The sequence below is a fragment of the Amycolatopsis sp. NBC_01480 genome, assembly GCF_036227205.1.
Lineage (GTDB): Bacteria > Actinomycetota > Actinomycetes > Mycobacteriales > Pseudonocardiaceae > Amycolatopsis.
In genome coordinates, this window is the sequence record NZ_CP109442.1 from 8,065,715 (window position 1) to 8,181,057 (window position 115,343).

102 protein-coding genes (2 of these 102 running past the window's edge) are annotated in these 115,343 nt (G+C 71.6%); 42 read left to right on the forward strand and 60 right to left on the reverse strand.

Annotated features, from left to right (window positions below; all coding sequences use genetic code 11):
* The 6 genes from OG371_RS38005 to OG371_RS38035 form a co-directional block, all read right to left on the reverse strand.
* Positions 1–268, reverse strand: partial view of an MFS transporter gene (locus OG371_RS38005; RefSeq protein WP_329060932.1) — the 5' end (the start) only. 929 nt of this gene lie to the left of the window's left edge; only the first 268 of its 1,197 coding nucleotides appear in the window; it begins with the start codon at positions 266–268; its stop codon lies off the left edge, out of view.
* Between the two features lie 84 nt (positions 269–352).
* On the reverse strand, positions 353–898 hold the full coding sequence (locus OG371_RS38010; RefSeq protein WP_329060934.1) for a Chromate resistance protein ChrB: 546 nt from the start codon (positions 896–898) through the stop codon (positions 353–355).
* Positions 899–1,205: 307 nt separating this feature from the next.
* Positions 1,206–1,841 (reverse strand): NAD(P)H-dependent oxidoreductase, encoded by a 636-nt coding sequence (locus OG371_RS38015; protein ID WP_329060936.1) that lies wholly within the window; start codon positions 1,839–1,841, stop codon positions 1,206–1,208.
* 233 nt (positions 1,842–2,074) lie between these two features.
* A complete protein-coding gene (locus tag OG371_RS38025; RefSeq protein WP_329060938.1) occupies positions 2,075–2,740 on the reverse strand; it encodes a DUF4097 family beta strand repeat-containing protein in 666 nt (221 codons plus the stop codon).
* A gap of 365 nt (positions 2,741–3,105) precedes the next feature.
* A complete protein-coding gene (locus OG371_RS38030) occupies positions 3,106–4,347 on the reverse strand; it encodes a YncE family protein (protein WP_329060940.1) in 1,242 nt (413 codons plus the stop codon).
* A 522-nt stretch (positions 4,348–4,869) separates the two neighbouring features.
* Entirely contained in the window at positions 4,870–7,362 is a 2,493-nt protein-coding gene (locus tag OG371_RS38035) for a glycosyl hydrolase family 95 catalytic domain-containing protein (RefSeq protein WP_329060942.1), read from the reverse strand.
* A 286-nt stretch (positions 7,363–7,648) separates the two neighbouring features.
* Here OG371_RS38035 and OG371_RS38040 point away from each other — a divergent pair, with 286 nt between their 5' ends.
* On the forward strand, positions 7,649–11,107 hold the full coding sequence (locus OG371_RS38040) for a carbohydrate-binding protein (protein ID WP_329060944.1): 3,459 nt from the start codon (positions 7,649–7,651) through the stop codon (positions 11,105–11,107).
* 8 nt (positions 11,108–11,115) lie between these two features.
* Here OG371_RS38040 and OG371_RS38045 read toward each other — a convergent pair whose 3' ends face one another.
* Genes OG371_RS38045 through OG371_RS38060 form a run of 4 tightly spaced genes read right to left on the reverse strand, consistent with a single transcriptional unit; the run spans position 11,116 to position 17,784 of the window.
* A complete protein-coding gene (locus tag OG371_RS38045; RefSeq protein WP_329060947.1) occupies positions 11,116–11,865 on the reverse strand; it encodes a BPL-N domain-containing protein in 750 nt (249 codons plus the stop codon).
* Positions 11,865–13,079, reverse strand: coding sequence for a heparan-alpha-glucosaminide N-acetyltransferase domain-containing protein (locus OG371_RS38050; RefSeq protein WP_329060949.1), 1,215 nt, complete (start codon positions 13,077–13,079; stop codon positions 11,865–11,867). The genes OG371_RS38045 and OG371_RS38050 overlap by 1 nt, the downstream gene beginning before the upstream one ends.
* Entirely contained in the window at positions 13,076–13,744 is a 669-nt protein-coding gene (locus tag OG371_RS38055) for a BPL-N domain-containing protein (protein WP_329060951.1), read from the reverse strand. Before OG371_RS38055 ends, OG371_RS38050 begins: the two co-directional genes overlap by 4 nt.
* The gene (locus tag OG371_RS38060; protein ID WP_329060953.1) at positions 13,741–17,784 is read right to left on the reverse strand and encodes a Pls/PosA family non-ribosomal peptide synthetase; all 4,044 of its coding nucleotides are present in this window, start codon (positions 17,782–17,784) and stop codon (positions 13,741–13,743) included. The genes OG371_RS38055 and OG371_RS38060 overlap by 4 nt, the downstream gene beginning before the upstream one ends.
* Before the next feature lie 1,383 nt (positions 17,785–19,167).
* On the opposite strand from OG371_RS38060, the gene OG371_RS38065 reads away from it, so the two are divergent.
* Both OG371_RS38065 and OG371_RS38070 read left to right on the forward strand, forming a co-directional pair.
* Positions 19,168–19,710: a hypothetical protein gene (locus OG371_RS38065; RefSeq protein WP_329060955.1), complete on the forward strand. Its 543-nt coding sequence runs from the start codon at positions 19,168–19,170 to the stop codon at positions 19,708–19,710.
* A gap of 112 nt (positions 19,711–19,822) precedes the next feature.
* Complete coding sequence (locus OG371_RS38070; protein WP_329060957.1) at positions 19,823–20,419, forward strand: hypothetical protein; 597 nt, start codon at positions 19,823–19,825, stop codon at positions 20,417–20,419.
* Between the two features lie 82 nt (positions 20,420–20,501).
* Here the strand turns inward: OG371_RS38070 and OG371_RS38075 are convergent, their stop codons facing one another.
* The 5 genes from OG371_RS38075 to OG371_RS38095 form a co-directional block, all read right to left on the reverse strand.
* Positions 20,502–21,839, reverse strand: coding sequence for an NtaA/DmoA family FMN-dependent monooxygenase (locus tag OG371_RS38075; RefSeq protein ID WP_329060960.1), 1,338 nt, complete (start codon positions 21,837–21,839; stop codon positions 20,502–20,504).
* Positions 21,840–21,851: 12 nt separating this feature from the next.
* Entirely contained in the window at positions 21,852–23,054 is a 1,203-nt protein-coding gene (locus OG371_RS38080) for an LLM class flavin-dependent oxidoreductase (RefSeq protein ID WP_329060962.1), read from the reverse strand.
* Between the two features lie 230 nt (positions 23,055–23,284).
* Positions 23,285–24,340, reverse strand: coding sequence for a 4-oxalomesaconate tautomerase (locus tag OG371_RS38085; protein WP_329060965.1), 1,056 nt, complete (start codon positions 24,338–24,340; stop codon positions 23,285–23,287).
* Positions 24,337–25,041, reverse strand: coding sequence for a 4-carboxy-4-hydroxy-2-oxoadipate aldolase/oxaloacetate decarboxylase (locus OG371_RS38090; RefSeq protein ID WP_329060967.1), 705 nt, complete (start codon positions 25,039–25,041; stop codon positions 24,337–24,339). The genes OG371_RS38085 and OG371_RS38090 overlap by 4 nt, the downstream gene beginning before the upstream one ends.
* A 13-nt stretch (positions 25,042–25,054) precedes the next feature.
* Entirely contained in the window at positions 25,055–25,708 is a 654-nt protein-coding gene (locus OG371_RS38095) for a GntR family transcriptional regulator (RefSeq protein WP_329060969.1), read from the reverse strand.
* A 151-nt stretch (positions 25,709–25,859) separates the two neighbouring features.
* On the opposite strand from OG371_RS38095, the gene OG371_RS38100 reads away from it, so the two are divergent.
* The 5 genes from OG371_RS38100 to bla all read left to right on the forward strand — a co-directional run bounded on the left by OG371_RS38100 (position 25,860) and on the right by bla (position 30,975).
* On the forward strand, positions 25,860–27,221 hold the full coding sequence (locus OG371_RS38100) for an MFS transporter (RefSeq protein WP_329060971.1): 1,362 nt from the start codon (positions 25,860–25,862) through the stop codon (positions 27,219–27,221).
* Positions 27,218–28,102: an NAD(P)-dependent oxidoreductase gene (locus OG371_RS38105; RefSeq protein WP_329060973.1), complete on the forward strand. Its 885-nt coding sequence runs from the start codon at positions 27,218–27,220 to the stop codon at positions 28,100–28,102. The genes OG371_RS38100 and OG371_RS38105 overlap by 4 nt, the downstream gene beginning before the upstream one ends.
* Entirely contained in the window at positions 28,099–29,115 is a 1,017-nt protein-coding gene (locus OG371_RS38110; RefSeq protein WP_329060976.1) for an amidohydrolase family protein, read from the forward strand. The genes OG371_RS38105 and OG371_RS38110 overlap by 4 nt, the downstream gene beginning before the upstream one ends.
* Positions 29,112–29,999, forward strand: a complete 888-nt coding sequence (locus OG371_RS38115; RefSeq protein WP_329060978.1) for an amidohydrolase family protein — start codon at positions 29,112–29,114, stop codon at positions 29,997–29,999. Before OG371_RS38110 ends, OG371_RS38115 begins: the two co-directional genes overlap by 4 nt.
* A gap of 70 nt (positions 30,000–30,069) precedes the next feature.
* Positions 30,070–30,975 (forward strand): class A beta-lactamase, encoded by a 906-nt coding sequence (gene bla, locus OG371_RS38120; protein ID WP_329060980.1) that lies wholly within the window; start codon positions 30,070–30,072, stop codon positions 30,973–30,975.
* A 91-nt stretch (positions 30,976–31,066) separates the two neighbouring features.
* Here the strand turns inward: bla and OG371_RS38125 are convergent, their stop codons facing one another.
* Positions 31,067–32,590 carry a catalase gene (locus OG371_RS38125; RefSeq protein ID WP_329060981.1) on the reverse strand — a complete coding sequence of 508 codons (1,524 nt, stop codon included), beginning with the start codon at positions 32,588–32,590 and terminating at the stop codon, positions 31,067–31,069.
* Between the two features lie 201 nt (positions 32,591–32,791).
* On the opposite strand from OG371_RS38125, the gene OG371_RS38130 reads away from it, so the two are divergent.
* The 6 genes from OG371_RS38130 (at position 32,792) to OG371_RS38155 (ending at position 40,473) form a co-directional block, all read left to right on the forward strand.
* Complete coding sequence (locus OG371_RS38130) at positions 32,792–33,625, forward strand: SAM-dependent methyltransferase (protein WP_329060983.1); 834 nt, start codon at positions 32,792–32,794, stop codon at positions 33,623–33,625.
* Between the two features lie 127 nt (positions 33,626–33,752).
* Positions 33,753–34,781: an LLM class flavin-dependent oxidoreductase gene (locus OG371_RS38135; RefSeq protein WP_329060985.1), complete on the forward strand. Its 1,029-nt coding sequence runs from the start codon at positions 33,753–33,755 to the stop codon at positions 34,779–34,781.
* Between the two features lie 298 nt (positions 34,782–35,079).
* Complete coding sequence (locus OG371_RS38140) at positions 35,080–36,708, forward strand: APC family permease (protein WP_329060987.1); 1,629 nt, start codon at positions 35,080–35,082, stop codon at positions 36,706–36,708.
* 114 nt (positions 36,709–36,822) lie between these two features.
* Complete coding sequence (locus OG371_RS38145; RefSeq protein ID WP_329060989.1) at positions 36,823–37,803, forward strand: quinone oxidoreductase family protein; 981 nt, start codon at positions 36,823–36,825, stop codon at positions 37,801–37,803.
* A 122-nt stretch (positions 37,804–37,925) separates the two neighbouring features.
* A complete protein-coding gene (locus OG371_RS38150; RefSeq protein WP_329060991.1) occupies positions 37,926–38,771 on the forward strand; it encodes a helix-turn-helix domain-containing protein in 846 nt (281 codons plus the stop codon).
* A 337-nt stretch (positions 38,772–39,108) separates the two neighbouring features.
* A complete protein-coding gene (locus tag OG371_RS38155) occupies positions 39,109–40,473 on the forward strand; it encodes a beta-1,3-glucanase family protein (RefSeq protein WP_329060993.1) in 1,365 nt (454 codons plus the stop codon).
* 42 nt (positions 40,474–40,515) lie between these two features.
* Here the strand turns inward: OG371_RS38155 and OG371_RS38160 are convergent, their stop codons facing one another.
* From OG371_RS38160 to OG371_RS38240, 17 genes are all read right to left on the reverse strand, one after another.
* Positions 40,516–41,316, reverse strand: a complete 801-nt coding sequence (locus OG371_RS38160) for an SDR family NAD(P)-dependent oxidoreductase (protein WP_329060995.1) — start codon at positions 41,314–41,316, stop codon at positions 40,516–40,518.
* Positions 41,313–43,034, reverse strand: a complete 1,722-nt coding sequence (gene tsrT, locus OG371_RS38165) for a tryptophan 2-C-methyltransferase (protein WP_329060997.1) — start codon at positions 43,032–43,034, stop codon at positions 41,313–41,315. Before tsrT ends, OG371_RS38160 begins: the two co-directional genes overlap by 4 nt.
* The gene (locus tag OG371_RS38170; RefSeq protein WP_329060999.1) at positions 43,031–44,395 is read right to left on the reverse strand and encodes a TfuA-like protein; all 1,365 of its coding nucleotides are present in this window, start codon (positions 44,393–44,395) and stop codon (positions 43,031–43,033) included. The genes tsrT and OG371_RS38170 overlap by 4 nt, the downstream gene beginning before the upstream one ends.
* A gap of 5 nt (positions 44,396–44,400) precedes the next feature.
* Positions 44,401–45,591 (reverse strand): YcaO-like family protein, encoded by a 1,191-nt coding sequence (locus OG371_RS38175; protein WP_329061001.1) that lies wholly within the window; start codon positions 45,589–45,591, stop codon positions 44,401–44,403.
* On the reverse strand, positions 45,591–46,118 hold the full coding sequence (locus tag OG371_RS38180) for a pyridoxamine 5'-phosphate oxidase family protein (protein ID WP_329061003.1): 528 nt from the start codon (positions 46,116–46,118) through the stop codon (positions 45,591–45,593). Before OG371_RS38180 ends, OG371_RS38175 begins: the two co-directional genes overlap by 1 nt.
* Positions 46,115–48,607: a lantibiotic dehydratase gene (locus OG371_RS38185; RefSeq protein WP_329061006.1), complete on the reverse strand. Its 2,493-nt coding sequence runs from the start codon at positions 48,605–48,607 to the stop codon at positions 46,115–46,117. Before OG371_RS38185 ends, OG371_RS38180 begins: the two co-directional genes overlap by 4 nt.
* Positions 48,595–49,776 carry a hypothetical protein gene (locus tag OG371_RS38190; RefSeq protein ID WP_329061008.1) on the reverse strand — a complete coding sequence of 394 codons (1,182 nt, stop codon included), beginning with the start codon at positions 49,774–49,776 and terminating at the stop codon, positions 48,595–48,597. Before OG371_RS38190 ends, OG371_RS38185 begins: the two co-directional genes overlap by 13 nt.
* Complete coding sequence (locus OG371_RS38195) at positions 49,773–51,068, reverse strand: class I adenylate-forming enzyme family protein (protein ID WP_329061010.1); 1,296 nt, start codon at positions 51,066–51,068, stop codon at positions 49,773–49,775. The genes OG371_RS38190 and OG371_RS38195 overlap by 4 nt, the downstream gene beginning before the upstream one ends.
* Positions 51,044–52,372 carry a cytochrome P450 gene (locus OG371_RS38200; protein ID WP_329061012.1) on the reverse strand — a complete coding sequence of 443 codons (1,329 nt, stop codon included), beginning with the start codon at positions 52,370–52,372 and terminating at the stop codon, positions 51,044–51,046. Before OG371_RS38200 ends, OG371_RS38195 begins: the two co-directional genes overlap by 25 nt.
* Positions 52,350–54,269: a TOMM precursor leader peptide-binding protein gene (locus OG371_RS38205; protein WP_329061014.1), complete on the reverse strand. Its 1,920-nt coding sequence runs from the start codon at positions 54,267–54,269 to the stop codon at positions 52,350–52,352. Before OG371_RS38205 ends, OG371_RS38200 begins: the two co-directional genes overlap by 23 nt.
* Complete coding sequence (locus OG371_RS38210) at positions 54,266–55,912, reverse strand: hypothetical protein (protein WP_329061016.1); 1,647 nt, start codon at positions 55,910–55,912, stop codon at positions 54,266–54,268. Before OG371_RS38210 ends, OG371_RS38205 begins: the two co-directional genes overlap by 4 nt.
* Positions 55,909–57,540, reverse strand: coding sequence for a hypothetical protein (locus OG371_RS38215; protein WP_329061018.1), 1,632 nt, complete (start codon positions 57,538–57,540; stop codon positions 55,909–55,911). Before OG371_RS38215 ends, OG371_RS38210 begins: the two co-directional genes overlap by 4 nt.
* The gene (locus OG371_RS38220; protein ID WP_329061020.1) at positions 57,537–58,640 is read right to left on the reverse strand and encodes a lantibiotic dehydratase C-terminal domain-containing protein; all 1,104 of its coding nucleotides are present in this window, start codon (positions 58,638–58,640) and stop codon (positions 57,537–57,539) included. Before OG371_RS38220 ends, OG371_RS38215 begins: the two co-directional genes overlap by 4 nt.
* A 5-nt stretch (positions 58,641–58,645) precedes the next feature.
* A complete protein-coding gene (locus OG371_RS38225) occupies positions 58,646–59,647 on the reverse strand; it encodes a lantibiotic dehydratase C-terminal domain-containing protein (RefSeq protein ID WP_329061023.1) in 1,002 nt (333 codons plus the stop codon).
* Positions 59,644–62,295 carry a lantibiotic dehydratase gene (locus tag OG371_RS38230; protein WP_329061024.1) on the reverse strand — a complete coding sequence of 884 codons (2,652 nt, stop codon included), beginning with the start codon at positions 62,293–62,295 and terminating at the stop codon, positions 59,644–59,646. Before OG371_RS38230 ends, OG371_RS38225 begins: the two co-directional genes overlap by 4 nt.
* Positions 62,292–63,089 carry an alpha/beta fold hydrolase gene (locus OG371_RS38235; protein WP_329061026.1) on the reverse strand — a complete coding sequence of 266 codons (798 nt, stop codon included), beginning with the start codon at positions 63,087–63,089 and terminating at the stop codon, positions 62,292–62,294. Before OG371_RS38235 ends, OG371_RS38230 begins: the two co-directional genes overlap by 4 nt.
* 118 nt (positions 63,090–63,207) lie before the next feature.
* Complete coding sequence (locus tag OG371_RS38240; RefSeq protein WP_091614358.1) at positions 63,208–63,393, reverse strand: thiocillin/thiostrepton family thiazolyl peptide; 186 nt, start codon at positions 63,391–63,393, stop codon at positions 63,208–63,210.
* A gap of 569 nt (positions 63,394–63,962) precedes the next feature.
* Between OG371_RS38240 and OG371_RS38245 the strand changes: the two genes are divergently transcribed.
* The 6 genes from OG371_RS38245 to OG371_RS38270 are packed head-to-tail and all read left to right on the forward strand — an operon-like array spanning position 63,963 to position 69,240.
* Entirely contained in the window at positions 63,963–65,009 is a 1,047-nt protein-coding gene (locus OG371_RS38245; RefSeq protein ID WP_329061032.1) for an alpha/beta hydrolase, read from the forward strand.
* 43 nt (positions 65,010–65,052) lie between these two features.
* Positions 65,053–65,616: a DUF2867 domain-containing protein gene (locus OG371_RS38250; RefSeq protein ID WP_329061034.1), complete on the forward strand. Its 564-nt coding sequence runs from the start codon at positions 65,053–65,055 to the stop codon at positions 65,614–65,616.
* Complete coding sequence (locus OG371_RS38255; RefSeq protein ID WP_329061036.1) at positions 65,613–66,485, forward strand: SAM-dependent methyltransferase; 873 nt, start codon at positions 65,613–65,615, stop codon at positions 66,483–66,485. Before OG371_RS38250 ends, OG371_RS38255 begins: the two co-directional genes overlap by 4 nt.
* Before the next feature lie 16 nt (positions 66,486–66,501).
* Positions 66,502–67,740 (forward strand): acyl-CoA dehydrogenase family protein, encoded by a 1,239-nt coding sequence (locus tag OG371_RS38260; protein WP_329061038.1) that lies wholly within the window; start codon positions 66,502–66,504, stop codon positions 67,738–67,740.
* Positions 67,741–67,781: 41 nt separating this feature from the next.
* Positions 67,782–68,210: an ester cyclase gene (locus OG371_RS38265; protein ID WP_329061040.1), complete on the forward strand. Its 429-nt coding sequence runs from the start codon at positions 67,782–67,784 to the stop codon at positions 68,208–68,210.
* A gap of 4 nt (positions 68,211–68,214) precedes the next feature.
* Positions 68,215–69,240: a pyridoxal phosphate-dependent aminotransferase gene (locus OG371_RS38270; RefSeq protein ID WP_329061041.1), complete on the forward strand. Its 1,026-nt coding sequence runs from the start codon at positions 68,215–68,217 to the stop codon at positions 69,238–69,240.
* A 36-nt stretch (positions 69,241–69,276) separates the two neighbouring features.
* Here OG371_RS38270 and OG371_RS38275 read toward each other — a convergent pair whose 3' ends face one another.
* The 4 genes from OG371_RS38275 to OG371_RS38290 are packed head-to-tail and all read right to left on the reverse strand — an operon-like array spanning position 69,277 to position 74,312.
* Positions 69,277–70,902 (reverse strand): ABC transporter ATP-binding protein, encoded by a 1,626-nt coding sequence (locus OG371_RS38275; RefSeq protein ID WP_329061043.1) that lies wholly within the window; start codon positions 70,900–70,902, stop codon positions 69,277–69,279.
* The gene (locus tag OG371_RS38280) at positions 70,899–71,735 is read right to left on the reverse strand and encodes an ABC transporter permease (RefSeq protein WP_329061045.1); all 837 of its coding nucleotides are present in this window, start codon (positions 71,733–71,735) and stop codon (positions 70,899–70,901) included. Before OG371_RS38280 ends, OG371_RS38275 begins: the two co-directional genes overlap by 4 nt.
* Positions 71,728–72,690: an ABC transporter permease gene (locus tag OG371_RS38285; RefSeq protein ID WP_329061047.1), complete on the reverse strand. Its 963-nt coding sequence runs from the start codon at positions 72,688–72,690 to the stop codon at positions 71,728–71,730. Before OG371_RS38285 ends, OG371_RS38280 begins: the two co-directional genes overlap by 8 nt.
* Positions 72,687–74,312 (reverse strand): ABC transporter substrate-binding protein, encoded by a 1,626-nt coding sequence (locus OG371_RS38290; RefSeq protein WP_329061049.1) that lies wholly within the window; start codon positions 74,310–74,312, stop codon positions 72,687–72,689. Before OG371_RS38290 ends, OG371_RS38285 begins: the two co-directional genes overlap by 4 nt.
* A gap of 294 nt (positions 74,313–74,606) precedes the next feature.
* Here OG371_RS38290 and OG371_RS38295 point away from each other — a divergent pair, with 294 nt between their 5' ends.
* Together OG371_RS38295 and OG371_RS38300 are read left to right on the forward strand one after the other, a co-directional pair.
* On the forward strand, positions 74,607–75,047 hold the full coding sequence (locus OG371_RS38295) for a hypothetical protein (RefSeq protein WP_329061050.1): 441 nt from the start codon (positions 74,607–74,609) through the stop codon (positions 75,045–75,047).
* 99 nt (positions 75,048–75,146) lie between these two features.
* On the forward strand, positions 75,147–75,821 hold the full coding sequence (locus tag OG371_RS38300) for a hypothetical protein (protein WP_329061052.1): 675 nt from the start codon (positions 75,147–75,149) through the stop codon (positions 75,819–75,821).
* Positions 75,822–75,867: 46 nt separating this feature from the next.
* On the opposite strand, the gene OG371_RS38305 is transcribed toward OG371_RS38300, so the two are convergent.
* On the reverse strand, positions 75,868–76,737 hold the full coding sequence (locus tag OG371_RS38305) for a LysR family transcriptional regulator (RefSeq protein ID WP_329061054.1): 870 nt from the start codon (positions 76,735–76,737) through the stop codon (positions 75,868–75,870).
* A gap of 83 nt (positions 76,738–76,820) precedes the next feature.
* Between OG371_RS38305 and OG371_RS38310 the strand changes: the two genes are divergently transcribed.
* From OG371_RS38310 to OG371_RS38320, 3 genes are all read left to right on the forward strand, one after another.
* Positions 76,821–77,705 (forward strand): EamA family transporter, encoded by an 885-nt coding sequence (locus OG371_RS38310; RefSeq protein ID WP_329061056.1) that lies wholly within the window; start codon positions 76,821–76,823, stop codon positions 77,703–77,705.
* A 120-nt stretch (positions 77,706–77,825) separates the two neighbouring features.
* The gene (locus OG371_RS38315; protein WP_329061058.1) at positions 77,826–78,452 is read left to right on the forward strand and encodes a DsbA family oxidoreductase; all 627 of its coding nucleotides are present in this window, start codon (positions 77,826–77,828) and stop codon (positions 78,450–78,452) included.
* A 274-nt stretch (positions 78,453–78,726) separates the two neighbouring features.
* Positions 78,727–80,064: a GMC family oxidoreductase gene (locus tag OG371_RS38320; protein ID WP_329061060.1), complete on the forward strand. Its 1,338-nt coding sequence runs from the start codon at positions 78,727–78,729 to the stop codon at positions 80,062–80,064.
* 24 nt (positions 80,065–80,088) lie between these two features.
* Here the strand turns inward: OG371_RS38320 and OG371_RS38325 are convergent, their stop codons facing one another.
* Positions 80,089–80,589 carry an ATP-binding protein gene (locus OG371_RS38325; RefSeq protein ID WP_329061062.1) on the reverse strand — a complete coding sequence of 167 codons (501 nt, stop codon included), beginning with the start codon at positions 80,587–80,589 and terminating at the stop codon, positions 80,089–80,091.
* A 305-nt stretch (positions 80,590–80,894) separates the two neighbouring features.
* On the opposite strand from OG371_RS38325, the gene OG371_RS38330 reads away from it, so the two are divergent.
* The 4 genes from OG371_RS38330 to OG371_RS38345 all read left to right on the forward strand — a co-directional run bounded on the left by OG371_RS38330 (position 80,895) and on the right by OG371_RS38345 (position 83,189).
* Positions 80,895–81,407 (forward strand): SigE family RNA polymerase sigma factor, encoded by a 513-nt coding sequence (locus tag OG371_RS38330; RefSeq protein WP_329061064.1) that lies wholly within the window; start codon positions 80,895–80,897, stop codon positions 81,405–81,407.
* Positions 81,404–82,102, forward strand: a complete 699-nt coding sequence (locus tag OG371_RS38335; RefSeq protein ID WP_329061067.1) for a hypothetical protein — start codon at positions 81,404–81,406, stop codon at positions 82,100–82,102. Before OG371_RS38330 ends, OG371_RS38335 begins: the two co-directional genes overlap by 4 nt.
* Positions 82,103–82,220: 118 nt before the next feature.
* Complete coding sequence (locus tag OG371_RS38340; protein ID WP_329061069.1) at positions 82,221–82,457, forward strand: hypothetical protein; 237 nt, start codon at positions 82,221–82,223, stop codon at positions 82,455–82,457.
* Between the two features lie 186 nt (positions 82,458–82,643).
* Positions 82,644–83,189 carry a nuclear transport factor 2 family protein gene (locus OG371_RS38345; protein WP_329061071.1) on the forward strand — a complete coding sequence of 182 codons (546 nt, stop codon included), beginning with the start codon at positions 82,644–82,646 and terminating at the stop codon, positions 83,187–83,189.
* 89 nt (positions 83,190–83,278) lie between these two features.
* Here OG371_RS38345 and lepB read toward each other — a convergent pair whose 3' ends face one another.
* On the reverse strand, positions 83,279–84,202 hold the full coding sequence (gene lepB / locus OG371_RS38350; protein ID WP_329061073.1) for a signal peptidase I: 924 nt from the start codon (positions 84,200–84,202) through the stop codon (positions 83,279–83,281).
* Between the two features lie 76 nt (positions 84,203–84,278).
* Positions 84,279–85,052, reverse strand: a complete 774-nt coding sequence (locus tag OG371_RS38355; protein WP_329061075.1) for a crotonase/enoyl-CoA hydratase family protein — start codon at positions 85,050–85,052, stop codon at positions 84,279–84,281.
* A 77-nt stretch (positions 85,053–85,129) separates the two neighbouring features.
* Between OG371_RS38355 and OG371_RS38360 the strand changes: the two genes are divergently transcribed.
* Positions 85,130–85,696, forward strand: a complete 567-nt coding sequence (locus OG371_RS38360; protein ID WP_329061077.1) for a TetR/AcrR family transcriptional regulator — start codon at positions 85,130–85,132, stop codon at positions 85,694–85,696.
* Between the two features lie 6 nt (positions 85,697–85,702).
* On the opposite strand, the gene OG371_RS38365 is transcribed toward OG371_RS38360, so the two are convergent.
* Positions 85,703–87,337, reverse strand: a complete 1,635-nt coding sequence (locus tag OG371_RS38365) for a thiamine pyrophosphate-binding protein (RefSeq protein ID WP_329061079.1) — start codon at positions 87,335–87,337, stop codon at positions 85,703–85,705.
* Complete coding sequence (locus OG371_RS38370) at positions 87,334–88,113, reverse strand: cyclase family protein (RefSeq protein WP_329061081.1); 780 nt, start codon at positions 88,111–88,113, stop codon at positions 87,334–87,336. Before OG371_RS38370 ends, OG371_RS38365 begins: the two co-directional genes overlap by 4 nt.
* 151 nt (positions 88,114–88,264) lie before the next feature.
* On the opposite strand from OG371_RS38370, the gene OG371_RS38375 reads away from it, so the two are divergent.
* The gene (locus OG371_RS38375; RefSeq protein ID WP_329061083.1) at positions 88,265–88,828 is read left to right on the forward strand and encodes an HD domain-containing protein; all 564 of its coding nucleotides are present in this window, start codon (positions 88,265–88,267) and stop codon (positions 88,826–88,828) included.
* A gap of 80 nt (positions 88,829–88,908) precedes the next feature.
* Positions 88,909–89,343, forward strand: coding sequence for a L,D-transpeptidase (locus OG371_RS38380; protein ID WP_329061084.1), 435 nt, complete (start codon positions 88,909–88,911; stop codon positions 89,341–89,343).
* A 7-nt stretch (positions 89,344–89,350) separates the two neighbouring features.
* On the opposite strand, the gene OG371_RS38385 is transcribed toward OG371_RS38380, so the two are convergent.
* The gene (locus OG371_RS38385) at positions 89,351–89,878 is read right to left on the reverse strand and encodes a CGNR zinc finger domain-containing protein (RefSeq protein WP_329061086.1); all 528 of its coding nucleotides are present in this window, start codon (positions 89,876–89,878) and stop codon (positions 89,351–89,353) included.
* 92 nt (positions 89,879–89,970) lie between these two features.
* Between OG371_RS38385 and OG371_RS38390 the strand changes: the two genes are divergently transcribed.
* The 5 genes from OG371_RS38390 to OG371_RS38410 all read left to right on the forward strand — a co-directional run bounded on the left by OG371_RS38390 (position 89,971) and on the right by OG371_RS38410 (position 93,296).
* The gene (locus tag OG371_RS38390) at positions 89,971–90,432 is read left to right on the forward strand and encodes a VOC family protein (RefSeq protein WP_329061088.1); all 462 of its coding nucleotides are present in this window, start codon (positions 89,971–89,973) and stop codon (positions 90,430–90,432) included.
* Positions 90,432–91,316, forward strand: a complete 885-nt coding sequence (locus tag OG371_RS38395) for a pyridoxamine 5'-phosphate oxidase family protein (RefSeq protein WP_329061090.1) — start codon at positions 90,432–90,434, stop codon at positions 91,314–91,316. The genes OG371_RS38390 and OG371_RS38395 overlap by 1 nt, the downstream gene beginning before the upstream one ends.
* A 23-nt stretch (positions 91,317–91,339) precedes the next feature.
* Positions 91,340–92,125: an alpha/beta hydrolase family protein gene (locus tag OG371_RS38400; RefSeq protein ID WP_329061092.1), complete on the forward strand. Its 786-nt coding sequence runs from the start codon at positions 91,340–91,342 to the stop codon at positions 92,123–92,125.
* Entirely contained in the window at positions 92,109–92,612 is a 504-nt protein-coding gene (tsaA, locus tag OG371_RS38405) for a tRNA (N6-threonylcarbamoyladenosine(37)-N6)-methyltransferase TrmO (protein ID WP_329061095.1), read from the forward strand. The genes OG371_RS38400 and tsaA overlap by 17 nt, the downstream gene beginning before the upstream one ends.
* A gap of 261 nt (positions 92,613–92,873) precedes the next feature.
* Entirely contained in the window at positions 92,874–93,296 is a 423-nt protein-coding gene (locus OG371_RS38410; RefSeq protein WP_329061096.1) for a Zeta toxin, read from the forward strand.
* Positions 93,297–93,299: 3 nt separating this feature from the next.
* Here OG371_RS38410 and OG371_RS38415 read toward each other — a convergent pair whose 3' ends face one another.
* Positions 93,300–95,648, reverse strand: coding sequence for an arylsulfatase (locus tag OG371_RS38415; protein WP_329061099.1), 2,349 nt, complete (start codon positions 95,646–95,648; stop codon positions 93,300–93,302).
* Between the two features lie 224 nt (positions 95,649–95,872).
* On the opposite strand from OG371_RS38415, the gene OG371_RS38420 reads away from it, so the two are divergent.
* Entirely contained in the window at positions 95,873–96,700 is an 828-nt protein-coding gene (locus OG371_RS38420) for a metalloregulator ArsR/SmtB family transcription factor (RefSeq protein WP_329061101.1), read from the forward strand.
* Positions 96,697–97,287 carry a dihydrofolate reductase family protein gene (locus OG371_RS38425; RefSeq protein WP_329061103.1) on the forward strand — a complete coding sequence of 197 codons (591 nt, stop codon included), beginning with the start codon at positions 96,697–96,699 and terminating at the stop codon, positions 97,285–97,287. Before OG371_RS38420 ends, OG371_RS38425 begins: the two co-directional genes overlap by 4 nt.
* Before the next feature lie 52 nt (positions 97,288–97,339).
* On the opposite strand, the gene OG371_RS38430 is transcribed toward OG371_RS38425, so the two are convergent.
* From OG371_RS38430 to OG371_RS38450, 5 genes are all read right to left on the reverse strand, one after another.
* Complete coding sequence (locus tag OG371_RS38430) at positions 97,340–98,254, reverse strand: NADP-dependent oxidoreductase (protein ID WP_329061104.1); 915 nt, start codon at positions 98,252–98,254, stop codon at positions 97,340–97,342.
* Positions 98,251–98,724, reverse strand: a complete 474-nt coding sequence (locus OG371_RS38435; RefSeq protein ID WP_329061106.1) for a cupin domain-containing protein — start codon at positions 98,722–98,724, stop codon at positions 98,251–98,253. The genes OG371_RS38430 and OG371_RS38435 overlap by 4 nt, the downstream gene beginning before the upstream one ends.
* Positions 98,725–99,681, reverse strand: a complete 957-nt coding sequence (locus tag OG371_RS38440) for a helix-turn-helix domain-containing protein (protein WP_329061108.1) — start codon at positions 99,679–99,681, stop codon at positions 98,725–98,727.
* A 452-nt stretch (positions 99,682–100,133) separates the two neighbouring features.
* Positions 100,134–100,685, reverse strand: coding sequence for a hypothetical protein (locus tag OG371_RS38445; protein WP_329061110.1), 552 nt, complete (start codon positions 100,683–100,685; stop codon positions 100,134–100,136).
* Positions 100,686–100,867: 182 nt separating this feature from the next.
* Positions 100,868–101,473 (reverse strand): TetR/AcrR family transcriptional regulator, encoded by a 606-nt coding sequence (locus OG371_RS38450; RefSeq protein ID WP_329061112.1) that lies wholly within the window; start codon positions 101,471–101,473, stop codon positions 100,868–100,870.
* A 108-nt stretch (positions 101,474–101,581) separates the two neighbouring features.
* On the opposite strand from OG371_RS38450, the gene OG371_RS38455 reads away from it, so the two are divergent.
* Positions 101,582–101,704 carry a hypothetical protein gene (locus OG371_RS38455; RefSeq protein WP_329061114.1) on the forward strand — a complete coding sequence of 41 codons (123 nt, stop codon included), beginning with the start codon at positions 101,582–101,584 and terminating at the stop codon, positions 101,702–101,704.
* 318 nt (positions 101,705–102,022) lie between these two features.
* Here the strand turns inward: OG371_RS38455 and OG371_RS38460 are convergent, their stop codons facing one another.
* The 10 genes from OG371_RS38460 to OG371_RS38505 all read right to left on the reverse strand — a co-directional run bounded on the left by OG371_RS38460 (position 102,023) and on the right by OG371_RS38505 (position 114,253).
* On the reverse strand, positions 102,023–102,547 hold the full coding sequence (locus OG371_RS38460) for a hypothetical protein (protein ID WP_329061116.1): 525 nt from the start codon (positions 102,545–102,547) through the stop codon (positions 102,023–102,025).
* Positions 102,544–104,208 (reverse strand): alpha/beta hydrolase, encoded by a 1,665-nt coding sequence (locus tag OG371_RS38465; RefSeq protein WP_329061118.1) that lies wholly within the window; start codon positions 104,206–104,208, stop codon positions 102,544–102,546. Before OG371_RS38465 ends, OG371_RS38460 begins: the two co-directional genes overlap by 4 nt.
* A gap of 742 nt (positions 104,209–104,950) precedes the next feature.
* Positions 104,951–106,188, reverse strand: a protein-coding gene (locus OG371_RS38470) for an IS3 family transposase (RefSeq protein WP_329061120.1) whose coding sequence is annotated in 2 segments (ribosomal slippage) — positions 104,951–105,897 and positions 105,897–106,188 — 1,239 coding nt in all. Because the reading frame shifts where the segments join, the coding sequence is not laid out codon by codon here.
* 282 nt (positions 106,189–106,470) lie between these two features.
* A complete protein-coding gene (locus tag OG371_RS38475) occupies positions 106,471–106,761 on the reverse strand; it encodes a recombinase family protein (RefSeq protein ID WP_329061122.1) in 291 nt (96 codons plus the stop codon).
* A 196-nt stretch (positions 106,762–106,957) separates the two neighbouring features.
* On the reverse strand, positions 106,958–107,827 hold the full coding sequence (locus OG371_RS38480; RefSeq protein ID WP_329061123.1) for a LysR family transcriptional regulator: 870 nt from the start codon (positions 107,825–107,827) through the stop codon (positions 106,958–106,960).
* A gap of 11 nt (positions 107,828–107,838) precedes the next feature.
* Entirely contained in the window at positions 107,839–109,008 is a 1,170-nt protein-coding gene (locus OG371_RS38485; protein WP_329061125.1) for an NAD(P)/FAD-dependent oxidoreductase, read from the reverse strand.
* The gene (locus OG371_RS38490) at positions 109,005–109,322 is read right to left on the reverse strand and encodes a bifunctional 3-phenylpropionate/cinnamic acid dioxygenase ferredoxin subunit (protein WP_329061127.1); all 318 of its coding nucleotides are present in this window, start codon (positions 109,320–109,322) and stop codon (positions 109,005–109,007) included. The genes OG371_RS38485 and OG371_RS38490 overlap by 4 nt, the downstream gene beginning before the upstream one ends.
* 209 nt (positions 109,323–109,531) lie before the next feature.
* Entirely contained in the window at positions 109,532–111,190 is a 1,659-nt protein-coding gene (gene betA / locus OG371_RS38495) for a choline dehydrogenase (protein ID WP_329061129.1), read from the reverse strand.
* Positions 111,191–111,203: 13 nt separating this feature from the next.
* Positions 111,204–112,760 (reverse strand): amino acid permease, encoded by a 1,557-nt coding sequence (locus OG371_RS38500; protein ID WP_329061131.1) that lies wholly within the window; start codon positions 112,758–112,760, stop codon positions 111,204–111,206.
* 32 nt (positions 112,761–112,792) lie between these two features.
* Complete coding sequence (locus OG371_RS38505; RefSeq protein WP_329061133.1) at positions 112,793–114,253, reverse strand: aldehyde dehydrogenase family protein; 1,461 nt, start codon at positions 114,251–114,253, stop codon at positions 112,793–112,795.
* 146 nt (positions 114,254–114,399) lie between these two features.
* On the opposite strand from OG371_RS38505, the gene OG371_RS38510 reads away from it, so the two are divergent.
* Together OG371_RS38510 and OG371_RS38515 are read left to right on the forward strand one after the other, a co-directional pair.
* Positions 114,400–114,978, forward strand: a complete 579-nt coding sequence (locus tag OG371_RS38510) for a TetR/AcrR family transcriptional regulator (RefSeq protein WP_329061135.1) — start codon at positions 114,400–114,402, stop codon at positions 114,976–114,978.
* A 253-nt stretch (positions 114,979–115,231) separates the two neighbouring features.
* Positions 115,232–115,343: the beginning of an aromatic ring-hydroxylating oxygenase subunit alpha gene (locus OG371_RS38515; RefSeq protein WP_329061137.1), read on the forward strand. Its footprint extends 1,010 nt past the window's final position; the window shows 112 of its 1,122 coding nt (coding positions 1–112); it begins with the start codon at positions 115,232–115,234; its stop codon lies beyond the right edge, outside the window.

Below are 115,343 nucleotides of genomic sequence, written 5' to 3' on the forward strand. Positions count from 1 at the left end.
CGGCCGAGGCGACGGCGAACGCCAGCAGCCCGCCGAGCAGCACCGGGCGCGGCCCGACCCGGTCGGCCAGCGACCCGAACACCGGCTTGAGGATCACCTCGGCGCCGTCGTAGACCGCGAGCAGCAGCCCGAGGGCGAGCAGGGAGGCGTGCCGGCCGTGGGTGTAGGCGCCGAGGCTGGCGGCGATGCTGTGCGCGCCGAACGCGGTGACGAACCCGGCCGCGTACAACGGCAGCAACTGCCTCGGCGTCCCGGACGCTTCGGTCACGACCTCACCCCGCCACCGGCGTGCCCGGCCGTAGTGCGCGCGTCTCGATGTCCACGATCGGTCCTGGGCGGCGGGGGCGGGCGGTCACATTTGGTGCAGGGCTTGGAAAACCAGCTGGGTGTACTCGGCGAGGCGGCCGGTGCAGTGCGTCAGCTGCCGCTCGGCCTCCTCGGCGGTGGGGGCGCCGAACACGTCACGGGTCTTGAGCTCGCGGTGCCAGCGGCGCAGCCGCTCAAGGCTGTGTTCTTCCTCTTCCAGCTCGGCCATCGTGAACTTGCCCTTGCCGATTTCCTTGTCGATCTCGGCGTCGAATTTGCCGCAGTCGGCCAGGAACTCCGCCCACTCCTCGGCCCGGTCCGCGGTGAACAGCGCCTCCAGCCGCGCCCCGTCCCGCGCGGCCCGGCCCGCGGCGTCGAGCACCACGACCTCGCCCTCGCCCCGCTGGGCCAGCTCGGCCACCCGCGTCACACCGTCGGCAAAGGCGGGGACGTCGGGCACCGCCCAGGTGCCCTGCCCCAGCGACAGCGCCCCGATCCGGCGCAGCTCCCGCCACACCGCCACCCGATGCCGCGACGGCTCCGCCGGCACGCGCACCACCAGCACCAGCCACTTCCGCGTCCCGTCGGTCACGCCGTGGAATGTAGCACGGGTTACAAATTGGTAGGTGACTTGTCGAACGCTCAGACCACCCACAAGCTCCGATCGAGAGCCTTGCTGCCGACGTAGGTGCCGCTGCCTGCCTGGACTACGCCGACACGTACGGCGGCTCGGCGTTGTTGTGCCCAAGGCCGATCCGCGCGGGCGATGGCTCGACCGGCAATGACGATTGTCCTGACCCCGCAACAACCTTGCCGTCGTCCGCTGGTCGGCTGGTCATGCCCGACTCGATGGACGCGTCCCGCTCGACCGGCTGACCGCCGAGCCGGCCCTGAACAGCTCAGCGCTCGCCGAACAGGTGCTGAACTTGGCTGGTCACGTCGTCGAGCCAGGTGGTGCGTTGCTGTTCGTCGGCGTCGGCTACTACTCGGAGGGTCAGCCGTTGTACTTCGGGTTCGCCGAGGTAGGGGGCGAGGCAGCGGCGCCAGATGGCGTCGAGTGGGTCGCCGAAGAGGGTTTGTTCGCGTTCCTCGGTGGTGTCGGAGGTGTTGACGACCAGCAGGCGCCGCAAGGTCAGGAGTGACTGGGGTGCGCCGCCGGCGTCGGGGAGGCGGTAGGCGACGCCGGGGACGAGGACGCGGTCGAGCCAGCCGCTGAGGATGGCGGGGGGCTTGCCCCACCAGTTCGGGTGGACCGCGACGAGCCCGCCTGCTTCCCGTAGTTCTTGCCGATGCTGCCGGATCAGCGGATCTGTTTCGGTGGCAAGGAATTCTTCGGCCCGCGTGCCGCTGGTGTAGGCCTCTTCGGCGGTCAGCACCGGGTCGAAGCGTTCGGCGTACAGGTCGTGGAAGCTCACGGGCTGCCCGGCGCGGGTCAGCGTGTCGCAGACTCGCTCGGCCACCGCGTGGTTGAGGCTTCCCGGCCGTGGGTGGGCAAGCAGGACCATCACCGGGCGGGCCGCCGTCTCGTCGATCACCGCGTCAGCTTGCCATGAGAAACGCCGCAGCAGGAAGGAAAGTGGCCCCAGCTGTGGCGAATGGCGGGCGAGTACGCGACATCGCTGACCACGACGAGCTGCACAGGTTGTTGTCGGGGCCGGACCGCGCTCGGCGAACCGATTGAGCTTCGCCGGGCGCGGTCGTGCCAGTGAGGTGCCAGCGGATGCCGGTTCGGCTGGGGACCTTCGGGATCCGCTGGCACCGCCGGGCTTCAGAGGCTGCGGGCGACGATGTCGCCCTGGGAGGTGGTGGCCCGGATGGTCAGCTCAGGTGTGCCGTTGTTCTTGAGGGTGTTGTCGATGCGGCCGTGGGTGGTGCCGGCGTCGAGGGACGCGGAGACGCCGGGGGCCGCGCCGACGGTGATGGTGCCGGACTGGGTCGTCAAGGTCACCGTGCCGGTGGTGGCTTCCCCGATGTGGATGTCTCCGCGGGCGGTGCTGATGTCGGCCGGGCCGTCGAGGCGGCTGATGTGGACGTCGCCGTCGGTGGCGGTGAGATGGACGCGGCCGGCGTGGGCGAGGTTGATGTGACGGTAGGCGCCGGTGAAGCTGACGTCGCCGAGCCGGCCGGTGCTGTCGAGTTCGGCGGCGCTGGTGGTGGCCTCGACACGGGAGCCGGCGGGCAGGTTGACGGTGACGTCGACGGAGCCGGACGGGCCGAAGTGCTGGTTCTTGCCCTGCGGGGCGGCGATCCGCAGGATGCCGTCGGCGTAGGAGACGGTGGTCTGCCCGGCGGCCTTGACGTCGCGGTTCTTGCCCGCGTCGGCCGGGCGGACCTCGACGGCGGTGTCGGCGCGGTCAGTGGCGTGGAGGTGGACGCGGCCGGCGGGGAAGTCGAGGGTGGCGGTGATCGGGGCGGGGGTGGCGAAGTTCTGCACGGTGTTCTCCTGGGTTCGTGGCCCCCGGTGGTGGGGACGTGAACCACAGTGACCGGTCGCGCTGACACGGGGCGGCCATGGCGCTGACACGGCGCCTGACACGGCGGCTCCGCAGGTCAGCAGATCGGCACCGGCCCCGTGGAGGTGGCCGTGGCCGGTCGGGTCCTCGACTCGCCGCGGCTTCGACCTGCTCGGGTACTCGACCGGCCGCAACTGAAGGACACGGCTCCGGCAAACCTCCTTGTGCGTGATCGCCGGTCTGCTCGCCGGGGCCCTCTGTCCACCGTGCGTTGGGGCCGCTGCGCCATTCGTCGGCTCGACGAGCGCCGCTGGATGGGCTCCGGCGTCGAACGCTGTCCGGTGGGTCAGCGCCAGGTCAGCAGTTGTTCGCCGGTGAGTTGCGCGAACACGCCGGTGGCGCGGTCGTACGCGGTGGGGGAGAAGCCCTTGAGCAGCCCCGTGCGCGCGCCGTCGGCCGGATCCCAGACCTCCATGCCCTCATCGGTGACGGTGTGCAGCCGCCCGCGGTGCGCCCACATCCGGCCGACCGGGCCGCAGAAGCGGCCGACCTCTTCGAAGGCCGGCGCCCGGAACAGGGTGACGCCGTCGATCATCTTGTTCCAGGCGCGCCCGATCCGCTGCACCGCGACCACGTCGTCGTCCAGCCAGGCCAACGGGCGGTTCCAGTCGTTTTCGGGGTCGGAGACGGGGAGGCCGTGCTCGGCCGCGTACCGGTCCTCCGCCCACGTCCGCAGGTCGATGGCCGACAGCACGCCGATCGGGTGCCACACCCAGCCGTCGTCGAGCAGCCACCGGCCGGACGGGCTGAGCGTGAGACGGCCGTGGAAGCAGTCCTCGTAGTGCTCGCTGCCGTACGAGCTGTCGCGCTCGGTGAGGCATTCGCCGGTGGCCAGGTCGAAGCGGTCCAAGCAGTTGTTCGCGGTGGCCGTGACGAACGTGTTGCCGGGCAGGAAGGCGAAGGGGTAGAACGTCGTCCAGTTGTCCTCGAAGGTCCGGTCGAGTTCGTGCACCAGCGAGCCGTCAGACAGGTCGATCACCTCGCCGTAACGCCCGAAATTCGTGACCACGGCGGCGAAGCGGCCGTCCGGCGAGACGTGCAGGCCCGGGCCGATCTCGAAGTCGCCGATGCCCTCGGGGGAGTTGGGGTCATCGGGATCGTACGACTCGTCGTAGCCCTGCTCGCGGACGAAGTCGGTGCTGCCGTCATCGGCGATCCGGACCAGGCCGTCGTCGGTCAGCGCGAGCCAGCCGCCGGGCATGGCCGCCAGGCAGTACTCGTTGCGCGGAACCACCGTGCAGGCAACGGAAGCCGGCTCGGCCAGGACCTCGTCACGGCGAGGAAACTCCGGCCGGCCCCGGTTGCTGCCGTAATTGTCGGCCTTCTCGGCTCGCTCCACACAGCCGGCACACACCGTAATCGCGGCCTCGAGCCCGACGCCGGCACACGGCTCGCACAGCCGCGCGTAGTCCGCCCCTCGGCCGGTGAACCACCGGTACGAGCGGGACGGCGGTTGCTCGGCCACCAGGTGCTCGCACATCCGGATGTCGCCGGCCTCGGCCACGTGCCCGCACGGCAGGGTTTCCATGGCGCAACTCATAGCACGCAGACGCTGATCGGCTGACTGATTTACGGATTTCGGACTTGCCACGGACCGCTGAACCTCGACATCGCCCACCGCGACGGCGCCAGCATGGTCATCGCCGACCGGCACGGCGGATGTGGACACGTCGGCAGCGAGGTGCTCAAGGCGCTCGCCGGGCTCACATCATGGCGACCCGGGCTGTAGCAGCCATCGAGCACCTCCGCTCCCAGCTCGATCCAAGCCACGCCAACGACAACAGCCACGGCACTGCCCGCAACCTCAAAGCCGAAGACCACCCTGAAAACGCACAGCAGAGCGGCCTGTGTGAAAGACGAGAATCAGTGCTACGAGCCAGGAACGAACATCAAGTGCAAGACCAGCGGCTGTGTCAACGCCGCGCGTGGGTTGACCCAGAGCAGCATTGAATCAGCGCGGCAGAAATGGTTGCGAGAACACCCCGGCTGGTGTCCGGCAGGCACCCAAGGCGCTGTAGCGCCGTGCTGACACGGGGAACGCGAGCCACCACTACCCGGACACCGGTGGGGCGGACCGACGGTCAACTCGACCATCCGCGGCACCGCCACTTCCGTCGAGGCCGATCTGGACGCTACCCAGATGCTTGGCACTGGTAGCCTGCGTCCCCGTCACCCCCGCAAACGGCAATGACGTAGTCGGACTCGAGGGCTGCTCGACAAGGTAAGCAGACCCGGCCGTCACCGGAACGCTCAACGTGGCGTCAGTGGTCGGCCCGACCACCACCGCACCGGTCGCACCGTCAACCACTTGAGCTTGGCGCCCAGGCCACGGGTTGCGCACAGCCATCGTCCGGGTGGTCCCGGCGTGAATCGCGGCAGTGGTCAGTGTGCCGCCCTGGACCTGAACGTCCACTGTGGAATTCCCCTGGACCGCGACGGTACCTGCGACGTCCCAGCCGGACGGCCAGGCGGGGGTGAAGCGGAGGGTTCCGTCGTAGTCGGTGGCGAGGGCCTCGTTCAGTGCCGTCGCCACGGTCGAAGACTGCTCGATGTACGGCTCGTCGCCGGGTGTTCCGCTGAAGAGTGAAGAGAAGCCGCTGATGTACGCCTGGTAGTGCTGGGTGATGGTGGTCAGATCGGTGGCGACCTCCGCGGGCAGGCCCAGCCGCGCGGCCTGGACCGCGTCGAAGCTCCAATCCGGGTTGTTCTTGTTGGGGCGGGCGTTGTAGGTGCGCACGGCCAGCGCGGTCAGACCGCCGGAGTCGTCGGTGATGAGGCCGTAGGGCCAGACCGGTTCCAGCCCGATGTTCTCACCGTTGTGGGTTTCCGCGGACGGCTGGAAGGAATCGGCGATGACGTCGGCGCCCTGGTCGTCGGCCGACGGCGGCAGCAGCTGGGTGTGGGTGGCGGCGTCGGTGCGGGCGTACGGCTCGATCTGCTGCTGGGCGGTACGCAGCCGCGCCACCAGGTCCGGGTCGGTGTTCAGCAGCGTCGCCGCGTCGATCGTGGCCACGAACAGGACCTGGTCGGCGGCCAGGTCGGTGGTCGGGTCCTGCACTGCCCACTGGGTTTCGTGCGCGTTCGCGACCGCGTGCAGGAACCCGTCCGAGCCGGCGTTTTGGTACGCCAGCAGGAAAGTCGCGGCCTGCTGCAGCAGCGGGTAGTACTGGCGCAGGAAGCCGAGGTCGCCGGTGGCCTGGTACTGACGCCAGATCCACTGCGCGATCTCCGCCCCGCTGGTCACCGTCTCGGCGTTGTAGCTGGGGCTGGACGCCAGCGCGCAGGACGCGTTCTGCGTGGCGTCACCGCCGTTGTAGAAGCCGTTTCCGTTGAACCGCATGGTTTCCGGCACACACGCGCCCGGCTTGCCGCCCATCTGCGCGCCGGTCCAGGCCTGGATGCCGGGCAGGCCGCGCAGGTACATGTCGAAGATCGGGACGTTCAGCGCGGCGTGGCCGGAGGACAGGTTGGCCGCGAGCTGGCCGCGCAGGTTCCACAGCCAGTACCCGGCCGGGTACCAGTCCTGTTTGTCCTGGGCGTAGGCGAACATGTTCGCGACGCCCGCCTGGCTGCCGGGGTACTGGCCGGCGTGCATGGTGGCGGCCTCGGCGTAGAGGTAGACGGTGCGCAGATTCTCCATGTACTGCGCGGTGCCGTCGGCGGAGTTCAGCTCGATCAGGGCAGTGTGCGCCCAATAGTCGTGCCACCAAGCGGATTGTGTGGCCAGCAGCGACGACGTCGGCGCGGACGCGTCACCGCCGATCAGCCCCGCGGCGGTCGTCCCCGGGTCGCCGCCGGTCCAGGCCGGGGACGCGACGATCACCCGGAACGCGCCGGCCGCGTCGGGGGTGACGGCGACTTGCACCTGCGTCCCGTTGACCACGGACGCGGCCACGTCCTGCCCGCCGGCGGTGATCGCGGACATCGCGCCGAAGGTCTGGCCGGAGGAGCCGGACTGGGCGTTGTCCACCCAGGTCTGCGCCATACCGGCGATCCCACCGGCCACGAAGGTCGCCGGCGTCCGGCCGCTCCACAAGTTCAGCGTCGCGGTCTGCCGGGCGGTGCCGGCGCCGGTGACGTCGACGACCAGCTCGTCCTTGCCCGCCGGCACCCACGCCTTCATGGCCATGCCGCCGCCGGACTCGGTGAGCACGCCGTGATAAAGATCGAGCCTGCCGGTGAAGTCCGCCGCCGACGTCATCGCCGCGAGGCCGGGAATCTGGACCTGGCCGGGAGAAAGCCGGTACGGCTGGGTGTCGCTGCGGTTGAGCTGCGCGGTGAAACCGCCGGCGGCCCACGCCGCGACCCCGAGCGAGCCGTTGCCCAGCGGCAACGACTGCGCGTCGGCGGTGTTCGGCTTGCCGAGCACCACGTCGGAACGGGAGACCACGCCGGCGGTGTCCACCGAGAAGGCTCCGTCGTGCCAGGCTGTGGTCAGGCCGGCGGCCGAGGCGCCGGGGGTGGTCGCGGTGAGGCCGGCGGCCGCCAGGGTGCCGGCGATCGCGGCGGTGAGCACGCGGTGCAGAGGGCGTCGAGCGGACACGGGTCCTCCCTGGACGCAAGGCTGCGTCATCGTGTCAGGACGGCTGACATCGGATGTGTTTTAGCGCCATCGCGGGCCGCTGTCCAGGTCTCCCAGACCCATGAAACGCCGTCGGGAGGGTCGCCGAGCGTAATCTGCGCAGGTAGAAGGCGCTTAGAAGTTTCCAACAGACTGTTCGAAATTTTCTTCATGACGTCCGGACATTGCAAACATCGGACCATGCTCGTACCGTTGGGCCCGCTACGCGGACTCTCTCCCACACCCCCTCACCGTCGAGGACCCGCCCATGCCGTCACTCCCGCCTGCCCGCCGAACAGCGATGCTCGCCCTCGCACTGGCCGTGATCGCCTGGGTTCCGGGCACCGCGGCAGCCGCCCCCGGACCCCGCACGGCGAGCCCCTCGGCCCCGGCTGCGGCCGGCGCGACCACGCCGTTCACCAGCTATGAAGCCGAAAGCGGCACGCCGGGCGGTGGCGCGAGCGTCGTGTCGCTGACCTCCGCGCCGACGACCCAGTACTCCAGCCCCGCGCTGGAAGCGTCCGGGCACGCGTACACCCACCTGTCCGGCACCGGCCAGGAAGTGGGCTGGACGAACAACACCGGCCAGCCGATCAGCTTCCTCAACGTGCGCGTCAGCATCCCGGACTCACCGTCCGGCACCGGCCTGGCCTCGACGCTCGACCTGTACGTCAACGGCACGTTCCGCCAGGCGCTCAACGTCAACTCGCGCCAGAGCTGGATCTACGAGGGCACGAACTACAACGGCAACGACGACCAGAACCCGGCCGACGCCGACCCGCGGGTGTTCTTCGACGAGTCGCACACGTTCCTCACCGGCAGCCCGATCGCGCCCGGCAGCACCTTCTCGCTCGTCAAGGACGCGGCGAACACGGCGGCGTTCTACGACGTCGACGTCGTGGACGTGGAGAACCCGCCGGCGCCGCTGCCCCAGCCCGCCGGCTCGATCTCCATCACCAGCTGCGGCGCCGTCGCCGACGACACCCCGACCAACGGCGCCCCGGACGGCCAGGCGGCCGACAGCACCGGCGCCATCCAGAACTGCATCGACCAGGCCCAGTCGCAGGGCCGGACGCTCTGGATCCCGCCGGGCACCTTCTACCTCAAGGGCACCACCGGCCTGCACGCCCAAGGGATCACCATCGCCGGCGCCGGCATGTGGTACAGCACCATCTACCGCGCCGTGCCGCTGCCCAACAACACCCCGCTGGCCGCGACGTTCTCGGTGACCTCGTGCACCGTGCAGAACTTCCACCTCGACTCGGGCGAAACCGGGCGCGCCATGGAGTTCGGCGGCGGCGGGGCGATGGACACCACGGGCACGAACTGGGTCGCCGACGGCATCTGGACCCAGCACTCCCTGTCCGGCTTCTGGGCGTCGGGCACCGGCGGCACCGTGCGCAACAGCCGGCTCACCGCGATCTGGGCCGACGGCATCAACGTCAACAACGTCGCGCTGAACGCGGACACCGGCAAGGACCTGACCGTGTCGGACAACTTCGTCCGCGGCACCGGCGACGACGCGATCGCCATCAACTCCGTGGCCTACAACGGATCCACTAATTACAACGCGATGTCGAACGTCACGGTCAGCGGCAACACGTCGATCGCGCCGTGGGGCGGCAAGGGCGTCGCGATCTACGGCGGCAGCGGCCACCACGTCGAGAACAACTACATCAGCGACACCGCGCGCTACATCGGCCTCGGTGCCGGCAAGTTCGGCGTCAACGGCAACGACCTGACCTCGGCGACCGTGTCGGGCAATACGATCGTGCGCTCCGGCGGCAATGCCTACAACCAGGGCCAGCCGGCGCTGCACATCGGCAACGGCGGGGACGGCCACGAGACCGGCACCGTCAGCAACGTCACCGCGTCCGGCAACACCATCGCCGACTCGGTGTACGACGCGGTCGGCTTCTCCCAGTCCACCAACACCCAGTTGCAGGACAATACGATCACTTCGCCGTGGCGCAACGGGATCGTGATCTCGCCGCCGTTCTACCCGGCGCCCACCGGGTCGGCCACGATCACCGGCAACAGCGTGACCGGACTGCGAGCGGGGGCCACGCCGTACGTCAACAACTCCGGCGGCTTCACCGCTTCGGTGAGTGGCAACAGCTGGCAGAACCCCACAACGGACGGACCGTACGGCGGCACCCCGCCCGCGCTCCCGGGCACCGTGCAGGCGGAGAACTACGACACGGGCGGCCAAGGCGTCGCCTACAACGTCAGTTCGGCCAACGGCAACGCCAACGGCTACCGGCCCGACGGCGTCGATCTGGAGTCCACATCGGACACCGGCGGTGGCGACAACCTCGGCTGGACCACTGGCGGGCAGTGGTTCCACTACACGGTGAACGTGGCGACCGCGGGCCGGTACACGGTGAGCCTGCGCGTCGCGGCCCCGTCCGCGGTCGCCGGCGCGCTGCACCTGTCCAACTCGTCGGGCGCCGACCTCACCGGAGCCGTCGCCATCCCGGCGACCGGCGGCTGGCAGAACTGGACCACGGTCACCACGACCGCGGACCTGCCCGCGGGCCGGCAGACCCTGACCCTGAACCAGGACAACGGCGGCTGGAACCTGAACTCGTTCGCCTTCGCTGCCGCCTTCGCCCGAGCCGCCGCGGACCCGTGGACCGGCACCTGGTCGGTCTCCCCGCAGAGCGGTGGCGCGGCGTTCGGCCAGCAGACGCTCCGGCAGGTGGTGCACACGAGCATCGGCGGCCCGTCCGCCCGCGTCGAGGTGTCCAACGCGTTCGGCTCCGCGCCGCTGACGATCGCGGATGTCCATGTGGCTCAACGATCCGACGGCTCGACGATCACGGCGGGCACCGACCGCCCGGTCACCTTCGGCGGGCAGGCGAGCACCGTGATCCCGGCCGGCGGACTCGCGGTGAGCGACCCGGTCGCGTTCACCGTGCCGGCTCTGTCGGACGTCGCGGTCAGCCTGTACCTGCCCGATGCGACGGGCCCGTCGACCTTCCACCAGCAGGGCAACGCGACCAACTATGCCGCCGCCGGTGACGTCAGCGGCGACACCACCCTGCCCGGCGCGCAGACCATCGGCAGCTACTTCTTCCTCACCAACTTGGACGTACTGAACCCCGCCGCCGAGGGCTCCGTGGTGACGCTCGGCGCGTCGATCACCGACGGCGTCGCCTCGGCAACCGACTCGAACCGCCGGTGGCCCAACGACCTCGCGGCTCGGCTGGCCGGCGCCGGGCGCGCCGTCGGCGTGCTCAACCAGGGCATCAGCGGCAACCGCCTGCTCGTCGACGGCGCCGGCCCGAGCGCGCTCGACCGCTTCGACCGGGACGTGCTCGCCCAGCCCGGCGCCCGGTGGGTGATCTTCTCCGACGACCCGATCAACGACCTGGGGTCCACCAGCCCGCCGCCCGGCGCGGACCAACTCATCGCCGGGGCGAAGCAGCTCGTGGCGCGGGCGCACCAGCAACGCCTGAAGTTCCTGTGCTCAACCCTGACGCCCTACAACGGCGCGGGCTATTGGACGCAGCAGGGCGAGACGGCGCGCGAGGCGTTCAACGCGTTCGTCCGCAGCCCGGACAGCGGCTGCGACGGCGTCGTCGACCAGGACACGGCCACGCACGATCCGGCCGACCCCACCCGCTACCTGCCCGCCTACGACGCCGGCGACCACCTGCACCCCAACGAAGCCGGCCTGCAGGCCATCGCCGACGCGGTCGACCTCAGCCTGTTCGCGGCCTGACGACCGGCTCAGCGGGCCACCGTCGTGGTGATGAGGTCGCGGCCCAGTTCCGGGTGGAGGGCGCCGGTGCTGTCGAGGTGGGCGTCGTGGAACCAGGTCTGGTCGGCTTCCGGGTGGGGGCCGACGACGCCGACCTTTCCCTTGCCATAAGGGGTGACCGCGGCGGCGACGGCGCCGGTCGGGTAGGTCGCGAGGATGGTGGCCGGGGCGCCGGTGTTCAGCTTGAACACCGGGCCGTCCTGGAAGTACAGCTGCTGTGGGGCGCCGCGCCAGGTCACGGTCAGCACGGTGTCGTCGGTCGAGTGCAGGTGCGCGCCCTGGGAGCCGACGTACTGGTCGGTGTCGCCGGGCAGGAGGGCGAAGCCGGGCGACGCGCCGGCGAGGTAGCCGCCCAGGCAGAACCCGAGGTAGTTGCCGCCGCCCCGGACGTACGCGCGGATGTCGTCGGCGTGGTCGCGCATCTTCCGCCACGCCGGGTCGAGGCTGCCGCCGCCCGGTTGCGCGTAGACGGCGGCCTTGGCCAGGGATTGCGCGGTGAGCGGGTAGTCCTCGTCGGGACCGATGTAGGCGACGCGGTACTGGGAGCCGAGCAGCGCGGCGACCGCTTCGGGGCAGCCCTCCGTCGATGCCGGGCCTCGGTAGACCAGCGCGAGCGGCCGTGAATCGGGCGCGGGCTCGAACACCGCGATGCCGAGCGCGGTCAAACCCGCCGCGCCGGTAAGCACCCCGGCGCCGAGCAGGAATCGCCTCCGGTCCATCAGGCTCCTTCCCCGGCGGGTTCCCGCCGCAGCCTCGGCAGCCGCCACCCGGACTCGGCCAGCCGTCGCGCGCGCGACGAGAATACGGCGACCAGCGCTTCGAGCGGTCCGCGGCCGGCGGTGGCCCGCCAGGCCAGCCCGATCAGCAGCACCGCGACGGCCTGCACCAGGTACCCGGTGTCCGCGCTGTAGACGTCGTAGTCCGAGTTCAGGAACATGATGTGCGCGGTGTAGAGCGTGAGCGTCATACTTCCCGCCGCGGCCAAGGGTTTCTGGACGGCGGCGATGATCCGCCGGGGCCACTTCGCGGTGACGTGCCCGGCCAGCAGCATCAGCCCGAGCAGCGCGACGGCGGCGCCGATGGTGCCCAGCAGGTCCGGCGTGGTGCTGGTGTGCGGCGCGTCCACGGCCAGCCACCACCAGGTGACGGTGGGGACGGTGCCGTCGCCGCCGAGGGCCAGCATCTCCTGGGTCTCCGGCGCGGTCAGGGTGCTCTGCGGGATGGTCGCGAGGATCTGCGTCAGGCCGCCGTAATGGTTGAGCAGCAACCAGGACGCGGTGGTCGCGGCGAGTGCGAGCGCGGTCCCGCCGGCCAGCAGCCAGGTCGCGACCTTGACCCGGGAGAGGGTCAGCCGGCCGAGGAAGATGCCGGCGCACAGGTAGGCCATCCACGGCAGCGCGGGGTATTCGCCGGTGATGGACAGCTCGGAGAGCAGGTCCAGCGGATGGTCCAGCAGGTAGCCGAGCGTCGGGTTCAGCAGCGTGGCCTCCGGCAGCCGCGCGAGCAGGAAGTGGCTGAGCACCGGCACCCCGCCGGCGACGACGGCGCCGGTCATCGCGACCGCCCAGGTCGGCAGGAACACCACCGGGATCGCCAGCAGGAACATCACCGCGTAGTACGGCAGGATCACCGCGCCCAGCGACGCGTCGGTGTAGCCCAGCGCCAGCCCGATCGCGAGGATCGCCATCGCGCGGGCGGCCAGCGCGGCGATGGTCGGCAGCCCGTTGGCGGCGCGCACCCGGCGGCGGCCGGTCATGAACGCGATGCCGACCCCGGCCAGCACCGCGAACGTCGCCGCCGCGCGGCCGCCGAAAATAGCGAACGACAGGGTCGGGTGCCCCTGGGCGTCGGACTCGTACAGCGAGTGCACCGCCATCATGCCGAGCAGCGCGACGCCGCGGGTGGCGTCGACCCCGGCGAGCCGGGCCTTCACCGGCCGCTCGCCATCACGGCGTCGACCAGCTCGTGCGCCGCGGCCTGCCCGGGCGCGGGCACGGCGAGACCGGCGTCGGTGAACCAGTCTTCGGTGGCCTCCGGGTGCGGGCCCGCGACGCCGACCCGCCCGGCCCCGAACGGCACGGCCAGCGCGGCGATCAGGCCGTTGCGGTAGGTCGCGACCACGTCGGCTTCGGCGCCCTCGCGTAGCCAGAAGTACGGGCCGTCCTGGAAGAACAGCGTCCGGCGCCGGCCGCGCCAGCGGACGTCGATCAGCGCGTTGCCGTCGGTGTCCAGCTCGGCGTCTTCGGAGCCGATGTACTGGTCGGTGTCGCCGGGCAGCAGGTCGAATCCGGGTGTCGCGCCGGCGAGGTAACCGCCGAGGCAGAACCCGAGGTACCGTCCTCCTCCGCGGACGAAGGAACGTACGTCTTCGCTGTGCTTGCGCAGGTGCTTGAACGCCTTCTTCAACGTCCCGCCGCCCGGTTGCGCGTACAGCGTCGCGGTGTCCAAAGCGGACTGTCCCAACGGGATCCGCTCACGCGGCCCGACGTAGCGGACGTCGAACTCCCACGGGCTTTCGCGGAGGAATTTGGCGACGGCCTCCGGGCAGCCGTCCACTGTGGCCGGTCCTCGGTAGACGAGGGCGAGCGGCTGGCTCACGAGACGGCCCCTACTGCGCTCAGGCCCTGCGCGGGGATCCCGTGCCAGCGCGTGCCGGGCGGCAGGTGCTCGCCCTTCATCAGCAGCGACAGCGAACCCAGCGACACCTCCTCGCCGACCACGGCGTCGTACAGCACGATCGCGCGGGTGCCGACCGTCGCGCCGGGCTCCACGGTCACGTAGGACATCTTCATCACGCGGTCCTCGAAGAGGTGGGTCTGCAGGGAGGACTCGGTGCCGACGCAGGCGTCGTCGCCGATCCGGACCAGGTCGAACTCGGTCAGGTAGGTGGTGCCGATCCAGGTCCGGCGCCCCACCGAGACGCCGAACCAGCGCAGCAGCGGCGGCAGGAACGGCGTGCCGACGAGCATCTCCATCCCGGCGGGGATCGCGGCGGCCTCGTACAGCCCGGTGACGAGCTCGGCGCGGCGGACGAACTTGCTCCACAGCGGCTCCACGCGCGGGCGGTAGCTGCCGATGAGATTCCGTTTCGTGGCCGCGCAGAACGCGATCACCGCGAGGCTCGCGGCGATCGCGACGAGCGGCGAGACGAACGCCGGGATGGGCAGGTCGTTGCCCTCGGCGAGCCCGGAGAGCGTGAGGAGGTACAGGTAGAAGCTCACGCCGAGCAGCGCGGCCGGCAATGTGGCGCGGCAGAACTCGACCGCCAGCCGATGCGCCACCACCGGGCGCGGCGGCCGGAACGTCTGCTCCTCCGGGAACGAGCCGCTGTCCTGGCGCTGCGGCAGGTGCATGGCCGGGGCGCCGAGCCACGACGTGCCGTCCGGCACCCCGTCGTGCGGCGGGACCGTGCTGACGCCGACCAGGGAGCCGTCGCCGAGGCGGGAGCCCGCCGGGACGAAAGCGGCGTTGCCGATGAACGCCCGGCTGCCCACGACGGTCGGCAGGAATGCCATCCGCCCGTTGGCGAACGTCGCGCAGCCGACGCTGGCCATGTCCGCGACGAAGCTCTCGTCGCCCAGCGTCAGCAGGTCCGGGTCGAGGTGCGCGGCGGTCGAGACCTCGGCGCGACGGCCGATGCGGGCGCCGAGCAGGCGCAGCCACGGCGTCGTGTACAGCGTGGCGTACAACGAGTTCGTGAATTGGAGGCTGAACTCCAGCAGCTTGTCCGAGACCCACTTGCGCACGCCCAGCCAGGTCCGCACCGGGTGGATGCCGACCGGGACGCGGGGGAGCACCAGGCGCTTGCCGGCCGCGACGACTACGCACACGGTGACCACGAAGACCGGCCCGGCGGCGAGCGTGGCGACGATCCCGGCGAGGACGCCGTAGTTCAGCAGCGCCCACCAGACCAGCGCGACGCCGGGGATGATCATCGCGATCGCGCCGACCTCCAGGCCGAGCAGCCCGGCGAAAGCGGCGAGGTAGTGGTCGAAGCGCCAGCCGCGCATCCGGCTTTCGGCGGCCAGCATGGTTTCCGTGGCCCGTTCGAGCTTCGCTGCCGGCTCGGCCGGTGAGCCGCTCCAGCGTTGCCCGGCCGGGATCGTGCCGCCCTCGCCGAGCACGGACTGCTCACCGAGCGCGGCGCCCGCCTCCAGCGTCGACCCGGGCTCGAGGACCGCGTTCGCCCCGACGAAGACGTTGTCGCCGACGGTGATCGGCGCGACCGTGACCCAGCCGTCGGCCACGCGCCACGGCCGAAGCACCACGCCGTAACCGATCGAGGCGTTGCGGCCGATGCGCACCAGCGGCGGCAGGGTGATCGAGCTGGTCGCGATCGTGCTGCGGCCGCCGACGCGCGCGCCGAGCAGCCGCAGGTACGCCGGCATCAGCGGGGAGCCGCTGACCACCGGCATCGGGCCGATCGCGAGGATCAGGTCCAGCAGCCACAGCCGCAGGTACGTCGGACCCCACAGCCGGTACCGGCCCGGCCGGATCCCGGCGGCCAGCGGCCGGGCCAGCAGCAGCGGCACCAGCCAGCGCACGCCCAGGTAGCTGACCAGGATCGCGATCAGCAGCTGCACCAGCACCGCCACCGACACGTCACCGTCGTTCTGGGTGTACACATAGGACACCGGCAGGGTGATCACCAGCAGCAGCAGGTAGATCGCGACGAGCTGGAAGACCCCGGCCCCGGCGATCCGGCGGCCGCGGTGGCGGATCGCCGCCGGGCGCTCGGGCACCTCGGCCGCGGGACGTCCGGTATCCGCGAGCAGCGTGGCCATCCCGCGGACCGTCGGGTGTGAGTAGAGGTCCCGCACGGCGGTGTTCGCCCCGGCGGGCTGCTGCCGTAGCGCGGAGACGACCCGCGCGGCCAGCAGCGAGTGGCCGTCGAGGTCGGCGAAGAAGTCCGCCTCCACCGAAAGGCTGTCCTCCTCGATGCCGAACACCTGGGCCCAGGCCGCGCGGACCTGCGTTTCGAGTTCGTTCGCGGGCGGCACGACCGGGCCGCTGGTGAACGCGAGCCGCCGTCCGGTCGGCGCCGGGAGCCGCGGCCGGTCCACCTTGCCGCTGGGCATGACCGGGAGCGCGTCGAGGAAGTCGAGGTAACCGGGGACCATGTAGCCGGGCAGCCGGTCGCGCGCGGCCGCGTGCAGCCGCCGGACCAGCTCCTCGCCCCGGTCTCCGTTGCCGCACACCACATACGCGACCAGCTCCGGCTCGCCGTCCTCGGTCACCGGCTTCATCGCGGCGACCGCCTCGGTGATGTCCGGGTCCTCCATCAGGACGCTCTCGATCTCGCCGAGATCGACCCGGTGGCCGCGGATCTTGACCTCGGCGTCGGACCGGCCGAGGTACTCGACGTCCCCGTCGGCGGTCCAGCGGCCCAGGTCGCCGGTCCGGTACAGGCGCCCGCCGGGGTACTCGATGAACCGGTCCGCGGTCAGCTCCGGGCGCCCGACGTAGCCGCGCGCGACGCCGGGGCCGCCGAGGCAGATCTCGCCGACTTCGCCGTCGGGCACCGGCATGCGGTCTTCGTCCAGCAGCACGACCGAGTAAGTCGGCAGCGGCTTGCCGATGGTCACCGGCCGGCCGGGCAGCAGCTCGCACCAGGTGGCGGTGACGGTGGCCTCGGTCGGGCCGTAGGTGTTGAGGATCCGCCGGCCGGGGCGGCTCCAGCGGTCGACCAGCTGGCCCGGGCAGGCCTCGCCGCCGACCAGGATCCCGCGCAGGAGCGGGAGTTCACGCGGGATCGTGGCCAGCAGCGTCGGCACGCAGTAGAGCATCGTGACCCGGGCCGACTCGAGGAAGTCGGCCAGCTCGCCGCCGAGCCGGCGCGAGTCGTTCGGGCCGGCCACCAGCGTCGCGCCGACCGACCAGGTCGGCCAGATCTCCTCGATGGAGAAGTCGAAGGAGATCGTCATGCCCTGGTAGACGCGGTCGGTCTCGCGCACGTCGTAGATCCGCGGGACGACGTCGAGGAAGTTGGTGATGCTGGACTGCGCGACCTCGACGCCCTTGGGCCGGCCGCTGGAGCCGGAGGTGTAGATGACGTAGGCGACCGGGTCTTCGTCGTCGTGGGCTTGGAGTTCGGCGCTTTCGGGCCGGTGCGCCGGTGCCGCGGCGAGGACGTCGGCCGCGGTGTCCAGTTCCAGCACCGCGCAGCCGACCTCGGCCGCCCGCACCGCGTCGGCGGCCAGATCGGCGGTGGTCAGCAGCAGGTCGACCCCGGCGTCCTCCGTGATGTAAGCGATCCGGTCCGGCGGCGAGGCCGGGTCGATCGGCACGAAGGCGCCGCCGGCTTTCCCGGCTGCCAGCAGCGAAACGTACGTGTCGAGCGAGCGCCGCACGAGGATCGCGATCCGCGCGCCGGTGCCGAGCCGTTCACGGAGGTGGTGGGCGAGCCGGTTCGCGCGGGCGTCCAGTTCGGCGTACGTGACGGTGGTGCCTTCGCAGTCGACTGCGAAGGCACCCGGAACCCGGTCCGCGGTGGCTTCGAAGACGTGGTGGAGTCGTCTTCGGGGCGCGGCGCGGGGAAAATCGGGAATAACGGAAGTATCGGGAACAAGTGCCGGTGGGTCGAGTTCCGAATTGAGGTCCAGCTCGATCCCGGCGATTCCCTGATACACGAAACCCATGCCCCTCGTCGGTGGAATTCGGTCGACGACAGTCCCCATCGAGATTTCATTCGTCGGTGTTACAGGCCGGAGAAGATCTCGGAAAGTCGTCGGCGCGAGCATAGGGGTCACCCGGATCAGCACCAACGGCGCCCGGTCGGGTGAGATCGGTCGTTACGCCTGGTTGTCACCGGTTCGGCCTGGCTGAGTGCCTCGCGAATCCGATCGCGTTAGGTGACAATTTTGCCGGTAGTTGGCCTGGGGGTCAGATTGTGCGGCCGGGAAAACGGTCGGGGAAACGTTCGGGAAACCGCGTTAAAGCAGGTACGCGCGATTTGCTGTGTCCGGCCTGTGAAAGCCTGTGTGCCGGCTGTGGGTGCGGTGAGTGACCGTCCGATCGCGCGGCGGGTGCGAGCTGGTAACGGAGGTCGGTGGGGAAGATCACTGCTTGTGGCGAGTCCGTGCTCGGGGTTCCCGGTCAGTGGTCATCGAGGATGTCGGACTTGCACGCCATCCGCGCGGCTCTTCCCGGGCGACGTGACGAGCGGCCGCACCGGTCCGGCTGCGGCGCCGGGACTGGGACTGGGCACATGCTGCGACGCACAGGCTCGCGGCGCACGGCCTTCCGTCGACGGGAGCACCTGACTGTCGGACCCGCCGCGACCCATCCGGAGCTGCTCGCTCTATCGGGGTGCCGCACGTCCTCCAATCGCGGGCGATGTGCGCCGGCGGTCGCGGCAGCCCGCTGGGCATGGCCGACGCTGGACCCCGACCCGGTTCGAAGCGGCGCAGTGGCCCGGGAGCTGTCATCGGGCGACCATCGCCGCAGGATACGAGGCGCGCCGCGAGCGAAAGCTGCCCCCGGCGGTAGCGCCAGGCTCCGTTCACCTTTTCATCGGCAATAGCGGACGTTCGCGAGGAAATGTCGGCATATTCGCCTGGTTGCCGGGTTTGTCAGCCGGATAAAAGCCGCCACCGGAGGCCGCGCGAAAGCGAGATTCGGGCCTTTTCGCAGTTCGGAAGTCGATCGTCCCAGTGGTTTCAGGTGTGCTGCTTGGACAAGACACGCAGCAGGAACGATTGCCCTGCAACGGACAACGGCCGTGAAACGGCCAGAGCGGTCGCGATCGGCGGCGTCGTCCGAGGGCGTGGTGGCCCGTTTCTGGCCGGGTGATTGCCCTGCTGTGTCGGCAATCTGCCTGATTGGTTAATTCGCCACGGCGAAGGTTATCTACCGGCAAATTTCCGACATATTCCTACGGTAGTAGGTGGTGATCACGCGCGGCCGGGGCTGATCCTTTGCGCACCTCGGGCGCGGATATCGCGCTCGGGACGTCCGTCCCCACCGTCGAGTCCGGCGCCGGTCCTTTGTGTCCGGAATCGGCCGGCTCGGAAGGAGTTCCGATGTCGATTTCCCTGCTGCGCGCAGCCGCCCCGGTCGCGGCCCTGGCCGTCGCCGTGGTGCTGACCGCTCCGGCCGCGGAGGCCGCCCCGGTCGCCGCCGCGTCGCCGTCGGCGTCGTGCTCGCAGTCCTATCTGCCGCTGCCCGATCCCGCTTGCACGCCGGGCGTGACCAATCCGGACGTCACCCAGTCCACCATCAACTCGACGATCTGCGTGTCCGGCTGGACGTCCACGATCCGTCCGCCCACGTCGTACACCAACCCCCTGAAGGTGCAGGGAATCGCGGACTACGGCTACAGCGACACCAGCCTCGCCGATTACGAAGAGGACCACTTCCTGCCGCTCGAGCTCGGTGGTTCGCCGCGCGATCCGAAGAACTTGTGGCCGGAGCCGCACTCGGGGAGCAAGAACTCCTACAGCAAGGATTCCGTCGAAAACGCGGTCAAGAAGGCGGTCTGCGCCGGCCAAGCGACCCTTTCCGCCGCCCAGCACGCGATGCTGACCGACTGGACCACCGCCGAGTCCGTGCTCGGCATCGGCTGATCCCGGCGCGGCCCGCTGCCGGTGCTGTCCACTGTGGATCGTTCCGGCCGGGGGCCGTCCCGGCTCGGGGTGGCGCCGATTCCGCGGGCGATCTCGTCGTTACCATTCGCCCATGATCTGGGTGCGGACGGTGCTGACCACGCTGGTGATACTCGCGGCGACCTGGCTCGGCGTCGCGCTGGACGTGTTCCAGGGCAGTGGCGGCACGCTGCTGATCTGGCTCAGCGCGGTGCTGATCCTCGTGCTCCCGGCGATCCTGGCCCGGGCCGGGGTGATCGCCCTGCTGGGCCTCTTCGTCGCCGGGCTGCACGTGGTGATGATCTTCATGACGGGGTTCTCCGGGATCAACGGCCTGATCCTGGAGACGCGTGGTGTGCAGGTGCAGGCCAGGGCAACCGGCTACACCACCAGCTGGACCGAGGAGCAGTTCTCGGCGCCGAGCAAGTACACACGGAACGCGCTGGTCGTCGTCACGCCGGACGGGCAGCGTGGCATCGTGGCCGTGAACGGCGACAAGCCGGGCAAGACGGTCGAAGTGGTCGCCGACCCGGCGGCGGTGGTGAGCCTGCATCGGCCCGATGAGATCGACTTGGGCGTGAGCGTCGGCACCGCGATCGTCGACCTGCTGATGATCTTCGGATGGGTCTGCTACGCGGCCCGGTTGCCGTTCAAGCCCCGTCGCCCGGCCGGCAAGGTGCCGGCGGAGTAGCGGTCCCCGGCGGACCGTCCGAAGTGGACCGGCCGGGAGTGCGGGCGGCCCCGGCCAAGAGGGGGCTGCCCGCACTCCGGGGTCAGGGCAGGCCCAGGTGGTCACGCAAGGTGGGGCCCGAATACTCGGTACGGAAGACGCCCCGGTCCTGCAACAGCGGGACCACCGTGTCCGCGAATTCGTCCAGGCCGCCCGGCGTGACGTGGGGGACCAGGATGAACCCGTCGCTGGCGTCGGCCTGGACCAGGTCGTTGATGGCGGTGGCGACGGTGGTGGGGGAGCCGATGAAGTTCTGGCGGCCGGTGACCTCGATGATCACCTCGCGGGTGGAGAGGTTCTTCGCCTCCGCGAGCTGACGCCATTCGTGCGCGGTGGCGACCGGGTCGCGGTACATGCGGACGCTGGCGCGGCCCTTGGCGATCTTGTTCTCGCCCACCGTGGGGTCGAACGCGGGCAGCGGGCCGTTCGGGTCGTGCGCGCTGAGGTCGGTGTTCCAGAGCTGCTCGAGGAACTTGATCGCGGTCGCCTCGCTGACCTGCTGCAGGCGAACCTCGTGGGCCTTCTCCTGCGCGTCCGCGTCCGTGTCGCCGAGGACGAACGTCGCCGCGGGCAGGATGACCAGCTGGTCGTAGGTCCGGCCGTATTTGGCCAGGCGGCCCTTGACGTCGCTGAAGAACGCTTGGCCCGCTTCGAGCGTGCCGTGGCGGGTGAAGATCGCGTCGGCGGTGGCGGCGGCGAACTCGCGGCCCTCGTCGGAGTCGCCGGCCTGGATGATCACCGGGCGGCCCTGCGGGCTGCGCGGCACCGGGAACCGGCCCTCGATGTCGAAGTGCCGGTCGTGGTGGGAGAACGCGCCGGCGTGCGCGTCGGCCAGGAAGCGGCCGGCGGCCTTGTCGGCCAGCACCTCGTCGCCGCGCCAGGAGTCGAACAGCTCCCATGCCGTGCGCATGAACGTCTCGGCCCGCGAGTAGCGCTCGTCCTGCGGCAGGAATCCGCCGCGGCGGAAGTTCTCGCCGGTGAATGCGTCCCACGACGTCACGACGTTCCAGGCCGCGCGCCCGGCCGAGAGGTGGTCCAGCGAGGCGAACTGCCGCGCCACCTCGAACGGCTCGTTGAACGTCGAGTTGATCGTGCCCGCCAGGCCCAGCCGCTCGGTGACGGCCGCGAGCGCGCTCAGCACCGTGAACGTGTCCGGCCGGCCGACCACGTCCAGGTCGTAGATCTCGCCGTTCTGCTCGCGCAGCCGCAGGCCCTCGGCCAGGAAGAAGAAGTCGAACTTCGCGCGCTCGGCGGTCTGGGCGAGCTTGACGAACGAGCTGAACTCGATGTGGCTGCCGGCCTCGGGGTCGCTCCACACCGTGGTGTTGTTGACGCCGGGGAAGTGCGCCGCGAGGTGGATCTGCTTCAGGGGCTTGGTCATCAGGAATCCTCCTCAGGCGGCGTAGCGGTTGGCGGGCCTCGGCAGGCCGAGCAGCCCGCGGAGCGTTTCGGCCTCGTACTTGCTGCGGAAGGCGCCGCGCCCGCGCAGCTCGGGGACGAGGCCGCGGGTGATGGCCGTCAGGTCGTGCGGCAGCGCTCCCGGGCGCAGCCGGAAGCCGGACAGGCCCGCGGCGTGCCAGTCGAGCAGCAGGTCGGCCAGCTCGGCAGGAGTGCCGGTGAACACCGTCGCGTCGGAGGTGTACTCGGCGCCGGCCAGCTCGTCCAGGCGCGCCTTGCGGTCGGCGGCGGCCTGCGCCGTCTCGTCGAGGAACACCACCAGGTCACCGAAAACGTGCAGGGTCTCGTCGGCCCGGCCCGCGCGTTCTTGCTCGGCGCGGACGTCGCCGGCGATCGTGGCGGCACCACTGCGGTCCGACGGCGTCACGTAGACCAAGTCAGTCGAACGGCCCGCCAGCCGGTACGGCACGGCGGCGTGCGCCAGCGCGGTGACCAGCGGCTGACCCTGCGGCGGCCGCGGCGTGATCGACGGGCCCTTCACCGAGAACCAGCGGCCGGTGAAGTCGATGTAGTGCAGCTTCTCGCGGTCGACGAACCGGCCGGTGGCCACGTCGCGGATCTCGGCGTCGTCCTCCCAGCTGTCCCACAGGCGGCGCAGCACCTCGACGTAGTCCGCGGCCTCGTCGAACAGGTCCGCGAGCGCACTCGGCTTGTCCGGCTCCGCGCTGTCGGGCAGGTGGAACGCGCCGGGCTCGCGGCGGCCGAAGTGCCGGTACTCGTCGGCGCGCCCGGAGACCTGCACGCGCACGCCCGCGCGGCCGCTGCTCACGTAGTCGAGGGTGGCGATGGCCTTCGACAGGTGGAACGGCTCGGTGTGGGTGACGACGGCGGTCGGGACCAGGCCGATGCGCGAGGTGAGGGGCGCGACGCGCGAGGCGATCAGCACCGCGTCGAGGCGGCCCTGCACCACGTCGTCGCGGTCCTCGACGGTCTCGGCGCGGGCGTCCGCCCGCAGTGAGAGGAAGTCCTCGAACGTGACGAAGTCCAGTTTGGCCGCCTCGGCCTCGCGGACCAGGTCCGTCCAGTAGCCGGCGGTGAGCAGCTCGGCGGGCCGCGCGTCCGGCTCCCGCCACGCCGCCGGATGCCAGCCTGCCCCCTCCAGGGCCACGGCGAGCCGTGGTCCGCTAACCCCTGTCATGCGCGCGTCCTTTCCCATGGGCCTGTGCCAGCAGTGTGCGCTGGGAGACGGAGCCCGGACAGCGGTTACCAGCCGGTGGGAATCTGGCGGAAGCGGGAATAACCGCGGGGAGCGGGACTCAGCCGAGGTCGACGCGGATGGTGAGCAGGTCCGAGCGCTCACCGCGAAGGGCTCGTGAGTGTTTATGACGGTTCTAACCATCATAAACACTCACGAGCTTTTACCAGCGGTCAGCGCGGGAAAACGGTGCCGTCGAACAGCTTCCGGGCCGTGCGCACTACGCCGCTGCGGCGGACCAGTGGCGGGCTGGCCTCACCGTCCACTTCGACCTCGACCTGCAGGTGCCCGGTGGGGTGCTCGACGTCGATGCGGGACGAGCGCGGCGGCTTCGCCAGGTCGTGGCCGACCGCGCCGTCCAGCAGGATCGCGGTGGCGACGCTGACCGCGCCCAGCACGCCGATCGACGTGTGCGGCTCCAGCGGGATGAAGGTGCGGGTGCCGATCGTGCCGCCGTCGGACGGGGCCGAGACGAGGGTGGTCTTCGGGACCGAGCTGTCCCGGACGTCGCCGAGGCCCATCAGCTCCGCGGCCGTCAGCCGGAGCGACTGGATCCGCGCCCGCAACGCCTCGTCCTTCAGCTGCGCCGGGGTTTCCCGGCCGGTCAGCCCGAAATCGGCCGCGCGGGCGACGACCACCGGCATGCCGTTGTCCACACAGGTCACTTCGACACCGTCCACAGTGTCCACCAGCTGCCCGGTCGGCAGCAGCCCGTGGCCGGAAGAGCCCGCGGTGTCGGCGAAGTCGAGCACGATCGGCGCGGCGGTGCCGGGCACGCCCGCGATCGCCGTGTCGCCGCCGTATTCCACGACGCCGCCGGGGGTGGGGAACCGGGCGACGGCCGTGCTGCCCGAGTTCAGCATCCGGATCCGCACGGTGGTCTGCTCACCGCCGGACGGGACCAGGCCGCGCTCGACGGCGAACGGCCCGACGCCGGCGAGCAGGTTGCCGCAGTTCTGCCGGTCGCTCACCGTCGCCTCTTCGACGCCGAGCTGCAGGAACAGGTAGTCGACGTCGGCGTCCGGGTCGGGACTCGGCGAGACCACGGCGACCTTGCTGGTGAGCGGGTGCGCGCCGCCGATGCCGTCGATCTGGCGCGGGTCGGGGCTGCCCATGATCCGCAGCAGCAGGTCATCGCGGGCCGCGGCTTCGGCGGGCAGGTCTTCGGCGCGGAAGTACGCGCCCTTGGACGTGCCGCCGCGCATGAGCAGGCAGGGGACGCCGCTCACGCCTGCTCCCGGGCGTAGTCCTCCGCGGTCAGGTACCGGACGCCGAGCCCGGCGAGCTTCTCGCGCAGGCTGTAGCGGTCGAGGCCGAGTTCGCCGGCGCGGAACGCCGCGCGGGACTGCTCTTCCTTGGCCAGACGGGCTTTCGACGCCGCGACGCCGCGTGAGACGTCCCCGCGCGGTACACAAAGGACACCGTCGTCGTCGGCCACGATCACGTCGCCCGGCCGGATGGTCTGGCCGCCGACGACCACCGGCACGTTCACCGCGCCCGCGGTGGCCTTCACCGTGCCCTGCGCGCTGACCGCGCGGGACCACACCGGGAAGCCCAGCTCGGCCAGCTCGGCGACGTCGCGGACGCCGGTGTCCAGGACCACCCCGCGCACGCCGCGGGACTTCAGCGACGTGGCCAGCAGCTCGCCGAACAGGCCGTCGGTGCAGGGCGAGGTGGTGGTCACCACGAGCACGTCGCCGGCCTGGCACTGCTCGACGGCGGCGTGGATCATCAGGTTGTCCCCGGGCCAGCACAGCGCGGTGACGGCCGAGCCGGCGATGCGCGGGCCGCGGTGCAGCGGCCGGTGCCGGGGGCCGAGGAAACCCGTGCGTCCCAACGCTTCGTGCACCGTCGCCACGCCGAAACCGGCCAGCTCGTCGATCTGGCCGGGCGCGGCGCGCGGGACGTCGGTGACCACCACTGGGCCCATGAAGGCAGCTCCCTCAGCTCTCGGTTTCGCGCAGCGCGCCGATCACGCTGCGCAGGTGCGCCCGGGCCGCGCGCTCGGCGGCCTCGGGGTCGCGGGCGGCGATCGCCTCGATGATCGCCAGGTGCTCGGGGAGGGAGACGTGCGGGCGCCCGGCCCGCATGGACAGCTGGAACTGGTGCCGGACGATCTGCCCGTGCAGCCGTTCCAGCAGCTCCGCGGCGACCGGCTGCCCGGCGATCTCGCGCACCGTGCGGTGCAGTTCGCGGTTGAGCGCCGAGTACTTCATCGGCTCGCCGTCCTCGACCGCCGCCCGCAGCCGGGCGCCGAGTTCGCGCAGGCCTTCGATGTCGCCGTCGGTCGCCTTCTCCGCCGCCTTCGCCGCGCACAGTCCTTCGAGCACCATGCGGCACTCGGTGATGGCGACGGCCTCCTCGATGGAGACCACGCGCACGCGCGCGCCGCGGTGGGGGATGCGCTCCACCAGCCCGTCGGCGGTCAGGTCGATCAGCGCGGCGCGCATGCTCGCGCGCGTGACGCCGAAGGTCTCGGCCAGCTCGGCCTCCACCAGCCGCTGCCCCGGGACGACGTCGCCCGCCATCAGGGCGGCCCGCAGGGCGTCCAGCGCGGCCTGCTTCCCGGCCTCCCCTTCCTTCGGCGTGGTGGGCATCCCGGCTCCTCTCCTCGATGACTGACGCTAAGCATCCCATACAAGATTGTCAACAATTTCGTGGACGACTCTTGTGACGATTCCGCGGACGAGTTACCTTGCCTCGCGGGAGACCCCACCGGCCGCAACGACGCGCCGGGACGAGGAGGAGATGATCACGAAGATGCCCGGACCGGCCCCGACACCGCCCGAAGCCCAGGCGACCACCCTGACCACCCGCCGCGCTGTGGTGGGCGCCTCCTTCGGCTTCTTCGTCGACATGTTCGACGTCTACCTGCCCGTGGTGGCGCTGACGCCGGCGATGAACTACTTCCTGCCCCCGTCGGTGTCCACCGGCAGCCGCGCCGTGATCACCTCGCTGATCTTCGTGGCCACGCTGCTGGGCCGCCCGCTCGGCTCGATGATCTTCGGCCGGCTCGCCGACAAGGTGGGCCGCCGCCGCGTGACGCTGTGGTCGATCACCGGCTGCGGCGTCTGCACACTCGCGATCGCGCTGCTGCCCGGCTACTCGGCCGTCGGCCTGCTCGGCGTGGTGCTGATGGTGGTGCTGCGCCTGGTGGACGGGGTTTTCCTCGGCGGCGAGTACACCGGCGCGACCCCTCTGGCGATGGAGGCGGCGCCGGCCGGGCGCCGCGGCTGGTACGGCGGGCTGGTCGGCATGGGCTTCCCGCTGTCGTACTGCGCGATCGCCTTGGTGACGTTCGTGATGCTGCGGATCGCGCCGTCCGGCGGCCCGGAGTCGGCCTACTCCGTGTGGGGCTGGCGCGTGCCGTTCCTCGTGGGCGCCTTGCTGTGCCTGGTGTTCTGCCTGTACTACTCGCGCACGGTCGAGGAGTCCGAGACCTGGAAGGCGGCGCCGAAATCGCGCACGCCGATCCGTGACGTGCTGATCGGCTCGTCGCGCCGCCAGTTCATCCAGGTGTTCGTGATCATGAGCGGCATCTGGTTCGCCTCCAACCTCGCCTCCGGCCTGCTGCCGAGTGCGTTGCAGTACCAGGCGCACGTGTCGGCGACGCAGGTGACGGCCGCGCTGGTGATCGTGCAGGCCATCCACTCCGTGCTGTTCCCGTACATCGGGCTGCTGTCGGAGAAGATCGGCCGGCGCAAGTTCCTGGCCTGGTCGGGGGTGGGCATCGGCGTGGTCTGCGCCGCCGCGTTCGCGACGATCAGCCTCGGCTGGTGGTCCGGCTTCGGCGCGGTGCTGCTGCTGACCCTGGTGATCCGGCTCAGCGGCGGCAGCACGTTCGCCGTGACGCCTTCCTATCTGTGCGAGCGCTTCCCGCCGGCCGTGCGGGGCAGCGGGTTCGGGCTGGGTTACAGCATGCCGCTGATCCTGACCTCGTTCTACGCCTATTACCAGGGCTGGCTGGAACACCTGATGCCGTCCGGGTTCACCGCCGCGGCCCTGCTGGTCCTCGGCGGCGCGCTGGTGCTGGTGGGCTCGCTGCTCGGCCCGGAGACCAAGGACGTCGACCTGGCCGGGCAGCCCGTTCCCGAGGCGGCCCGGGCATGACCGCCGTCGCGCTGCTGGGCCTCGGTGAGGTCGGCGCGGTGCTCGCCGAAGACCTGGCCGGCGCCCGGCTTTCGGCGTGGGACACGGCTTTCGCGGACGAGACGAGCGCGGCTGCCCGTAACGCCCGGCGGTTCGGCCTTCCGTCCACTTCGGACGCACTGACGGCCGTACGCGGGGTGAACCTGGTGATCAGCGCGGTGACCGCGGCGAACGACTTGGTGGCCGCCCGTTCGGTAGCGGCAGGACTGCCGGACGGCTGCTGGTACGTCGACCTGAATTCCGCCGCGCCCGGCCAAAAACAGGCCGCGGCCGAGGTGATCGAAGCCGCGGGCGGACGCTACGTCGAGGCGGCGGTGATGTCGCCGATCTCGCCGAAACGGCTGGCCGCGCCGATGCTGCTGGGCGGTCCGCACGCGAGCGCGTTCGCGGAGTTCGCCCGGCCGCTCGGCTTCACCGGGCTGGAGGTGTACGCCGACGTCGTCGGGCCCGCGTCGGCGACCAAGCTGTGCCGCTCGGTGATGATCAAGGGCGTCGAGGCGCTGCTGGCCGAGTCCATGCTCACGGCACGCGAGTGGGGCGTGGAGGGACAGGTGCTCGCCTCGCTGTCCAACCTGCTGCCCTCGGACGACTGGGAAAAGCTCGCCGCGTACATGATTTCCCGCTCGCTGGAGCACGGTGTCCGCCGCGCCGAGGAACTGCGCGAAGCCGCGGTGACGGTCGCGGGCGCCGGGATCGAGCCGGTGATGGCGGAGGCGATCGCGCGCCGCCAGGACTGGGCCGCGGCGCACCGGCCCGCGGACCTCGGCCAGGACCTGGCGCCGCTGCTGGACGCGATCCGCGCGCTATTGCCCGCTGCAGAACGGAAAGGCACGCCCGAGTGATCATCGATTGTCACGGCCACTACACCACCGTCCCGGCAGCGCACACGGCCTGGCGGGACGGGCAGCTCGCCGCCTTCGGCGCGGGCACGGCCACCCCGCGGTACCCCGTGATCAGCGACGACGAGGTCCGCGAATCCGTGCAGGGGCAGCTGGACCTGATGGCCGAGCGCGGCATCGACCTCACGGTGTTCTCGCCGCGCGCCTCCGCGATGGCCCACCACTTCGGCGACGAGACGGTCAGCGCGGAGTGGACGAGGGCGTGCAACGACCTGGTCCACCGCGTCACGCGGCTGTACCCGGACAAGTTCGCCGGGGTCTGCCAGCTCCCGCAGTCGCCCGGCGTGCCGATCGGGCACTCCGTCGGCGAGCTGCGGCGCTGCGTCGAGGAGCTGGGCTTCGTCGGCTGCAACCTCAACCCCGACCCCAGCGGCGGGCACTGGACCGGGCCGCCGCTGACCGACCGCAGCTGGTACCCGTTGTACGAGGCCATGAGCGAGCTGGACGTGCCGGCCATGGTGCACGTCTCGGCGTCGGTGAACCCGAGCTTCCACGCCACCGGCGCGCACTACCTCAACGCCGACACCACGGCGTTCATGCAATTCCTGCAGGCCGACCTGTTCACCGACTTCCCCGGCCTGCGGTTCGTGATCCCGCACGGCGGGGGAGCGGTGCCGTACCACTGGGGCCGGTACCGCGGGCTGGCCGACATGCTCGGGCGGCTGGAGCCGGACCAGGGCGTGCTGCCGAACGTCTTCTTCGACACCTGCGTGTACCACCAGCCGGGCATCAACCTGCTGTTCGAGGTGATCGGCACCGGCAGCATCCTGTTCGGCTCGGAGACGCTCGGCGCGGTGCGTGGGATCGACTCGCGCACCGGGCACCACTTCGACGACACCCGGCGATACGTCGACGCCCTCGGATTGTCCGAAGAGGACAGTGCGAAGGTGTTCGAGGGCAATGCCCGCCGGGTCTACCCGCGCCTCGACCGGGCGCTGAGGGCGAGGGGACTGTGACCGCGTTCGAGACCGACCCGGGCTGGCTCTCCTTCGACCCGGCGCCGTCGAAGCCGTCGTTCACCCTGCCGCCGGGCACGGTCGACGTGCACTGTCACGTGTTCGGGCCGGGCGCGGTGTTCCCGTACGCGCCCGAGCGCAAGTACACGCCGACGGACGCGAGCAAGGAGCAGCTCGCCGCGCTGCACGAGCACCTCGGCATCACCCGCAGCGTGATCGTGCAGGCCACCTGCCACGGCGCCGACAACAGCGCACTGGTCGACGCGCTCGAAGCGGCCGGCGACCGGGCGCGCGGCATCGCGACCATCCGCGGCGACGAGCCCGACGAGGAGCTGGCCCGGCTGCACGCGGCCGGCGTGCGCGGGATCCGGCTGAACTTCGTCCGGCGGCTCGTCGACCCGAAGCTGGACCGGCACTACCACGAGCTGGTCGCCCGGATCGCGCCGCTGGGCTGGCACCTGGTCGTCTACTTCGAGGCCGCGGACCTGGCCGACCGCTGGGACTTCTTCACCTCGCTGCCGCTGCCCGTGGTCGTCGACCACATGGGCCGGCCGGACGTGGGCAAGCCGGTGGACGGGCCGGACTTCGAGCGGTTCCGGACGCTGCTGCGCGAGCACCCGCAGTTCTGGGTGAAGGTCACCTGCCCCGACCGGCTCACCGCGGCGGGCCCGCCGTACGACGACGTCGTGCCGTTCGGCCGCGCGCTGGTGGCGGAGTTCGGCGACCGCGTGCTGTGGGGCACCGACTGGCCGCACCCGAACCTGAAGAGCCACATGCCGGACGACGGCGCGCTGGTCGACTTCGTCCCGCGCGTCGCGCCGACCCCCGAGGCGCAGCAACGGCTGCTGGTGGCCAATCCCACACGGCTGTACTGGGGCGGCTGAGCCGGGCAACCCCTTCGCGGCCCGGACGTCGTTGTCGGTGAGGGCAAGATCGAAAAGACGAAGAGGTGTGATGGTGAGCAGGGGAATGCTGTCCCGGCGCGGAGCGCTGGCGGCCGGGCTGGGACTGGTGGCCGCGGGCTGTGCGGGTAAGACGGCGGTCTCCTCGCCGCCGTCCTCGTCGTCGGCAGTGCCAAAGCCGTCGGTGCAGCCGGAGCTGGCCGCGCTGGAGCAGAAGTTCGGCGGCCGGATCGGTGTGTCCGCAGTGGACACCGGGACCGGCGCCACGGCCGGGTACCGCGCGGACGAGCGGTTCCTGCTGTGCTCGACGCACAAGGTGCTGGCCGTCTCGGCGCTGCTGCACGGGCACACCGACGCCTTGGACAAGGTGATCCACTACGACAAGTCCCAGCTGGTCACGTACTCGCCGGTGACCTCGCTGCACGTGGCGGACGGGATGACGGGCGCGGCCATCTGCGAGGCGGCGATCACCGTCAGCGACAACACGGCGGCGAACCTGATCGTCGGGCAGGTCGGCGGCCCGGCCGCGGTGACCGCGTTCGTCCGCACCCTCGGCGATCCAGACACCCGGCTGGACCGGCTGGAGCCGGACCTCAACGTCGGCGCCCCCGGCGACGAGCGCGACACCACCACCCCCGCCCGGATGGTGGCCGACCTGCGCGCGCTGGTGCTGGGCAACGGCCTCGACCCGGCCGGCCGCGACCGGCTCACCGGCTGGATGGCCGCCAACACCACCGGCGGCAAGCAGGTGCGCGCGGGCGTGCCGGCCGGCTGGCGCGTGGCCGACAAGACCGGCTCCGGCTCGCACGGGGAGAGCAACGACGTTGCCGTGGTCTGGCCGACCGGCCGCGCGCCGTGGGTGATCGCCGTCTACACCGCCCCGGCCGACCCGAAGTCCACCGCCGGCCCGGCGACCATCGCCGAGGCGACGCGGATCGTGGCGAAGGCTTTCAGCTGAGCGGGGGGACGGGAGCCCGCGCCGGGTGAGTGCCGCCGCCCGTCGTCCACAGTGGACGACGGGCGGGCAGCGGGGCGCGCGAGCGCGGCGGTCAGGCCTTGCGCTGCATGGCGGAACGAGCCGGGTTGCCCTGCTCGTCCGCCTTCGGGTCCTTCTGGTCCGCCTTCGCACGGACGCCCGACTCGACGCGGTCGCCGAGATCCTTGTCGACGTTGCGCCAGTATTCGAAGGCACGCCGGAGGACCGGCTCGGACACCCCGTTGAGCAGGTGGCCGACGATGTTGTCGACCAGGCGCTCCCGGGCGTCGTCGTCGAGCACGTCGCGGACCATCGTGCCGGCCTGACCCCAGTCGTCGTCCTCGGCGTGGTCGACGTAGGCGGTGCGGACGATCTCGCCGTCGGCGTGCCAGCTCGCGGGCGCGCCGTAGCGCTCGGTGTCCGCCCGCGGGCCGCCCTTGGAGTTCGGCGCGTACACCGGGTCGGAGACCTTGGCGAAGCGCATCGCGCCGTCTTTGCTGTAACTGTGCACCGGCGAGGTGGACGCGTTGACCGGCAGCTGCCGGTAGTTCGCGCCGATGCGGTGGCGATGCGCGTCGGCGTAGGCGAACAGCCGGCCCAGCAGCATGCGGTCTGGGCTCGGGCCGATCCCGGGCACCAGGTTGTTCGGTTCGAACGCGGCCTGCTCGATCTCCGCGTGGTGGTCGGTCGGGTTGCGGTCCAGCGTCATCCGGCCGACCTCGACCAGCGGGTAGTCCCCGTGCGGCCAGACCTTCGTCAGGTCGAACGGATTGAACCGGTACGTCTTGGCGTCGTCGAAGGGCATGACCTGGACGTGCAGCGTCCAGCTCGGGTGGTCGCCGCGCTCGATCGCCTCGAACAGGTCCCGGGTGTGGTAGTCGGTGTCGGCGGCGGCCATCTGGTCGCCCTCGTGCTGGGTGAAGAACTCGACGCCCTGGTCGGTCTTGAAGTGGTACTTGACCCAGTGCCGCTCGCCGGCGGCGTTGACCCACAGATAGGTGTGGGAGCTGTAGCCGTTCATGTGGCGCCAGGTGCGCGGGATGCCGCGGTCGCCCATCAGCCAGGTCACCTGGTGCGCCGACTCGGGCGACAGCGTCCAGAAGTCCCACTGCATGTCGTGGTCGCGCAGGTTGTTGTCGGCGCGGCGCTTCTGCGAGCGGATGAAGTGCTGGAACTTCATCGGGTCCTTCACGAAGAACACCGGGGTGTTGTTGCCGACCAGGTCGTAGACGCCCTCGGTGGTGTAGAACTTCAGCGCGAAGCCGCGCGGGTCGCGCCAGGTGTCGGGGCTGCCCCGCTCACCGGCGACGGTGGAGAACCGCGCCACCATTTCCGTCTTCGCGCCCGGCTGGAACACCGCCGCTTTCGTGAGGCCGCTGACGTCGCCGGTCACCTCGAACCGGCCGAACGCGCCGCTGCCCTTGGCGTGCGGCTGCCGCTCCGGCACGCGCTCGCGATTGAACTGCGCCATCTGCTCGATCAGGTAGTGGTCCTGCAGCAGGATGGGGCCGTCCGGGCCGACGGTGAGCGAGTGCTCGTCGCTCTCCACCGGGATACCGGCGTCTGTCGTCGTCGGCTGGTACTGGTTATCGGTCACCTCGTCGTCTCCTCGTGGTCGTGTGGTTACGCGCAGTGCGTTCAGGTGGTGACCGGGTACCCGCCGCAGCGGTGTTCACACCAGGGGCTGTTCAGTCTTCGGAGTGGTCCGGATTGTTCCGACCGGTGGTGTCCGTCGGCGGGTGAACCACTACGCTGAGTGGCCCAGAAGGTACGACTGATGCTGAGGTGAGCTTCGAAGATGCCCGACCCCGTGCAGGAATCGCCGAGTTCGAACCCCGTCGGCGTCGACATCACCCGGGCCAGCATCGCCCGGGTCTACGACGCGGCGCTCAACGGCACGAACAACTACGAGATCGACCGCGAGGTCCTGCGCCAGGTCGCCACCGTCGCGCCCGAGGTGGCCGACCTGGCCTGGGCCAACCGGAACTTCCTGGTCCGCGCCTGCCGGTTCCTGGCCACCCAGGGCAAGGTCACGCAGTACCTCGACTGCGGCTCGGGCCTGCCGACCGCGGAGAACACCCACCAGGTCGTGCAGCGGCTGCAGCCCGAGGCCCGCGTGCTCTACGTCGACAACGACCCGGTGGTGCTCGCGCACGGCCGCGCGCTGCTCGAGGAGAACCCGCAGACCCGGTTCGTCGAGGCGGACATCTTCGACGCGAAGCAGGTGCTGGAAAACTCCACTGTGCGGGAGTTCCTGGACTGGGACCAGCCGATCGCGCTGATCCAGAACGGCACCCTGCACCACTACCTCGGCGCCGACTACGCCGACCTGATGGCGACGTACACCGACGCGCTGTCCTCGGGCTCGTTCGTCGTGGTCGCGCACTTCCTCGACCCGCAGACCCCCGAGCACAGCGAGATCGCGCGGCGGATGGAGGAGAAGTTCACGCACAGCCCGATGGGCAGCGGCGTGTTCCGCACCTGGGACCAGATCCGCACCATGTTCGGCGGCACCGAGCTGGTCGACCCGGGTCTGGTGCTGTGCGAGGACTGGTGGCCGGACGGCCCGCGCTACACCCCGCTGAACCAGGTGCAGGAGTGCATCGCCGGCGGGGTCGGCCTCAAGGCCTGAGCGGCGCTCGTCCCGTCAGGTGAAACGGTGGCGGGCCTCCTCTCGCGCTGGCTAGGTTCGGGCTGAGCGGTCCGGGTGACTCCTGTTTTACAGGTCGCCCGGCCGCCCCGGACGAGGAGGAGCCGCCGTGCCGTTGCGCTCGGAGCCGTTGCGGAAGCTGGGCTTCCTGACCATCGGGCTGTTCGACGAGGCCGACCCGCGGCGCGGGCACGAGTCGACGCTGGAGATCATCGAGCTGGGGGAGCGGCTCGGGTTCGACAGCGCGTGGCTGCGGCACCGGCACCTCCAGTTCGGCATCTCCTCGCCGGTCGCGGTGCTGGCCGCGGCCAGTCAGCGGACCAGCCGGATCGAGCTGGGCACCGCGGTGATCCCGCTGGGCTGGGAGAACCCGCTGCGGCTGGCCGAAGACCTCGCCACGGTCGACATCCTGTCCGGCGGACGGCTCAACCCGGGCCTGAGCGTCGGCCCGCCGCGGCACTTCGACCAGCTCAAGGACGCGCTGTACCCGGACACCGCCGACGCGGAGGACTTCGGCTACGGGCGCGTCGTGCGGCTGCTGGACCACGTGCGCGGCAAGCCGGCCACCGGCTTCAGCGGGGTCGAGGGCATCGAGGTGTACTCCGACCACGTCCAGCCGCATTCGCCCGGGCTCGGCAGCCGGATGTGGTACGGCGGTGCCAGCGTGCGCTCGGCGCACTGGGCCGGCGAGCATGGGATGAACTTCCTGACCAGCAGTGTTGTCCGCGCGGAAGAACCCGGGGACACCGTCGACTTCGCGGAAATCCAGCTTTCCCTGGTGCGCGCCTTCCGCGCTTCTCATCCCGACGGCGAGAACGCGCGGGTTTCGCAGGGACTCGTGGTGATTCCGACCGACAGCGCGACTCTCGCGCAGCGCGCCAAATACGAGGCTTACGCGGAGCAGCGCACTCCGCGCACCCGCGCGCCGCAGGGACCGGCGCGGATGCTGTTCGCGCCCGACCTGGTCGGCACGTCCGCGGAGATCGCCGAACGGCTGTACGCGCACGTGGCGTTCCGGGAGATCAACGAGGTCGCCTTCGCGCTGCCGTTCACCTTCGACCACGAGGACTACGTGCAGATCCTCACCGACATCGCCACGAAACTCGGCCCGGCCCTCGGCTGGCGCGCGGCCGGCTGAGCCCGGCCCGAGGAGTCTGTCCGCGCGTGAACCAAAAGCCGACTATGTCGGTTTTTCCCCGGTTTTCCGTTTTCGCTGAATGAAACTCACCTGTAACAGCGTGGCGGTTCCGATTTCCGGGCCGGTGCTCCATGATGACGCGTTGTGATTGCGCCAATAACTCGTTCAGGTGCTTGCCCGATGGCAGGGTAAGCGGGTATTCGCGCAAATCAATCGGACAAAATTCTCGAGTTCGGGATCGAGGCGTTTAATGGTTAAACCGGTTCAGACGGCCAGTTCGGACGCGTCTTCACCGCGGATGCGCAGATCAGTGGGCTTCTACGGCCTGATGTTCGTTTCACTCGGCTCGATCATCGGCTCGGGCTGGCTGCTCGGCGCGTTGAAGGCCGCCAAGGTGGCGGGCCCGGCGTCGCTGGTTTCGTGGGTGCTGACGGCGGTCATCATGGCCACCCTCGCCCTGGTGCACGCCGAGCTCGGCGCCGCCTACCCGGTCGCGGGGGGCACGGCGCGCTACCCCGCGCTGGCCTACGGCGTGCTCGGCGGGTTCTTCGGCGGCTGGGTGGCCTGGCTGCAGGCGGTCGCGCTGGCGCCCGTCGAGGTCGAGGCGAGCCTGGAGTACCTGGACAACATCGGCTGGGTCAAGGATCACCTGAACCTGCTGAGCCCGGCCGGCACGCTCACCGGGAGCGGCTTCGCCTGGGCGACGCTGCTGATGGCGATCTTCACCCTGATCAACCTGGTCGGCGTGAAACTGCTGTCCGAGAGCAACGGCGCGACGGTGGTCTGGAAGGTCGCGGTGCCGCTGCTGACCGTGGTGGTGCTGCTGTCGCTGCGGTTCCACCCGGGCAACTTCACCGCGGGCGGCGGCTTCGCCCCGTACGGCGCGCACGGCATCTTCGCCGCGCTGCCGGTCGGCGTGGTGTTCGCGTTGCAGGGCTTCGAACAGGCGGTCCAAGTCGGTGGTGAGGCGAAGGACCCGCAGAAGGACCTTTCGCGCGCCATCATCGTCGCGATGGTCATCGGCACGATCGTCTACCTGCTGCTGGAAGTCGCGTTCATCGGCGCGCTCGACCCGGCGTCGCTGGTGAAGGGCTGGGCCGACCCGATCACGCAGGGCTCGTTCGGTCCTTACGCGACACTCGCGACGCTGGCCGGCGCGGGCTGGCTGTCCTATGTGCTCTACGCGGACGCGTTCGTCTCGCCCGCGGGCACCGGCATGCTGTACCTCGGCACGTCCGCGCGTATCTCCTACGCGATGGGCCGCGAGCGGGCCCTGCCGAAGGGCCTGGCCAAACTGAACGTGCGCGGGGTGCCGGTCTGGTCGATCGTGCTGTCGTTCGTGGTCGGCGAGATCGCCTTCCTGCCGTTCCCGAGCTGGCAGTCGCTGGTCAGCGTGATCACTTCGGCGACGGCGCTGATGTACGCGTTCGCGCCGGTCTCGATGATCGCGCTGCGCAAGCGCGACCCGGACCGCGCCCGCCCGTACCGCGCGCCGATGCCGAACGTGCTGGCCCCGGCCGGGTTCTGCGCGGCGGACCTGATCATCTACTGGGGCGGCTTCGACGTCACCTGGAAGATCATGATCGCCATCGTGATCGGCTTCGTGCTGTTCCTCATCGCCCGGGCGAGCACCCCGAAGCTCAGCCGCCCGCCGGTGGAGTGGAAGGCGGCCATGTGGGTGGTCCCGTGGCTGATCGGCCTCGTGGTGATCGGCTGGCTCGGCCGCTACGGCGAGTCCGGCAACATCAACGCGCTGCCGGAGTGGATCGACCTGCTCGTGGTGATCGTGTTCAGCCTGGGCATCTTCTACTGGGCCGTCAGCCTCGCCATGGACAGCGAGAAGGTGAAGGCCGCCGTGGAGAGCGAGGCGCTCGAGCTGGCGCTGTCGCAGGGCACGGCCGAGGAGGGTGGCGTCACCTCCAGCTGAGCCGGAATTCCCGTCCGGAGGGGGCCTGGCAGGTCCCCTCTGGGCGGGGAACGGTGCGTGTCCCGTCGTTAACCTCGGCTGTGCAGGAGCAAGGCACACCAGGAGGAACGCACCATGAAGGCCATCTCCATCACCGCGTACGGCGAGCCCGGGGTCCTCGAGCAGCAGGAGCTGCCGGAGCCGGCCCCGGGCCCCGGCGCGGTGAGCATCACCGTGTCGCACTCGGCCGTCGGGCTGGTCGACGCGATCATCCGCCGCGGCGAGCTGGCCGAGTACGACTACTCGCCGAAGCCGCCGCTGGTTCCTGGGCTCGAGGTGGCGGGCACCGTCCGCGCCGTCGGCCCGGGCGTGGACCGTTTCGCCGTCGGCGACGAGGTGGCGACGCTGACCCTGCCGGGCATGGGCGGGTACGCCGAGGTCACCGTCGCCCCGGCCGATCTGGTGGTGCCGCTGGCGGGCACCGGGGTGAGCCGCGAACAGGCCGTGGCCGGGTTCGCGAACACCGTGACCGCCTACCTTTCCCTTACCGAGGCGGTGCGGCCGCCGTCCGGGGGCAAGGTGCTGGTACACGGAGCGCTCGGCGGGCTGTCGTCGGTGTACCCCGAGGTCGCGCGGCTGCTCGGCGCGACCGAGGTGGTCGGCACCGTGCGGCGGGCCGAACAGGTCGACGCGGCGCTCGCGCTGGGCTTCGACCAGGTCGTGCTCGCCGGCGACATCGCCGAAGCGTTGGGCGACAAGCGTTTCGCGGTGATCGTCGACCCGGTGGGCGGCGATCTGCGGCTGGCCTCCCTCCGCCTGCTCGCCCCGATGGGCCGGCTGCTCGCGGTCGGCAACGCCGGCGGCCAGCCGGGTGCTGCGGTCGACTCGAACGTGGTGTGGGGCGGAAACATCGGCGTCGTCGGGTTCAACGTCGGTGGTTACCTGGCCGCCGACACCACGCCGGCCGTGGCCGCGGCGCAGGCGGTGCTGCCGCTGTACACCGAGGGGAAGATCAAGCTGCCGGTGACGACGCTGCCGTTCGCCGAGGCGCGGGAGGCCCACCGGCGGATGGACGCCCGCGAGGTCACCGGGCGGCTGGTGCTCACCGCGCCCTGAACCGGGTCCGGCGAGCAGCGCGGCCCAGGGACTCGTGAGTGTTCAGGCCGGTTCTGACCGTCCTGAACACTCACGAGCTGTTACTTGCCCAACGCCGGGTCGTGCGGCACTAGAGTCGGGGCATGGAGCGGGAAGAGGAGCTGGGCGAGTTCCTGCGCTCGCGCCGCGCCCGGGTGACCCCGGCCGAGGCCGGGCTGGGACCGGGCGACGGCGTCCGCCGCGTGCCCGGCCTGCGGCGCGAGGAGGTCGCGCGGCTGGCCGGGGTGAACGTGGACTACTACGTGCGCATGGAGCGCGGCCGCCGCGGCAACCCGTCGGACTCGGTGCTCGACGCGGTGGCGCGGGCGCTGCGCTTGAACGCCACGGAGCGGGCGCACCTGTTCGCGCTCGCGCGGCCCGGCAGTGCCCGCCCGGCCCGGCGCTCCGTGCCGCCGCAACGGGTGCGGCCTTCGGTGCACCGGATTCTCGCGGCCCACGAGCCGTTCCCGGCGATGGTGCTCGGCCGCCGGATGGACGTGCTCGCCGCGAACCGGGCGGCCCGCGCGCTGTACACGGACTGGGAGGCGCTGCCCGGCCCGGCGCGGAACATGCTGCGGTTCCTGTTCACCGACCCGGCCGCGCGGGAGGTCATGGTGGACTGGGCGACCGGCGCGGCGCAGGCCGTCGCGCACCTGCGCCTCTACGCGGGCCGCCATCCCGGCGACCCGCTGCTGGCCGAGCTGGTCGCGGACCTTTCGGCGGCCGACGGGGACTTCCGCGCCTGGTGGGGCGGACACGACGTGCACCAGCACACCTTCGGCGCCAAGGCGTTCCGGCATCCGGCGGCCGGGGAGTTCACCCTGGCGTACGAGCTGCTCGGCGTGCTGGACGACGCGGACCAGTTCCTCACGCTGTACACCGCCGAACCGGGCACGGACGGGGAGGCCGCGGTGCTGCGGCTCGGTTCGGCGTCCTTTGTAGACGGTTGAGATCAGCCGGCGGACAGCGGTGACCAACACGGCGGTGACCAACGCGGTCACGGGCCGGGCACGAGGGGTGCCGCAGGGCATGGCTGACTCCAGGTGAGTCGGCCCCTGGGCGGGTGGCGGCGCCACGCAGAGGGTGGGCGAAGCGTTTCGAATATCGCCCTCCGGCCCGGATCCTGTCAAGGCTTGACAGGCTGCGGCGGTGGTATGAACCTTTTCAGCGAACGTCCCCGCCCGGTCCCGGCTGCTCGTCGCCCGGCGGCGGTCAGGGGACGAGCCGGACGACGCCGTCCCCTGACCGGCGGCGGGTCCGCCCCTCTTTCCCGGCCAGGGAGGAACCATGCCCGCACCTGCTCTGCCGCGGCGCCGTCGCGGTCCCGGTAAACGCTTGGCGACACTGGCGGCCGCCCTCGCGGTCGCCGCGCTCGGCTTCGCCGTCCCCACGGCCCACGCCGCGGATGCCCTGATCTCCCAAGGCCGGCCCGCCACGGCGTCGTCGGTCGAGAACTCCGGCACCCCCGCTTCCGCTGCGGTGGACGGGAACACCGGCACCCGCTGGTCCTCGCAGTTCAGCGATCCACAGTGGATTCGGGTGGATCTGGGCGGGCCGGCGACGATCAGCCAGGTGACGCTGCGCTGGGAGGCCGCGTACGCCACCGCGTTCCAGATCCAGGTGTCCGGCAACGGATCCGACTGGTCCACTGTGTACCAGACGACCACCGGCACCGGCGGCACCCAGACGCTGAACGTGACCGGCACCGGTCGTTACGTGCGGCTCTACACCACCGCGCGGGCCACTCCGTACGGCGTCTCGCTGTACGAGTTCCAGGTGTTCGGCACCGGGGGCGGCACCGGCCCGGCCAACCCCAGCGGGGGCGCGCCGCCCGACTCGTTCTGGGGTGACACCGGCAGCATCCCGGCGGCGCAGAACGTGCTGATGGTCAAGGTGCTCAACCAGACCAACGGCAAGTACCCGGACAGCCAGGTGTTCTGGAGCTTCGGCGGCCAGACCCACTCGATCGCCGAGCAGCCGTACATCGACATGCCCGCCAACTCGGCCGGCCGGATGTACTTCTACCTCGGCGCCCCGAACAGCCAGTACGCCGACTTCATCGAGTTCACCGTCGGCGCGGCCGTGTTCAACGGCAACACCACCCGGGTGGACGCGTTCGGCCTGAAGCTGGCCATGCGGCTGCACGCGCACGACGGCTTCGACACCCAGGTGGGTGACGACTACCAGACCTTCCAGGAGGACCGCTCGGCCACCTTCGCCAAGTTCCAGGCCGAGGTGCCGACCGAGTTCAAGGGGCTGGCCACGGTCAACGCGCCGTACCGGATCCCGGCGCCGGGCAGCGCGCCGGACTTCCGCCAGGGCGGCCAGTACGCGAACTACTTCACCGCGTACGCCCAGTCGGTCGGGGTGAACGAGCCCACGTCGAACGTCACCGGTTGCGCCGGCTCGCTGGCCCAGAACGCCGCCCTGTGCGCGGCGCTGAACCGGCACACCGCGCAGCTGCCGCAGTCGCAGCAGCAGGACCCGGCGAACTTCTACCAGGCCGCCCCGGCGAACTACTACGCGAAGTTCTGGCACGACCACGGCATCAACAACCTCGCGTACGGCTTCCCGTACGACGACGTGGCGGGCCAGTCCTCGTTCGTCTCGCATGCTGACCCGCAGTGGCTGGAGGTGGCTGTCGGCTGGTGACGGCTCGTGAGTGTTGGTGACGGTTAGAACCGTCACCAACACTCACGAGATCTTGACGAGCGGGTCCTCCGGCCCGTAGCCGGTGAGGCGGAGGGTGCGGGCACCGGTGGCCGCCAGGCCCGCGGCGTCGGCCAGCAGCCGATCGAGATCGTCCACGCCCACGTGGAGGAACCGGCCGGCGAGCGGGTCCAGCTCGCCGGCGGCCAGCCGCACCAGCGCGGCGGTGATCCGCTCCACCGGCGTCCAGTCGGTGCGCCCGTCGCACACCGACATGCCGAGGGTCATGTCGGTGCGGACCATGCCGGGGCTGAGGTCGAACACCAGTATTCCGTGGTGGCGCAAGGGTTCCGCGACCATGCCGGACAAACCCAGCAACGCCAGCTTCGACGCGCTGTACGCGGAGTAGCGCGGGTCGTGCCGCACGGCCAGGACGGAGTTGATGGTGACCACCCGGCCGCCGCCCCGGTCGATCATGCCGGGCAGCACGGCGCGGCACAGGTTGACGGTGCCCCGCACGTTCGTCTCGTAGGTGTCCCACCACTGGCCGGGTTCGGCCTCCCAGAGCGGGACCTCGTGCCGGTCGACCGCGCCCGCGTTGTTCACCAGCAGGTCGACCGGACCGGCGGCCTCGACCGCGGCGCGCACCTGTCCGGGATCGGTGACGTCGGCTTGCAGCTCCACAACGGGCACCCCGAATCGGGCGCACGCCTGGGCGGTCCGCGCCAGGGGCTCCGCCCGCCGGCCCAGCAGCGCGACCGAAAGGCCCGCCTCGGCGAGCGCGCGGGCGATGGCACTGCCGATGCCGCCGCCCGCCCCGGTGATCAGCGCGCGCCCGCCGGTCACGGCGCGCCGACCGGCTGGACTATCCCCGCGTCGGAGGCCTCGCGCAGGATCGCCTCCCGGTCGCGCCAGTGCGCCCAGAACGCCCCGGTGTACCCGAGCACGGTCAGGCTGGTGAGGAACGGGTTGTCCGCGTAGTTGTTGTCGTGCTCGCTCGAGCCCGACACGGTCGGCAGCATGACGCGGTAGTGGTCGGCCGGGTCGATCAGGCTCCACAGCAGGTCGACCGAGCGGTACCAGCGGCCGGTCGGATCGGTGACGGTGCCCGGGTCCTCGGTGAGCTCCGGCGAGAAGTAGCACACCAGGCGGAACTCGCCGCGCTCGTCGAACATGAACTGCCGCTCGTACTCCACCGGTCCGTCGCACAGGGACAGTGGCTTCAGCACGATCGGGCCGGTCGCCGTGTTCGACTGCAGCCCGGGCAGCGTGCGCACCCCGCCGCACTGCTCGGCCATGGAGATGCCCATCGGCGTGTACGGGAACAGCCGCAGCCCCAAGGAGAACGCGGCGACCGTCGCGTCCAGGGCCATGAACGCGTCGACGCACTCGCGGATGGTCTGCTCGGTCTCCCCGGGCATGCCCAGCAGGGACTCGACCATGGTCAGCATCCCGTTGGCGTGGCACAGCCGGACCAGGTTCTCGGTGTCGGCGAAGGTGTAGTAGCTGGTGCCCTTCTCCGTGGTCTTCCAGCCCTGCAGCAGATCCGGGCGGACGTGGTCGGTGCCGACGTTGACCCCGCCGCAGCCGGCCTCGGCCAGCAGGCCGGCCAGCTCGGCGTCGAAGGGCGCCGGCTGGCAGTACACCCACAGCCGCAGCTGGTGCAGCGGGCTGAACCGGCTCGAGTGCTTGCGGCGGACGATTTCGCGCAGCACGTTCTTGCTGTGCGCCACCGAGAGGTTGAACTCGCTGTCGGTGGTGTGCTGGTCGAAGATGCCGTGCGCGGCCAGCGACTGCATCTCGTCGACGACGGCGGCCGCGTCGCGCCGGGCGAACCGCACGCCCTTGGCGTCGGGCTCGACGCAGTGCGCGCAGCGGTAGGTGCAGCCGTTCTTGGTGAGGATGCCCGCCATGCCGCCGCGGCGGTAGTACTCGAGATTGTCCACCCGGAACGGCGTCCCGGTCCGGCGGATGTAGGTGCCGGCCTGGTCCACCTGCCACACCCGGTCCTCGTTGTACCCGGTGCCCGGCAGCGGCTGGGCCTGCGGCCGGGCGGTGAGCACGAGCGGCGGCACGCGGGTGACGCCGCCGGGCGTGGCACGGACCAGCCCGGGGACGGTGCTCGCGGAGCGCCCGGTGACCAGCGCGTCGGCCAGGTCGACGAGGATCTCCTCACCGGGGCCCTTGACGCCGAAGTCGATGCCGAAGTAGTCGACGAGCGCGAACGGCATGGTGGAGAAGCCGATGCCGCCGCCGACGATCGGCGCCGCCGTCAGCCGCTGGATCTCGGTGATGATCTCCTTGTGCTCGCCGACGAACGGCCGCTGCTCGAACGCGTAGACCGTGTCGGTGTTGCGGATGGTGACCCCGACGAGCAGCGGGGCCCGGCTCGTGAAGTAGGCGCGGAGGTAGGACTCCCAGTCGTCCCGGTGGAACGTCAGGTCGAGCACCTCGACCGAGAAGTCGGCCCGCTCGAGCGCGGTGGTGAGCACGTCGAGCGCGTAGGGCGCGATCGGGGGGTGCACCTTGTTCGGGTTGACCAGGGTGATCAGGCCTCTGCTCATCGGGACTCCTCGCCGTGGTCGGTCGCGGCGCCGACGGTCACCGCCGCGAGTGCTTGTTCCGGGGCCCGTCCCGACCGCCCGAACAACAGGAAGTACCGGCCGAGTTCATGCAGCTGCCCGATTCCGGTCAATCCCCGGTCCCAGCAGGCAGTCTCGAGGTCGGCGCACCGCCAGCGCTCGGCGAAGAACTGCTCGACCAGGTCCGTCCGGACGTGTTCGACCTGGAACTCCGGGTGCCGCTGCCGGCGCGCGTCGTTCATCGCCCCCGCGGTGGCGGCGCACTTCCTGGCCAGCCGCAGCAGTGGCTCCGCGGTGGAGACCAGGTCCGGCAGGGTGTGGGTGGTCCGCACGCCTGGTTCGGTGCGGAACGAGCGCACGAGCGCGGTGAGAACCAGCTCGCGGCCGGGTTCCGTGGCCAATTCCTCGTCGGTCAGCCACTCGCGCATACCGGGGCTGGGCTCGTCCTCGCCGCCGACCAGGCCGGCCGTCCGTGCCGCGGCGAGCGCGCCTTCGGCATCGCCGCCGATGCGGGCGAGGGCGGTGTACCGGTTGAGCTCGGGGTAGGCCGGCAGGAACAGCTGCAGGAAGCCGAGCGCGAGGTGATCGCTGGTCCGGTGGTCACCGGCCGGCACGGGGGTGTGCTCCCACCGCCAGTCGGCGAGGTACACCGTGTCCAAAGTAGAGGGACGCTCGTCCGGCTCCGCTGACGGCACGGGGTTGCCCAGTACCCAGCGCAGGGCCAGCTCGGCGTCCAGCAGTTTGACGTCGGCTTCCTGCGGGTGGTCGGCGAGGTACGCACGGACCCGGGCGGCGGCGTCGGCGAGGGGAGTGTGCTCGGTGATCCGCCACAGCGCCCGCCAGCTGCGCCGGGCGAACGGCAGCGCGGCCACCTCCGCGAGCAACGCGTCCCGCTCGGCGGCGGTGATCGCGGTGCCGGTGGCGCGCTCCAGGCCGTAGCGCAGGGCGACCAGCGCGTCGGAGAGCTGGCGGTAGCCGTCCTCCTCGGTCAGGTGCGAAACCGCGACCTCGTCGTCGGCGGTCACGGTGCCCTCGGCGTACCAGCGGAACACCTGGCCGAGGCCGATCATGCCGAACCGGTGCAGCTCGGCCGCGCGCAGCGCGCCCATGCTGCTCGTCCCGGCGACCCGGACCCCGGAGTGGATCAGGTGCAGGATCTCCTTGTGCCGCACGGCGGGCGCCTGGAGGAAGAACCCGTCCACGAGCAGCACCGTGTCCCCGCCGGAGACCGGCAGCCGCAGCAGGTCGCCGTGCTGCACCGGCGGGTGCACCTCGGCGCCGGGCAGCAGGCCGGTGATCCGCTCGGGGGTGACGGTCGGCCCGGCGAAGACGTGCACGGTCATGGCGGTCAACTCCTGTTCGGCTGGACCGGGCGGGGACATTCGTCGCCCGCGCCGAACCGCAGTCCGGGCGCGACGACCCGGACCACGGCCAGCGGTTCGTCCACAGTGGTCAGCGGCACGGCCAGCACCGGCTGGCCGGTCCGGGCGCCGGCGAGCCGGGCGCACCGGACCAGCTCCTCGTCCATCGAGTCGCATTCGACCCGGTCGACGCGCTCGAGCGCGCGGGTCCAGCTGCCGGTCCGGTCCGCGGGAGTCTCGGGCTGCTTGGCGTCCCAGCGGTGCGAGCGGTACAGCGAGCCGTGCACGTCGTCGCGGGTGCCGTTGATGACGGTGAGCCGGCTCTGGGCCGCCTCGGTGATGGACCGGGACAGCGCGACGGCCGGGTCGGTGTGGCAGCCGGAACCGGAGTAGATCGACGGGTCCTCCGGGGACCAGAGATAGGCGACGTAACAAGGGAAGTGCGGGTCGCGGGTGTTGTCGACCAGCTCCAGCCAGGCGCCGGCGTCGGCGATGCGCGCGATCAGCTCGGCGCACCCGGGATCGTCGACGGTCTCCGGTGCGATGTAGTCGCGGACCCCGGTGGGACGGTCGATCAGGTCGGCGGTGGCGTCCCGCTCGACGAGCTCGAACAAGGCGTGGAGCGTGGCCTCTTCGACGCAGTTGCCACTGGCCAGGCCGTTGCTCGACACCCGCAGCAGCGGCGGTGACCAGGCCGGCGACGCGAGGGAGGAGATCCCGACGCAGGGCCGCGGCACCAGCGTGGTCCGCGGCTCCCCGACGAACCCGGCCGGCAGCCATTCCAACGGGGTCCGGTCGGTCACCAAACTGCGGGCGGCACGCTGGAGGCCGGTGAAGTCGTACGGCAGCGCGAGTTCGGCCGCGCTCGCCGTGACCGGTTCGCCCGCGGCCGGCAGGTTCTCCGCGTACCAGAGTTCGATCGCCTCCATGCACGCGGAGACCTTCGCCGCCGTGTCGGTCGCGCCCTTGCCCTGGCTCACGCTCAGCGTGCTGGCCAGCGGGCGGACCGCGACCCACGTGGGGATGCCGAGCACGTCGAGGCCGGTGACGTCGGCGACCCGGCTGATCCCGCAGCGGTCGAACAGCCCGGTCGCCAGCGCCCAGGTCTCCTCCGGGGCGCGGGTGCGGTGGGTGCCGGCGAAGTACCGCTTCACCGCCTCCTGCTGCGCGGTGACCATCAGACCGTCGCCTCGTCGGCGGCCGCGTCCGGCGCCGGGAAGTCGGGCACGCCCGCGGATTCGGTGAGCACGGGCCGGCCGTCGGCCTCGAAGGTGAAGCGCTGCGAGCGGAACATGTCGTCGGAGCGCCAATGCCGCACCAGGTTCGCGCGCACCGCGAAGATCGCCATCCCGGAGGCGCGCGACGCGACCAGGTCGTAGGTGTTGACGACCCCGCCGGCGTACTTCGTGTCGAACAGCGCGCCGATCTCCGCCAGCTCGTCCGGGGCGGTGACCTCGGCCGCGTCGCCGTCCAGGACGACCACCTCCTGCGCGTCGCCCAGATGCACGGTCGCTTTCGGCTGGTGGCGCAGGTTCGCCACCTTCACGCTGAAGCCGACGGTGGAGAACACCACGGCGCCGCGCCACCACACGGCCCAGACCGGGACGGCGTGCGGGCGGCCGTCCGGGCGCACGGTGCAGACCCAGTAGTCGGCGGCTTCGGCCAGCTTGGCCCGGACGGGGGCCCAGGCGGTTTCGGCGGTCACGGTGTCCTCCTCGGGTGGAACGGTCGTGCGGTCTCGAGCACGTATTCGGCGACGTGCTCGCCGGCCTCGGCGGCCGGCGGCTCGGGCAGCGGATCTGGCAGGGGCTCGGTGAACGTCAGCGTCTCGCCGGGCGCGGTGCCCCGGTGTGGCCGGCCGAGCGGCTGGGACAGGTCGACGTACGCCGGCTTGCGCACCGCGCCGCCGGTCCGGGCCCGGGCCGCCTGCACGTGGTGGTCGGAAGCCAGGCCGCGCAGCACATCCCACGGTTCCGGCAGGGTCGTGCCGCGGACGAACGTGCGCCGCGGGACCCCGGTGCGCTCGGCCCACCGCCGCCAGCTCAGCACGTCGTCGTCGGCGGGGAGCTCGGCGTCGGGGACCTTCCAGGTCTGCCGGCACAGCACGAGTTCGCCCAGGGTCAGCCGCGGATAGTGGCGGATTCCGGTCCGGGCGGCCGCGGCATCGACGATGTCCCAGAGCGCGAGGGTGCTGCCTTGGGACGGGCCGAGCCGGCTCAGCCAGCGGAACAGGGTGGGCGCGATGCTCGGCAGGGTCGCGTTGTGCGGCACCGGAAGCACCGTCCGGCCGGGGAAGTCGGTACTGCTCGCGAGCAGCCGGCCGGCAGCTACGTGCAGCGTGATCGTGGACAGGTCGACGCGCGTCGCGGGCTCGCACTCCAGCGCGCTGCCCGGATAGGCCAGTGCGGCGGGCAGCAGCGGCGGGTGCTCGTTCGCGGTCGCCCCGAACCGGGCGGCGATGTCCACCGGCACGACGTCCGGTGGCACGGCGGCCGCGATCTCCTCGCGAAGCCGGGCCAGTTCGGTCTCGTCGAGAGTGCCGGCGATCCGGGCCGCGAACCGGCCGAAGCCGACGCTGATCCCGTTGAGCACCAGCAGTTCGCCGGCCCACTGCACGGGCCAGGCCACGTTGGTCCACTCGGCCACCGCGCCGGGCAGCGCAGCGGCGAGTTCGGCCAGCCAGTCGCCGTCGCAGGCGACGGTGCCCGTGCCGTCCGTGCCGGCGGCGAGCTTCGCCAGTCCTGCGGTCAGTTCGGACCGCAGGCCGAGCACCTCGGCCAGCACCGGTTCGGTGGACTCGGCGACCATCCGGTCCGCGGACTGCCGGCCGCTTTCGGCGAACCAGCGGAACGCCGTCAGCAGCGGCACCGAAGCTTCGCCGAACCGGTCCCGGAAACAGACGGCGGCGGCGAGCTGGAAGGGCAGTTCGGCGCCGAGCAGCGGGGCGATCGCCTGGACCCGCGCGAGGTCGGCCAGCATCCGGCGGGTCGGGCGCGGGCCTTCGGAGGCCGCGACGCCGACCAGGTCCTCGGTGAGCAGCAGGCGGTCCGTGCCGTCGTCCTTCAGGCCGCACGCCGCGGCGAGCCGCCGGACTCCGGTTCCGGCCGCGTCCGCCCGGTCGCGCGCGTGCGCCGCGGTTACGGGCCCGGCCGGATGGGCCTCGATCTCTTGCAGCGCAAGCAAAGCGTCGCGGATTTCGCGGGCGGCTCCGGTCTCGGTGCCGACGACTTCGGCGGCGGTCGCGAGCGTCCGGCGGCCCCAGCCGGGCAGGCGGGGCCCGGCCTCGACCAGCCCGCAGTCGATCAGCTGCCGCAGGACCGGCGGGACGGCGCCGTCCGGGGCGAGGTCGGCGAGCGGAGTGGGGGTGCGGAGCCGGACCAGCATCGCGGCCAGCCCGTCCGGGCAGCCGGCGCTGCGCACGCCGCCGCCGGCCAGCCAGCTCACGCGGCCGTCGGCGGGGGTCGCGCTGGGGTTCGTCGTCAGCAGCACCCGGCCGGCGGGCAGGGCGGCCGGGCCGGAGGCGCGGACCCAGCGGCGGACCCAGTCCACGGTGCGCCGGTCGACCCGGACGTGCCCGCGGGGCGGCCGGTCCGTGGCGCCGGGCAGCAGCACGGTGGAATCGGTGAGGCGGGCGAACGGGCTCGGTTTCGTCGCGGCGCGCTGCACCAGCCGGAGCAGGGTGAGGGTCCGCCGCCGGGCCCGCGCCGACGCCGTGCCCAGCCCGTCGCGCGCCGCGAGCACCAGGCCGGGCACGGACATTTCTACCGAGGCGGCGACGTCGGGGTCGGCGAGTGCCGCGCGCAGGGCCGCGGGCGTCGCCGCGGCCAGCTCTGCGGAGCGCCGGTCGAGCGCTTCTGCGCACCGGTCGCGCTCGGCGACGGCGAGGCGATAGGCCGCGACGCCGTCGACCGCAGGGGTGCCAGAGAGCGGGCGGGCGTTGAAGGCGTCGCGCTTGGCGCGTAACAGCAGCCGACGCTCGTCCGCGCTCACGGTGGGCACCAGCTCGGCGATCCGGTCCGCGAGCGCATTGCCCAGCAACCGGCAGCGGCCGGCCGCCTCGTCGAACTCCCGGGCGGCCAGCCAGAGTTCGTCACTGCCCAGGCCGGGCAGCACGGCCGAGGCGGCGACGCGGCAGCGCCGCCGGATCAGCACCGGGCTGAGCCGGAGGGCGCCGGGTTCGGTCAGCTGCGCCACGTCACCCCCAGTGGAAGGGAACTGAGTCCGCGGTGCAGGAAGTGCGGCGTCCACTGTGGATCGCCGGCCAGCGCGACGGCGGACCAGCGTCGCGCGGCGGTGGTGAGCAGCACGGTGCCTTCGAGCCGGGCCACGTGCGCGCCGAGGCAGACGTGCCGGCCCTCACCGAAGCTGACCCCGGCGAGCGGGCCGGGGGAGCGGCCGGTGGCCAGCAGCTCGTGGTTGGCGGCGCCGAGCATGACCCGGACCCGGTCGCCCTCGGCGATCAGCTCGCCCTCGACCCGCACGTCGGCCAGCGCGACCCGGGCGGTGAAGGTCAGCGGCGACTCGCCGAGCAGCACCTGGTCGACCTCGTGCCCGGGGGTGCTGCTGCCGTCGGCGAGCCGGGCGAGCAGGCCGTCCTGCGTGGCCAGCTTCAGCAGCAGGGCGCTGAGCATGTTGCGTGAGGTGTCGTGACCGGCGAGGTACAGGCTGAACACCGTGGCCACGGTTTCGATCCGGCTCAGCACGCCCTCGCCGGCCGTGGTCGCCAGCACCGAGCCGGCCGGCAGCCGGTCCGGCTCGGCCAGCCAGCCGTCGACGAGGCCGGTGAGTTCGTCGAGCGCGGCGACCGAACTGCGCACGGCGTCCTGCTCGGCGGCACCGGTGGCGAGCCCGCCGCCGGTGCTGATCACCCGGCACAGCGCCGAGACCTGGGCCCGCGCCTCGGCCGGCACCCCGACCAGGTCGCCGACCACCGAGACCGGCAGCCGGGAGCTGATCGCGGCGACGCCGTCGAACTCGGCCGCCGCACCCAGATCGTCGAGCAGGCTGTGCAGCTCCGCCACGATGCGGGTCTCCCGCTCCCGGATCGAGCGCGGGGTGAACGCCGGGCCCAGCGCGCGGCGCAACCGGTCGTGGTGGGTGCCCTCGGCTTCCAGCAGCAGGCTGCGCACGAACTCGCCGTGCTCGCCGCCCTCGCCCCAGTTGCTGTCGGCATCCGGGCCGGGCATGCGGAACCTCTTGTCCCGCAACACGGTCCGGGCCGCGGCGTAGCCTACCACCAGCCAGGTCCGGCCCGGCTCGCTCCACTGCACCGGCCCGCGCCGGTGCAGTTGCTCGTACAGCGCGGCCGGGCGCCGCAGCAGGGTTGCCGTGACGCGCTCGCGTGCGGCGGCGTCCGTGCTCACAGCAGCACCTTGCCGCGCTCGCTGTACGCGGCCGCTTCGCCGGCGGTGATCGTGACGCGGTGGGGCACCACGGGCTGCGGCAGCGCACCACACGTCGCGCGGACCCGGTCTTCCGTGGTCTCACCGACCACCTTGACCACGATCCGGTCGGCCGGGCCGTCGCGGTCGACCGAAACGGCGGCGTCGAGCACCCCGGGCAGCGCGCGCACCGCGGCGGCGACCGAGTTCGGGTAGACGCTGACACCGTCCACTTTGATCAGATCGTCACTGCGGCCGTCGAGGAAGTAGCCGGTGCCCGCGGCGTCGAGGTGGGCGAGGTCGCCGGTGCTGACGGCGCCGTCGGAGTCGCGCAGGAGCCGGCCGTCGCTCGCCGCGAGCCGGGTGTCCGGGCCCTTGGTCCAGAGCGTGCCCACCCCGTCGCCGCCGATGTCGGTGAGCCACACGGGTTTGCCCGGCAGCGGGCTGCCGACGTGGCCGTCCTCGCGCACCTCGCGGCCGACGGTGAGCAGGCCGGTCTCGGTCGAGCCGAGCATGGACAGGAACGAGCAGCCGGTGAACCCGGCGCTGATCCGCTCGGCCCGGCCCGCGGTCAGCCCCCCGCCCGCTGGCACGACGGACAAGCCGCGGTAGTCACCGCCGCCCGCCGCCCGGCCGCCGAGCGCGGCCAGCACCGGGGCGGCGAGGCAGATGCCCGCCCGGCCGTCGAGCGCCCCGGCCGCCAGGTCCCAGCGGTGGGGAGCGAACAGCACGAGGTCGCGGGCGAGCAGGACGGCGGGGATGACGGTCATGTAGAACGCGGCGGCGAAGTCCAGCGCCGAGCACGCGGCGAAGACCTCGGCACCGGCGTATTCCGGCATTCCGTCGGTGTAGAGGCGCACGGCCTCGGGAAGCGCCGCGGGAGCGCCGAACAGCAGCCGGGGCTCACCGGTCGTGCCGGAGGTCGCCGTGGCGTAACTCGGGCCCTGCACCGGATCCGGTGGCACGCAGGACGCCGCCGCGGGCCAGAGCGTCTCGTCGAGCGCCGGCCCCGCGCCCCACCGGCCCGGGTCGCCGAGGACCCAGCGGGGTGCGGGATCGGCGAGGCCGACGGCGAGCAGGCCGATCACCGAACGCACCGAGCCGTCCGAGGGGACGACCCAGCCGTGCGGGGCCGGCGGCAGGTCCGCGGCCAGGACGCGCGCCTGCGCCAGCAGTTCGGGCCAGCCGTAGCGGCCGTGTTCGGTGAGCAGCCCGGCCCGGGTGGTCGCCAGTGCCTCGGCGGCGCCACTCAGCCATGGTTGAGGTTCGCCCATGTCACCCACTCCCGGATGGTGTGCGGAGAATCGGTCGGCTCGGGCGGCGGGCACCCGAACTCGGTCAGCACCGTCGCGGCCACGACCCGCTCGACCGAGCTGAGCGGCCGGTCGAGGTCGTGTTCGGCGAGCGCGTCGGTGAGCGCTGCTTCGAGCCCGGCGAGCGGGACGGCCCAGCTCACCGGTAGCTTGCGCGGCATGTCGAAACGCAGGTGCCGGACTCGTTCGACGTCGGTGCCGGTGACCGCGCAGCCGGGCACGATCCGGTGCAGCGCGGCGAAAAGCTCCTGCGCCTGGTGCCGGGCCAGCCGCGCGCCCAGGCACCGGTAGGCGCCCCAGCCGAAGGACAGCACGGCGCGGCCGGCGACCGTGTCGCCCGCGTCTCCGAGCCGGTTCGCCTCGGCCACGCGCACCGAGATCACCTGGCCGGCCTCGAACCGGAAGCCGTCCAGCTCGACCGGCTCCCGGACCATGCGCTCCAGGGTCTTCAACGGTGGCTCGGCCCGCAGCGCCTCGTCGATCAGCTCGTCGCGCTGCGCGGGGTCGGCGAGCGCGCCGGGGGTGGTGAGCAGCCGGGCCGCCGTGTTGCCGAGCATGCCGGCCACGGTCTCCAACGAGGCCTGGACGAGCATCACCGCGTTGGCTTCGAAGTCCACTTCGGACAGTCCGCCGATCTCGCCGCCGCGCCACGCGCCGAGCACGGACCCGGCCGGGGCGTCCGCCTTGGCCGCCTGGATGGCGTCGCGAATGGACACCAGCGCCTCGTGGCCTTCCCGCACCGCCTGGGCGGGGTCGGGCAGCCGGGACGCGTACGCGACCAGCGCGAGCCGCTGGCTGGTCTTGTGCAACCGGCTGAACTCGGCCGGCGGCAGGCCCACCAAGTGCGCGCCGACGTCGATGGCGTATCGGAACGCGACTTCGGTCATGAACTCGCACCCGCCGTTTCCGGCCAGCCTGGTGATGATCCGCTCGGCCAGCCCGCGCATCGCCGGCACCTGCGCGGCGACCGCGTCCGCGGTGAAGAACCGGCCGAACGCCTTGCGCAGCTCGGCATGGCGCTGCGGCGCGGCCTGCAGCATGATCCGCTCGGCGAACCCGGTCAGCTCGGCGGCCAGCGGGCGCACCTCGGCCGGCAGGCGGCCGGACAGCGCGGCCATCACCGGCCCGGACTCGACCACGCCGAGCCGGTCGTCGCCGAGCAGCCGGACCGCGACCGATCGGTCCGTGACCGTCCAGCCGAGGCCGCCGGGCAGCGCGGTCACCCCCGGGGGTGGGGCCTGCTCAAGGGAACGGGTGGGGCTCATGCCGGACCTCCCTGATCGATGCCGGTGCCGGGCCGATCCCGTTGCGCAGCCGGAACTCCCGGAGCGCGGCGGCACCGGGCAGCCGGCGGTGCAGGTGCCCGAAGGTCATCGGCGCGGTGCCCGGCACCACCGCCTTGACGCAGCGCAGGCCGAGCCGGTACAGCTCCGTGGTGGTGTGGTCGACCACGAGCACCTCGCGTTGCCCGGCCGCGAGCATGGCCGTGAGATCGGCCGCGATGTCGCCTTGCGGGACCAGCGTTCCGGGGGCTTCGCCGACAGGCACCGGCTTGGTCTCCTGCGCGAGCAGGAAGGCGAACCGGTCGCGGGCCTGGGGGAGGGCCGCGACCAGCGCGTGGTCGGTCATGTGCCGGACCAGCTCGGGCCGTTCGAACGCGCGGATCAGCTCGGCACGGTCCCGCGCGCGGTAATTGACCGAGATCGCCGGCGCCGCGGCGGCCATCTCCTGCGCCGCGCCCAGCAGCGCGCCGGAGACGGTGAGCGCGCAGCCTGCCGTGCTCAGCGTCGCCGGCTCGGCCGGATCGTCCGAAGTGGACACCAGGACGACCACCGGCACGCCGAACTCGCCCAGCGCGCGGAACGCCCGGACCGCCCGGCCGGTGTGGTGGCGCAACAGGCGGATCGCCGCGGCCGTCCGCTCGTCGGGCAGGCCGGTGAGGTCGAGTTCGGGCAACGGCGCGCCGGAGTACCACGCGCACAGGAACGCGTCCCGCTCGGCGACCTCCAGCAGCCCGGCTAGCAGCGCCTCCTCGACGCCCGCGCCGAGCGCGCAGCCGTTGGAGTTCTCGTAGACGAACGCCGGTCCGGTGTCGGTCCGCTGGGTCGCGCCGTAGTAGGCGATGTGGAACGGCAGCAGCGTTTCCCGGCCGGTGCGCACCGAGTACGCGCGGGCCCAGCCGGTCGGGGTCTCAGGGGTGAACGGGGTGTATTCGAATCCCTCGGTGCGGTACGCCGATTCCTCGTGCAGGCCGAGGTCACGGGGGTCGACTGCGTTGTCGAGGTCCGCGAACGCGGCCGTGCAGACCGGGTCGCGGCCGCCGTTGTGCCAGCCGGCATACCGTTCGAGCCCCTCCAGCACCGCGCTGGTACGGGCGGTCGCGTAGTCGTCGGCGCGGCCGATGGCGATTTCCGCGAATCCCCAAGCGGTCGGCACGTCCGCCTGCACCGAGGGCAGCGCGGCGTTGCCGGCCAGCGCGGGGGCGGTGGCCAGGCCGGACCACGGGTCGAGGTACTCCTCCTCCAGCCGCTCCCCGAACGCCGTCGCATCGAAGCGGCGCGTCCGGCCGATGCCCAGCGCCGGGATCGGGCGGTCGAGTTCTGGACGGGGCGGCGGAATGGGGCTGCTCGTCGCGACGCAGTGCGCCGATCGGCAGAGCGTGTGCGGAACGACCGGGTGCCAGTCGCCACCGGCCCCGCTGCTGTCGACCACGTACGCCGCGCCGCTGCTGCGAGGGCGTTCGCCCGCGGCCAGCCGGTCGATTTCGGCGGCCAGTACGGAGGCCAGCAGGCGCGGGCCGGCCGACGGCCACCAGTTCGCGTCCGGCCGGCCGGACAGCCTGTGCAGTTCGGCGCCGGCCGCGGCACCCGCCGGCCGGTCGATCGCGTGCACCCGCAACGCGAGGCAGCGCGGGCAGCCGGCGACCCCGGGTTCGACGAGCGGGCCCAGCGTGAGCCGGCCGCGCACGCCGCGCACCGGCAGGAACGGCGCGCCGGCGACCGCCAGGTCCGGGAGTTCGGCGTCCCAGCGCAGGTCGACGAGGACGCCGAGCCGATCGGCGGGCAGCCCGGCCGCTTCACCGGTCACCACCGCCCGCGGGCCGGCGGTACGGCTCAGCAGCCGGAGCACCCCGGCGTCCGGCGCGGTCACCACCGCCGTCACAGCGCGACTCCGGCCAGGTGCCCGGAAACCAGTGCCGGCAGGGTGATCGGACGCGGCGACAGCCCGAGCGCCGAGCAGATCCGGTCCGGATCGGCCGCAGCGCGCCCGGCCGCGGGAACCGGCGCGGTCTCCTCGCCGCCCAGTTGCGCGGCACCGAGAGCCGAGAGCAGTGCCCGTTCCTCCGCGTGCTCGGCGTCCAGTCCGGCGAGCGGCGGGCGCCCGCCGACGGTCGCGCGCCACAGCCCGGACGAATGCGACTCGACCGTCACCGCCGGCACCTCCCCGGCAAGACTGGCCAGCCGGGCCCGAGTACGGCGTTCCGGAGCGGGCTCGGCCGGCGCCCAGCCTTCGGTCAGGCGGGTTTCGGCGTGGCGCACCAGCGCCCGGCCCAGCGCTTCGGCCGGGTCGAGGCCGACCTCGACCAGCTTGCCGGGCGCGATGCCCTGGCCGGACACGGTTTCGCGCACCGCCAGCAGCACCGCCTCGTTTCGGGCCGCGGCCATGGTCTCGGCGACGATCAGCGGACCGTCACCCGGCGCCGCGGGCTCGGCCCGGCCGAGCGGGTTGGCCTGCAGCCGGACGGCGGCCAGCGGCAGCTGCCGGTACTGCTTGGGGGAGCAGCTCACCAGGGGACCGAAGCAGCGGGCGCCGAACACCACGTCCGGGAACTTTCCTTGGCGCGCTTCGGATTCCGGGTCGTCGCGGTGGACGTCGGCAGCCGGGCAGCCCGGGTCCGGGTCGATCGCGGTCCGCCAGATGCTCAGCCGGGTCAGGTCGACCACCACGCCCTCGGCCAGCCGGTCGGCCTGGCCGGTGGCGACGTGCTGGAAGAGCTCCTGGCCGAGGACCGCCCCGGCCACCGAGACCTGGGTGTGCCCGAGCCCTTCGGACGGCGGCAGCGCCACCGCGGCGTGCACCAGCCGGCGCCAGGCGCACCGCACGCAGGCGGTGCCCGAGCCGGGCCGCTGTCCCTTGAGCAGCATGGCCTGGCCGCGGACCAGGCCGAGCCACGCGCCGGTCCCCGCAGTGGCCGCGCGATCAGCCAGCGCGAAGCCCAGGTCCTCCTCACCGGCCGCGAAAACGCCGATCACCAAGCGATCCTCGGCGTCGGAGGTCGTGGTGAACCGCACCGGGGTGCCGCGCGCCGCGTACTCCTCGGCCAGCTCGGCCAGTTCCTCGTCGGGCTCGCAGCCGAGCAGCGCGATGTCGGCGAACCCGGTCTCGGCCAGCGTGGCGGCGAGCAGGTTGGCGCGGCGCGCGGTCCCGGCGACGGCCACGGGAGTGCGCCGGACCCGCGCCAGTGCGGCCTGCGCGTCCGGGGTGAAGTGCCGCAGGAATTCCATCTGCTGCGGGAAAGCCCCGGCCAGCACCGGATCCTCGGAGTCCGGCTCCCGCCGCAGCACCTGGCGCGACTCCAGCGCGCCGATCAGCTTGCGCACGTAGCCGACCTGCTCCGGGCGCAGCGACGCGTAGAGCTGGTCCGGCTCCACGCCCTGGTCCAGCAGCGGGGCGAGCTGCTGCACCCAGGCGGCCGCGTTGGCGCCGCGCAGGGTGAAGGAGCCCGCGGTGGTGCGGATCCACACGCCGTCGCGGACCGGCATGTAGTAGGTGTCGGCGCGAAGCCGCAGCAGTGTCTCGGTCATGCCCTGTCCCCTGTCACACCGGCGGCCGGGTTCAACCCGCTTTCCAGGTAGAGCGCCCGGCGGTAGCGCCCGATCCCGATCACCAGCAGGGCGGTGAGCCCGCGCTCGGCCAGGCCGAGCGGCCCGTCGAGGTCCTTGCTGACGAACCCGAGCACCGGGTGCGCCGAACAGCCGTCGCGGCTCACGGCGACCGCCAGCCGTTGCGCGAGCACGCCCGCGAGCAGGTGCTGGCCCCGGTAGCCGACCGGCCCGTTCGGCCCGTGCTGCGGATCGGCCGTGCCGACCAGCACCGCGATCAGGGGTGCCTGGCCGAAGTTCATGTACGAGCCGAACAGGCTTTCCTGCACCAGCCCGCCGAACGCGCCGGTGGCCAGCTCGGCCAGCCGGCCGCCGGGCAGCGGGAAGTAGGCGCCCGGCGCGAGGCCGGTCACCGACCCGGCCAGCAGCAGGCAGCGCGGGTGGGCGAGGCCGTCGCCCGCGCCCGGCACGTCGCAGTCCAGCGGAGCGGCCACCTGCGCAATCCACCGGGCGACTTCGCGTGCGGCCACGGGTTCGCTGCGGAACTGCTCACCGAGCGCGGTGCGCGTGAGCGCGTCGCCGACGGTCGCCGGCTCGTCGGTGACCTCCGGCAGTACTGTGTCGCCGATCGCGAGGTCGTCAACGGGGATCGGCGGCAGGTCCAGCGGCGCGCCCGGCCGGGCGGCGAGCAGGCAGGCGGCGTGCATGCGGCGCGCGCCCGCGGCCGGATCGACCCGGCCGCGGCCGCGCCAGGTCCGCGTTCCGACACGGGCCACGGTCTGGTCGACGGCCTGGCCGGCACCCGGGCCGATGTCCAGCACGACCGGCGCCGCCTCGTCGCCGCCGTCAAGCCCGAGCTGCGCCAGCAACGCCGGTTCGTCGACGCCGAACGAGACCCGGCAGCGGAGCCCCCACTGCCGGGCGGCCACGGCGAACTGCCCGACGACCGCGCCGGTGTCCATCGCGGCCAGCCGGTAGGAGAAATCGCCGTACTTGAAGTGGTTCTTCCACAGCGGCACGGTCAGCGCCAGGCGCAGGCCGCCGTCGGCGCGCCCGACCCCCGGGGGCGGCGTGCCCTCGGCGAGCCGGACCAGCGCGTGCCGGGTCGCGTCGTAGTGGTAGACGCCGCGCGGCACTTCGGCGTCGCCGGTGGAGACGCCCAGGTAGCACTCGGCCGGGAAAGTCACGCCGCCGGACGGGACCGTGCGCCGCAGCTGGTAGTGCGGGTCGCGGTGCACCGGCGTCGGTTCCTCGGGACTGCTCTTCGCGATGCCCTCCGGATACCAGCGCACCCCGGTCAGCCCGTACCCCGCGTGCAGCAGGGCGCCGAGCCAGGCCGCCGTCCCGCGGCCGATGACCCGCGCGGCGGCGGCCCCGTCGCCCCGGACCAGCTTGCGGGGCAACGGGGGCAGGTCGATCCGGGGCAGCTCGTCGTACCAGCGGAACGGGCTCGGCACGTTCTGCCAGTCGATCTGCCAGTTCGCCGGGTAGATCTCCGCGAAGGTGCCCCGCAGCCGGCGGACGAAGGCGTCAACGCCCGCGGCGTCCAGCGGCGCGGAGCCGGACGCCGTACCGGACGTCGCCGCGGCGGCGAAGGGCGTGGTCGTCATCCGGCGACCTCGGCCTCGGGCCGCACGGAACGGATCAGCTCGGCCGCGTCGAGGTCGTACTCCTCCTCGAAGGACCGGGCCACCAGGTAGAACAGCGAGTACCGGTCGGCCAGCTGGAAGCCGAGCCGGAACAGGTGCCAGTTCACGTACGCCTGGGCCAGCCGCGAGGCCAGGAAGCGCCGGTCCTCGCGGATCATGCCCTGGTAGTACTGGTTGTCGGCGATGGCCCGGTGGATGCCGGCCACGGGCGGCTCGGGCAGGTCGGCGAGCCAGGGCACCTTCGGCCGCCGGTACAGCCCGTCCGGTGACGCGGTGAGCTTGGCCAGCTCGTTGGTTTTCGGGGTGGCGTAAAGGAAAAACCGGCCTTCGTCGAAGCCCTGCTGGATGGCGGGCAGGTAACCGCGCAGCGTGCTCACCCACCGGGCGGCCAGCGGCGGCAGGTCGGCCAGCTCGCCGTCCGGGTCGTGCATGCCGTCGACCAGGGAACGCAACCGCGGCCGCAGCTTGTCCCGGTTCGCCTCGTAGCGCTTCGCGTGCCGGGCCCGGGTGGCCTCCGGGTCGCGGATCAGCAGCAGGTAGCCCTCGAAGGTGGCCAGGTAGGACAGGTACCCGGCCTTGAAGCCGTGCTTGCCGACGCTGGGCGGCAGCCGGCTGGCCAGCAGCGCGCCGCTGCACACCAGGAGGTCGAAGGTCATGGCCATGCGCAGCGCGCGGTCCCCGCGGGTCAGCCGGAGCGCCTCGAGCGCGAGCGGGGTGGTCTCGGCCCAGAACGACTCCGCCAGGCCGACCCCGGCCGGGCCGCCGAGCCAGTCGTGCTCCCGGTTGTAGGGCCGGTGGTCGAACAGGTCCTCCCGGGCCGCCGCGCCGACGCTCTCGCTGATCCGGGCGGCCAGCCGCCGGGACACCGACGGGCTGTCGGAGTCGATGCGCAGCCGCAGGTACGGGCGGCCCTCGAAGCTTTCCCTGAGGTAGAACCAGCTCCGGGTCTCGCCGACCTCGACCGAGTGGTCCAGGGTCGGGGCCGCGACGTCGAGCAGGATGTCCTCCTGCACCGACCACGGCACGTTCACGGTCAGGTCTCCACGGTTGTCGGTGGGCATGCTCGTCATTCCTTCCCCGCCGCGTCCGCCAGCGCATGGGGACGGGACATCTGCTCGGTGACCGCGCGGTGGGCGAGGTAGGCGATGAAGCACTCGCCCTGCGGCCGGACGTTCATCCGGTTGTTGGTGGTGTGCAGGTACTGGCAGAGCAGCGCCGCGATGGCGACGAACGGCGGCGCGGCACGGTCCACATCGGACGGCCAGACGCTCCCGTCCTCGACCAGCGGCCGCAGCCGGGCGACCGCGGTGTCCAGGGTGCGTTCCCAGTGCTCGCCGAGGCCCTTGCCGATCGGCCGTCCTTCGGCAAGGTCGTCGACCAGCGACCGGTACCGGTCCCGCTGGTGCTCGTACTGCCCGGCCCACGCGGCGAGCATCGCGTCCGCGTCCGGCAGGTAGCCCTGCCAGCGTTCCTGGTAGGAGCGCAGGAAAACGGCGCGCCCGGCGTCGTCGAGACCCAGGGAGCGGCTGGCGATCAGCAGCAGCTGCAGCGCGATGCCCAGCCGGGCGTTGTCGCTGCCGACCTGCCGCAGCACCTGCCCGGCGAGCAGGCTGCTCACGTCGAACACGTCCTCGGCGACCGCGAGGCCCGCGGGGCCGCCGTACTTGGCCAGCTCGGGCACGTAGCCGATCCAGCGCAGGGTGTTGGCCGGCTCCGCGGCGCGCAGCTCGGGGTCGGCGTCGGAGCCGTGTTCGAGCAGGCTGAGCTTGCGCAGCGATGCCCGCAGCCGCTCGGGGTCGGCGTCGGCCGGGCCCGGGTGCTCGGCGAGGTGGCCGGTGATCCGCTCCGCCACCCGGGTGCGCACCGCGTCGGCCTGCCCGGCTTCGACCTGCAGCCGGACCCGGACGTGCGGTCCGCGTTCCCAGTGCCGCAGGAAGAACCGCCGCCGGAGCAGACCGTCCGCGAACAGCTCGTCGAACAGCGGCAGTACCGCGCCGGTGATCAGCTCGTCGCTGTTGCCGTGGTAGAAGATGTGGGCCGACAGCCAGGTCGGCTCGGTACCGGTCATCGAACCCGTCCTGACGTCTCGATGGTGAACTCGCGGGTGGACAGCGGATCGACCGCCCCGGCGCCGTCGCCGCCGGGCGCGGGCAGGCACTCCTGCACGGTCAGCTCGCCGGGGGCCCGGCGCAGCGCCCGCAGCCAGGTGCGGACGCTGGTCACGCTGGTGAAGTCGAGGAACGCCGGCTTGCGCTCGGCCGCGCTGGGGAAGCTCACCAGCGTCCGGGTCAGCCGCGCCCGTTCCTCGTCGGAGACCGCGACCAGGGGGTCGGGCACCGTGAAGCCGCGCCAGAACACCTGGTCCGGCAGCCCGAGTGCGCGTTGCCAGGCCCGCACTTCGCGGTAGGCCGCCGCACCGTCCGAAGTGGCCGGATCGGGCAGCTCGGCAGGCGGGATCTTCCAGGTCCGGCGGGCCAGCACGACGTCGTCCAGGCGCAGGCGCGGGTAGAGCCGGACCTCGGTGCCCTGACCGGCGCGCTGGTCGACGCGGTCCCACCAGGCGAGGTTGCCCAGGCTGCCGATGCCGAAGAAGTTCAGGAACCGGTACAGCTGGGGCGCGAGGTCGTTCAGCAGGAAGTTCAGCGTCACCAGCCGCAGTGGCGGTCCCTGTTTTCCGTGGCGCAGCACCAGCTTCCCGGTCGACGGCTCGACCTCCGCCCAGCAGTCCTCGAGCGAGATGCCGGGGCCGCCCCAGTCCTTCGGGGTGCCGCACGGGTAACGAAGGTGGGTGCCCAGCAGCGGGGGATGGACGTTGGCGTTGATGCCGAGCACCGCCGACAGGTCGGTGAGCGGGGCGGCCGGATCGTCGTCGAGGGCGATGTCGGCGCGGACCGCTTCGGTGAAGCCGGTGGCCGGTCGCGGCGCGAGCGCGTAGGCCGTGGCGAACCGCGAGATCGCCCGGCCGTAGCCGGTGGCCCCGCCGTTGACGACCAGCAGCTCGTCCGGCCCGGCGCCCTGGCGCTGGACCTGCCAGTGCACCCGCGGCCAGCGCGAGACCCAGCTGGGCGTGCGCTCGGTGATCGCGGCCAGCCGGTCGCCGTCCAGCCGGACCTCCTGCTGTGCTGGACCGAGCTCGGGCTGGTGCAGGATCTCGTCCTGGAGCCGTCGCAGCTCGCTCGGGACCGGCGCGGTGACGTCCACCAGGCGCGCGGTGAGCAGGGCCCGCAGCTTGGGGGTCGACATGGCCGAGTACAGGGTGAGCAGCCGGTGCGGTCCCGGCCCGAAGGCTTCGACCACCACCTGCGCGACGATCGCGCGCACGTGGGCGTCGTCGTCGAAAAGCGGGATCAGCCGGTGCATTGTGGACAGTGCGGGCAGGTGCCGCTGCCAGTGGCCGGCCGATTCCTGCTGTGCGGTGGTGATGACGGAGTCCTCGTAGACCAGGGTCCGCGCGGTGTCCAGCGGCGGCGGCGGGACTGCGCAGAATTCGGCCAGCTCGGCGACGGCGGTGCGGGCGCGGTCGAGCAGGGCGCTGCGCTGATCGGTGTCGGCTGCGCCGAAGGTGGCTTCTACTTCACTTAGGACGTCGACGCAGGCGCGCAGCCGCTCGTCTCCGTCGTGCAGGATTTCGGCGATCCGGGTGAGGGGATCGGGTTCCTGCTCGCCGAGGTCGAGGTCCCTGGCCAGCACGCCCTGGTCGATCAGATCTGCGAGTGCACTGTCCGCTTCGGACAGTTCGGCGCAGAGATTTCGTAGTTCCTGCACCGTGATCGGCTGATCAGCGGGAAGTTCGAGCACGACACCGAGCACCGGCGACGGCTGGATCCGCACGATCCGCTCGGCCCCCGCGGCGGTGTGCGTGCCGTCCCGCCCCCGGACGATGAACACGACGCCCTTCGCCGAGGCCGCCGCGTACGGCGCGCGACGCAGCACGACGGTGCTGTCGAACCCGGGCTGCCCGGCGAGGTGGTCGGCCAGCGTGCGCTCCACCCAGTTCACGAGCTGCCGAGGCAGGCGGCAAACCGATTGCCTGGCATCGGGCTCGGTGCCTTTGGTGCCGGGTTCGTCGTTGATCGACAACGGCCTCGTGTAGACGAGCTGCCCGAAGGGGGAGGGCTTCAACGCCCCGCGGCTGACCAGGTTCACCAGCGTCGCTTCGGTGGTGCGGGCGCGTTTGCCGCGCGCCTCGCCCCGGTCGACGTCCGCGGCGAACCGGTCGAGGTTGTGCAGCATGCCGTCGGAGGTGAGCTGGGCCGTGGTACGCAGCTCCCCGCGCCGGGCGACGCCGGACAGCACCCGCTGCTCGGTGGTCCAGGCCTGGTCGTATTCGGCCACGAGGCGCTCGGCGAGGTCGGTCCGGGTGGCGGCGAGCGTGCCGAGTTCGGCGAGTCCGGGCACCTGAGCCGCCTCGGGCAGCGTGGTGATCGGCCGCAGCCGCGCTTCGGTCAGTTCGCCCGCCTGGTGCAGGATCCGCCGCAGCGCCAGCACTTTGCTGCGACGCGCGCGATCGGCCACAAGCGGCACCACCGCGGTAAGCGCCTCGGCGACGGCGGGTGCGCAGACGGCCCAGTCCTGATCGGCGCGGCTCAACTCGTCCGCGAGCCCGGCGACTTTCGCGGAGCTGAGTTCGCCGAGGACGGACGCGGGGATGCCGCAGACGCGGACCACCCCGTGCGGGCTGAGGCGGACTTGCTGCTGTTCTGGTCGGGCGTTCACGCGGCCCCTCCGTGCGTCGCGGGAACGGGCTCTCGCTCGGCCGGTCGGGACCCACTCGACGCTGCGACGGTTGCGGCGGACCGCGCGGCAACCCGGCGGCGTTCGTGGAAAGTGGTGCGCTGCTTGGTGATCCGGTCCCCGAACTCCTCGACCGCGGCGACGAAAGTGCGCGGGCTATCCGGCGGGACCAGGTGCCCGGCTCCGGCGACCACGGCGACGTCCGCGCCGGCTTCCGCCGCGGCCTGGACCGCGAGGCGTTCGTTTTCCAGCAGGGCGCCGTTGATCAGCAGGACCGGCAGGTCGAGGCTGGTGATGTCGGCGGTCTGGGGCAGCCGCAGGCAGCCGTCGTCCAGTTCGGCGGTGGTGGTGGTGAGCAGGTGTTCCCAGGCGGGGCCGTGGGCCTCGGCGAAGTGGTCGCGGGTCCGCTGCTGGTCGGCGGCCATGCCGATGAACGCGGCGAGCCAGCGGCCGAGCGTGCTCGGCCGCACGATCAGCGAATAACCCGACAACACGACACCGTGGACCGCTTTGGCGCCTTCGGCCGCGGCCGCGTGCAGCGCCACGGCCGCGCCGAGGTAGGACAGGCCCACCACCAGCGGTGGCTCGGGCTGTGCCCGGATCGCCGCGCGGACCCGGTCGATGGCGACCGGCGCCGGATGCTCCGGCAGCTCCCGGTCCGTCCCGTGGCCGGGCAGGCCGACGGTGACCACCGGGTGGGTCCACAGGCTTTCGCACGGTCCGTAGTGCGCGGCCGCGGTGCCCATCAGGCCGTGCACGAGAATCACTGGTCGCACCTGCCGAGTCCTTTCTGTGCCGCTCACACCGGTTCGCCCGGGAACCCCGGGTGGCCGAGGGCCGCTCCCGCCCCGTGCCGGCGGCGGGAGCGGTCCTCGGTGGTGTGAGCTACCTAGCTCAGGAGCTGCAGCTGCAGGTGCAGATGCAGGTCGTGCACGACGACGAGCTGGCCATCGTCTCGGTCAGGTCGTGCGAGTCGAGCAGCGTCTCGTCCAGGTAGTCGCTGATCTCCAGCGTGTCGGTGTCGAGGCCGGTGAGGCCCGCAACGCCCACGTTCGCCTGAATTGAGGTCGGTGCGCTCATGTAATCACCCTTCCATTACCAGGATAAGCAGACGGCAGACCGCCGCTGCATTATGTGGATGCCCCCAGCATCTCGGCCGCGCACTTGATGCCGCGCACTTGATAATGATTCGCGTACGTACTCGCCCGCCAAGCGGGGGCTGATTCACGGAACCATACGGATACAGATCTGTCTACTGCCGATCCGGTGGCGCCAGGGGAATTCGAATCGGTACGACCAACAGTGGCTGTAGTCGGTTGACCCTTGACACCCCGTAGGGGTCGCGGTTGAATGAGGCCACTGCGCCGGACGTGCTGGCAGGGACGCCGCCTCACCGCGGCGATCGTCCGGAGCAGGCTGGGGAACCGTTTCTTTCTTGATCACCACGTTTCATGCTAGCCAGGTTTTCTGATAGCAGGGCGTAATGGGGACGCTCTGGGATTCAAGCTTTCAGCGGTACCGCCACGGTGCCGGCGTCGTTCGGCGTCGGCCGGTCCGACGTGCGCGTGCATGCTGCTGTCCGAGGACGACGCAGTCTTGGGGGACGAGATCCTGTGCTTTTTCCTGGTCTTTTTCGCCGGTTTTCCGGGGTGGCGGCGCGAGTCGTCACCGTGCTGGCGGTGCTGTCCGGCTGCCTGGCCGTGGTCTCGGCCGGCTCACCGGCCGGTGGGTCCCCGGCCATTCCGGGCGCTGCCTGCGCCCGGGTCCGGTTTCCGGTGACGCTGGCCGCCGCCACGTCGGCGCAGGTCAGCGGCCTGCTGTGCCGGCCCGCGGGCGACCGGGGCCGGCGGCCGCTGCAGGTCCTGCTGGCCGGCGCCACCTATGACAGCCAGTACTGGCTGCTGCCTTCCGCGCCCGGCAAGCCTTCCTACGTCGGCTGGATGCTCGCGCACGGGCAGCCGGTGCTGGCGGTCGACCGCCCGGGCACCGGCGCGAGCGGCCGGCCGGCGGCGGACCTGCTCACCATGACGAGTGAGGCGGACGCGGTGCACCAGGTCGTCGGCCAGTTGCGGTCGGGCGCGGTTCCCGGTGAGCGGTTCGGCCGGATAGTGCTGGTCGGGCACTCCGTGGGCACCAGCGTCGCGCTGGTCGAAGCGGCGGCCCACCACGACGTCGACGGTGTCGTGGCCAGCGGTTTCCTGCATTCCTACGGCCCCAAGCTGGGCACGCTGTTCGGCGACATGCACCCGGCCGCGGAGGATCCGCGGTTCGCCGGCGCGACCGAACCGCCCGGCTACCTGACCACGGTGCCCGGAGTGCGGGCGGGGTATTTCTACGACGCCGCCGATTCGTCACCGCTCGTGATCGGCGTGGACGAGGCGACGAAGTCCACGGTCACCACCGGCGAGGAGGGCACTATACCCGCGGCCGCGGACCCAGCGGTTTCGAAAGCGGTTTCGGTGCCGGTTCTGGCCGCGGTCGGGGAAAACGACCAGCTTTTCTGCGGCGGTCCGCTCGCGTTCCCGTGCACCGATTCCGGCGCCATTATCCGGAATGAACAATCCTTTTATTCACCCGCCGCCCAGCTTGAGGGATACGTCTTGCCCGGCGCTGGGCACGTGCTCAATCTGCACGACAACTCGACGCAGTGGTTCACTGCGGCGAACGGGTGGCTGAACCGGCATTTTCCGGCATAGCCGACGGACAACAGCCCAAATCGCCCTCGTAGGGAGTGATCGCATGCGATTCCGAGACTGCGCCGTGCCCGAAGGGACCGGGCTCGCGACTTTCCGGGACGGGTCCCCTTACCTCAACGCCTCGGCGGTCGAGGTCGACCTGCCCGCGGGCGTGGCAGTGACCGCGCCGGATCTGACCCGGGCCGCGCTGGCCCGGCCCAACCTGGTGCCGGAGCGGCTCCAGCCGGTCGCCGACGCGCTGACCCGCGTGCAGGGGGTGCTGTTCAAGCCGTTCGGCCTGGAGCCGAACACCAGCCACCGCAAGCGCGCCATGCCCGAGCTGGCCACCGGAAACCGCTTCGGCCCGTGGCAGGTCTACAGCGTCGAGGACGGCGAAGTCGTGATGGGCGACACCGACCCGCTGTGGGACTACCGGGTTTCGTTCCTGGTGACCGGCTCCATCGCGCGCCTCGGCGTTGTGCTGCGCGCGCGCAACAAGCCGGGCGAGATCTACTACCGGATGATGCGCCGGATGCAGCAGCGGATGCTGCGTGACGCCCTGGAGCGCGGCCTGCAGACCGTGGCGGCCGAAGCGCCGGAGACACCGATCGCCGACGAGGCGCGGTGACGGCCGGGGTCGGCGCCACCGCCGAGTGGATCGCTCACGCGCGGGCCGCCGAAACGGTCCGCGCGGGCGGGCTGTTCATCGACCGGCTCGCGGTCGCCTTCACCGAGCGCAGCAACGCGTCGCTGCTCGAACAGTTCCGCTCCGCGCCGACCCCGCGGTTCGACGTGCTCGCGGTGCGCACGAGGTTCTTCGACGACTACCTGGCCACCGCGACCGGGCCGGACGGGTCGCGGCAGGTGGTCCTGCTGGCCGCGGGGCTGGACAGCCGGGCGTTCCGCCTGGACTGGCAGCCCGGCACGCAGGTGTTCGAGCTGGACCTGCCGGAATTGCTGGCAGCCAAGGAAAAGCTCCTGCGGGACGAGGGCTTCGGCGAGCCATCTTGCGTGCGCCGGGTGGTCCCAGTGGACCTGCGGGACGGCTGGGCTGCCGCGTTGCGCGAAGCCGGTTTCGATCCCGGCACGCCGACCGTCTGGCTCGTCGAGGGCTTGCTGTACTACCTGACCGAGGCCGAGGCCGACGCGGTGGTGCGGGAGCTGAGCGGGCTGTCCGCGCCGGGCAGCCGGCTCGGGCTCGAGCAGGTGAACACCGACACCTACCGGGCGCCGTGGATGCGGGACTGGCTGGCCACGATGCGCGCCGAGGGGCGGCCGTGGCAGTCCGGCGTCGCCGAGCCGGAGCAGTGGCTGGCCGGGTACGGCTGGCGGGCCACCGTCGTGGAACCGTCCGATGTGGACAGCTCGGTCGGCAGGCGCGTGCCCCGCACCCCGGCCCGGAGCGTGCCCGGAGTGGCCCGCACCTGGCTGGTCACCGCCGAACTCGGCGCGGCGCCGGCCGGTCCGGTGCCCGAAGAACCCGGTGCACAGCAGTGAAAGCGAGGCAGCGCGGATGAAGATCAACACCGGGGTGCGGAGCGGCCGGTTCGCGGCGCTCGCCGAGGAGCTGGCGGACCGGTTCCGCGAGCGGGCGGCGGGCTTCGACGAGAGCGGCGAGTTCCCGCACCGCAACATCGACGAGCTGCGGGAGAGCGGCTACCTCGGGCTGACGGTGCCCGAAGAGCTGGGCGGCCTCGGTGGCGACCTGACGGACATGGTCGTCGCGCAGGACCGGCTCGCGGCCGGCTGCGGCTCCACCGCGCTCGTGGTCAACATGCACCTGTCGATGACCGGGCAGCTCGCCCGGGTCTGGCGCGGCACCGGCAGCGAGCCGGCGGCCGAGATGCTGCGCGGCGCCGCCCGCGGAACCGTTTTCCTCGCCGGGGCGACCGCGGAGCCGGGCCACGCGCTGGTGCGCTCCACCGGCGCCAAGGCGGTGCGCGTCGACGGCGGTTACCTGGTGACCGGCACCAAGACCTTCGGCACGGGCACTGCGGTCGCCACCCACCTCACCTCCATGGCGGTGTGCGAGGACGATCCGGCCGGGCCGACGGTGCTCGTCTTCCGGGTCCCCGCCGATGCACCCGGCCTGAAGGTCCAGACGGGCACCTGGCGCAGCTCCGGGATGCGCGCGACGTGCAGCGACAACGTCGAGCTGCACGACGTGGAGGTGCCCGATTCCGCGGTCACGCTGAGCTTCCCGGAAGGCCACCTGGACGGCACCCTGCTGCAGACGCTGTGGGGCTGGGCGATGCCGTCGTTCGGCGCGGTCTACCTCGGCATCGCGGTCGGCGCGCTCGAGCAGTGCGTCCGCGACCTGCGCAAACGCGGCTGGGAAAACCGCGCGTTCGCCCAGACCACGGTCGCGGAGTGTGAGCTGCTCGTCGAGAGCGCCCGCGCGCTGATCTCGCGCACCGCCGAAGAGGTCATGGGCAACAGCCTGTGGACGGACCTGGGCGTCCAGGAGGGCATGTCCCGCGTGCTGATGGCCAAGCTGGCCGGCACGAACAACGCCGTGGCCGTCGTCGACCGGGTGGTGCAGCTGGCCGGTTCCCCGGCGCTGAAGCCCGGTTCGGTCTACGAGCGCGCGCTGCGCGACGTCCGAGCGGGCACCGTGCACCCGTACAGCAATGCCGACGCCTGCGAGCTGATCGCCTCGACCGCGCTCGGCCTGCCGGTCGCGCCGGTCACCCCGCCGCGGTCGGCCGAGCTGGCCACCCGCGCGGACACCGTGGCCGGCGCGGCGCGCTGAGCCCGGCGAACACCGGTTCCGAACCAGGAAGCAGGGAGACCATGGACCGAGCGACCGCCGAGCGTCTGGTCGGCGACTTCGTCAGTGCCTACAACACCGGGAATCCGGAGCTGCTGGACCGCTGCCTCGCCGCGGACTACCGCCACCCCAATCCCGCGGTGCCGGACCGGGCCGCGTTCAAGGCGGTGGTCGGCCGGTGGTGCTCCGTGGTGGCAGACCTCGAGCTCGCGGTGCAGGACCTGATCGTCGAGGGCGACAAGATCGTCGCGCGGATGACCTTCAGCGGCCGGCAGGTGGGGGAGATGCTCGGCATCGCGCCCACCGGCCGTGTCTTCTCGGTCGGCCTGATTGACATCTTCCTGGTGGAAGACGGCCTGCTCGCGCAGCACTGGGACGAGATGGACCTGCTCGGGCTGCACCGCCAGCTGGGGGCGCTGCCCGAGCCCGTCGCGGCGCCGGCCGGGAGCTGACGCCGTGACACCGTCGGCCCGTCTCGACCGCAACGAACTCCCGTTCCCGCCCGACGCGGTGTTGCTCGGGCCGTGGGAAGAACTCCTCCGGCAGGTGAACCGCTATCCCTCCGGCGCTTGGCAGGCCCGGCTCACGGAGCTGGTCGCTGAGTGCAACGGCTGCCGGCCCGTCGACGTCGTCCTCGGCGCGGGCAGCTCCCGCGTGCTGGATCTGATCTGGCGCGCGGCGGTGGCGCAGGGCGCGAAGGTCGCGTACGCCGCGCCGGGATTCGAGATGTACCCGATCTACACCCGGCAGCAGCGCGGGGTGGCGGTCGAGGTTCCGCTGACCGCCGAGCTGGGCACGGACTTCACCCGCCTGGCCGAGATCGCCGTCGCCGAACGGCCGGCCCTGATCGCGGTGATCAACCCGCACAGCCCCAGCGGGCGCCGGGCCGGGCCGGGGGAACTCGCGGAGTTCGTCGCCCGGGTGCCGGAAGAGGTCGTGGTCGTGATCGACGAGGCGTACCGGGAGTTCGACGAGAACGCCGACCCCCGGTCCTCGGCGGAGCTGGCGACGTCGCGGCCGAACGTCGTGGTCACCCGGACGTTTTCCAAGGCCTACGGCCTCGCCGGGCTGCGGATCGGCTATGCGATCGCGGGACCGCGGCTGGTCGCCGAGCTCAACGCCTGCTCGATGCCGTTCACGGTGTCCGACCTGGCCTGCGCGGCGGCGATCGAGACGCTGCGCGACACCGGGCAGCACGAGGCGCGGATGACCGCGCTGCGGGCCGAACGGGCCTGGCTGACCGCCGGGCTGCGGGCCTGCGGCCTGGCCGTGGTGGACAGCGCCGCGAACTTCGTGCTGGTACCCGGTGAGCCCGGCTTCGCTGAGCACCTGCGCGAAGGCGGTCTCACGGTGAGCACTTCCGCTGTCGGCACCCGGATCACCGTCGGCACCCGCGACGACAGCGTCGCGGTGCTCGAGGCCGCCCGGGAATACCGCCGTCCGAACGAGCCGGCCGTCGCCGCGGACCTGTTCACGGGCTGATTCCCTGGGCCGCCAACCGAAACCGCGCCCGGATGCCTAGGCCAGGCGGGCCTCCTGATCATGGCGGGCGCCGCCCGGGATGGCGGCCAGCAGGTCGCGTGTGTAGTCCTCTTGGGGATTGCCCAGCACCTCGTCGGCGGGGCCGAGTTCGAGCAGGCGGCCGGCGCGCAGGACGCCGACGTGGTCGGCCATCTCGCGGACCACGGCGAGGTCGTGCGTGATGAACAGGTAGGTCAGGCCCAGCTCGTCCTGCAGGTCCACCAGCAGCCGGAGGATCTGCGCCTGCACCGACACGTCCAGCGCGGACACCGGCTCGTCCAGCACCACCAGGTCCGGGTTGAGCGCCAGAGCCCGGGCGATCGCCGCGCGCTGGCGCTGGCCGCCGGAGAGTTCGGCGGGACGGCGGCGCAGGGCGGACGCGGGCAGCGCGACCTGGTCCAGCAGTTGCGCGACCCGGGCCCGCCGTTCGGTGCGGGAGCCGATGCCGAAGGCACGCAACGGTTCCCCGACGACCTCCTCGATGTCGAAGCGCGGGTTCAGCGACGCGTACGGGTTCTGGTAGACGAGCTGGAACCGCCGCCGCAGCCGCCTCAGGTCAGCGGCGGGGAGCCGGGTGACGTCCTGGCCGTCGAAGGTGACGGTGCCCGCGCTCGGCGTCTCCAGCCCGACCGCCATCCGCGCGGTGGTGGTCTTGCCGGAGCCCGATTCGCCGACCGGCGCGAGCGTGCGGCCGCGCGTGAGCTTGAACGAGACCCCGTCGACCGCGCGCGCCGAACGCGGCGCGGAACCGTTGCGGGGCAAGGCGAACGTCTTCACCAGGCTGTCGACGGACAGCAGCACGTCCGGGCCCTCGTCACGGCGCGGGCGCAGGGGTTCGCGCGTGAGGCTGGGCGCCGCGGCCAGCAGCTTTCGGGTGTACGGCTCGGCGGGCGCGGCCAGGATCTCCGGCGCCGGGCCCTGCTCGACGATGCCGCCCTGCGACATCACCGCGATCCGCGCGGCCCGGTCGGCCGCCACACCGAGGTCGTGGGTGATCAGCAGCACGGCGGTGCCGGACTCGGCGGCGAGCGCCTCGAGGTGGTCGAGGATCTCGCGCTGCACGGTCACGTCCAGCGCGCTGGTGGGCTCGTCCGCGATGATCAGCTTCGGCTCGCCGGCCAGCGCGATCGCGATCAGCACCCGCTGCCGCAGCCCGCCGGACAGCTCGTGCGGGTACTGCCTGGCCCGCACCTCGGCCCGGTCGATCCCGGCGCGGCGGAGCAGCTCGACGGCCCGGGCGGCGGCGGCCCGGCGCGGCGCGAGGCGGTGGATCAGCAGCACCTCGGCCACCTGGTCGCCGATCCGGCGGACCGGGTCGAGCGAGACCGTCGGGTCCTGCGGCACCAGCGCGACCTCCGTGCCCCGCACCGCCTGCCAGTCCTTTTCGGACAGCCGCGTCAGCTCGCGCCCGGCGAAGGCGATCCGGCCGGCGGTCACCCGGCCGCCGCGGGGGAGCAGGCCGATCACGGCGTGCGCGGTGGTGCTTTTGCCGGAGCCGGATTCGCCGACCACGGCGACGATCTCGCCGGCCTCGACGCTCAGGCTCACCCCGTGCACGGCGGGCACCACGCCGGACCGGGTGTGGTACGCCACGCCCAGGTCCGTGATCTCCAGCAGGCTCATCGTCCGCTCCGTTCGCCGTCGAAGGCCCGGGAAAGCCGGTTGGCGGCCAGCACGACCGCGGCGACGGTCAGCCCGGGGAAGGTGGTCATCCACCACGCGGTGGCCAGGAAGTTGCGCCCGCCCGCCACCAGCGCGCCCCACTCCGGGGTGGGCGGCGTCGCGCCGAAGCCGAGGAAGCTCAGCGCCGAGACCTCCAGCACCGCGGTGCCGAACGTGATGGTGGCGAGCACCAGCACCGGGCCGAGCGCGTGGGGCAGCACGTGCCGGCCGAGCACGCCGGTCCAGCGCACCCCGCCGGCGCGGGCGGCCTCCACGAACACGCCCGTGCGCACGCGCAGCACCTCGGCCCGCATCAGCCGGGCGAACGCGGCGAGGTTGGCCACGCCCACGGCGATCGCGACGTTCGTGGTGCCGAACCCGAGCCCGGTCACCAGTGCCAGCGAAAGCAGGATCGCCGGGACGGCCTGCAGTACGTCGACCACCCGCATCACCAGAGCGTCGGCCCAGCCGCCGCGGAAGCCGGCCAGCAGGCCCAGCGCGGCGCCCGCGACCAACGCCACCAGCACCGCGAGAACGGTGGCGCGCAAGGAAAGTGACGCGCCGTGCACCACCCGCGAGAAGACGTCACGGCCGGTCTCGTCGGTGCCGAAGAGATGGGCGGCGGACGGGCCCTGGAGCCGTTCGGCCGGGACGCCCGAGAACGGGTCGTACGAGGTGAACAGCGCCGGGGCGAAGGCGGCCAGCAGCACCGCGGCGAGGACCAGCACCGAGAGCACCAGTCCCGGGCGGCGCACCAGCAGCCGGCCGTTCTGGCGGAGGGCGAGGTCAGCCATGAGCGGTCACTTTCTCCCGGACGACGGCCACGCGGGGGTCGAGCAGCGGGTACAGCAGGTCGACGGCCAGGTTGAGCAGCACGAAGAACAGCGCGGACAGCACGATCACCGCCTGCACCACCGGGATGTCCTGCGCCGTGACGGCCGACGCGGTGACCCGGCCGAGGCCGTCGCGGGAGAACACCGTCTCGGTCACCACGGACCCGGCCAGCAGGTTGCCCGCGACCACGCCGACCAGGGTCAGGGCGGGCAGCCCGGCGTTGCGCAGCGCGTGTCCGAAGTGGACGCGACGGCGGCTGGCGCCCTTCGCGCGGGTGATCTCGATGTAGGGCTCGGCCAGCTGCGTGCGGAGGCTCTTCGCGAGCACCTGGGCGATGATCGCGCCGGTCGGCAGGGCGAGCGTGATCGCGGGCAGCACCAGCGACGCGAACCCGGTGGCGCCCAGCGCGGGGAACAGCCGCAGCCGGAAGGAGAACAGCTGGATCAGCAGCAGCCCCACCCAGAACGTCGGCAGCGAGGTGCCCAGCGGCGGCAGCGACAGCAGGAACTGGCTGACCGCGCGGACCCGGGTGTACGTCCCGAGAATCGCGATCCCGCCGCCGAACACCACGGCGAGCACCAGTGCCACGCCGGTGACGGCGAGCGTCGGCGGCAGGGCGGTGAGCACCATGTGCGTGGCGTCGTCGCCGGTCGAGACGGACGTGCCGAAGTCGCCGTGCAGCGCGTCGGCCAGCCGTTTCCCGTACTGCACCAGGACCGGCTCGTCGAGGCCGTACTGCGCGCGGGCCTCCGCGATCTGCTGTGGCGACGCGGTGACGCCGCCGTCCGCGCCGCCGAGCTTGGTGAGCACGGCGTCGCCGGGTAACAGGTAGAGGATCACGAACGACAGCGTGAACGCCGCCCACAGCACGAGCACCGCCTGCAGGAGCCGGCGGACCACCGGGTGCACCCTCATGCGGCCGACACCCACGCGTCGAACAGCTGGAGCCGGGACGAGGCCTCGAAACCGACGCCGTGCGCATTCGGCCCGAGCGCGAGCACCTGCGTCAGCTCGAACACCGGGATCGCGTACGCCTGCTCGACGATCAGCCGCTGCGCCTGCTCGGCGGCGGGCTTGCGGGCGGCCGGGTCGACGGTCGCGGACTGCTGGTCGAGCACGGCGTCCAGCGGGTTGCCCGGGGCCAGCTTGCTGCGGTTGCCGGTCTTGGTGGAGAACTGCTGGCGCAGGATGTCCGGGTCGGCGCGGGTGACGTTGTACCAGAGGAAGTCGTAGTTCCCGGCCTGCTGCAGTTGCGTGGCCTCGGCGTTGGTGTGCAGCTGGATCTGCAGGTCGAAGCCGATCTTGCGCAGCTGCTGCTGGATCAGCTCCAGCACGCTCTGGTTCTGGTTGAAGACCGCGGAGAAGATCACCGACGCGCTCAGCCGCTGCCCGTTTTTCGTGCGGATGCCGTCGGGGCCGGGGACCCAGCCGTCGGCTTGCAGGAGCGCCTCGGCGCCGGTCGGGTCGTAGGCGAGGTCCTTCGACAGATCGGTGTAGAGCGGGGTGGCCGAGCCGAGGATGCTGGTGGCCGGCTTGTAGTTCTTGGTCAGCACGGTGCTCGTGACCTCGGGCCGGTTGATGCCCTTCGACACCGCCTGGCGGACCTTCACGTCGGCGAGCACCCCGCGGGTGACGTTCGCGTGCAGGTTGAACACGATGCCCGGGTTCGGCCGCACCGGCTCGGTGAAGCCGCCGCCCGCGGCGAACTGCGGCTCGTCGACGGGCTGGACGTCGGTGATCGCGTCGAGCTGGCCGGAGGCGAGGCTGCCGGTGCGCACGCCGGGCTCGGGCACGATCTTGTAGTCCACTTTGTCCAGGTAGGCCTCGCCCTGGTGGGCCCAGAGCGGCGAGCCCCAGTGGTAGCCGGTGCGCTTGGAGAGCACGACCTCCTGGTTGGGCTTGAAGCTGGTGAAGACGAACGGGCCGGAGCCGAGCAGCCCATCGCCCTGGCAACGCTGTTCCGCGGTCTTCTTGTAGGCCGCCGGTGCCAGCACGCCGAGCGACATCGTGGAGGTGGCCTGGAGGAACTGCGCGCTGGGCGCGGTGAAGTCGATCCGCACGGTGGCCGGGTCGACGACGGTGGAGCTCCGGTAGGTGGCCAGGTAGCTGGCGCCGAGCAGGGCCTTCGCGCCGAGCGCCTTGATGCCGTCGAAGCTGGTCTTCACGGCGCCGGCGTCGACCGGGGTGCCGTCGGAGAACGTCGCGCCGGGCTTGAGGTGGAAGGTGAAACTGGTGGAATCGGCGTTCACCGTCCACTTGTCGGCGAGCCACGGCGTGATCGCGCCGGTCTTCGGGTCCTGGTCGGTGAGCGAGTCCACGAGCTGGCGCCCGACGTTCAGCGCGGCGTTGGTGCTCACCTGCTGCGGGTCGAGGCAGTCCGGATTGGACGACAGGCCGAGCCGGAGGGTGCCGCCCGGGCGCGGCGGCCCGGCGTCGCCCGCGCCGGCCCCGCCCGCGGACGCGCAGGCGGTGAGCAGCAGGACCGGGAGTGCCAGCGCGGCGGCGCGCAGGAGACGGGATGGGGAGTGGCCGGGCACGGAGATCCTCCTGTGGTGGGGACGGCGCAGGCTTCGCGCCGCCGCCAGCTCACACCGCCCCGGCGGCGGGCTGAACCCCTTTCCAGGATGTGGACCGCGTTCCCAGCTGACGGCCACCGGCGAACATCTCGTTGACAGACAAGGGAAATCGTGCGGTGCCGGGGCGGGAACCGGGAAGGGGAAAGGGGTTTGTACGTCCAGCCCGTCCAGTCCGCGGGAACCCGGGCCCGGGTGCTGGCGCTACTCGCCCGGTGCGGTGCGCGGGCCCGCGGCGGGGCAGGCTAGTTTGCCCGGGTGAGTCTCCTCGATGACGTGGCCGAGCGCGACGGCTGGCGGTGCTGGGTGTGCGACGAGCCCGTCGACCCCGGGATGTCGGTGAACGATCCGCGCGGGCCGAGCGTCGACAGCCGGACCGCGGACCGCAAGGCCAAGATCGCCGAGCGGCTGGCGCACCGCGGCTGCAACACCCGCAAGGGCGCGGTCAAGGTGGTCATCGCCTGGCCGGAGCGGCTGTACGTGGTCGACCCCGCCCCGCTGATCGCCGTCGCCGGCCGGCTGGAGCGCAAGGGCGGCCGCGAGACGGTCGCCCGCTGCCCGACCCGCCAGGACGCGCAGGACGCGGCGGACTGGCTGGTGGACCGCTTCTCCCGGCTGGTGCCGGGACTACCGGTGACCGGGGGGGTCGAGCCGGGTGGTGGGCAGTTCCTTGTGGTGCTGAACGCCGGGCGCCGCTGACGCAGCTCAAGTGCCGTCAAGGCCTCCTCGGCTGCGACACACGCTGTGATCGGCGAGTCGTCGGCGGCATGCCCGCCAATCAAGTTGTGGAATCGAGCTATGGCGATGGCTGACACACCCGACACACCTTCGCGCCCGCAAGATGAGCACGCTGACTCGATGCGGCTACCGCCGAAACCTGACGTGGGCACAGGTCAGCCGTTCCCGCCACGTGCGCCAGCCTATTCGCGTGCCGATAAAGGGCTTCCCGGAGTCGACAAGGGCCGAGACGTCGGCCAGGGCAGGAAACATCGCCCACCGCCCGGTCAGGGTCCTACTTTGGTGTCGTATCAAGCCAGTCGGCGCAAGGCCGTAATGGCTGTCATCTGGACCTACGTTCTGGTGATGATCGGCATCTTCGTCATACGTGGATTTACGGCAAACTGGTTTCATTTCTGGTGGATCTGGCCGGCCGTGGCAGGGTTTTCCCTGCTTGCATATCCCATCGTCATCAAAGAGGGCACCGCCGCGGGTGCCGAGTGGGTCATGGTCAACAAGGGCTGGGTTCGCGTCTATGAGCTGACCTCGATCAAGGCCTATACTTATAGCAATACGCTGAATCTGCATTTTGTCGACAGCGGTGGACGAAAGCTGCAAGCCGGCATCGGCAGGCTGCAGGACGACCGGCGAATCTGGGATCTGACCTACAACGGAATCCTCCACTCAGTGGTCAACAATGCCGCGGAGACCAACCACCTTGCCCGCGGCACGCTCAGGCTTCCGGGAAAGACCTAGACATCGCCACTCCACCGTATATCCCAACCTGACCAAGGAGTCCGCCTCAAAGCAGCCCGAGGACCAGCGCGAGTGGCGGCCAGGCCGCGCGGCCGCGGCGGGTGCAGGCGAACGAGCGCAGCCGCACGTCCGGGCCGGTCAGCGGGAGCAGCGCGACGTCGGGCCGGGTCGGCCGGTCCAGGGGCAGCAGCCCGACGCCGGGGCCTGCGACGATGAGGTCTTCCACCAGGTCGAGGCTGTCGGCGCGGTGGGTCACGCGCGGGCTGAACCCGGCCATCGACGCGAGGGTGCGCAGCACGTCCTCGTCGGCGCGGTTGCGGGAGTTGCCGATCCAGTCGTGGTCGCGGAACGCGCGGAACACCGTGAGCGTGTCGCCGCCGTCCGGGGCCGGCGCGGGCACGCCGAGGCCCCACGGCGCCGTCCACAGTGGAGCGACGTCGACCGCGCGGTCGACCGTGGCCGGCGCCAGGTCGTAGTCGTAGGTCAGGGCGAGGTCGACGTCGTCGGCCATCAGCTGGGCCAGCGCCTCGGCCGGCTCGTACTCGCTGATCACCAGCCGCACCCGCGGGAACCGCCCGGCCAGCTGGTCGGCGACCGGCAGCAGCGAGCGCCGGATGGCCGTGGCGAACCCGGCGACGCGCACGGTCCCGGCGGGCTCGCTGGCCGGGTCGAGGTCGGCGCGGGCGGCCTCGACGGCGGCCAGGATCGACACGGCGTGCTCGGCCAGGCGCTGCCCGGCCGGGGTCAGCCGCACCCGGCGGCCGTCCGGCTCCAGCAGCGGGGTGCCGGTTTCCCGGGCCAGCACGGCGATCTGCTGCGAAACCGTCGACGTGGTGGTCCCGAGCACATCGGCGACCGCGTGCATCGAGCCGAGCCGGGAGAGTTCGAGCAGGAACTGCAGGCGACGGGTCTCCATCCCGCCATTGTCCACGGTCGCTGAACGGTACGTCCACGATCGCCAGGTGGACGCGAACGGTCGTCGTGGGCTTACCTGGGCACGTGCTCCCTTCCTCCGCCCGCGCCGGCGCCTCGCTCGCCGTCGCCTCCATGCTCTGCGTCCAGCTCGGCCTCGCCGTGTCGGTGGGCCTGTTCGACGAGATCGGCCCCGGCGGCGCCGCGTTCCTCCGCCTGGCCTGGGCCGGGGTGCTGCTGCTCGTGCTGGTCCGGCCGCGCCTTTCCGGGTTCAGCCGCTCGACGCTGCTCGCGTGCGTCGCGCTCGGCGTGGTCACCGCGGGCATGACGATGCTGTTCATGGCCGCCGTGGCGCGGTTGCCGATGGGCACGGCAAGCGCGCTGGAGTTCCTCGGCCCGCTCACCGTCGCGGTGGCGCGGGGGAGCGGCGGGAAACGGCTGTGGCCGGTGCTCGCGGCCGTCGGCGTGCTGCTGCTGACCGAGCCGTGGCGCGGCGGCGTGGACCTGGTCGGCGTCGGCTACGCGCTGGCGTCGGCGGTCTGCTGGGCGAGCTACATCCTGCTGACCCAGCGGGTCGGCGACGAGGTGGCGGGCGTCCGCGGCCTGGCCGTGTCGATGCCGGTGGCGGGCCTGGTCGCGACGGTCGTGGCCGGCCCCGCGGCGTTCGGGCACCTGACCTGGCCGCTGGTGTTCGCCGGGCTCGGCCTGGCGCTGCTGGTCCCGGTGATCCCGTTCAGCCTCGAGATGCTCGCCCTGCGCCGGCTGACGACGTCCGCGTTCGGCACCCTGATGAGCGTCGAGCCCGCGCTGGCCCTGATCATCGGATTGCTGGTGCTGCACCAGATCCCGAACGTCGGCGCGATCGCCGGCGTGGCGTTCGTGGTGGCCGCGGGCATCGGCGCGGAGCGGACCGGGGCGCGTCAGCCGGTCGTCAGTGCTTCAGTCGGTGCGAGTGCTGTTCGGCAGGAATGAGCGTAGTGCCTCGGCGAGGTGCATGCTTGCGCCCTAGCGCGAAAGCCGCCCCCGCGCCTATCGCCCTTACCCGTAAGTGCGTACTTCAAGATCGCGCCGGCCTTCCTTAGGCTGGCGCGCATGCACGTGGAGATCTGGAGCGACATCATCTGCCCGTGGTGCTACCTCGGCAAGGCACGGTTCGAGGCGGCACTCGGCTCGTTCGAGCACCGGGACGAGGTGACGGTGACGTTCCGCTCGTTCGAGCTGGACCCGTCGCGCGACACCGTGGAGCCGTTGCAGAAGATGCTGTCCGCCCGATACGGGCCCGACGCCGTCCAGATGGAGGAGCGGATGGCCGGGCTGGTCGCGGCCGAGGGGCTCGGCTACCGCGTCGACCGCGAGGTCGGCAGCACCTTCGACGCGCACCGGCTGCTGCACCTCGCGCGCGAGCAGGGCGTGGAGAACGAGCTGGTGAACGCCCTGTTCAAGGCCAACTTCGCCGAGGCACGGCCGTTGTTCACCGGCGACACCCTGCTGGAAGTCGCGGCCGAAGCGGGCCTCGACCGGACGGCGGCGGAGCGCGTGCTCGCCGATCCCGCGGCCTACGCCGAGGCCGTCCGCGAGGAGGAGCAGGAGGCCTCACGGCTCGGTGCCACGGGCGTGCCGTTTTTCGTGCTGGACCGACGGTTCGGCGTCGCCGGCGGGCAGTCGGTGGAGGTTTTCGCGCGGGCGCTGGAGCAGGCCTGGGAGCAGCGCGCCGCGTGAGCCGAGTGTGAAGGATCTTCTGGTTCGCCACCGGCTCGCCTACGATGGCGACCGGGCGGCGCGGGTGCGGCGTCCCGGGACAAGGGCTGGGGGACGGTCTGGACCACTGATGCCGCACGAGAGCTGGGCGTAGCGCATCGACATGGGGACGATGAACCACTGCCGGCTCGGGCACCGGCGCGCACCGCGTGCCGGCACCCGGGCCTGAAGCGTGTTCGAGCACCGGTGACGGCCTGTTCCGCGGCCTCCGCGAGCGGAGAAGGAACGGACTGGGGTGCACTCTTTCGACTACATCGTCGTGGGCGGCGGGACGGCGGGCTGCGTGCTCGCCGCGCGGCTTTCGGAGGACGCGCGCGTGCTCCTGCTCGAAGCCGGACCGGCCGAACCACTCGTCGCCATGGCGGATCCCCTCGCCTGGCCCCGGCTGGCTCAGTCCTCTGTGGACTGGGACCTGGAGACCGTCCCGCAGCCCGGCACCGGCGGTGAGGCCCATCGGTGGCCGCGTGGCAAGGTGCTCGGCGGCTCGGGCGGCATCGGCGGGCTGACGCACGTGCCGGGCGACCGGTCCGCGTACGACGCCTGGGCCGTGCCCGGCTGGGACGGCGCGGCGCTGGAGCCGTACCTGACCCGCGCGCCCGCGGAGGTGGTGCCGGACCGGGAACCGTTGTGGGAAGCCTGTTTCGCGGCCGCCATGGAGGCGGGCCACTCGGCCATCTGGACCAACACAACCACGGTTGATGGGGTACGGCGGAGCGCGGCCGACGTCTACCTCGCGCCGGACCGGCCGAACCTCACGGTGGTCACCGACGCCTGCGCCCGGCGGCTCGTGCTCGACGGGACCGTTTGCTGCGGCGTCGAATACCGCGTCGGCGACCGGGACGAGACGGCAGTTGCGAAGGCAGAGGTGGTGCTCGCGGCCGGGGTGGTGGGCAGCCCGCTCCTGCTGCTGCGGTCGGGAATCGGTCCAGGCGCCGACTTGCGCGCGGCGGGCATCACCGTCGTCGCGGACCTGCCGGGAGTGGGCGCGAACTTGCAGGACCCGCCGCGCGTGGCCGTCTCCTATTCGGCCACGCGGCCGGTGCGGGCGGCTCGGTTCGCGCGTATGCCGCACGTCCTCGCACCGGATCTGCTGATCACCTTCGCCGACGTGCCGGTGTACCCGCGGTCGGTTCGCGGCCTGGAGGACGGCTACTCCGTGCTCGTCACCCTGACCGCCCCGGCTTCGCGAGGAGCGGTGCGGCTGGACGGCGTCGACCCGGGCTATCTCAGCGAGGCGGCGGATCTGGACCGGCTCGCGGACGGAATCCGGCGGGCACGGGCGATCGGCACCGCGGCTGCGCTCGAAGCGGTGCGGGACAAGGAGATCGTGCCCGGGCTCCCGGCGCAGTCGGACGAGGCGCTGCGGGCGTACGTCAGGCAGGCGGTCTCCACGGCGCACGACTCCGTCGGGACGTGCGCGCTCGGCGCGGTGGTCGATCCGGCGCTGGCGGTGCGCGGGATCAGCGGCCTGCGGGTGGCGGACGCGTCCGTGCTGCCGTCTCCGGGATCCGGTCAGGTCAACGCGACGGTGCTGGCCGTGGCCGAGCGGGCGGCGGAGCTGATCAAGAGCTGAGCGGAGTGTCCACAGTAGACACTGTCAGCCGGACCAGCCGCTGAGCCGGTTGAGCAGGCGTTCCAGCACCTCGGGATCGGCCGCCACCGGGGCGCCGGAGACCGGCTCGTCCACCAGGGTGCGCCGCTCCTGGCGGCGGGGGAGGCGGACCTGGCCCGCCGACAGCCCGCCGGGCAGCGGCAGCTCGCACCAGGTGGTGCGGCCCGCGGCGCCGCGGGGCTCGACGCCCATCCGCTCGCCGGGCGCCGGCCTCGGCGGTCTGGGGTCGGGCAGGTCGTCCTCGACCTCGACCACCAGCACGTCGCCGCGCAGCTGCAGCCGCACGGTGACGAACGCGGGCGATGCGGGACGGCTCTGGTCCACGACGTCGCCGACGAGCCGGGAGGTCGTGGCGGTGACCTGCTCCACCATGGGCAGCAGGGACCAGTCGCTCAGGAGCAGGCGGACGAACAGCTCGGTGCACGGAACTGCACTGGGCTGCGCCACCAGTCGGAGATCGTCCACCTGGGTGATGCGCGCGCTCAAGCCTCACCTTCCTCATCGGCTCCCGGGCCCGGCCGAGCGGGACCGTGCGGGCATCATGCCACCGCCGCCACGCCGCGGTTCGGGCGGCTGTCGATGGGCGTGTCCTGGTGCTGGGCCTCGGGAAACAGCCTCGGAAACGTCGCAGGTCAGCGGCTTGCCGGGAAGGTCTGGACCAGCTCGGTGGGCCGGTGCCCGACCGGCCGCCGAACCAGGGACGAAAGACCCCGCCCGGCCCGCCGGGAACCGGCTCAACCTTTTGCGGGCGTCACCCGTCAAAACCGGCATGGGTGCGCGCAAGGACCTTCATGGCCCGCGGTGACGCCGAATTCGCCGAGTTCGTCCGGGCGAGCTCGGCGCGGCTGCTGCGCGCGGCGTACCTGCTGACCGGCGATCGCCACCAGGCCGAGGACGACGTCCAGACCGCCCTGGTCCGCACGTACACCTCGTGGGGGAAGATCCGGCGGCAGGACCCGTTCGCCTACACCCGCCGGGTGCTCGCGAACCACGTGATCGACCGCTGGCGCCGCCCGATCCGCGAGGACGCCACCGAGGAGCTGCCCGAGCGGCCGGTCGTCCGGGACTTCACCGACGGCGTCGTCACGCAGGAGTGGCTGATGCGCGCGCTGGCCGAGCTGAGCGCGCGGGAACGAGCCGTGGTGGTGCTGCGGCACTTCTGCGACCTGTCCGAGGCGGACGTCGCCGCCGAGTTGAAGGTCTCACTGGGCACGGTGAAGAGCACGAACTCCCGGGCGCTCGCGAAGATGCGCGTGGCGGCCGGTCCGCGGGTGCTCGAATGCGCGGCGGGGAGGGCATCGTGACGGACCTCGACGGCCTGCGCGCCGCCCTCGCCGAACCGCCCGCCGAGCCGTTCGCCGACGTCGACCTGGCGCGGGTGATGCGGCTGGGCCGCCGCCGGCGCCGGTACCGCCGGCTGGTCACCGGGGCGTCGGCCCTGGCCGCGGTGGCGGCGGTGGCCGGGCTGCTTGCCGGCGTCCAGCAGTGGCGCGAGCCGGCACCGCCGGCGATCGGGGCGCCACCCACCGTCACGCCCGGGCCGCCCACGACGTCCGACGGCCTGCAGATCGGCGAGGTCATCGACACCGGCGCCGTGGACGACGAGGGCGAGGTGGTGCTGTACCTGCGCGCGTTCGAGCCGGACCAGTACCTGCCCGCCCCGGCGGTGCGGCCGTACCAGCTGGTGCTCGGCCATCGGCAGGGGAAGGCCGTCACGGCGGACGTGGTGGGCGGCTCGGGCGTGCCCACTCAGGGCTTCCACGCGCTGACTGTCGGTCGCCCGGGCCGCGACGTTCCGTTCTACGGTTACTACGCCGGCCCCGCGCGGCGCGTCACCGCCGAGGCGGGCGGGCTGGTCTACACGGCGGAGACAGCGGTGGTCGACCAGGCCGGCGTGACCGTTTTCTGGTTCCCCCGCAAGGACGTCAAGCCGCTGGCCGCCTTCCCGGCCCTGCCGATGAACGCCTACGACGGCAAGGGCCGGCGCCTGCTCTCCTGAGCCCCGGCCCGGCCGGGATCGGCGGGGTACCCCTGGCGGGGGTCGCCCGCCCGTGGGACGGGGCTTCAGTGTCCGCGCCCGCCGGGGCATGGTGGCCCTACACGGAGGGGAGCCGAGGGTGCACGACGAGTTTTCCGGGCCGCTCACGGCGGGCCGCCAGGTGACCTACCGGCCGGGCGGGGGCCGGGCCGGCGCGCGGCTGCGGTGCCGCCAGGGCGTGGTCGCCGGGGGAGCGGTCTTCGACGCGTACACCGACATCACCTGGGTCCCGGTCCGGGTCGAGGGCCGCGCCCTGGACACCGAGCCGGAATGGGTCCGCGCCGAGAACATCATCGAAGTGCGAGCCGGCGCATGACGCCCGGCGACACCGCCACCCCGATCTTCGACACCGTGGTCTCGGAGATCGGCCGCCGCGCGGAGAAGGCCCCGGACCCGGAGCCGACGACGGAGGAACCGGCCGAGGACTGAAGCCGGGTATTTCGGCGGCCTGGTCGACGGTGGGCTCGGCGGGTGTGGAACCTCGGCGGGACGCGGAACCGGGGTGAAGGCTCTGCGGGGCAAGGGGTTCGGCCCCGGGCTGCTCGCCGGGGGTAACCTCGGCACAGCCGGGTGGAGCCGTCCCGCCCTCGAAGGTCGGAGTGCGTTGATGCCGGAGTCCGCCCGGGCGATCGAGAACCTGATCCTGACCTACGCGGCGTGTGTCGACGCGGGGGACTTCGCCGGTGTCGGCGAGTTGTTCGCCGAGGGGGTGTTCGCCGGTGGCCGCACGCCCGCGACCGGCCGTGCGGCGGTGGAGCGGTATTTCCGGGACATGCTGATCGTCTACGCCGACGGCACGCCCCGGACCCGGCACCTGACCACGAACCTGCGCATCGAGGTGGACGAGGCCGCCGGTACCGCGACCGCGCACAGCTACTGGACCGCGTTGCAGGCCGTGGCGGACCTCCCGCTGCAGCCGATCGCCTCCGGCCACTACGACGACCGCTTCGCCCGCCGCGACGGGCAGTGGCGGTTCACCGAGCGGCGCCCGTCGGTCGACCTGGCGGGGAACCTGGCCTACCACCTGAAACCGGGCGCGCTGTCGTAGCAGGACTGTCGTAACGGGACTGTCGTGATCGGACAGTCGCGATCGGACGGGCGCCGCGCGCGAATGTTCAACGCGCGCGGCTGCCCAGCCTACCGGCGCCGCTTTTTCCGCTGCCCCAAGCTTTCCCGCATCCGGCGGCCGAGGAACAGCGTCGGCACGGACAAGGCCGCGCCGACGCCCAGCGGGACGCCCTGCTGCCATCCGGGTGCGCCGAGGGCGACCGCGGTCGCGTTCTGCTGGGCGTTGTAGTCGCTGACCCCGCCCCAGCGGGACGGCGGCAGCACGATCAGGCGCGCCTTGCCGATCACGTTGCCCACCGGCACCGCCGCCTTGGCCCCGCCGCCGCCCTGGCAGCGGGAGTCGCAGGAGTCGTTGCGGTTGTCGCCCATCACCCAGAGGGTGCCTGCGGGGACCTTGACCGGCGCGAACGGCTGCTGCACCGGGTTGTTCGGGTCCGCCCAGTGGATGTACGGCTCGGTGAGCGCCTTGCCGTCCACCATCACCCGGCCCTGCGGGTCGCAGCACTGCACGGTCTGGCCGCCGACGGCGATCACGCGCTTGACGAAGTCCCGCTCGTCCGGCGGCGCGAAGCCGACCAGCGAGCCGATCTCGCGCACCGCCTTGGCGAAGAAGTTGCTCGGCTCCTGCGGCGCGATCTCGTTCTCGGCCCACGACTGCGGGCCGCTGAACACGATCACGTCGCCAGGGCCGGGATCGGTGAAGTCGTAGGTGACGCGGTCGACCAGCACCCGGTCGCCGAAGCAGCCGGTGCAGCCGTGCAGCGTGGTCTCCATCGACTCGGACGGGATCATGAAGACCTTGCCGACGAACTGCTGGATCAGGATCGTGAGCACCAGCGCGATCACGATCAGGATCGGGAGTTCCTGCCAGAACGGGCGTTTCTTGCGCGCCTTGCGGCCGCGCCCGTCGGAGCCGGAGGACTCGCCCGGGTCGTCCGGATCCGGACGTTCGGGGTCACTTCCGGCGTATTCACGGGGAATGGGGTCGGCCACCGAGCCAGGCTACCGGTGCGGGCCCGAAGCCCGCCGCAGCGCGTCGATCACGATCAGGGGTGTCGCGAGGCCGGGTTCAGCGCCCGGACGGGTCGCGCCGGGTGGCGAAGCGGGTCGCGCCGGCGAGGGTGTCGCTCGCGAGCGACACCTGGCCGTGCCGGAACTCGTTGGCCAGTGCGGCTTCTTCGTCCAGCCCGTCCTGTTCCAGCACGGACGCGCGGTCCTCGCGCAGGCAGGTCTGCGGGAACGCGGCCAGCTCGTGGCCCAGCTCCACCGCGGCCTCCAGCGCGCCGCCGTCCGGGACGACGCGGTTGGCCAGCCCGATCCGCAGCGCCTCGGCGGCGTCGACCGGACGGCCGGTGAGGATCAGGTCCATCGCGTGGCTGCGGCCGATCAGCCGGGGCAGCCGGACCGTGCCGCCGTCGATCAGCGGGACGCCCCAGCGGCGGCAGAACACACCGAGCACCGCGGTCTCCTCGACCACCCGCAGGTCCGCCCAGATCGCCAGTTCCAGCCCGCCCGCCACCGCGTGGCCGTTGATCGCGGCGATCACCGGCTTCGCCGGCTTCAGGCGGGTCGGGCCCATCGGACCGTCGCCGCCGGGCTCGGCGCGGTTGCCGGCGCCCGAGCTGATCGCCTTCAGGTCCGCGCCCGCGCAGAACGTGCCGCCCGCGCCGTAGAGCACCGCGACGGAGCTGGACGGATCCGCGTCGAACGCGCGGAACGCCGCCGCGAGCGCCTCGGCCGTGGCCCGGTCGACGGCGTTGCGGCGGTCGGGGCGGTTGATGCCGATGGTGGTCACCGGTCCGCGGTGATCGACGAGCACGGTCTTGTCGGCGAGCGCGGTCATGAGGCACCTTTCCCCGGCGTCGGGCGAACTTTTCACAGTCCGTCCGGACTGTCAAGCAGTCCGGGTAGGGTCGGCCGGTGACCGCCACCCGCCAGGAGCAGCACGCCCGGACGCACCAGAACCTGCTGGACGCGACCGTGCACTGCCTCGTCGAGTTCGGCTACGCCGGCACCACCACGCAGCGGGTCCAGGAGCGGGCTGGGGTGTCGCGCGGGGCGCTGCTGCACCACTTCGGCTCGAAGCAGGAGCTGTTCGTCGCCGCGATCCACCACGTGGCCGAGGGCCGGCTGGCCCGTCTGCGCGAGGAAGGACCGGCGGATTCGTTGCGCGGGCTGGTCACCGCCCTGCGCGCGTCGATGTCCGGGCCGTTGTACCTCGCCGGGTTGGAGCTGTGGATGGGCGCGCGCACCGACCCGGCGCTGCACGCGTCGCTGGTGCCGGCCGAGCGCGAGCTGGGCCGGGAGTTGCGGACCGCGTTCGCCCAGGTGTCGCCGTTGTCCGAAGGAGTGTCCGAAAAGGACAACCGGATCGCCTTCGACTCCTTGCTGATGCTGTTGCGCGGACTCGCGCTCACCGGCGTGCTGCGCGAGGACGACGCCGGGGCGGACGCGATCGTGGACCGGTGGCTGTCCGAGCACAGCTGAAGAGTCTCAGTGCCCGAACGCCTCCGCGAGCCACCAGGAACCGCCGTCGTCGGCGATTTTCGCGTCGATCACCAGCGGGGCACTGCGCGGCCCGTCGAGCCAGGCGGTCACGCCCGCGAGGTCCGACGGCTCGCGCACGGTGAGCCCGGCGCAGCCGAAACCGCGGGCGATCGCGGCGACGTCGGTGTCCGGGAACCGCACCGTGTCCAGGTCGCTGTCGGTGAAGTGGTGGACTTCCGCGCCGTACGCCGCGTCGTGGTAGACGATCACGACCAGTGGCAACCCGAGCCGGACCGCGGTCCCCAGCTCGGAGATCGCCATGTGGAACCCGCCGTCGCCGACGCCCAGCACCGGCAGCCGGTCCGGGCGAGCGAGCGCGGCGCCGATCGCGGTGCCGAGCCCGAGCCCGATGCTCTGGTACGCCTGGGTGAAGCAGAACCCGTTCTCGTCCGGCACCGAGAGGTACGCGCTGGGGTAGCCCATGAAGTTGCCCGAGTCGATCGACACGACCCGTTGCGCGGGCAGCAGTTCGTCGAGCCGAGCGCTGAGCGTGCGCGGGTCGATGCGGCCGCCGCCGGAACGGTCCTCGTGCGTGATGTCGTTCCACCGCACGCCTTTCGCGATCCGCGCGGCGACCTCGGGGGAGCGGTAGCCGGACGCGTGGTGGCCCTGGGATTCCAGTAACTCCAGGACGTCCACGGCGGTGGCAGCGACGTCTCCGGCCACACCGAGGTCGATCGGCCGGTGCGCGCCGAGCGCGGACTGGTCGCGGTCGACCTGGACGAGCCGTGCCCGCGGGCCCAGCAGCTTGCCGTGGCGGGTGGTCAACTGGTTCAGCGCGCAGCCCCAGCCGACCACGACGTCCGCGCCGGCGATGAGCTCGGCGGCGAGCGGGGACGCGAACCCGCCGCTGATCCCGAGCGCCCACGGGTCGTCGTGGAAGAGCCCGTTCGCGACGGCGGACGTCGCCAGCAGGGCGCCCGAGACGTCCGCGAGCGCGCGCAACACCGTGGCCTGGCCCCGCGCGCCGCGCCCGGCGATGAAGACCGGGCGCTCGGCTTCTTCGATCAACGCGGCCAGCGCGTCCGCCGTGCCGGTTTCCGGGCGGATTGCCGCCGGGCCGGTGAGTTCCGGCAGTGGCGCGGGTTCGGGAGCTTCCTGGGCCTGGACGTCCAGCGGCAGGTTGAGCAGCACCGTTCGGTTCTGCTGCCACGCGGTCCGGTACGCGCGGATCGTGTCGGCCTGCGCGCTCTCGGCTGAGTGGACACGTTCGGAAATCGCGCCGACTGCGACGGCGAGGGCGTCCTGGTCGATCGCGAAGTTCGACAGCACGGCGGACCCGGCGGTGTCCGCGGCCAGCACGATCATCGGCGTGCGGCTCTTGGCCGCTTCGGTGATGCCGGTGACGGCGTTCGTCAGCCCGCAGCCCTGGTGCACGCTGAGCACGGAGACCTCGCCGCTGAGCCGGGCGTACGCGTCGGCCATGCTCGCGGCGCCGCCCTCGTGGCGGGCGGCGACGAACCGGACGCCGGCCGCCCGCAGCGCGTTGGTCACCTCGAAGTTGCCGCTGCCGACCACCCCGAAGACGATCCCCGCGCCCAGGTCGGCGAGGGTCCGCCCGACCAGTTCGGCGACCTTCACGCGGCCCGCTCCACGAGCGCGAGCACCCGGGCCGGACTGCCGGACCCGCCGACGATCGGCAGCGGGCTGACCACCAGCAAGGTCCCGGTGGCGGGCAGCGCGGCGAGGTTCTGCAGCTGCGTCAGGCCGAACTTCCCGGCGCCCAGCAGCAGTTCGTGGCACGGGAAGGCCGGGTCGAGGCCGGGCGCCTGGCCGGCGTCGGTGCCGACGGTCTCCACGCCGAGCCCCGCGATCGCTGTCTCCTCGGCCAGCCAGCGCGCGCACTCGGGCGCGACGCCGGGGGTGTGCGAGCCGGACTCGTCGGCGTTGAGGAAGCGCTCCTGGTCGCTGGAGTGCACATCCCAGCCGGTGCGGTAGAGCAGCCAGCCGCCGTCGGGCAGGGCGCCGTGCTCGGCCTCCCATTCGCGGATGTCGTCGACCGAAAGGAGGAAGTCCGGGTTTCCCGCGGCTTTCGCGGACGCGTCGAGCACCACCGCGGGCGCGACGAGCGTCTTCAGCGGCACCTGCGACACGTCGGCACCGTCCTTTCCGGACACCCAGTGCACCGGCGCGTCGAGGTGGGTGCCGGTGTGCTCGCCGGTGTGGATGTCGTTCCAGTACCAGCGCGGCCCGCGCTCGTCGTAGCGGCTGATCTCCTCCAGCCGGAACGGCACGGTGTTCGCGAACGGCTCGGGCAGCCGCAGGATCGGGGTCTCCGGCGTGAGCGGCGCGGTGAGGTCCACGACCTCGATCCCGCCGCCGGTGATCGCCGCGCTCAGCTGGGCCAGCAACGACATGCGTGTCCTCCAGAGTCTGGCGGGAGTGCCTGCAGGGGAGCCTAGTGCGGGTGAAGGACTCGTGAGTGTTGATGACGGTTCTAACCGTCATCAACACTCACGAGTCGTAGGCTGGGCGACGCCCGTCACCACCGTCCCACCGGGAGTCACCATGTTCGACGCCTCCGCCGCGCTCGCCGCCTTCGGGTTCGAGCTGGGCGTGCTCAAACGCGTCCGCCGCACGGGCTGGTGGCAGGTCGGCGTCCGGGACCCGGAGTCGGTGGCCGAGCACACGATGCGCGCCGCCCAGCTGGCTGCGCTGATCGCCGCGGAGGAAGGGGCGTCGCCGGAGCGCGCGGCGTTCCTCGCGCTCTGGCACGACACCCAGGAGACGCGCACCGGCGATCTGCCGCACACCGCCGCGCCGTACCTGGCCAAGCCGGACCCGCGCGCCATCACCGAAGACCAGACCGCTGCGCTGCCCGACGCCGCCCGGGCCGTCGTGCGGGACGCCGTCGGCGAGTACGAGGACCGGGAATCGCCGGAGTCGCGGTGTGCGAAGGACGCTGACAAGCTGGAGATGCTCTTGCAGGCACTGGAGTATCGGGACCTCGGAGCGTCCGGCGTGGACGAATGGCTGGCCTCGGCGCAGAAGGACCTGTTCACCCGCACCGCCCGCGACCTCGCCGCCGCGGCGCTGGACCTCACGCCGCTGTCCTGGCGCACCGGCCGTTAACCCATTCGGCTCTTCGACCGGTTGGAAAATCACCGGACGGGGAATTCTTCGGTAGAGCCGAACTACCGGGGAGGCACACGATGAAGCGGACTATCACAGCGGTACTGGCCGGCGCGGCCGCGGTCGCGGCGACCATCGGGTTCACCGGCAGTGCGGAGGCGGCGGGCCCGCCGTGCGGCGCTCAGGCGAAGGCCTGCGTGCAGCTGCACACCAACACCGCGTGGCTGATGGACAACGGCGCCGTGGTCCGAGGCGGGGTGCCGATCACCGTCGGCAAGGCCGCGTTCCCGACGCCCGCGGGCACGTTCCGCGTGCAGTACAAGGACATCGACCACTACAGCAAGCAGTTCCACGGGCCGATGCCGTACTCGGTCTTCTTCACCACCACCGGCGTCGCGTTCCACCAGGGCAGCCTGAAGGTGCAGTCCCACGGGTGCGTGCACCTTTCGCACGCCGACGCCGTGGCGTTCTACAACGGACTGCACCCCGGCGACGTCGTCCAGGTCGTGAAGTGACCGGGGTTCAGTCTTTGCTGCGCGCGTAATGCCGCGCGGCCTTGGCGCGGTTGCCGCAGGTGGCCATCGAGCACCAGCGGCGGCTGCGTTTCGGGCTGGTGTCGTGGAAGTACAGGACGCACTCGGGGTGCGCGCAGCGCCGGACGCGTGAGGGGTCGGCGGCCAGCAGCTCGAGGTAGTTCACCGCGGCGAGCCAGCCCGCGCGCCGGTCCGGTTCGGCCACTTCGGCGACGGTTTCCGGGCCGGACGGGCCGAGCGCAGGGCGGTGCCGCCCCCAGGCGAGCACGGTGTTCAGCTCCTCGCGCGTCGGCCCGGATTCCGCGTCGGACGCCAGGGTGTGCGCGCGGATCGCCTCGCGGGCGGTGACCAGCGCCGACCGGGCCGCGGCGGTGACGGGCAGGTCGAGATTGTTCTGCTCCAGCCAGATCCGCATCCCGGCGGTGTCGGTGAGCAGGTCGGCGCGTACGCCACGGTCGTTCCACGTGGTGTTCAGGAGGTCGAGGCCGAGGGGCTCGCCGAGAAGAGGCCGTTCCATGCCGCTCATCCTAACCCATGACGGAGCATTGACAGGTTTGACTATAACTGGTCATAGTAGGTCTACTGGTTAGGTAGAGCGAAGGAGACCTCGTGACCACGTCTGTTACGCCCACCGAAGTGAAAACCGGGCATGTCGGCTTGAACGTCACCGACCTGGCCCGTTCGACGGCCTTCTATCAACGGGTTCTCGGCCTGACCGTGCTGCAGAACGGCCGCGACGGCGACCGCGAGTGGGCGTTCCTCGGTCGCGACGGGCAGCTGATGATCACGCTGTGGCGCCAGTCCGAGGGCCGCTTCGCCACCGCGTTGCCGGGCCTGCACCACCTGTCGTTCCAGGTCGGCTCGCTCGACGAGGTCCGCGCGGTGCGGGAAGGGCTGCTCGCGCTCGGCGCCGAGCTGCACTACGAAGACGTGGTCCCGCACGCCGAGGGCAGCGACTCGGGCGGCGTGTTCTTCACCGACCCCGACGGCATCCGCCTCGAGGTGTACGCGCCGAGCGGGCTGGCCGGAGCCGCGGCCGCCGGCGAGGCCCCGGCCTGCGGATTCTTCTGATGGCCGTGGGCGTCTACCACGCGGGTGAGCTGGCCGCGCAGGCCAAAGCCGGGGTGAGCGCGGAGGCGGCGCGGGTCGGCGCGATCGTCCGCGCCACCGTGCCGGCCGCGGCCGCCGCGTTCCTGGCCGAGCGGCCCATGCTGGTCGTCGGCGCGGCGGGCGAGGACAGCCGGATGTGGGCTTCGCTGCTCACCGGGCCGCCCGGATTCCTGCACGCCGAGAGCGGCGGAGACGTCATCGACATCGCGGCCGAGCCGGCGCCGGGCGATCCACTGTTCGAGACTCTGCGCCGGGGTGGCAAGGTCGGCGCCATCTCGGTCGACCCGAGTACCCGGCGGCGGATGCGGATCAACGGCGTTGCCGAGCCGGGCCCGCGCGGCCTGCGCATCGTCGCGGACCAGGTGTACTCCAACTGTCCCAAGTACATCCAGCGCCGCGATCTGCTGACGGCCGATGAGGAGCGGCAACCCGAAGTGACGGTTTCGTCCACATTGGACACCGCGGCGGCGGTCCTGGTGGGCAGCGCCGACACGTTCTTCCTGGCCACCTCCTCCGGAAACGGGGACTGCGACGCCTCCCACCGCGGCGGCGACCCGGGCTTCGTCCGCGTCCACGACGAGCGCACGCTGAGCTGGCCGGACTACCCGGGCAACACGATGATGATGACGCTGGGCAACCTGGAGCAGAACCGGCGCGCGGGGCTGTTGTTCGTCGGCTGGTCGAGCGGGGTCACGCTGCAGCTCACCGGCACCGCGGCCGTCGACTGGACGGGGCCGGCGCGGGAGACCCGCTTCACCGTCGAGCAGGTGCGGCGGACCGTCGGGGCGAGCCCGTTGCGCTGGGGCGAGCCGGAGCTGTCGCGGTTCAACCCGGCCGTGGCCTGAGCGCCGCCCGCTAGGCTGGCGGGATGGAGTTCGCCGTGCGCTACGGACCGGAGCCCGACCAGGTCGCCGACGTGTTCTTCCCGCCGGACGCCACCGGGCCCGCACCGCTGGTCCTGGTGCTGCACGGCGGTTCCTGGCGGGTGGAGAACGACCGCGGCTACCTCGAGCCGGAGGCCCGGGCGCTGACCGCGAACGGTTACGTGGTGGCGAATGTCGAGTACCGGCGCGTCGGCGCGGGCGGTGGCTGGCCGACGACGTTCACCGACGTCGCGCTCGCAGTCGACACCCTGCCCGAGCTGATCGAGCAGCGGTGGCCGGGCCGCGCCGACACCTCGCGGGTCCTGCTCTTCGGCCACTCCGCGGGCGGCCAGCTCGCGCTGTGGGCGGCGGTGCGCGACCGGCTGCCCGAGGGTGCGCCGGGACGGCGGTCCGGACCGATTCCGTTCGCCGGAGTGGTCGCGGTGGCGCCGGTTTCCGCGCTGACCGAGGCATTGCGTTACGCGGGTGGGTTCTCCGCCGTCACCGGTGTGCTCGGCGGCGGCCCCGAAGACGTGCCGGAACGGTACGCCGCAGTGGATCCGCTGACCCTCGGCTCGGGCGGCGTGCCGGTGGTGGTGATCCACGGCGACCGCGACACGGCCGTGCCGCCAGTGATGTCGCGGATGTACGCCGAGGCGACCGGCGCCGAGCTGGTGACCGTGCCGGGTGTCGGGCACTTCGACATCACGGTGCCCGGCGGTCCGGCGTGGACGTCCATTGTGGACGCCGTCGCGCGGCTGGCGCAGGAGCGGCGTGTCCGGCTCCCGTGACGGGCGGCTGCCCGCCATCGGTTACGTCCGCACCGCGCGGACGGAGCTGGAGCGCACCCCCGTCCAGGCGGCCGCCAACCGCGGCGAAGAAGGTCTGCTCGAGATTGAGCCGGAATACGCCGAGGGCCTCGACGGGCTGGCCGGGTTCGACTACGCCTGGCTGCTCAGCTGGCTCGACCGCCCGGACCGGCCGGGCGCGGAGCTGACGCAGGTGCCGTACCTGCTGCGTCGCGAGCGGCGCCGGATGGGCATCTTCGCCACACGCGGGCCGCGCCGGGTGAACCCGATCGGGCTGAGCCTGGTCCGGCTGCTGGAGGTCTCGGGCCGCACGGTGCGTTTCGCCGGCGTGGACCTGCTCGACGGCACGCCGGTGCTCGACCTCAAGCCATACGTGACGAAGTTCGACCGGCCGCCGGGGGAGCCGCGATGCGGCTGGTTCGACGGGGTCTCGGTGCCCGAGGGCGTCACGCCGGAGGATCTGGCCTGAAGTAAAGTCGGTGTTACCTGCACTGCGAAGCAATCGCGACTTCCCCTGGTGTGCAATAGATAACAGGGTAAAGGAACCATTACTTTCGGCGGTTCGTTGACTCCGCATGGAGCCCACGGTGATCGAGCTGGGCCGCCGCGACCTGCTTGTGGTGGCCGGGATGCCCGGAGCGGGCAAGACGACCATGCTGCGCCGCGCGGCCGGCGCGCTGCCGGTGCTGGACTCGGACCAGGTCCGCGTGCGGACCTGCTGCCCGACGCCGTGCCGTACCGCTGGTACCGGCCGCTGGTGCACCTGTGCCACCGCACCCGGATCGTGGCTCGGGCGGCCGGCCGCCGCGGGCCGCTGGTGGTGCACGAGCCGGCCACGCGCGCGTCGACCCGGCGCTGGCTCGCGGCCGTTGCGGCGGTCACCGGGCGCCCGGCGCGGCTGCTGTGGCTGGTCGTCACCGCCGAGGAGGCGCTGGCCGGCCAGCACAGTCGGGGACGGCTGGTGCGCACGCGGTCGTTCGCCCGGCACGCGGCCCGCGCGGAGCGGATGCGTGCGGCGCTGGCCGCCGGGTCCCGGCCGCCCGGCTGGCAGAGCGTGCACGTCCTCGGGCGCCCGGCCGCCCGCCGGGCCGTGCTGACGTTCACGCCGGTGCGAAACCCGTTGGCGCCAACGGTTGCCAGGGCACCGGGCTGAGATTCACTGCGCGCCGAGGACCCGTCGGTGGAGTCCGCCGTCCAGTTCGGCACCCGCGGCCAAGTCGACGCGGACGGTGTGGATGACGCCGGTGAACGTGTTGTCCAGCACGGGGTAGTCGTCGGTCACCGGGGTGCCGAGGTCGACGCCGACGTCCAGGGTCTCGTCGAAGGAGAAGTAGTACGGGATGGTCCGCTCGACCCGGCCGGTCGCCTGCTTCTCGCCGTCCACGGCGAGCACGGCGGTGCCGCCGCGGCCGAGCCCGCCGCCGTCGTAGTCGAAGTCCAGCCGCACCTCGTGCCGTCCCGGCGGGAGTACCGCGGTGGAGGCGACGGTGAACAGCTCCAGCCCGAAGTAGTTGTAGACGTACGCCGGGCGCCCGTTCGTGAAGTAGAGCGCCCAGCCGCCGAACCTCCCGCCTTGGGCGATGACCACGCCGGTCGCGGGTTCGGCGGGCACCTCCAGGTCGGCGGTGACGGCGTGCGAACGGTTCTTGACGTTCGGGGTGGTCTCCTCGGTGAAGCGGCGCATCCCGCCGCGGTAGGTCACCGAGGTGCGCTCGCCCAGCAGGTCGATCCGCCCGGCCAGCCGCGGGTTCTCCCGCTCGGTCACGCGGTCGTCGAGCGGGAAGACCTGGTGTTTCGCGGCTTCGACGAGGAACAGGTCCTGCAATGCCCGCAGCCGTTCCGGGTGCTGTGCGGCGAGGTCGTGCGCCTGGCTCCAGTCGGTGGTCAGGTCGTACAGCTCCCAGACGTCGGCGCTGAACGGCCGCCGCCCGGTCGGCACCATCTCCCACGGGACGCCGTGCCGGGTCACCGCCATCCAGCCCTCGTGGTAGATCCCGCGATTGCCGCACATCTCGAAGTACTGCGTGTGATGGGTTTCCGGCGCGGCGGCGTCGGCGAGGGTGGCGCGCAGGCTGGTGCCCTCGATCGGCTGCTGGGCCACACCGTCGACGCTGAACGGCGCCGGGATGCCGGCGCAGTCCAGCACGGTCGGCAGCACGTCGATCACGTGCCCGAACTGGTAGCGCAGCCCGCCGCCGGTCGCGCCGCCGGCCGGCCAGCGCACGATCAGCCCGTCGCGGGTGCCGCCGAGGTGCGAGGCGACCTGTTTCGTCCACTGGTACGGGGTGTTGAGCGCGAGCGCCCAGCCGGCGGGCGCGATCGGGTAGGTCGACGGGCCGCCGATCTCGTCGAGGTGGCGGACCATCTCCTCGGGGTCGTCGACGATTCCGTGGCCCAGCCGGTGCTCGACGGTGCTGCCCTCGATGCCGCCCTCGCCGGACGCGCCGTTGTCGCCGAGCAGGTACAGGAACAGGGTGTCGTCGAGGACGCCCAGCTCTTCGAGCGCGTCGGCGAACCGGCCGACTTGGGTGTCGGCGTGCTCGGTGAAGCCGGCGAAGGTCTCCATGAAGCGGGCGCCGAGCTTGCGCTGGGTGTCGGTCAGCTCGTCCCAATGTGGCACGCCCTCGGCCCACGGGGCCAGCTCGGTGTCCGGCGGGACGACGCCGAGTTCCTTCTGCCGCGCCAAAGTCTGCTCGCGCTGGTAGTCCCAGCCGTGGTCGAACCGGCCGCGGTACCGGTCGCGCCACTCGGGCCCGACGTGCAGCGGCGCGTGCGCGGCGCCGAGCGCCAGGTAGGTGAAGAACGGGCGGTCCGGCGTCAGCGTGTGCTGTGTGCGCACCCAGTCCACGGCGTGGTCCACCAGGTCCTCGGTCAGGTGGTAGCCCTCCTCCGGCCGGCGCGTCGGCTCGACCGGCGTGGTGCCCTCGTACAGCAGCGGGTACCAGTGGTTCATCTCGGCGCCCATGAAGCCGTAGAAGGTGTCGAAGCCCTCGCCGGTGGGCCAGCGGTCGAACGGTCCCACGGCGCTGATCTCCCGCGGCGGCGTCTGGTGCCACTTGCCGAACGCGGCGGTGCTGTAACCGTTGCCCTGCAGGATCTGCGCGAGTGTCGCGGCACTGCGCGGCCGGAAGCCGTTGTACCCGGGCGCGGCGGTGGCCATCTCGGTGGTGCCGCCCATGCCGACCGAGTGATGGTTGCGCCCGGTCATCAGCGCCTGGCGGGTCGGCGAGCAGAGCGCGGTGACGTGGAAGCGGGTGTAGCGCAGGCCGTCCGCGGCGAGCCGGTCGGCCGCGGGCATCACACACGGGCCGCCGAACGCGCTGGACGTGCCGAACCCGAGGTCGTCCACCAGCACGATCACCACGTTCGGCGCGCCCCGCGGCGGCGGCACCGGGCCGACCGGGGTGAACGCCTCCCTCTGCTCGCGCGCGTCGAGCGCGGCCGCCGCGGGGTCGGCGGCGTCCGGGCGGGGCAGCACTTGCCGGCCGGCGGGGAAGGCGGGCATGACAGTGGATCCTTCCGAAGTGGACGGACGGAACCCCTTGACCGGGCGGGGTTTCCTCGATGGACGAAGCCTCACACGCGGCGGCTCTGCCGGGCAAGGCCTGCGGCGGGCGGACCGAGACCGGAAGTGGATCAGGCCGGTAGACGATCACTATCGGGGCAGGTCGAAACTCCGTCAAAGATATTCCTTGACATGAATATTCTGATGGGTGAATACTTCAGGGCATGGACGCGATCGTTTCAGCACTGGGGGACGCCACGAGGTGGCGCATCGTGGAGCTGCTCGCGCAGGGGCCGCGTTCGGTCGGGGAGCTGGCCGAGCTGACCGGCTCGCGGCAGCCGCAGACGACCAAGCACCTGCAGACCCTGGCCCGCGCCGGCCTGGTCACCGTCTACCCGCTGGGGCAGCGGCGGGTGTACGCGGTCGAAACCGGCCCGCTGACGGCTCTCGCGAAGCGGCTGGAGGAACTGGCCGGGACCGCGCGGGAGCACGAGGGCGAGCGGGATGTCATCGCACGTTACCGCGCCGCCATCGAGGCGGACACCGCGGCCGCGGACCGGGACCAGTGGGCGGACGGGCGCACCTTCTCGTTCGACCGGGTGCTGGCCGCGCCGCGGGAGGCGGTCTGGCGGCAGTGGACCGACCCGGAGCTGCTGGCTTCGTGGTGGGCCCCGGCGCCGATGGCCGTGACCGACTGTGTGCTCGAACCGGAGCCCGGGGGTCGCGTCGTCCTCGAATACCGCGACCGGGAAGGACATCGGTACCGCTCCGAGGGGCGGGTCCGCACCGCGAAACGCGCGCAGCACCTCGTGTTCGACCTGTCGGTGCTCGACGCGGCGGGCGCCGTCTCGTTCACCGGGCACTACGACCTGGTGCTCACCACCGTGCCTGGAGGCACCCGCCTCCGGCTCGACCTGGGCATCACCGAAACGACCGTTGACGCCCTCCCCTTCATCGCCGGGCTCGAAACCGGCTGGGGACAAGTGCTCGACAACCTCGCCGAAGCTCTCGGCAATACCAAGCACACCAAGCGAAAGGGCCACCAGTCATGACCGTCTCCACCGGACGCAGAGTCACCGCCAACCTGAACCTCACCCTCGACGGGCGCTACCACGGCCCGGCCGACATGGGCGCGATCATCTCGTACGCGGCCACCGAAGTCGCGCGCAACCACCTCGGCCGCATCCACGAAACCGCGACGACGGCCGTGCTCGGCCGCCTCAACGCCGAGGGCTTCCTGGGCTTCTGGCCGACGATCGTGGACAACGAGGACGCCGACCCGCGCGACCGCGGCTACGCGAAATGGCTCGTCGACGCCGAAAAGGTGGTCCTTTCGACCACTTTGGACACCGCCCCGTGGGCACGCACCCGGGTGGTGAACGCCCCGGCGCCGGAGGTCGTCGCCGGGCTGAAGGCCACCGGCGAGGGCGACATCCTGGTCAACAGCAGCGCGAGCGTGATCAAGCCGCTGCTCGCCGCGGACCTGATCGACCGCCTGTACCTGATGATCTGTCCCGAAATCGCCGGCGGCGGCCCGCGTCTGTTCGACGATGGATTGCCTGCTTCGCAGTGGAAGCTCAGCCACCACGAGGTCGGCGAACTGGGGGAGACGGCGCTGGTTTACGACCGCGCCCGTTGACAAATGCTTGACGCCAAAGGAGGACGTACGAGCCTCGGTAGCTCGGCCCGGCTCAGCCTCCGGCCACGGTGATGACCAGTTTGCCGCCCCTCGGGCGCTGCTCGCGCTCCAGCTCCGTCAGGGCCTGAATCGCCTCGGCCAACGGGACCGTACGGGCGATGGGCAGGCGCAGGGTCCGGGCCACCTCCTCCAGGTCACCGGTCACCGGCCGGCCCATCATCGCCCGGAACGGTCCGGGCAGGGCGCTCCTGATCATTTTGGCCGGGGTCGGGACGATGTCGATGATGGTTCCGCGAGGCTTCAGCAGCGTCCGGGCCGCGGCGAAGGGAAGCAGGCCGGGCGTGTCCAAGACCAGATCGAACCGTCCCGCGAGGGCGGCCGGGTCGAAGCCGAAACCCACGACCGGTTCCACGCCGAGCTCGCGGGCCTCGTCAGCCGCGGTGTCGCGGCAGCAGCCGGCGACCGAGGCTCCCCGCGCCCGGGCGAACTGGACGGCGGCCCGGCCCACCCCGCCCAGGCACCCGTTGACGAAGACCGCCTGCCGGGGCCGGACCTCCGCCGCGGCCTGGCAGGCGGTCACGCCCACGGTCGGCAGCGCGGCGGCCCGCTCGTACGGAAGGTCCGCCGGTTTGAGCACGACCGCCTTCTCCGGGGCCGTCACCATCTCGGCGAACGCCCCCGCCTGCCGGAACCGAGCCACGCCGAGCACCGCGTCGCCGGCCTTCAGGCGGGTGACGCCGGCGCCGGCCGCCTCGACGACTCCGGCGAAGTCGTGCCCCATCGCCTGGGGAAAGGAGCGACCGGTCATCAGCTTCATCCCGCCGTTGCGCATCTTCCAGTCCAGCGCGTTGGCAGCCGCCGCCCGGACGCGGACGAGAACCTCATCCGGACCCGGTCGTGGTGGCTCGAACTCCGCCAGCCGCATCACCTCTGGGCTGCCGTAGCGGTCGTACTGAAGGCGCTTCACGAGGCGTATTCGTTCGAGATCTCGGTGGCGTAGTTCTTCCACAGTGGTTTCATGGTCTCGGCGTTGACCGGCTGCCCGGAATCGATCATGGCCTTGAAGTCGCGGAAGTACTGCACGTACAGGTCCGGTGTGAACGTGTTCAGCATGACTGCGTTCTCGTCGCCGATGTTGGCGAACGTGTGCGGCGCCCCGGTCGGCACGATGACCCAGGTGCCCGGCCCGGCGTCGTAGCAGTCCTCGCCGACGGTGAACCGGAACGTTCCCGCCAGCACGTAGAAGCCCTCGTCGTGCTGGGCGTGGCGGTGCTGCAGCGGGCTCGGGGTGCCCGGTGGAATGGTGACCTCGGCGAACCCCAGCCGGTGGCCGGTGTGCTCGCCGTTCTCCAGGATCCGGATCTGCTGTGCCCCGCTGCCGAGGATCTCGCCCTCACCGGGGCGGACGATGTTTACCTTCGCCACGACTTTTCCCATCTATTGCCTGCCTTGGTGACCACCATCCTGTTCCGGGCCGGCTGTGCGCGTCTTGGTCACCCGTGCACGGTTGCTGGTTACCAGTGCACGGGCGTTGTAGCCGTACGTCGTCTTGAAGAGCTTGCTGAAATGGGCGGGATCGGAGAATCCCCACCGGGCGGCCACGGCGGTGACCGTGCGTCCGCTTCCGGTCAGCTCGGCCCGGCAGCGCTCAAGGCGGCGACGGCGGATCAGGGCCGCGACGGTGAGCGGCTGATCCTCGAACAGCTTGTGCAGCCGGCGTACGGAAATGTGGTGGGCGGCGGCGATGCTGGGCGGGGACAGATCGGGATCAGCCAGCCGGGCCTCGATGTAGCCGGCGATCCGGTCCCGCAGCCGCTCGTCCGGGGCCGGTCGCCCGTCGCCCAGCCGGGCCTCCAGCGCGACCGCGATCAGCTCGACGACGGCCGCCGCCGCCGACCTCAGCGCCTCCGCCTCGCGGAACTCGGTCGCCGACCGCGCCGACTCCCGAGCCAGCACGGAGACGAGAGCGCCCGGACCGTGACTGCCGTCGATGCGTAGGCCGATGAGCCGGTCGATCTGCGCGGGCCGGATCCGAAGCTCCCGGCGCGGAACCAGGATGGTGACGTGCGCGGCGGCGGTGCTCTCGAACCGGATCGTGCGCGTGGGATCGAGCAGCACCAGGTCGGCCGGCCCGAGTTCGGCGTCGCCGCGCCCCTGGTTGATCCGCGTCTGGCCCCGGGTCATCACCTTGATCGCCAGGTTCTCGCCGTCGACGGCGGCGCGCTCCTGCCCGATGCAGGAGCTCTCGGGCGTGGCGAGCGAGACCAGCCGCAGCGGCCCGAGGTCACGGGTGGCGATCCGGCCCCGGAAGCCGGCCCCGGCCAGCTTGTTGACCAGCGGTGGAAACCCGCTGGCGGTCAGCTCGTCCTGGAACGTCTCGAGGTTGCCGATCACCGGTCAACGATAACGCCGGCACTTCCGGTGGGGTCCACGGACAGGGAGGCCGTCGGCGGGCCGAGCCCCGCGAAGATGGCCGGGGAGCCCTGGTAACACTGGATTAACGAAGAGCAAGTCCGGACCAGAAGGCCCCGGTGGTCATCTGTCGCGCCACACCCGACTACCCACGCCGGCCGAGGGTGGCTGCGGCGGCGCCGGGATCGGCGTGCACACCCCGGTCAAGCAGCCCGCCGGCGACCAGGACTCGACGCGGACAACCGCTGCTACAACGCGCGGGTTCGCCGTGCTCACCGGGACGGTGGCGCCCCCTGCGGCAGATCACCGCCAGTCCACGCGAAATCGGCGACATCGTCAAAGCCGCGTCGGTGCTGACCCATTTCGACCATGGTCGGCTGACCTGAAAATCGCTGAGATCCCCTCATTGCCCGGGCCGCGGCGCGGCTTTGCGGTCAGCTCTTGGTGAAATCGCAGCCGGTGATCTGCACGTACTCCCCGCTCTTGGTGGTGAAGCGAGTCGCTCCGGCGGTGAGGTCGTTCGCGATGATGTTGCCGCCGGAGTCGTCCTTCAGGCGCGCCCAGTAGCACTCGATGCCGGAATCGCGGGGGCCGCTCGTCTTGTAACTGCCGGTGGCGATGTCCGTGCCGACCTTGTAGGTGCCGTCGCCGAACGAGGTGAGCGGACCGGCGGGGGCCTGGACCGGTGCCGGGGCCGCCGGCGGCTGGTTCGTCACCGTGACCGTCTGGGTGACCGGGGGTGCCGTGACGGTCTGGACCGCGGGCGCGGCCGGACTCGCGGTGACGGTCCTGGTGGCCGGGGCCGGCTGCGCCGCGAGCGTGGAGTTCTGGGTGGCGAGCCCGCCCGATCCTGCTGTGGCGCCGACGCCGAATGCGACGATCGTGCCGAGCACCCAGGGCCAGCGGCGGCGCTTCTTGACCGCCTTCGCCGTTGTGGGCTGTTCCTGCTGGGGTGGCTGCTCGTACGCGCCGGGCTGAGTCGTCATGTGGTCCTTGTCGTACGGACCACGACGCATATAACACAAAAACTCGAAAACAGGCCGAAAGCCCTGTGAATCAGGGTCCAAATACCTCTGGAGCGGATTTGCGGCCGAATCCTCCGCATCGACAGGCGGCCGCGAGTCAATTGCCCGTATTAGGCATCAGGTTCTTTTGGTGGCGGCGGGACTCAGCCGTTAGTGGACGCTCCTGGTCCAATCGTGGCGTAGCGGGCGGCGGTGGTGCGGACGGCCTCGTCGACTACCTGGGCGACGCGTTCGGCGCTCACCTCCCAGCCCGGCACCAGGAGGGCCGGCCAGAAGACGTAGGTGGAGATCATGCCGAGGAACTGGGTGGCGGCGAGCTCCACGTCCTCGACCCGCACCGTTCCCGCGTCGTGCTCGGCCAGGAGGTAGCTGCGCACGGACTCGAAGTAGGGCAGTTTCCCTTGTGAGAACTGCGCATGGGCCAGCTCGGGGAACCGCGGCAGCTCGGCGATGACGATCTGGAACAGGGCGGCCATCCGGGCGCGGCCCAGCAGCTCGGCGTAGCGGCGGCCGATGATGCCGAGCCCGTCGACGAGGTTGCCGGCCGGCGGGGGCTCCTCCTCGTCGGCGGTCGACCAGGACTCGGTCACGATGGCGTCGAACAGGGCGGCTTTGGTCGGGAACTGCTTGAACAGGGTGGCCCGCGAAACGCCCGAGCGCTCGGCGATCCGCGCCCAGTGACGTCCGGTCGTAGCCCAGCTCGAGGAACAGCGCGGTCGCGGTGCGGCGGCGCCGCGACCGGCTGGCATGCGAACCTGCTCGCCGAGCCCACCTTCACCTTTCACCTCAAGAACGGGATCCGGGCAGATCTGCCGGCTCGGGCCACGCCGGTCACCGACCCGGCTGAACGTCAGGCCGTGCTGGCGGTGAACGTCGCGGATCTCAACCAGCCCCACGACCCCGGCACCGTCCGGCCGACCCGCCTCGAAGACTGGGCCGACAGCCGGCTGATGTGGATCAGCTTCCGCAATCGGCCGTGACCGCGGGCCCCTCGACAAAAGCTCGTGAGTGTTCATGACGGTTAGAACCAAACATCACTTGGTCAACTACTTGTGACTTTGGATTGTTCCTCGCACAAGGCAGGCCGTTTCCGTCCGAGTGAACACGGTTGGATCAACGTAGCGTGCTTCTGTCGAGGGCACCTTGTAGTCAACGTCCAGCGAGCGTTGAGGTCGTCTTCAATCGGGCCACATGAGTGCCGGTTGTAGGTGGTTTGCATGAGGTTGGGGTGGCCTTGCGGAGCGGCGTCCGGCGGCCGGGAAGTGCAAGCGCATGCCTACGACCACCCGCGCGACCGCTCACGGCTTGGGTTCAGATTCGGGCGCCCCATGGGGCCATGCGCAGGGAGAATCGACACCGATATTCAATCGCCCGTCCGGCGTCGCCTGCATTCCCATCAGATAATCGTCTCGCTGAGCGTTCGTGAATAGATCTTTCGGCCGGTCATCAGTTTCTGGTTTCCACCCGTTGCTAGTCCACCAGTGGGCCAGCGCATCGAAGTATGTGTTGTTGCGTGTACGATCAATCCCATCGACCCAAAAGCTGACACTCGCATGAGCTTGACCAGTTGGCCGATCACTGACATCAGTGCAGGGAAGCTGTGGAACAAAATCATCCGTCAACTTGTATCCGGGAGGGAAGACGGCGGCCGCAGCAGCGTGAACTGCCTTTAATGCCGTCTCTCGAGCCTGATCAAAAGAAAGTGAGGGCTTCACGGTTTCACCGCTTCCGCATGAGGTCAAAGCGAATGTGAATAGAGCGAGAAAAGTCAGGTTTCGCGTAGATTTGGGACGATTAATCCTAAACCGATGGAAGTCGATCACGGCTGCCCTCCGGCGATAATCTTACCCATTGATTTTAGCGATTCCGACCGTGGAAGCCAGTAGTCACTGTGAGAAGTGAGAGGATTGCTGGGGTCGGAATTAAACTGTTGTCCGCCGAACCATGCGGTGGTGGGGTCGGGTCCGAGGGGGTCGATGTGGTCGAGGCCGATATCGGGTCCGTCGAAGTTGGTGAGGATGGGGATGGGGTCGGTGGGTGATTTGGTGGAGTAGATGTGCTGGCCGACCTGGTCTTGGGGCGTGCCGTCGAGGTGGAGTTGGTTGGCGTGGTCGACGCCGACGCCAGGACTGGCGACCATGACAACGTTGTTGGCGGGCAGGCCGAGGTCGCGGGCGGTTTGCCCGACGACGGTGGTGCCGTAGCTGTGGCCGACCACGGTGGTGTTCACCGGCCCTTGGTGCGCGGCACCGAGTCCGTCTTGGAAGTTGCGGAGCGAGGGTTCGGCCTTGTCGGCAAAACTGGTACTTGCCGCGTCCGGGATAATGCTCTGCGGTGCGTCGTATCCCACCCACGTGATCACCGACGTAGACGGTGACCCCATTTTTCCAGCCATCGCCATCATCGAGTCTGAGCGGGCGATGTCGGTAGCCATGCCGTCGTTCAGTCCGGCAGTCGTGCCGGGTACGTAGGTGGCGACGTTGACGGCCTGGTCGGGGTTGCCAATGGCGACGATGGCCTGCCCGGAGTTCGCCGGGTTGATGCCGAGCAGGTAGGCGGGCGGCTGGCCGGGCAAGGCTTGGTCCAGCCGGGTTTTGATCTGGTCCATTCCGGTGATCTTGCTGTTGAGCGCGTCCCGCTGTTTTTCTAAGGATTCGTATTCTTCTTGCTGTTGCGGGTCGCTGCGTTTCATACCGTCCAGCCGGTGCTGGATATCGTCCTTTTGCTGTTGCAGGTCCTTGTAGTCCCGGTCGAGTACGATTCGGTTGGCGCGGTCCCGGTCGGTCGCCGGGAGCCCGTTCATGGCGCCGATCGCGCCCGGCCGGTCACGAATGAGAATATCCCGCCCGGCATTCGACAGGGTCGCCCACCACGCGGCGTTCTGCGCTGGGGTCGCGTTCGGCAGTGGCTCTGGCAACGTCAAGCCGGGATCTTTCATCCCGTCCGCAGCGGCGGCCGTGACCGTCGATTCGTCCCCGGTGCCGAACTGCCCCGCCGCCGCCCGGTCCAGCACCGACGCTAGATCGGCGTCGATATCGCTGGCTGTGCGCAGGACCTGCGCGACCTCGTCCACCAGTTGCGTGCGTGTCCTTGCCCGGTCTTCCGGGTGCAGGTCGGGCGGCACTTGCTTGCCCGCGAAGCTGTCGACGAGGCTACCGGCGTCGGTGATCTGGAACCCGTACTTGCGGGCCAGCTCTTCGGCGCTGGTGAGGGCGTGCTGGACACCGGTGATCGCGTCGGCGGCCTGTCCCGCCGTCTTGCCCAGGATGGCAGCGCCAGCGGCGATGGTGTCCAGACCGTGCATCAATGCGCGGTGCTGGGTGCCCGCGTCGTCCGCTGCTGGTCCGCTCCAGCCCTCGATCGGCAAGGTCTTGCCGTAGTCGTCGCCGGAATGGATGAGGATCTGGGTCCGGGTCTGCAGAACGGAGAAGATCTCGTTCAGCGCGCTGGGGCTCCACTGTCGGACGTCGGCCAGTGACAGCATCAGCGTGGTCCCCGCATGGTCGGTGCGGCGGATGCGAACACCCCGGCGGCGGTGTGGTCACCCTGCTGGTAGCGATCGGCTGCGGTGTTCAGGCTGTCCGCGAAGTGCTGAGCTTCGCTGCACCACTCGGTGAACGTGGCCGCCAACGCTTCCTGACATCGCCCGGCCGAGGCCGCTGCTGTACCGCCCGGCACCGCTGCACCCACCCGCCCCGCCGGTTCCGCGCAATCCGCGCCACGCAGGGCGCCTACCTTCTCACCAGCGGATCTGCCAGCCGCTCTCAGCGCGTCCGGCACCGTTGTGAACCCCATCTCGACCCCTCCCCGTGATCAATCCATCACAGGGTACGGGACCATCACCAGTCAAACCCACCACCGTCGAGGCGTCCCGCAGACCTACCCATCCCGGCGCGGAGATCTACTCAGGGGGTTGTGAGTAGTCCTGCTCAGGGGCACAGCTCCGCGTTGCTGGTGTCCCTGGGCGGGGCGGTTTGTGCAATGAGTGCGTCCAGATGTGCGGCGAGCGCCGCCGCACTCCGGGCCGGCACAACGCTCGCGTCCATCGCCCGCCGCAGCTTTCCAGCCGCCTCGACCAGAACGGCGCGCAACAGAGCCGCACGTTCGACATCCGGAACTTCTGGTCGCTCCGACAGAATACTGCCCGTCCCCCATCATCTGACCTCGTCTCCCTGCTCCCGATTGGTTCAATCGAGTGTCAAGCCCCGGGTTTGATGGACACTGGATTAGTTGGTTTCCTGGGTTGTGGTGACCGGGTGGGTCATCGCGTGTAGTGCCTCGTACTCGGTGGGTGGGATGTGTCCGAGCTCGCCGTGCAGGCGCCGGTTGTTGTACCAGTCGATGTACTCGACCGTCGCGATCTCGAGGTCGTCGAGGCCGCGCCAGGGGCCGCGGTTGCGGATGAGTTCGGCCTTGTAGAGCGAGTTGAACGCCTCGGCCATCGCGTTGTCGTAGGAATCTCCTTTGCTGCCAACGGATGCGACGGCGTCGGCCTCGGCCAGGCGCTGGGTGTAGCGAATCGCTCGGTATTGCACGCCGCGGTCGCTGTGGTGGACCAGCCCGGTCAGGTCGGCGCGGTCGGCATGGCGGCGCCAGATCGCCATCTGCAGCGCGTCCAGCGCCAGATCCGTGTAGAGACTGGTGGCGACCTGCCAGCCGACGATCAGGCGGGAGAACACGTCCAGCACGAACGCCGCGTAGACCCAGCCCGCGGCGGTGCGCACGTAGGTGATGTCCGCAACCCACAACTCGTTCACCCGCGTCGCCGTGAAGTCACGTTCCACCAGGTCAGTCGGCCTTCCGGTCTCCGGCGCCGGCCGGGTCGTGCGAGGAGACTTGTCCCGCAGCAACCCTCGTAACCCGGCCTCGCGCATAAGCCGCTCCACCGTGCACCGGGCCACCTCGACGCCGTGGCGGTTCAGCTCAGCCCAGACCTTCCTGGCCCCGTAGACGCTGTAGTTCGCCTCATGCACCCGTTTGATCTTCTCGGTCAGTTCCCGGTCGGATGCCGCGCGGGCGGACTCGGGACGGGTCTTGGCGGCATAGTAGGTCGACGGTGCGATCTGGGCAGGCGTGCCCTCAAGCACCCGCAGGACCGGCTGGACACCGTGCTCCTTCCGTTGAGAGTCAACGAATTCGACCTTCATCGCGAGGGACGGTCCAGCTCCATTGACGCGAAGAAAGACGCCGCTGACTTCAAGATCTGGTTCGCCCGGCGCAGCTCACGCACCTCACGTTCCAGCTCGGCGACCCGCGCGGCCTCGGCCGAGGTCGTCCCCGGCCGCGCCCCCTCGTCGGTCTCGGCCTGCTTCACCCACGTCCGCAACGCCTCCGGGTGCACACCAAGCTGGTCGGCGATCCGTTTGACCGCCCCGGCCGCCGACGCAGGATCCCGCCTAGCCTCGACTACCAGACGCGTCGCCCGCTCCCGCAACTCGTCAGGGTACTTCCGTGGTGCCGCCATGACCGTGAATCCTCCGGGTGTTCGATGTCTCCATCAAACCCGGGGCGGGACAGAGAGCACGCTTGGTTACCCCGTGGACCTGCGGATCTGGCTCGGGATGTGTTCGACGGTGTCCCGTTTGGACTGTCTCAACGCGGCCTGGTGACCAACGCGCCGTGGATCGGGGTCAACTGGCTGATCGGAGGCTGCCCCGGGCAAGGGAAGCCGGCGGCGTTGCGGACGTTGCTGTTGGGTGCGGCGCTCGGCCTGACAGCCGAGTTGTAGGCGGTCGTCTTGGGCGAGTCACCCGACTTCGCGCCGTTCGAACCGCGTCTGTCCCGCCGCCGGATGGGGATGGATGACAGCGTGGCTGAGGCGGCCGCGCGAAGAAGCGACGGCGAACGAGGCGAAGCCCTCAATCAGCTTGAACCGGTCCTCCAGGTCCTTGGACCGCCGCCGCCCCCGGTCGGTGTTCCACACCACCACGCCATCACACGCCCGCGCAGCCACCCGCTTCATGACCCGTTCCGACCCCGGGCGGCGGACCTTCGGATTCCACGCCGAGAGCTTCGGGTCAGAGAGCTCCTCACCCACCAAGCCGCTCGATCACCTCGCGGCTATCGGCGTGCTGAGTCTCGGGCTCCTCCAGCTTCCCCGCCTGATTCCGGGACAGCCGCGCGTACGATCCCAAGATCGCCTGTCGGCCGTTCTGACCTGCGCCAACCTGGTGTGAGTGAGCCATACGACCCACCGTAGATCGTCAAGTGACGGTGAGAACCGGTATGAACACTCACGAGTCTTTCGGGACCAGCGCAACGAATTCCTCGGCCGCCGGCGACAGCGGGCCGGCGCGCCAGACCAGGCGGCCGCGGCGTACCAGGCGGGGGAGCAGGGGGACGATCACCGCGCCCTGGCGGCGGGCGTCCTCGGCCATGGCGCGGGGGAGCAGCGCCGCGCCGGCGCCCGCGAGGACCAGCGGGACCATCATCGCCCGGTGCTCGGTCTCCACGACGATGCGCGGTTCACGGCCGGAGCCGCGCAGTGCGTCTTCGACCAGCCAGCGCGTGGCGGTGCCCTGCGGGGTCGTGACCAGGTCCAGTTCGGCCAGCTCCGCCTGCGGCAGGGCTTCGGTGCGCGGGGAGTCCGCGGGCAGCACCGCGAACACCTCCTGCTCGGCCAGGTCCACTCCGGACAGTCCGGCCGGGTCCGAACCGGACTCGACGAGCCCGACCTCGCTCTGCCCGTCGCGGACGCGGTTGAGCACATCGGACCCGGTCTCCGGCGCCCGGACGCGCACGCGCACCTTCGGGTGCCCGGCGCGGAACCGGCCCAGCAGCGCGGCCAGCGGGTCGACGGCCAGGGTGGTCTGGGAGGCGATGTCCAGCGTCCCGCCGCCGAGCCCGAGCACCTCGCGCACCGCCGCGTCCGCCGTGCTCAGGTCACGCAGGATCTGGCGGGCCGGGGCGACCAGCGCGGTGCCCGCCGCGGTCAGCTCCGCGCCATGCGGCAACCGGTGGAACAGCAGTCCGCCCAGCTGTTTCTCCAAGGTGCGCACCGCATGCGACAACGAGGGCTGGGCGACGTGCAGCCGCCGCGCCGCGTTGGTGAACCCGCCGTGGTCGACCACGGCGAGGAAGTACTCCAGCTGGCGGCGCTCCATCCCCGGCGGCGTCAGGCCACGGGGGCCGGGCGCCGCAGGGCCTGGCGGCGCAAGCGCGTGAACTGCTTGGCGCTGTTGAGCGCGAACACCCCGACGGTGGCGCCGTCACGCTGATACGTCGCGACAAACGCGCCGTCCTCGGCTGAACCCTCCACGAACACCACCTCGTCGCCGGGCTCGGGGTGCCCGGCGAGCTGGAGCGTACCGGAGTACTGGTCCGACCAGACGTAGCCGCTCGGCGCGTAATGCCGGGTCACGTGCCCGGCCAGCAGGTTCGCGACGGCCACCGGCGCCTGCTCGCTGGCGTTCGTCCAGTGCTCGTGCCGGTGCCGGACGCCGGTTTCCGCATGCGCGTACGCCGCGACGTCGCCGACTGCGACGACGTTCGGCAGCTTCGTGACCAGCCCGCTCGAGGTGTGCACGCCGTTGCCGACCTCGAGGCCGGAGCCGGTGAGCCAGTCCGTGGCCGGGACCATGCCGATGCCGACGACCACCACGTCCGCGGGCAGCTCCTCACCGCCGGTCAGCCGGACGCCGGTGACCTGGCCGCCGATGGTCAGCAGGGTTTCGACGGCGGCGCCGCAACGCAATGTCGTGCCGTGCCGGGCGTGCAGCCCCGCGCAGGCCTCGGCCAGCCGCGGGCCGAGCACCCGGGCGAGCGGCGTTTCCAGCGCTTCCAGCACCGTGACGTCGAGGCCCAGGGCCCGGGCGGTGGACGCGACCTCGGCGCCGATGAAGCCCGCGCCGACGATCACCACCCGCGCGCCGGGAACGAGTTCTTCCCGCAGGGCCAAGGAATCCTCGAGGGTACGCAGCACGTGGACGCCCGCGATGCCCTCGGTCCCCGGCAGGGTCCGGGCGCGCCCGCCGGTCGCGAGCACCACCCCGTCGACGGCCAGCTCGCCGTCGGAGAGCACCACCCGCCCGGTGGCCGGGTCGAGCCGCTCCGCGCGCGTGCCGAGCCGCAGTTCCAGCGACGCCGTGTCGTCGGCGTCGAGCAGGTCCAGCGACTCGCGCGCCGCCGTGCCGGCGAGGAACGCCTTCGACAGCGGCGGCCGGTCGTACGGCAGGTGCGGCTCTTCGCCGACCAGCACGACCCGCCCGTCGAACCCCTGCGCCCGCAGCTCCTGCGCGGCGCGGGCCCCGGCCAGCGAGGCGCCGATGATCGCGACGCTCTTCACGCCGCGTTCTCCCGGGCGTCGGACTGCACGTAGACGACGCCTTCCTCGACCAGCACCGAGTACGTGCGCACGGGCTTCTTCGCGGGCAGGCAGGAGGGCATCCCGGTCCGCAGGTCGAACAGTGCCGCGTGCAGCGGGCACTCGACGAAGCAGCCCTCCAGCCAGCCCTCGGACAGCGACGCGTCCTGGTGGCTGCAGGTGTCGTCGATGGCGTACAGCTCACCGTCGGCGTTGAACACCGCGATCGGCTCGGGGCCCGCGATCCGGACGGATTCGCCGGGCGGCAGTTCGTCCACTGTGCACGCGCGTTGCATCGAGAGCCTCCGAGACAAATGGGGGAGTTGCGTATTAAGGAACGCGAGACGCGATACGCAACAAGTCTGAATCGGCGGCCGGGCTCCGTCAAGGGTTACGAACCAGTAGATCCGGGCGGATTTTTGCTGGCCCGCAAGGGCCTCCGGCGTACGTCAAGGACTCCTTACCCGCGTCCCACGCGGGTAAGGAGTCCTTGACGGAGCCGGGGTCAGGCGGGGAGGTGCCGGTGGAAGGGCTGCTTGAGCGGGGCGAGCGGGGTGTTGCCGAGGATCAGGTCGGCGGACTTCTCGGCGGTCATCATCACCGGGGCGTAGATGTTGCCGTTGGGGATGTAGGGCATCACGGACGCGTCGACCACCCGCAGCCCCTCGGTGCCGTGGACCCGCATGGTCTCGGGGTCCACCACCGACTGCTCGTCCACGCCCATCTTCGCGGTGCACGAAGGGTGCAGCGCGGTCTCGGCGTCCTTCGCGACCCAGTCGAGGATCTGCTCGTCGGTCTCCACCTCGGGCCCGGGGGAGATCTCGCCGCCGTTGTACGGGTCGAGCGCGGACTGGTTGAGGATCTTGCGCGCCACCCGCACGGCCTCCACCCACTCGCGGCGGTCGTTCTCGGTGGACAGGTAGTTGAACTTCAGCGCCGGGTGCTCGCGCGGGTCGGTCGAGGTGATCTTGACCGTGCCGCGGGTGTCGGCGTACATCGGGCCGACGTGCACCTGGTAGCCGTGGCCGCCGGCCGGCACCGAGCCGTCGTAGCGGATGGCCACCGGCAGGAAGTGGAACATCAGGTTCGGGTACGCGACTTCTTCGTTGCTGCGGACGAAACCGCCGCCCTCGAAGTGGTTGGTCGCGGCCGGCCCGGAGCGCAGGAACAGCCACTGCGCGCCGATGTAGGGCCGCTTCCACTTGGCCAGCGAGGGCTGCATGGAGACCGGCTGCTTGCAGGCGTACTGGATGTACACCTCGAGGTGGTCCTGCAGGTTCTCGCCGACGCCGGGTAGATCGCGCACCACGTCGATGCCCAGCCGTTCCAGCTCGGCCGCGTTGCCGACGCCGGACAGCTGGAGCAGCTGCGGCGTGTTGACCGCGCCGCCGCAGAGAATGATCTCCTTGCCGTACACCTCGCCCGGCGCGCCGCGGCCCTGCGAGTACTCGACGCCGATCGCGCGGGTGCCGTCGAAGAGGATCTGCGAGACGAACGCGTGGGTCTTGACCGTCAGGTTCGGCCGGTGCATCACCGGGTGCAGGTACGCGCGGGCGGCCGAGAGGCGGCGGCCCTTGCGCACGTTGCGGTCGAAGGCCGCGAAGCCCTCCTGACGGTAGCCGTTGACGTCGTCCGTGCGCGGGTAACCCGCCTCGACGGCGGCGTCGAAGAACGCTTGGAACAACGGGTTGGTCGCGGGCCCGCGCTCCAGCTCCAGCGGTCCGCTGTGGCCGCGCCACTGCCCGTCCGGCGCGTCGGCCAGGCAGTTTTCCATGCGCTGGAAGTAGGGCAGGCAGTGCGCGTAGTCCCAAGTGGACATTCCGGGGTCGCCGGCCCAGCGCTCGTAGTCCAGCGGGTTGCCGCGCTGGAAGATCATCCCGTTGATGCTGCTGGACCCGCCGAGCACCTTGCCGCGGGCGTGGTAGATCCGCCGCCGGTTCATGTGCGGCTCGGGCTCGCTGCGGTAGCCCCAGTCGTAGAACTTGCTGCCGATCGGGAAGGTCAGCGCGGCGGGCATGTGGATGAACACGTCCCACTTGGCGTCGGAGCGACCGGCCTCCAGCACCAGCACCTTCGTGGCCGGGTCGGCCGACAGCCGGTTCGCGAGCGCGCAGCCCGCCGAGCCGCCGCCGACGATGACGAAGTCGTAGCCTTCGGAACTCATCTGTCCTCCTTCGCTATCCGGCCACCGCGTCGGGCTGCTGTTCGGGATCGGCGTGCCCGGCCGCCCAGCGCCGCCGCCGGATCGCCAGCATGATGCCGCCGACCACGGCGATCAGGGCGGTGATCAGCACCGCGCCCCACTGGAAGTACCAGTGGTCGTTGCCGTAGACCTCGGGCCGCGGCCAGAGCAGGTTGATGGTCATGCCCGCGCCGTAGAGCACGGCGACCAGGTTCACCAGCGTGCCCCAGCGGCCGAGCTTGAAGTACGGCCCGTGCCCCGGCCGCGGCCACTGCCCGCGCAGGCGGCGCAGCAGCATCGGGGCGGTCACCATCAGGTACGGGATGTAGAACAGGATGATCGCGGTCGAGGTGAGCACGAAAAACGCGCGCTGGTTGCCGAGGTTGATCAGCAGCACCACCACGGTCAGCCCGCCGGTGATCAGCGCCGGCACCACCGGCGTCTTCGACCGCGGGGACACCTTCGAGAGCGCCTTGCTGAACGGCAGCCGCCCGTCGCGGGCCATGGCGAAGGTCATCCGGATCGCCGCGGTCTGCACCGCCAGGCAGCACACGGTGATCGCGATCGCCGAGCAGATCAGGAACGCGTCGCCGAGCCCGGTGCCCAGCGTGCTCTTGAGCAGGTACGGCATCCCGGACGTGCTCAGCTCGCTGGCGTTCAGGTCGCCGACCGCCATCATGCCGACGAGCATCATCAGCCCGCCGACCAGGAACGCGGCGGTGATCGCCCGGAGGATGGCGCGCGGCGCGTGCCGGCGCGGCTGCGTGGTCTCCTCGGCGAGCGAGCCCGCGGTGTCGAAGCCGTAGAACACGTACGCGCTCATCAAGGACGCCACCAGGAACGCGCCGAGGTAGCCGAGCGGCTGGCCCGCGCCGGTGCCGTGGGTGTCGAACACCAGGCCCGGCCCGCGCTTGATGTGCACGGCCAGCGCGATGATCAGCAGCACGCTCGCGATCAGCTCCACGGCCACGCCGAAGTTGTTGATCTTCGCCATCAGCTTGACGCCGATGATGTTCACGATGGTCGCGAACACCACCAGCACCAGCGCGAGGATGATCGCGTTCTGCGCGCCGCCGGGGGTGGAGGTGAGCCCGGCGTCGGCGTCGCTGCCGACGATCTGGAACGCCGTGGACACCTGCGGCAGGATGATCTGGTAGGCCACCGCGACGGCCGCGGCGGTCACGATCGCGCCGATGATCATGATCCAGCCGGCCAGCCACGACGTGACGGGTTTCGCGATCTGCTTGGCCCACTGGTAGACCGAGCCGGCGAGCGGGAACTGCCCGGCCAATTCGGAGAAGCAGAGCGCCACCGCGAGCTGGCCGATGAACACCAGCGGCCAGGTCCAGATGAAGGCCGGGCCGCCGGAGCCGAAGCCGAAGAAGAACAGCTGGAACACGCCGGTCATGATCGAGATGTAGCTGAACCCGGCGGCGAAGCTGGAGAAGGAGCCGAGGGAGCGTTCGAGTTCCTGGCGGTAGCCGAACTTCGCGAGTTCGGAGCTGTCGGACCCGGCGGACCCCTCGCCCGCGGGCTTGGATCGTGTGGTCATGATTTGTCCTCGTGGTGGGGGTGGGAGCGGAGTCAGCCGGTGAACCAGCGTTGCGGTGCGGGATCGATGTTGTGGTAGATGTGCTTGGCCTCGCGGTACTCGTCCAGCCCCGAGGGGCCGAGCTCGCGCCCGATGCCGGACTTGCCGAAACCTCCCCACTCGGCCTGGGGGAGGTACGGGTGGTAGTCGTTGATCCACACGGTGCCGTGGCGCAGGGCCCCGGCCACGCGCTGGGCGCGGCCGGCGTCCGAGGTCCAGACGGCGCCCGCGAGCCCGTAGTCCGTGTCGTTCGCCAGCTCGATCGCCTCGGCCTCGGTGGCGAACCGCTCGACCGTGACCACCGGCCCGAACACCTCCTCCCGCACCACCGCCATGTCCCGGGTGCAGTCCGAGAACACCGTGGGGCGCAAGAAGAATCCGTGACGCAGGTGCTCCTCGGTGGGCCGTGCGCCGCCCGCTCGCAGTGTCGCGCCGGCCTCGATCGCGCCGGCGATGTAACCCTCGACCTTCGCGCGGTGCGCGGCCGACACGAGCGGGCCCGCTTCGGTGTCCGGGTCGAGGCCGCGGCCGAGCCGGATCCGGCCGGCCCGCGCGGCCAGCTCGTCGACGAACCGGTCGTGCACCCCGTCCTGGACGATCAGCCGCGCGCCGGCCGAGCAGACCTGTCCGGAGTGGACGAACGCGGCGGCCAGGGCGTAGTCCACCGCGGTGTCGAAATCGGCGTCGTCGAAGACCACGTTGGGGTTCTTGCCGCCCAGCTCCAGCGCCACCCGGCGGACCCCGCGCGCGGCGGCGGCCATGATCTTCTCGCCGGTGGCCAGCCCGCCGGTGAACGACACCAGGTCCACGCCCGGGTGCTCGACCAGCGCGGCGCCCACCGGGCCGGGCCCGAGCAGCAGGTTCACCACGCCCGCGGGCACCCCGGCCTCTTCGGCCAGCGCGACCAGCGCGACGGTGGTCAGCGGGGTGACCTCACTCGGCTTGAGCACCAGGGTGTTGCCCGCGGCCAGCGCCGGCGCGACCTTCCAGGACATCTGCAGCAGCGGGTAGTTCCACGGCGCGATCAGCGCGCAGACGCCCACCGGCTCGTGCACGATCCGGCTGATCGCCTTCGGGTTCCCGGTGTCCACCACGCGTCCTGCGTCGGTCAGGCTCGCGTAATAACGGAAGACGGCGGTGACGTCGTCCACGTCGATGCGGCCTTCGGCGAGCGTTTTACCGGTGTCGAGGCTTTCGGTGCGGGCTAGGTCTTCGCGGTCCCGTTGCAGCAAGGCGGCGATGCGGGTGAGCAGATCAGCCCGTTCGCTCGCGGTGGTTCGGCGCCAAGGCCCGCTGTCGAACGCGCGGCGGGCGGCGGTCACGGCGGCGCCGACCTCGGCCGGCCCGGCGACGGCCACGGTCTTCAGCACCTCGCCGTCGGCGGGGTTGAGCACTTCGGCGCGCGCCCCGTCGGACGCTTCGGTCCAGATCCCGTCGATGTGGAGGTCCTTCATGAGGCCTTCCCGTTCGTGCGGAGGTGACGCGGGGCACTTCGAGTGCGTACATTTGTACGCGAAGCATGTACACATGTCCACAACGGGTTCTTCAGGTTTTCCTGGCCGTAACTCGGGGCGACCGGTGAGCGAAGGAGCTGCGGGCGATGGCGACGAGGGTGTCGGCGGGGCGCCGGCTGCGTGGTCCGAACGACCCGGAGCGGCGCGCGCGGATCGCGAAGGCCGCCATCCAGGTGGTCGCGGAGCGGGGCATCGAGGGGCTGACCCACCGGGCCGTCGCGGCCGCGGCCGACGTGCCGCTCGGCTCGACCACCTACCACTTCGCGACCCTCGACGACCTGCTCGAGGTCGCGTTGCACGAGGCGGCCGAGAACAACGTGCGCGAGCTGCGGGAGTGGGAGCAGGCCCTGGCGCCGGACGCCGATTTCGCCGCGGCGCTGGCCGAGCTGGTGATGGGCTACATCCACGAGCTGTACCCGCACACCGTCGTCGAATACGACCTGTACGTCGCGGCCATGCACCGGCCGCGGCTGCGCCCGGCGAGCGCGGCGTGGGACGACGCGCTGATCGAGCTGTTCCGCTCCCGCACCGACCCGCTCACCGGGCGGCTGCTCGCCGGGCTCTTCTGCGGCCTGCTCATGCAGGCGGCACTGTCCGAGCCACAGCCGGACCACACCGAGATCGAGGCGCTGTTCCGCCGGGCCATCGAGGGGCCCGCTGCCTGACCGAGGCTGCTATCCGTCCGGCCCGCTCGCCCACGCCGCCGCGACGTGGGCGGTGACTTCGTGTTCACCGGCCGGAAACCGTGATCGCGCAACGGATTCCCCTACCGGCTGGTAATCGGGTGACGCGTAAATCCGTTCTTGACACCTGCCCCGGCCCGCCCGCACTCTGTTCCGTAGAGAGCAACCCGACGCGTAATACGCAACTTCATCGCTCTTGATCCCCCGGGTCCGTTTACCGAGAGGAGCACCGCCGGTGACCACCACCGACCTGCCGCGGAGCCTGCTGCCCACGTTGCCCGGCCGGTACTACACGGACCCGGCGATCTTCGCGCGCGAGCAGGAGAAGATCTTCGAGGCCGACTGGT

Bases quoted from the DNA above. Each gene is read 5' to 3' on its own strand.
- OG371_RS38030 (WP_329060940.1), bottom strand. From the start codon at position 4,347: ATGGAAACCCTGCCGTGCGGGCACGTGGCCGAGGCCGGCGACATCCGG.
- OG371_RS38040 (WP_329060944.1), top strand. From the start codon at position 7,649: ATGCCGTCACTCCCGCCTGCCCGCCGAACAGCGATGCTCGCCCTCGCA.
- OG371_RS38045 (WP_329060947.1), bottom strand. From the start codon at position 11,865: ATGGACCGGAGGCGATTCCTGCTCGGCGCCGGGGTGCTTACCGGCGCG.
- OG371_RS38060 (WP_329060953.1), bottom strand. From the start codon at position 17,784: ATGGGTTTCGTGTATCAGGGAATCGCCGGGATCGAGCTGGACCTCAAT.
- OG371_RS38065 (WP_329060955.1), top strand. From the start codon at position 19,168: ATGTCGATTTCCCTGCTGCGCGCAGCCGCCCCGGTCGCGGCCCTGGCC.
- OG371_RS38070 (WP_329060957.1), top strand. From the start codon at position 19,823: ATGATCTGGGTGCGGACGGTGCTGACCACGCTGGTGATACTCGCGGCG.
- OG371_RS38075 (WP_329060960.1), bottom strand. From the start codon at position 21,839: ATGACCAAGCCCCTGAAGCAGATCCACCTCGCGGCGCACTTCCCCGGC.
- OG371_RS38080 (WP_329060962.1), bottom strand. From the start codon at position 23,054: ATGACAGGGGTTAGCGGACCACGGCTCGCCGTGGCCCTGGAGGGGGCA.
- OG371_RS38090 (WP_329060967.1), bottom strand. From the start codon at position 25,041: ATGGGCCCAGTGGTGGTCACCGACGTCCCGCGCGCCGCGCCCGGCCAG.
- OG371_RS38095 (WP_329060969.1), bottom strand. From the start codon at position 25,708: ATGCCCACCACGCCGAAGGAAGGGGAGGCCGGGAAGCAGGCCGCGCTG.
- OG371_RS38100 (WP_329060971.1), top strand. From the start codon at position 25,860: ATGATCACGAAGATGCCCGGACCGGCCCCGACACCGCCCGAAGCCCAG.
- OG371_RS38105 (WP_329060973.1), top strand. From the start codon at position 27,218: ATGACCGCCGTCGCGCTGCTGGGCCTCGGTGAGGTCGGCGCGGTGCTC.
- bla (WP_329060980.1), top strand. From the start codon at position 30,070: ATGGTGAGCAGGGGAATGCTGTCCCGGCGCGGAGCGCTGGCGGCCGGG.
- OG371_RS38130 (WP_329060983.1), top strand. From the start codon at position 32,792: ATGCCCGACCCCGTGCAGGAATCGCCGAGTTCGAACCCCGTCGGCGTC.
- OG371_RS38140 (WP_329060987.1), top strand. From the start codon at position 35,080: ATGCGCAGATCAGTGGGCTTCTACGGCCTGATGTTCGTTTCACTCGGC.
- OG371_RS38145 (WP_329060989.1), top strand. From the start codon at position 36,823: ATGAAGGCCATCTCCATCACCGCGTACGGCGAGCCCGGGGTCCTCGAG.
- OG371_RS38150 (WP_329060991.1), top strand. From the start codon at position 37,926: ATGGAGCGGGAAGAGGAGCTGGGCGAGTTCCTGCGCTCGCGCCGCGCC.
- OG371_RS38155 (WP_329060993.1), top strand. From the start codon at position 39,109: ATGCCCGCACCTGCTCTGCCGCGGCGCCGTCGCGGTCCCGGTAAACGC.
- tsrT (WP_329060997.1), bottom strand. From the start codon at position 43,034: ATGAGCAGAGGCCTGATCACCCTGGTCAACCCGAACAAGGTGCACCCC.
- OG371_RS38170 (WP_329060999.1), bottom strand. From the start codon at position 44,395: ATGACCGTGCACGTCTTCGCCGGGCCGACCGTCACCCCCGAGCGGATC.
- OG371_RS38175 (WP_329061001.1), bottom strand. From the start codon at position 45,591: ATGGTCACCGCGCAGCAGGAGGCGGTGAAGCGGTACTTCGCCGGCACC.
- OG371_RS38195 (WP_329061010.1), bottom strand. From the start codon at position 51,068: ATGGGCGAACCTCAACCATGGCTGAGTGGCGCCGCCGAGGCACTGGCG.
- OG371_RS38200 (WP_329061012.1), bottom strand. From the start codon at position 52,372: ATGAGCCCCACCCGTTCCCTTGAGCAGGCCCCACCCCCGGGGGTGACC.
- OG371_RS38210 (WP_329061016.1), bottom strand. From the start codon at position 55,912: ATGACCGAGACACTGCTGCGGCTTCGCGCCGACACCTACTACATGCCG.
- OG371_RS38215 (WP_329061018.1), bottom strand. From the start codon at position 57,540: ATGACGACCACGCCCTTCGCCGCCGCGGCGACGTCCGGTACGGCGTCC.
- OG371_RS38220 (WP_329061020.1), bottom strand. From the start codon at position 58,640: ATGCCCACCGACAACCGTGGAGACCTGACCGTGAACGTGCCGTGGTCG.
- OG371_RS38225 (WP_329061023.1), bottom strand. From the start codon at position 59,647: ATGACCGGTACCGAGCCGACCTGGCTGTCGGCCCACATCTTCTACCAC.
- OG371_RS38240 (WP_091614358.1), bottom strand. From the start codon at position 63,393: ATGAGCGCACCGACCTCAATTCAGGCGAACGTGGGCGTTGCGGGCCTC.
- OG371_RS38250 (WP_329061034.1), top strand. From the start codon at position 65,053: ATGCGATTCCGAGACTGCGCCGTGCCCGAAGGGACCGGGCTCGCGACT.
- OG371_RS38260 (WP_329061038.1), top strand. From the start codon at position 66,502: ATGAAGATCAACACCGGGGTGCGGAGCGGCCGGTTCGCGGCGCTCGCC.
- OG371_RS38265 (WP_329061040.1), top strand. From the start codon at position 67,782: ATGGACCGAGCGACCGCCGAGCGTCTGGTCGGCGACTTCGTCAGTGCC.
- OG371_RS38275 (WP_329061043.1), bottom strand. From the start codon at position 70,902: ATGAGCCTGCTGGAGATCACGGACCTGGGCGTGGCGTACCACACCCGG.
- OG371_RS38280 (WP_329061045.1), bottom strand. From the start codon at position 71,735: ATGGCTGACCTCGCCCTCCGCCAGAACGGCCGGCTGCTGGTGCGCCGC.
- OG371_RS38285 (WP_329061047.1), bottom strand. From the start codon at position 72,690: ATGAGGGTGCACCCGGTGGTCCGCCGGCTCCTGCAGGCGGTGCTCGTG.
- OG371_RS38300 (WP_329061052.1), top strand. From the start codon at position 75,147: ATGGCGATGGCTGACACACCCGACACACCTTCGCGCCCGCAAGATGAG.
- OG371_RS38305 (WP_329061054.1), bottom strand. From the start codon at position 76,737: ATGGAGACCCGTCGCCTGCAGTTCCTGCTCGAACTCTCCCGGCTCGGC.
- OG371_RS38315 (WP_329061058.1), top strand. From the start codon at position 77,826: ATGCACGTGGAGATCTGGAGCGACATCATCTGCCCGTGGTGCTACCTC.
- OG371_RS38330 (WP_329061064.1), top strand. From the start codon at position 80,895: ATGGCCCGCGGTGACGCCGAATTCGCCGAGTTCGTCCGGGCGAGCTCG.
- OG371_RS38355 (WP_329061075.1), bottom strand. From the start codon at position 85,052: ATGACCGCGCTCGCCGACAAGACCGTGCTCGTCGATCACCGCGGACCG.
- OG371_RS38370 (WP_329061081.1), bottom strand. From the start codon at position 88,113: ATGTCGTTGCTGGCCCAGCTGAGCGCGGCGATCACCGGCGGCGGGATC.
- OG371_RS38375 (WP_329061083.1), top strand. From the start codon at position 88,265: ATGTTCGACGCCTCCGCCGCGCTCGCCGCCTTCGGGTTCGAGCTGGGC.
- OG371_RS38380 (WP_329061084.1), top strand. From the start codon at position 88,909: ATGAAGCGGACTATCACAGCGGTACTGGCCGGCGCGGCCGCGGTCGCG.
- OG371_RS38385 (WP_329061086.1), bottom strand. From the start codon at position 89,878: ATGGAACGGCCTCTTCTCGGCGAGCCCCTCGGCCTCGACCTCCTGAAC.
- OG371_RS38395 (WP_329061090.1), top strand. From the start codon at position 90,432: ATGGCCGTGGGCGTCTACCACGCGGGTGAGCTGGCCGCGCAGGCCAAA.
- OG371_RS38400 (WP_329061092.1), top strand. From the start codon at position 91,340: ATGGAGTTCGCCGTGCGCTACGGACCGGAGCCCGACCAGGTCGCCGAC.
- OG371_RS38415 (WP_329061099.1), bottom strand. From the start codon at position 95,648: ATGCCCGCCTTCCCCGCCGGCCGGCAAGTGCTGCCCCGCCCGGACGCC.
- OG371_RS38420 (WP_329061101.1), top strand. From the start codon at position 95,873: ATGGACGCGATCGTTTCAGCACTGGGGGACGCCACGAGGTGGCGCATC.
- OG371_RS38425 (WP_329061103.1), top strand. From the start codon at position 96,697: ATGACCGTCTCCACCGGACGCAGAGTCACCGCCAACCTGAACCTCACC.
- OG371_RS38435 (WP_329061106.1), bottom strand. From the start codon at position 98,724: ATGGGAAAAGTCGTGGCGAAGGTAAACATCGTCCGCCCCGGTGAGGGC.
- OG371_RS38445 (WP_329061110.1), bottom strand. From the start codon at position 100,685: ATGACGACTCAGCCCGGCGCGTACGAGCAGCCACCCCAGCAGGAACAG.
- OG371_RS38450 (WP_329061112.1), bottom strand. From the start codon at position 101,473: ATGCCAGCCGGTCGCGGCGCCGCCGCACCGCGACCGCGCTGTTCCTCG.
- OG371_RS38465 (WP_329061118.1), bottom strand. From the start codon at position 104,208: ATGCTGTCACTGGCCGACGTCCGACAGTGGAGCCCCAGCGCGCTGAAC.
- OG371_RS38480 (WP_329061123.1), bottom strand. From the start codon at position 107,827: ATGGAGCGCCGCCAGCTGGAGTACTTCCTCGCCGTGGTCGACCACGGC.
- OG371_RS38490 (WP_329061127.1), bottom strand. From the start codon at position 109,322: ATGCAACGCGCGTGCACAGTGGACGAACTGCCGCCCGGCGAATCCGTC.
- betA (WP_329061129.1), bottom strand. From the start codon at position 111,190: ATGAGTTCCGAAGGCTACGACTTCGTCATCGTCGGCGGCGGCTCGGCG.
- OG371_RS38500 (WP_329061131.1), bottom strand. From the start codon at position 112,760: ATGACCACACGATCCAAGCCCGCGGGCGAGGGGTCCGCCGGGTCCGAC.
- OG371_RS38505 (WP_329061133.1), bottom strand. From the start codon at position 114,253: ATGAAGGACCTCCACATCGACGGGATCTGGACCGAAGCGTCCGACGGG.
- OG371_RS38510 (WP_329061135.1), top strand. From the start codon at position 114,400: ATGGCGACGAGGGTGTCGGCGGGGCGCCGGCTGCGTGGTCCGAACGAC.